General features: G+C 45.8%; 108 protein-coding genes, 1 CRISPR repeat array and 1 riboswitch (1 of these 110 only partly in view). Of the genes, 29 read left to right on the forward strand and 79 right to left on the reverse strand.

What is annotated here, in order from left to right; translation table 11 throughout:
- Nucleotides 1-173: 173 nt before the first annotated feature.
- A complete protein-coding gene (gene aspA, locus LC508_RS06830; protein ID WP_081960241.1) occupies nt 174-1,610 on the reverse strand; it encodes an aspartate ammonia-lyase in 1,437 nt (478 codons plus the stop codon).
- A gap of 302 nt (nt 1,611-1,912) precedes the next feature.
- Between aspA and LC508_RS06835 the strand changes: the two genes are divergently transcribed.
- The gene (locus tag LC508_RS06835; RefSeq protein WP_033140527.1) at nt 1,913-2,866 is read left to right on the forward strand and encodes a LysR family transcriptional regulator; all 954 of its coding nucleotides are present in this window, start codon (nt 1,913-1,915) and stop codon (nt 2,864-2,866) included.
- Nucleotides 2,867-2,877: 11 nt separating this feature from the next.
- On the opposite strand, the gene LC508_RS06840 is transcribed toward LC508_RS06835, so the two are convergent.
- The 7 genes from LC508_RS06840 to LC508_RS06870 all read right to left on the reverse strand — a co-directional run bounded on the left by LC508_RS06840 (nt 2,878) and on the right by LC508_RS06870 (nt 9,694).
- Nucleotides 2,878-3,921: a uroporphyrinogen decarboxylase family protein gene (locus tag LC508_RS06840; protein WP_103731710.1), complete on the reverse strand. Its 1,044-nt coding sequence runs from the start codon at nt 3,919-3,921 to the stop codon at nt 2,878-2,880.
- A 155-nt stretch (nt 3,922-4,076) separates the two neighbouring features.
- Nucleotides 4,077-5,405, reverse strand: a complete 1,329-nt coding sequence (locus LC508_RS06845) for a GntP family permease (RefSeq protein WP_158587338.1) — start codon at nt 5,403-5,405, stop codon at nt 4,077-4,079.
- Between the two features lie 165 nt (nt 5,406-5,570).
- Nucleotides 5,571-7,079 carry a helix-turn-helix domain-containing protein gene (locus LC508_RS06850; protein ID WP_054351074.1) on the reverse strand — a complete coding sequence of 503 codons (1,509 nt, stop codon included), beginning with the start codon at nt 7,077-7,079 and terminating at the stop codon, nt 5,571-5,573.
- Between the two features lie 129 nt (nt 7,080-7,208).
- On the reverse strand, nt 7,209-7,907 hold the full coding sequence (locus LC508_RS06855) for an ABC transporter permease (protein WP_033140530.1): 699 nt from the start codon (nt 7,905-7,907) through the stop codon (nt 7,209-7,211).
- 1 nt (nt 7,908) lies between these two features.
- Nucleotides 7,909-8,763 (reverse strand): ABC transporter ATP-binding protein, encoded by an 855-nt coding sequence (locus tag LC508_RS06860; protein WP_103731708.1) that lies wholly within the window; start codon nt 8,761-8,763, stop codon nt 7,909-7,911.
- A 1-nt stretch (nt 8,764) separates the two neighbouring features.
- Nucleotides 8,765-9,250, reverse strand: coding sequence for a hypothetical protein (locus tag LC508_RS06865; protein ID WP_054351073.1), 486 nt, complete (start codon nt 9,248-9,250; stop codon nt 8,765-8,767).
- A gap of 3 nt (nt 9,251-9,253) precedes the next feature.
- A complete protein-coding gene (locus LC508_RS06870; protein ID WP_103731706.1) occupies nt 9,254-9,694 on the reverse strand; it encodes a LytTR family DNA-binding domain-containing protein in 441 nt (146 codons plus the stop codon).
- Between the two features lie 202 nt (nt 9,695-9,896).
- On the opposite strand from LC508_RS06870, the gene LC508_RS06875 reads away from it, so the two are divergent.
- Nucleotides 9,897-11,003 (forward strand): C45 family autoproteolytic acyltransferase/hydolase, encoded by a 1,107-nt coding sequence (locus tag LC508_RS06875; RefSeq protein WP_103731705.1) that lies wholly within the window; start codon nt 9,897-9,899, stop codon nt 11,001-11,003.
- 27 nt (nt 11,004-11,030) lie between these two features.
- The gene (locus LC508_RS06880) at nt 11,031-11,909 is read left to right on the forward strand and encodes an AraC family transcriptional regulator (RefSeq protein ID WP_054351072.1); all 879 of its coding nucleotides are present in this window, start codon (nt 11,031-11,033) and stop codon (nt 11,907-11,909) included.
- 81 nt (nt 11,910-11,990) lie between these two features.
- Here LC508_RS06880 and LC508_RS06885 read toward each other — a convergent pair whose 3' ends face one another.
- The 5 genes from LC508_RS06885 to LC508_RS06905 all read right to left on the reverse strand — a co-directional run bounded on the left by LC508_RS06885 (nt 11,991) and on the right by LC508_RS06905 (nt 16,893).
- Nucleotides 11,991-13,433 (reverse strand): M20 family peptidase, encoded by a 1,443-nt coding sequence (locus LC508_RS06885; RefSeq protein ID WP_103731704.1) that lies wholly within the window; start codon nt 13,431-13,433, stop codon nt 11,991-11,993.
- A gap of 12 nt (nt 13,434-13,445) precedes the next feature.
- The gene (locus LC508_RS06890; protein WP_103731703.1) at nt 13,446-14,111 is read right to left on the reverse strand and encodes a hypothetical protein; all 666 of its coding nucleotides are present in this window, start codon (nt 14,109-14,111) and stop codon (nt 13,446-13,448) included.
- Between the two features lie 42 nt (nt 14,112-14,153).
- Complete coding sequence (locus tag LC508_RS06895; protein WP_225305333.1) at nt 14,154-14,840, reverse strand: DUF5058 family protein; 687 nt, start codon at nt 14,838-14,840, stop codon at nt 14,154-14,156.
- Entirely contained in the window at nt 14,837-16,231 is a 1,395-nt protein-coding gene (locus tag LC508_RS06900) for an MATE family efflux transporter (RefSeq protein ID WP_103731702.1), read from the reverse strand. The genes LC508_RS06895 and LC508_RS06900 overlap by 4 nt, the downstream gene beginning before the upstream one ends.
- 107 nt (nt 16,232-16,338) lie before the next feature.
- Nucleotides 16,339-16,893 carry a histidine phosphatase family protein gene (locus LC508_RS06905; protein ID WP_052099300.1) on the reverse strand — a complete coding sequence of 185 codons (555 nt, stop codon included), beginning with the start codon at nt 16,891-16,893 and terminating at the stop codon, nt 16,339-16,341.
- A 141-nt stretch (nt 16,894-17,034) separates the two neighbouring features.
- Here LC508_RS06905 and LC508_RS06910 point away from each other — a divergent pair, with 141 nt between their 5' ends.
- The 4 genes from LC508_RS06910 to LC508_RS06925 all read left to right on the forward strand — a co-directional run bounded on the left by LC508_RS06910 (nt 17,035) and on the right by LC508_RS06925 (nt 21,841).
- The gene (locus tag LC508_RS06910) at nt 17,035-17,709 is read left to right on the forward strand and encodes a response regulator transcription factor (RefSeq protein WP_103731701.1); all 675 of its coding nucleotides are present in this window, start codon (nt 17,035-17,037) and stop codon (nt 17,707-17,709) included.
- A complete protein-coding gene (locus LC508_RS06915; protein WP_033140539.1) occupies nt 17,706-18,740 on the forward strand; it encodes a sensor histidine kinase in 1,035 nt (344 codons plus the stop codon). The genes LC508_RS06910 and LC508_RS06915 overlap by 4 nt, the downstream gene beginning before the upstream one ends.
- A 307-nt stretch (nt 18,741-19,047) precedes the next feature.
- Nucleotides 19,048-19,812 carry an ABC transporter ATP-binding protein gene (locus tag LC508_RS06920; protein WP_033140540.1) on the forward strand — a complete coding sequence of 255 codons (765 nt, stop codon included), beginning with the start codon at nt 19,048-19,050 and terminating at the stop codon, nt 19,810-19,812.
- A complete protein-coding gene (locus LC508_RS06925) occupies nt 19,802-21,841 on the forward strand; it encodes an ABC transporter permease (protein ID WP_103732886.1) in 2,040 nt (679 codons plus the stop codon). The genes LC508_RS06920 and LC508_RS06925 overlap by 11 nt, the downstream gene beginning before the upstream one ends.
- Before the next feature lie 48 nt (nt 21,842-21,889).
- Here LC508_RS06925 and LC508_RS06930 read toward each other — a convergent pair whose 3' ends face one another.
- The 6 genes from LC508_RS06930 to LC508_RS06955 form a co-directional block, all read right to left on the reverse strand.
- Nucleotides 21,890-22,786 carry a MerR family transcriptional regulator gene (locus LC508_RS06930; RefSeq protein WP_207727903.1) on the reverse strand — a complete coding sequence of 299 codons (897 nt, stop codon included), beginning with the start codon at nt 22,784-22,786 and terminating at the stop codon, nt 21,890-21,892.
- 117 nt (nt 22,787-22,903) lie between these two features.
- A complete protein-coding gene (locus LC508_RS06935; RefSeq protein WP_118594107.1) occupies nt 22,904-24,190 on the reverse strand; it encodes an alkyl/aryl-sulfatase in 1,287 nt (428 codons plus the stop codon).
- Between the two features lie 177 nt (nt 24,191-24,367).
- A complete protein-coding gene (locus LC508_RS06940) occupies nt 24,368-25,075 on the reverse strand; it encodes an anti-sigma-I factor RsgI family protein (RefSeq protein ID WP_033140543.1) in 708 nt (235 codons plus the stop codon).
- On the reverse strand, nt 25,072-25,548 hold the full coding sequence (locus LC508_RS06945; RefSeq protein WP_054351069.1) for an RNA polymerase sigma factor: 477 nt from the start codon (nt 25,546-25,548) through the stop codon (nt 25,072-25,074). The genes LC508_RS06940 and LC508_RS06945 overlap by 4 nt, the downstream gene beginning before the upstream one ends.
- A gap of 60 nt (nt 25,549-25,608) precedes the next feature.
- Complete coding sequence (locus LC508_RS06950) at nt 25,609-26,535, reverse strand: hypothetical protein (protein ID WP_118594108.1); 927 nt, start codon at nt 26,533-26,535, stop codon at nt 25,609-25,611.
- 138 nt (nt 26,536-26,673) lie between these two features.
- Nucleotides 26,674-29,253 carry a glycoside hydrolase family 3 protein gene (locus LC508_RS06955; protein ID WP_103732938.1) on the reverse strand — a complete coding sequence of 860 codons (2,580 nt, stop codon included), beginning with the start codon at nt 29,251-29,253 and terminating at the stop codon, nt 26,674-26,676.
- Between the two features lie 244 nt (nt 29,254-29,497).
- Between LC508_RS06955 and LC508_RS06960 the strand changes: the two genes are divergently transcribed.
- The 5 genes from LC508_RS06960 to LC508_RS06980 all read left to right on the forward strand — a co-directional run bounded on the left by LC508_RS06960 (nt 29,498) and on the right by LC508_RS06980 (nt 33,609).
- Nucleotides 29,498-30,355: an AraC family transcriptional regulator gene (locus LC508_RS06960; RefSeq protein WP_103732937.1), complete on the forward strand. Its 858-nt coding sequence runs from the start codon at nt 29,498-29,500 to the stop codon at nt 30,353-30,355.
- Nucleotides 30,356-30,382: 27 nt separating this feature from the next.
- A complete protein-coding gene (locus LC508_RS06965) occupies nt 30,383-31,378 on the forward strand; it encodes an SPL family radical SAM protein (protein WP_033140548.1) in 996 nt (331 codons plus the stop codon).
- Between the two features lie 230 nt (nt 31,379-31,608).
- A complete protein-coding gene (locus tag LC508_RS06970) occupies nt 31,609-31,842 on the forward strand; it encodes a hypothetical protein (RefSeq protein ID WP_054351066.1) in 234 nt (77 codons plus the stop codon).
- 130 nt (nt 31,843-31,972) lie between these two features.
- Entirely contained in the window at nt 31,973-32,266 is a 294-nt protein-coding gene (locus LC508_RS06975) for a DUF6442 family protein (RefSeq protein WP_054351065.1), read from the forward strand.
- Between the two features lie 101 nt (nt 32,267-32,367).
- Nucleotides 32,368-33,609, forward strand: a complete 1,242-nt coding sequence (locus tag LC508_RS06980) for an IS256 family transposase (protein ID WP_225305334.1) — start codon at nt 32,368-32,370, stop codon at nt 33,607-33,609.
- 275 nt (nt 33,610-33,884) lie between these two features.
- On the opposite strand, the gene LC508_RS06985 is transcribed toward LC508_RS06980, so the two are convergent.
- The 8 genes from LC508_RS06985 to bcp all read right to left on the reverse strand — a co-directional run bounded on the left by LC508_RS06985 (nt 33,885) and on the right by bcp (nt 39,787).
- On the reverse strand, nt 33,885-34,790 hold the full coding sequence (locus tag LC508_RS06985) for a hypothetical protein (protein ID WP_118594212.1): 906 nt from the start codon (nt 34,788-34,790) through the stop codon (nt 33,885-33,887).
- Nucleotides 34,791-34,998: 208 nt separating this feature from the next.
- The gene (locus tag LC508_RS06990) at nt 34,999-35,661 is read right to left on the reverse strand and encodes a GPP34 family phosphoprotein (RefSeq protein ID WP_103731979.1); all 663 of its coding nucleotides are present in this window, start codon (nt 35,659-35,661) and stop codon (nt 34,999-35,001) included.
- Between the two features lie 237 nt (nt 35,662-35,898).
- Nucleotides 35,899-36,150, reverse strand: a complete 252-nt coding sequence (locus LC508_RS06995; RefSeq protein WP_103731978.1) for a hypothetical protein — start codon at nt 36,148-36,150, stop codon at nt 35,899-35,901.
- 142 nt (nt 36,151-36,292) lie between these two features.
- Nucleotides 36,293-37,153, reverse strand: a complete 861-nt coding sequence (locus LC508_RS07000) for a hypothetical protein (RefSeq protein WP_103731977.1) — start codon at nt 37,151-37,153, stop codon at nt 36,293-36,295.
- On the reverse strand, nt 37,150-37,923 hold the full coding sequence (locus LC508_RS07005) for a hypothetical protein (protein ID WP_054353767.1): 774 nt from the start codon (nt 37,921-37,923) through the stop codon (nt 37,150-37,152). The genes LC508_RS07000 and LC508_RS07005 overlap by 4 nt, the downstream gene beginning before the upstream one ends.
- Before the next feature lie 13 nt (nt 37,924-37,936).
- A complete protein-coding gene (locus tag LC508_RS07010; protein ID WP_033140556.1) occupies nt 37,937-38,278 on the reverse strand; it encodes a hypothetical protein in 342 nt (113 codons plus the stop codon).
- Nucleotides 38,259-39,326, reverse strand: coding sequence for a hypothetical protein (locus LC508_RS07015; RefSeq protein ID WP_146051695.1), 1,068 nt, complete (start codon nt 39,324-39,326; stop codon nt 38,259-38,261). The genes LC508_RS07010 and LC508_RS07015 overlap by 20 nt, the downstream gene beginning before the upstream one ends.
- An 8-nt stretch (nt 39,327-39,334) precedes the next feature.
- Complete coding sequence (gene bcp, locus LC508_RS07020; RefSeq protein ID WP_033140558.1) at nt 39,335-39,787, reverse strand: thioredoxin-dependent thiol peroxidase; 453 nt, start codon at nt 39,785-39,787, stop codon at nt 39,335-39,337.
- 361 nt (nt 39,788-40,148) lie between these two features.
- On the opposite strand from bcp, the gene LC508_RS07025 reads away from it, so the two are divergent.
- A complete protein-coding gene (locus tag LC508_RS07025) occupies nt 40,149-40,361 on the forward strand; it encodes a cold-shock protein (protein ID WP_018594431.1) in 213 nt (70 codons plus the stop codon).
- Between the two features lie 61 nt (nt 40,362-40,422).
- Here LC508_RS07025 and LC508_RS07030 read toward each other — a convergent pair whose 3' ends face one another.
- From LC508_RS07030 to LC508_RS07085, 12 genes are all read right to left on the reverse strand, one after another.
- Nucleotides 40,423-40,881 (reverse strand): DUF6773 family protein, encoded by a 459-nt coding sequence (locus LC508_RS07030; protein WP_054353771.1) that lies wholly within the window; start codon nt 40,879-40,881, stop codon nt 40,423-40,425.
- Entirely contained in the window at nt 40,878-41,081 is a 204-nt protein-coding gene (locus LC508_RS07035) for a helix-turn-helix transcriptional regulator (protein ID WP_033140560.1), read from the reverse strand. The genes LC508_RS07030 and LC508_RS07035 overlap by 4 nt, the downstream gene beginning before the upstream one ends.
- 109 nt (nt 41,082-41,190) lie before the next feature.
- Nucleotides 41,191-43,608: a transglutaminase-like domain-containing protein gene (locus tag LC508_RS07040; protein WP_158587379.1), complete on the reverse strand. Its 2,418-nt coding sequence runs from the start codon at nt 43,606-43,608 to the stop codon at nt 41,191-41,193.
- Nucleotides 43,568-44,665, reverse strand: coding sequence for a DUF58 domain-containing protein (locus LC508_RS07045; RefSeq protein WP_103731973.1), 1,098 nt, complete (start codon nt 44,663-44,665; stop codon nt 43,568-43,570). The genes LC508_RS07040 and LC508_RS07045 overlap by 41 nt, the downstream gene beginning before the upstream one ends.
- Nucleotides 44,666-44,668: 3 nt before the next feature.
- Complete coding sequence (locus tag LC508_RS07050; RefSeq protein WP_103731972.1) at nt 44,669-45,616, reverse strand: AAA family ATPase; 948 nt, start codon at nt 45,614-45,616, stop codon at nt 44,669-44,671.
- A gap of 14 nt (nt 45,617-45,630) precedes the next feature.
- Complete coding sequence (locus LC508_RS07055) at nt 45,631-46,257, reverse strand: flavodoxin (RefSeq protein WP_103731971.1); 627 nt, start codon at nt 46,255-46,257, stop codon at nt 45,631-45,633.
- A gap of 84 nt (nt 46,258-46,341) precedes the next feature.
- A complete protein-coding gene (locus LC508_RS07060; RefSeq protein ID WP_033140566.1) occupies nt 46,342-47,361 on the reverse strand; it encodes an aromatic acid exporter family protein in 1,020 nt (339 codons plus the stop codon).
- A gap of 173 nt (nt 47,362-47,534) precedes the next feature.
- Nucleotides 47,535-47,966, reverse strand: a complete 432-nt coding sequence (locus tag LC508_RS07065; protein WP_054353778.1) for a DUF2383 domain-containing protein — start codon at nt 47,964-47,966, stop codon at nt 47,535-47,537.
- 100 nt (nt 47,967-48,066) lie between these two features.
- On the reverse strand, nt 48,067-48,756 hold the full coding sequence (locus tag LC508_RS07070) for a Dph6-related ATP pyrophosphatase (RefSeq protein ID WP_054353779.1): 690 nt from the start codon (nt 48,754-48,756) through the stop codon (nt 48,067-48,069).
- A 111-nt stretch (nt 48,757-48,867) separates the two neighbouring features.
- A complete protein-coding gene (locus LC508_RS07075) occupies nt 48,868-49,377 on the reverse strand; it encodes a GNAT family N-acetyltransferase (protein WP_103733132.1) in 510 nt (169 codons plus the stop codon).
- Between the two features lie 66 nt (nt 49,378-49,443).
- A complete protein-coding gene (locus LC508_RS07080) occupies nt 49,444-49,980 on the reverse strand; it encodes a GNAT family N-acetyltransferase (RefSeq protein ID WP_033140570.1) in 537 nt (178 codons plus the stop codon).
- A gap of 367 nt (nt 49,981-50,347) precedes the next feature.
- Nucleotides 50,348-51,325 carry a hypothetical protein gene (locus tag LC508_RS07085; protein ID WP_225305335.1) on the reverse strand — a complete coding sequence of 326 codons (978 nt, stop codon included), beginning with the start codon at nt 51,323-51,325 and terminating at the stop codon, nt 50,348-50,350.
- Nucleotides 51,326-51,864: 539 nt separating this feature from the next.
- Between LC508_RS07085 and LC508_RS07090 the strand changes: the two genes are divergently transcribed.
- Nucleotides 51,865-52,824, forward strand: coding sequence for an NYN domain-containing protein (locus LC508_RS07090; RefSeq protein ID WP_033143769.1), 960 nt, complete (start codon nt 51,865-51,867; stop codon nt 52,822-52,824).
- Between the two features lie 134 nt (nt 52,825-52,958).
- Here LC508_RS07090 and LC508_RS07095 read toward each other — a convergent pair whose 3' ends face one another.
- Both LC508_RS07095 and LC508_RS07100 read right to left on the reverse strand, forming a co-directional pair.
- Nucleotides 52,959-53,636, reverse strand: coding sequence for an L-2-amino-thiazoline-4-carboxylic acid hydrolase (locus tag LC508_RS07095; RefSeq protein ID WP_103733137.1), 678 nt, complete (start codon nt 53,634-53,636; stop codon nt 52,959-52,961).
- 21 nt (nt 53,637-53,657) lie between these two features.
- Nucleotides 53,658-54,176: a nitroreductase family protein gene (locus tag LC508_RS07100; RefSeq protein ID WP_054353801.1), complete on the reverse strand. Its 519-nt coding sequence runs from the start codon at nt 54,174-54,176 to the stop codon at nt 53,658-53,660.
- A 168-nt stretch (nt 54,177-54,344) separates the two neighbouring features.
- Between LC508_RS07100 and LC508_RS07105 the strand changes: the two genes are divergently transcribed.
- Nucleotides 54,345-54,665, forward strand: coding sequence for a winged helix-turn-helix transcriptional regulator (locus LC508_RS07105; protein WP_103731961.1), 321 nt, complete (start codon nt 54,345-54,347; stop codon nt 54,663-54,665).
- Here LC508_RS07105 and LC508_RS07110 read toward each other — a convergent pair.
- From LC508_RS07110 to LC508_RS07120, 3 genes are all read right to left on the reverse strand, one after another.
- On the reverse strand, nt 54,662-54,922 hold the full coding sequence (locus LC508_RS07110) for a hypothetical protein (RefSeq protein ID WP_033143765.1): 261 nt from the start codon (nt 54,920-54,922) through the stop codon (nt 54,662-54,664). The two genes, LC508_RS07105 and LC508_RS07110, sit on opposite strands and share 4 nt — an antisense overlap.
- Before the next feature lie 344 nt (nt 54,923-55,266).
- Complete coding sequence (locus LC508_RS07115; protein ID WP_103731962.1) at nt 55,267-56,124, reverse strand: tyrosine-type recombinase/integrase; 858 nt, start codon at nt 56,122-56,124, stop codon at nt 55,267-55,269.
- A 77-nt stretch (nt 56,125-56,201) separates the two neighbouring features.
- A complete protein-coding gene (locus tag LC508_RS07120) occupies nt 56,202-57,119 on the reverse strand; it encodes a helix-turn-helix domain-containing protein (RefSeq protein ID WP_103731963.1) in 918 nt (305 codons plus the stop codon).
- A 242-nt stretch (nt 57,120-57,361) separates the two neighbouring features.
- Between LC508_RS07120 and LC508_RS07125 the strand changes: the two genes are divergently transcribed.
- The gene (locus tag LC508_RS07125) at nt 57,362-58,576 is read left to right on the forward strand and encodes an enolase C-terminal domain-like protein (RefSeq protein ID WP_103731964.1); all 1,215 of its coding nucleotides are present in this window, start codon (nt 57,362-57,364) and stop codon (nt 58,574-58,576) included.
- A 132-nt stretch (nt 58,577-58,708) separates the two neighbouring features.
- On the opposite strand, the gene LC508_RS07130 is transcribed toward LC508_RS07125, so the two are convergent.
- The 5 genes from LC508_RS07130 to LC508_RS07150 all read right to left on the reverse strand — a co-directional run bounded on the left by LC508_RS07130 (nt 58,709) and on the right by LC508_RS07150 (nt 63,541).
- Nucleotides 58,709-59,194 (reverse strand): pyridoxamine 5'-phosphate oxidase family protein, encoded by a 486-nt coding sequence (locus tag LC508_RS07130; protein WP_054353798.1) that lies wholly within the window; start codon nt 59,192-59,194, stop codon nt 58,709-58,711.
- Between the two features lie 14 nt (nt 59,195-59,208).
- The gene (locus tag LC508_RS07135; protein ID WP_103731965.1) at nt 59,209-59,871 is read right to left on the reverse strand and encodes an ECF transporter S component; all 663 of its coding nucleotides are present in this window, start codon (nt 59,869-59,871) and stop codon (nt 59,209-59,211) included.
- 67 nt (nt 59,872-59,938) lie between these two features.
- Nucleotides 59,939-60,076, reverse strand: a riboswitch (FMN riboswitch).
- A 101-nt stretch (nt 60,077-60,177) separates the two neighbouring features.
- A complete protein-coding gene (locus LC508_RS07140; RefSeq protein WP_103731970.1) occupies nt 60,178-61,692 on the reverse strand; it encodes an ATP-binding protein in 1,515 nt (504 codons plus the stop codon).
- A 25-nt stretch (nt 61,693-61,717) separates the two neighbouring features.
- Nucleotides 61,718-63,016: a vWA domain-containing protein gene (locus LC508_RS07145; protein WP_118594204.1), complete on the reverse strand. Its 1,299-nt coding sequence runs from the start codon at nt 63,014-63,016 to the stop codon at nt 61,718-61,720.
- Between the two features lie 96 nt (nt 63,017-63,112).
- Entirely contained in the window at nt 63,113-63,541 is a 429-nt protein-coding gene (locus LC508_RS07150; protein WP_054353797.1) for a hypothetical protein, read from the reverse strand.
- A 158-nt stretch (nt 63,542-63,699) separates the two neighbouring features.
- Between LC508_RS07150 and LC508_RS07155 the strand changes: the two genes are divergently transcribed.
- The 3 genes from LC508_RS07155 (at nt 63,700) to LC508_RS07165 (ending at nt 66,852) form a co-directional block, all read left to right on the forward strand.
- Nucleotides 63,700-63,894, forward strand: a complete 195-nt coding sequence (locus LC508_RS07155; RefSeq protein ID WP_103731967.1) for a hypothetical protein — start codon at nt 63,700-63,702, stop codon at nt 63,892-63,894.
- Between the two features lie 352 nt (nt 63,895-64,246).
- The gene (locus LC508_RS07160; RefSeq protein WP_103731968.1) at nt 64,247-65,203 is read left to right on the forward strand and encodes a hypothetical protein; all 957 of its coding nucleotides are present in this window, start codon (nt 64,247-64,249) and stop codon (nt 65,201-65,203) included.
- A 101-nt stretch (nt 65,204-65,304) separates the two neighbouring features.
- Nucleotides 65,305-66,852, forward strand: coding sequence for a helix-turn-helix domain-containing protein (locus LC508_RS07165; RefSeq protein ID WP_103731969.1), 1,548 nt, complete (start codon nt 65,305-65,307; stop codon nt 66,850-66,852).
- Between the two features lie 513 nt (nt 66,853-67,365).
- Nucleotides 67,366-69,776: direct repeats of the CRISPR family, unit length 32 nt; unit sequence ATTTCAATCCACACTTCCGCGAAGGAAGTGAC.
- A gap of 311 nt (nt 69,777-70,087) precedes the next feature.
- Here the strand turns inward: LC508_RS07165 and cas6 are convergent.
- Entirely contained in the window at nt 70,088-70,657 is a 570-nt protein-coding gene (cas6, locus tag LC508_RS07170) for a CRISPR system precrRNA processing endoribonuclease RAMP protein Cas6 (RefSeq protein WP_225305336.1), read from the reverse strand.
- Between the two features lie 658 nt (nt 70,658-71,315).
- Between cas6 and LC508_RS07175 the strand changes: the two genes are divergently transcribed.
- Nucleotides 71,316-72,008 carry a flavodoxin family protein gene (locus tag LC508_RS07175; RefSeq protein ID WP_033139690.1) on the forward strand — a complete coding sequence of 231 codons (693 nt, stop codon included), beginning with the start codon at nt 71,316-71,318 and terminating at the stop codon, nt 72,006-72,008.
- Between the two features lie 37 nt (nt 72,009-72,045).
- Here the strand turns inward: LC508_RS07175 and LC508_RS07180 are convergent, their stop codons facing one another.
- Complete coding sequence (locus LC508_RS07180; RefSeq protein WP_054353751.1) at nt 72,046-72,729, reverse strand: DinB family protein; 684 nt, start codon at nt 72,727-72,729, stop codon at nt 72,046-72,048.
- A gap of 472 nt (nt 72,730-73,201) precedes the next feature.
- Here LC508_RS07180 and LC508_RS07185 point away from each other — a divergent pair, with 472 nt between their 5' ends.
- A complete protein-coding gene (locus tag LC508_RS07185; RefSeq protein WP_033139692.1) occupies nt 73,202-74,131 on the forward strand; it encodes an alpha/beta fold hydrolase in 930 nt (309 codons plus the stop codon).
- A gap of 342 nt (nt 74,132-74,473) precedes the next feature.
- Nucleotides 74,474-75,487: a reverse transcriptase family protein gene (locus LC508_RS07190; protein ID WP_033139693.1), complete on the forward strand. Its 1,014-nt coding sequence runs from the start codon at nt 74,474-74,476 to the stop codon at nt 75,485-75,487.
- Nucleotides 75,488-75,970: 483 nt separating this feature from the next.
- Here the strand turns inward: LC508_RS07190 and LC508_RS07195 are convergent, their stop codons facing one another.
- Genes LC508_RS07195 through LC508_RS07210 form a run of 4 tightly spaced genes read right to left on the reverse strand, consistent with a single transcriptional unit; the run spans nt 75,971 to nt 78,184 of the window.
- Entirely contained in the window at nt 75,971-76,135 is a 165-nt protein-coding gene (locus tag LC508_RS07195) for a cysteine-rich KTR domain-containing protein (protein ID WP_103731914.1), read from the reverse strand.
- A 16-nt stretch (nt 76,136-76,151) separates the two neighbouring features.
- Entirely contained in the window at nt 76,152-77,372 is a 1,221-nt protein-coding gene (locus tag LC508_RS07200) for a hypothetical protein (RefSeq protein ID WP_103731913.1), read from the reverse strand.
- A complete protein-coding gene (locus LC508_RS07205; protein WP_054353748.1) occupies nt 77,359-77,643 on the reverse strand; it encodes a hypothetical protein in 285 nt (94 codons plus the stop codon). Before LC508_RS07205 ends, LC508_RS07200 begins: the two co-directional genes overlap by 14 nt.
- A complete protein-coding gene (locus tag LC508_RS07210; protein WP_103731912.1) occupies nt 77,633-78,184 on the reverse strand; it encodes a TetR/AcrR family transcriptional regulator in 552 nt (183 codons plus the stop codon). The genes LC508_RS07205 and LC508_RS07210 overlap by 11 nt, the downstream gene beginning before the upstream one ends.
- Nucleotides 78,185-78,374: 190 nt before the next feature.
- On the opposite strand from LC508_RS07210, the gene LC508_RS07215 reads away from it, so the two are divergent.
- The gene (locus LC508_RS07215) at nt 78,375-78,590 is read left to right on the forward strand and encodes a helix-turn-helix domain-containing protein (protein ID WP_103731911.1); all 216 of its coding nucleotides are present in this window, start codon (nt 78,375-78,377) and stop codon (nt 78,588-78,590) included.
- 270 nt (nt 78,591-78,860) lie between these two features.
- Here the strand turns inward: LC508_RS07215 and tsf are convergent, their stop codons facing one another.
- The 8 genes from tsf to LC508_RS07255 form a co-directional block, all read right to left on the reverse strand.
- Nucleotides 78,861-79,793: a translation elongation factor Ts gene (gene tsf / locus LC508_RS07220; protein ID WP_033139698.1), complete on the reverse strand. Its 933-nt coding sequence runs from the start codon at nt 79,791-79,793 to the stop codon at nt 78,861-78,863.
- A 73-nt stretch (nt 79,794-79,866) separates the two neighbouring features.
- Nucleotides 79,867-80,607: a 30S ribosomal protein S2 gene (gene rpsB / locus LC508_RS07225; RefSeq protein WP_033139699.1), complete on the reverse strand. Its 741-nt coding sequence runs from the start codon at nt 80,605-80,607 to the stop codon at nt 79,867-79,869.
- 196 nt (nt 80,608-80,803) lie between these two features.
- Complete coding sequence (locus LC508_RS07230) at nt 80,804-81,631, reverse strand: alpha/beta hydrolase (RefSeq protein WP_103731910.1); 828 nt, start codon at nt 81,629-81,631, stop codon at nt 80,804-80,806.
- Between the two features lie 15 nt (nt 81,632-81,646).
- A complete protein-coding gene (locus LC508_RS07235) occupies nt 81,647-83,599 on the reverse strand; it encodes a fructose-bisphosphatase class III (RefSeq protein WP_033139701.1) in 1,953 nt (650 codons plus the stop codon).
- 24 nt (nt 83,600-83,623) lie between these two features.
- Nucleotides 83,624-84,952, reverse strand: a complete 1,329-nt coding sequence (locus tag LC508_RS07240) for an ICP22 family protein (RefSeq protein WP_033139702.1) — start codon at nt 84,950-84,952, stop codon at nt 83,624-83,626.
- Nucleotides 84,949-86,526 (reverse strand): serine/threonine protein kinase, encoded by a 1,578-nt coding sequence (locus tag LC508_RS07245; protein WP_158587309.1) that lies wholly within the window; start codon nt 86,524-86,526, stop codon nt 84,949-84,951. Before LC508_RS07245 ends, LC508_RS07240 begins: the two co-directional genes overlap by 4 nt.
- 130 nt (nt 86,527-86,656) lie before the next feature.
- Nucleotides 86,657-88,423 carry an arginine--tRNA ligase gene (argS, locus tag LC508_RS07250; protein WP_054353742.1) on the reverse strand — a complete coding sequence of 589 codons (1,767 nt, stop codon included), beginning with the start codon at nt 88,421-88,423 and terminating at the stop codon, nt 86,657-86,659.
- 9 nt (nt 88,424-88,432) lie between these two features.
- A complete protein-coding gene (locus tag LC508_RS07255; protein WP_033139704.1) occupies nt 88,433-89,308 on the reverse strand; it encodes a DegV family protein in 876 nt (291 codons plus the stop codon).
- Between the two features lie 155 nt (nt 89,309-89,463).
- Here LC508_RS07255 and LC508_RS07260 point away from each other — a divergent pair, with 155 nt between their 5' ends.
- From LC508_RS07260 to LC508_RS07270, 3 genes are all read left to right on the forward strand, one after another.
- The gene (locus LC508_RS07260) at nt 89,464-90,099 is read left to right on the forward strand and encodes a lactate utilization protein (protein ID WP_054353741.1); all 636 of its coding nucleotides are present in this window, start codon (nt 89,464-89,466) and stop codon (nt 90,097-90,099) included.
- Nucleotides 90,100-90,179: 80 nt separating this feature from the next.
- Nucleotides 90,180-90,854 (forward strand): helix-turn-helix domain-containing protein, encoded by a 675-nt coding sequence (locus LC508_RS07265; RefSeq protein WP_103732163.1) that lies wholly within the window; start codon nt 90,180-90,182, stop codon nt 90,852-90,854.
- 178 nt (nt 90,855-91,032) lie between these two features.
- Nucleotides 91,033-91,815 (forward strand): IS3 family transposase, encoded by a 783-nt coding sequence (locus LC508_RS07270; RefSeq protein WP_118594054.1) that lies wholly within the window; start codon nt 91,033-91,035, stop codon nt 91,813-91,815.
- Between the two features lie 118 nt (nt 91,816-91,933).
- On the opposite strand, the gene LC508_RS07275 is transcribed toward LC508_RS07270, so the two are convergent.
- From LC508_RS07275 to LC508_RS07285, 3 genes are read right to left on the reverse strand one after another with little or no spacing between them, the layout of a single operon-like run.
- Entirely contained in the window at nt 91,934-93,187 is a 1,254-nt protein-coding gene (locus tag LC508_RS07275) for an ABC transporter permease (protein WP_033139706.1), read from the reverse strand.
- 17 nt (nt 93,188-93,204) lie between these two features.
- The gene (locus LC508_RS07280; RefSeq protein ID WP_225305337.1) at nt 93,205-95,292 is read right to left on the reverse strand and encodes an efflux RND transporter periplasmic adaptor subunit; all 2,088 of its coding nucleotides are present in this window, start codon (nt 95,290-95,292) and stop codon (nt 93,205-93,207) included.
- A gap of 14 nt (nt 95,293-95,306) precedes the next feature.
- Nucleotides 95,307-96,719: an efflux RND transporter periplasmic adaptor subunit gene (locus tag LC508_RS07285; protein ID WP_118594055.1), complete on the reverse strand. Its 1,413-nt coding sequence runs from the start codon at nt 96,717-96,719 to the stop codon at nt 95,307-95,309.
- Between the two features lie 316 nt (nt 96,720-97,035).
- Here LC508_RS07285 and LC508_RS07290 point away from each other — a divergent pair, with 316 nt between their 5' ends.
- Nucleotides 97,036-97,368 carry a sporulation initiation factor Spo0A C-terminal domain-containing protein gene (locus LC508_RS07290; RefSeq protein ID WP_033139708.1) on the forward strand — a complete coding sequence of 111 codons (333 nt, stop codon included), beginning with the start codon at nt 97,036-97,038 and terminating at the stop codon, nt 97,366-97,368.
- Between the two features lie 63 nt (nt 97,369-97,431).
- On the opposite strand, the gene LC508_RS07295 is transcribed toward LC508_RS07290, so the two are convergent.
- The 7 genes from LC508_RS07295 to rbsK all read right to left on the reverse strand — a co-directional run bounded on the left by LC508_RS07295 (nt 97,432) and on the right by rbsK (nt 105,892).
- Nucleotides 97,432-98,439, reverse strand: coding sequence for an ADP-ribosylglycohydrolase family protein (locus LC508_RS07295; RefSeq protein ID WP_103732868.1), 1,008 nt, complete (start codon nt 98,437-98,439; stop codon nt 97,432-97,434).
- 10 nt (nt 98,440-98,449) lie between these two features.
- The gene (locus LC508_RS07300) at nt 98,450-99,373 is read right to left on the reverse strand and encodes a carbohydrate kinase family protein (RefSeq protein ID WP_054353381.1); all 924 of its coding nucleotides are present in this window, start codon (nt 99,371-99,373) and stop codon (nt 98,450-98,452) included.
- 93 nt (nt 99,374-99,466) lie between these two features.
- A complete protein-coding gene (locus LC508_RS07305; protein ID WP_052098975.1) occupies nt 99,467-101,605 on the reverse strand; it encodes an ADP-ribosylglycohydrolase family protein in 2,139 nt (712 codons plus the stop codon).
- Nucleotides 101,606-101,636: 31 nt separating this feature from the next.
- Nucleotides 101,637-102,485, reverse strand: coding sequence for a carbohydrate ABC transporter permease (locus tag LC508_RS07310; RefSeq protein ID WP_052098977.1), 849 nt, complete (start codon nt 102,483-102,485; stop codon nt 101,637-101,639).
- Entirely contained in the window at nt 102,478-103,362 is an 885-nt protein-coding gene (locus LC508_RS07315) for a carbohydrate ABC transporter permease (RefSeq protein ID WP_158587310.1), read from the reverse strand. The genes LC508_RS07310 and LC508_RS07315 overlap by 8 nt, the downstream gene beginning before the upstream one ends.
- A 144-nt stretch (nt 103,363-103,506) precedes the next feature.
- The gene (locus tag LC508_RS07320) at nt 103,507-104,895 is read right to left on the reverse strand and encodes an ABC transporter substrate-binding protein (RefSeq protein WP_103731310.1); all 1,389 of its coding nucleotides are present in this window, start codon (nt 104,893-104,895) and stop codon (nt 103,507-103,509) included.
- Nucleotides 104,896-104,953: 58 nt separating this feature from the next.
- Nucleotides 104,954-105,892 carry a ribokinase gene (gene rbsK / locus LC508_RS07325; protein ID WP_033139712.1) on the reverse strand — a complete coding sequence of 313 codons (939 nt, stop codon included), beginning with the start codon at nt 105,890-105,892 and terminating at the stop codon, nt 104,954-104,956.
- Between the two features lie 235 nt (nt 105,893-106,127).
- Here rbsK and LC508_RS07330 point away from each other — a divergent pair, with 235 nt between their 5' ends.
- Nucleotides 106,128-108,029 carry a PfkB family carbohydrate kinase gene (locus LC508_RS07330; RefSeq protein WP_033139713.1) on the forward strand — a complete coding sequence of 634 codons (1,902 nt, stop codon included), beginning with the start codon at nt 106,128-106,130 and terminating at the stop codon, nt 108,027-108,029.
- Nucleotides 108,030-108,121: 92 nt separating this feature from the next.
- The gene (locus tag LC508_RS07335) at nt 108,122-109,228 is read left to right on the forward strand and encodes a hypothetical protein (RefSeq protein ID WP_052098980.1); all 1,107 of its coding nucleotides are present in this window, start codon (nt 108,122-108,124) and stop codon (nt 109,226-109,228) included.
- Nucleotides 109,229-109,301: 73 nt separating this feature from the next.
- On the opposite strand, the gene LC508_RS07340 is transcribed toward LC508_RS07335, so the two are convergent.
- The 6 genes from LC508_RS07340 to LC508_RS07365 all read right to left on the reverse strand — a co-directional run.
- The gene (locus LC508_RS07340) at nt 109,302-110,066 is read right to left on the reverse strand and encodes a sulfite exporter TauE/SafE family protein (protein ID WP_103731309.1); all 765 of its coding nucleotides are present in this window, start codon (nt 110,064-110,066) and stop codon (nt 109,302-109,304) included.
- Nucleotides 110,066-111,862, reverse strand: coding sequence for an aspartate--tRNA ligase (aspS, locus tag LC508_RS07345; RefSeq protein WP_103731308.1), 1,797 nt, complete (start codon nt 111,860-111,862; stop codon nt 110,066-110,068). The genes LC508_RS07340 and aspS overlap by 1 nt, the downstream gene beginning before the upstream one ends.
- A 64-nt stretch (nt 111,863-111,926) precedes the next feature.
- Nucleotides 111,927-113,177 (reverse strand): histidine--tRNA ligase, encoded by a 1,251-nt coding sequence (hisS, locus tag LC508_RS07350; protein ID WP_033139716.1) that lies wholly within the window; start codon nt 113,175-113,177, stop codon nt 111,927-111,929.
- A 17-nt stretch (nt 113,178-113,194) separates the two neighbouring features.
- Nucleotides 113,195-113,737 (reverse strand): HD-GYP domain-containing protein, encoded by a 543-nt coding sequence (locus LC508_RS07355; RefSeq protein ID WP_033139717.1) that lies wholly within the window; start codon nt 113,735-113,737, stop codon nt 113,195-113,197.
- Nucleotides 113,709-115,223 carry a coproporphyrinogen dehydrogenase HemZ gene (gene hemZ, locus LC508_RS07360; RefSeq protein ID WP_103731311.1) on the reverse strand — a complete coding sequence of 505 codons (1,515 nt, stop codon included), beginning with the start codon at nt 115,221-115,223 and terminating at the stop codon, nt 113,709-113,711. The genes LC508_RS07355 and hemZ overlap by 29 nt, the downstream gene beginning before the upstream one ends.
- A gap of 43 nt (nt 115,224-115,266) precedes the next feature.
- Nucleotides 115,267-115,343, reverse strand: the end of a protein-coding gene (locus LC508_RS07365; protein ID WP_033139718.1) for an MBL fold metallo-hydrolase. It continues 556 nt past the right edge of the window; only the last 77 of its 633 coding nucleotides appear in the window; its start codon lies beyond the right edge, outside the window; the stop codon is at nt 115,267-115,269.

The following is a 115,343-nucleotide window of genomic DNA, read 5'->3' on the forward strand; positions in this document are numbered from 1 at the left end:
CATACGGTGAAATCTGCCTCTCCTCATACGCAGGCAAACCGGCTGGCTGCGCGGTCTTTTGATTCTGACAGCAGCGCTGCTGCCGCCATTCTTGTCATGTTGTCTGCAATACCCGGATTATAGTGATTTTCACTAAATCCATAAGAAAAACATACCACTTTTTGTCCATTTTGTCAAATGTTATCCAGTAACTGTTCACCGGAAATTCCCGGTTCCGTCATGGAGTAGGGATTTAAAATAACATTTAACTCCTCCTCCCCAAGCAGTTTATCCCTCAGGATCAGACTCCGCACGGAAGCCCCCGTTGAAATAGCCTCCTTTGCAAGAACGGCTGCCTTTTCATATCCCACATGAGGACAGATGGCAGTGATGATGCCCACACTGTTCTCCACCATATTCCTGCAGTGCTCCCGGTTGGCTGTGATCCCTTTGATACAGTTGTCCACCAGCGTATGCACGGCAAAGGTCAGGGTCTCAATGGACTGGAAAAGATTGTAGAAGATGATCGGCTCAAAAGCATTCAGTTCAAGCTGTCCCGCCTCTGTTGCCATGGCAATGGTCATATCATTGCCGATGATGTTAAAGGCAACCTGATTCACTACCTCCGGGATGACCGGATTGACTTTTCCCGGCATGATGGAGGAGCCATTCTGTCTGGCCGGAAGATTGATCTCCCCAAGGCCGGCTCTCGGTCCGGATGATATGAGGCGCAGGTCATTGGACATTTTGGAGAGATTGACTGCGCAGGTCTTCACAGCGCCGGATACCGAAGTATATCCATCCAGATTCTGTGTAGCATCGATCAGGTCATAGGACTGCACCAGATCCAGGCCGGATACCAGAGCGATATTCTTCACTACTTTCTGGAGATACTGCACATCTGCGTTCAGGCCGGTGCCGATGGCTGTCCCGCCCAGATTTAAGGAACTCATCTCCTCCTTTGCGTGTTCAAATCTGGTAATATCCCGGCGGATCGCCGTTGCATAGGCCCTGAATTCCTGACCGAGACGGATGGGCACCGCGTCCTGAAGCTGTGTCCTGCCCATTTTGATCACATCGTCAAACTCCTCCGCTTTTTCCATAAGCGCCTGATACAGCCGCTCTAACTGTTCCTTTGCCCGGTTCAGAAGCTTCAGGGCTGTGAGCCTTCCACAGGAGGGAAAGACATCATTGGTGGACTGCCCGTAGTTTACATGGTCATTGGGATTGACAATAGAATAATCTCCCTTTCTGCCTCCTAAAATCTCGACGGCCCTGTTGGCGATCACCTCGTTGGCGTTCATGTTCAGGGATGTCCCTGCACCGCCCTGGATCGGGTCCACAATAAACTGGTCGTGAAGCCTGCCGGATATGATCTCGTCACAGGCCCGCACGATGGCGTCCGTTCTTTTTTTATCCAGCCGTCCCACCTCAAAATTCGTGATGGCTGCCGCCTTTTTTATCTGCGCCACGCTGTTGATCAGTTCCGGGTGCATATTCATGCCTGTTATGTAAAAATTCTCTGCAGCGCGAAGGGTCTGTACTCCGTAGTAGGCTTCCGCCGGTACTTCTTTTGTGCCGATAGAATCATGTTCCAGTCTTGTCTTTACCATTTTTTCTTTTGTATCCATATCTTTTCCTTACCTCTTTTTCCTGCAGGCCGTTCTTGCCGCCTTACATGTATTTTACAGCGTTTTTCGCCACTGCCTGCCTCTTCTTTTTACTGCTAATATACTGCCGCATAAAGCAGTTCTGTATACCACAGTCTTTTGCTATCTATATTATAAGTTCGCCTGCTATTAGAAGCTAATACATATATGTATATATTTATTATAAATAATTGTTTATATACAGGGGAATTCATGATAAGATAAAAAAAGAAGCGGTAAGTATTCACCCGGCTGAACACTTACCAGAAATGCAGGTGGATTTCATGTTTGAAGGAAAAAAATACGTTTATGAAGTTTATAAAACAAGGAGCTTTTCAAAAGCTGCCGCTAACCTCTATATCTCCCAGCCGTCCTTAAGCGCTACCATAAAAAAGATTGAGGCCCGTCTCGGAACCCCCATTTTTGACAGAAGCACCAGCCCTATCATGCTTACAGAGTGCGGGGAAAAATACATACATTACGTGGAACATCTCATGGATATGGAAAATGAATTTGAAAATTATCTGAATGACTTTGAGGCCCTCAGGACCGGACATCTTTCTGTAGGGGGAAGCAATCTCTTTGCCTCCTACGTCCTGCCGCCCCTGCTCTCCGGCTTTATGGGAAAATATCCCTCCATAGAGGTGAAAATGACGGAGTCCACCACAGGCGATCTGGAAAAACAACTCTTTTCCGGCAGTCTGGACCTGGTGATTGACAACTATCCTTTCTCAGATACCATTTATGACCGCCATTTTTTCTGCAAGGAACAGCTTCTTCTTGCAGTCCCCGCAGGACTGGCCCGCGAAAAAGGACCGGATACCTGCTGTCTGGACGCTGCCTCCATAAAAAACGGTTCTTATGAAGAGTGCTGTGTCTGCCCTGATATCCTGCAGCATTTTGCCCATGACCCTTTCCTGCTTCTCAGAGCAGGAAATGACACACGTGAGCGCTCTGACCTGCTTTTAAAAAGCGCAGGTCTTGCGCCCCATGTGCCTCTGAAGCTGGACCAGCAGGTCACGGCCTATCATCTTGCCTGTTACGGCATGGGGATCGCCTTTGTAACAGACACCCTGATCCGGCATGTGCCTGATGACTCCAGGATTGTTTTTTATAAGCTGCCGCCGGACATCTCCCAGCGGAATATTTATTTCTACCACAAACGCTCCCGGTATGTGACAAGAGCCATGGAGGAGTTTTTAAAAATCGCAGGTTCCGGTATCCCCACGGGGCAATGACAAAGACAGGCTCACTCCTGATCTTTCCTGCGGTAATACTGCCTGCCGTACTTTCTGGCCTCATCCTCCACCCAGGCTATTTTTCTCAGCATATCATCCGAATTGCCTACAGGGCTCAGATCCCAGAATACATAGCCGCCGCCCGCTGCGAAGTTATCTATGGCAGTTCTCGCAGACTGCCGCACTACCTCCTCGGACGCTCCGGGCATTCCGGCCTTTCCCTGGGAATCCCAGCCGCCGTTTAATACAAGACGGTTTCCATATCTGGCCTTGATTCCCTTAAGATCATTCATGACCTGGGCCGGCTGCCAGATATTGACACCCATTTCCACAAAATCAGGTATGATCTTTTCACAGCACCCGCACATATGGAGTTCAACCGGCAGCCCAAATTCCTTTGCCACATCAATAAGCCTCTGATAAAAAGGACGGAACCTGTTCCGGAAGGTTTCTGTGGAAATAAAAAGATTCGTGGCAGCAGCCATATCATCATCAATGATCACCACATCCGGTTTATAGATGGGGATCAGATGCCGCATAGCCTCCTCGGTCAGCACAGTGACTGCATCAAACAGCTCATCCACCGCCTCCGGTTCCTCCAGAAGCGCGCATAAACCCTCCTCAAATCCCATCATGTTCATCAGAGGAATGAAAAAGTTACCCCCGCAGCCGTCTGTCCGGTATCCCATGGCCTTATTGGGGTTATGCATGCGCAGAGCCTCTGCTGCCATCTGCTCCCAGTCAATTTTGGAGGTATCCGGGAAATTCACAAACTCCCTCCATTTTGTCACGTCTTCCAACAGCTTTCTGTCCGGTTTTGGCATCTTGCCCGCATCGTTAATTTCCCACTCCACGTTGAAAATATCAAACTTTCTCTCTTTATTTACATAGTCCAGCATAAAACCCGTAAATACCCAGTCGCAGGCGTCAAAATACAGGGGCACCCAGTCCGGTTCCTCTCCCCGGATAACCTTCAGATAATTTTCCTTCTCGTCTGCCTCGCCGCCTACTGAGCTGCTGAATTTCATCCAGTCCAGTACCATATTATCTGCCATAATCCATTCCTCCTTCTACAAAAACGTAATCCTTCAGATAACTGAACAGTTACATGCATCCGGCCATTTAAAATCGCTTTGCCATGGGCCGGATACTCACTGCCGCCACGCATTCATGCGGTCAGCGCAGTGAATGCGCACACCTGTCTGAACCGTTACATCAATACTGCAATAGCAGAAAAAATAATATTGATCACAATAGATGGAAGGATCACGCTGGTGATACACACCGGATATGATTCCTTCAAATCCGTTCCCGCAAATCCCATTACCCCGTGAAGTCCGCCCGAATGTGGAGATAAGGTGATGCCGCCTGCTGTATTCGCAACGGTTATCTGCCGCAGCAGCCCCGTATTTACTGACGGATTCGCCAGCCATCCTGCCCCAAAAGTTCCAAGGACCGTCTGCGCGGTCACAGCTCCGCCCCCGGTTATAAATCCCGTTACACTTCCCGCTATAAGGCACTGCATATACGGGTTTCCTCCTACATTCTGAACCGCTTCGGTGAATAGCTGATAACCGTGGGAACCTGTAATAACACCCAGGAAACCCGCAATAACAGCAGCGGCAAAGGTGGGATTTAATCCTCCGGCCATTCCTTTGAACAGAATATCCTTTTCACTGCCCCGAAGCGTCTTCAGGTTCAGAAGATAACATACAATACACGCGATTCCCATGGAGGCCAGTATACTGTTGGACGCTTCCAGTCTCCCGATTCCCATAAAAGAAAACCAGCCCGATGTCAGTCCTGTATACAAAAGAATCACCAGTACCATGGGAGCAAGCGCTGCTGCCAGACCCGGCAGATTTTCCCTGTCAGGCTTCACCATCTGCCTGTCAGACTCCGTCTCCACGTATCTGCGTCCTTTTTCTTCCCATCTTTTTTCCGTCCTTCTGATGATGAAATATCCCGCTGCTGCATAGAGGACAAACATTGCCAGACAGATCACCGGCACCGTCCCGGCAGACACCTGCAGCATCTGGGATACCACGGTATTCACCATACTGGGATTTCCCGGAAAGAGCTGTGCTGTGAACAATCCCAGATAAAATACAGAGAGCCAGATTCCTCTGTTTATATTAAATTCCTTTGACAGAACCACTGCCATTGGCCATACAATAAATATCTGTACATAAGGATTTACCCCGCCCAGATTCAGCAGACAGCACACAATGAACATGACCAGCAGTATCTTTTCTTTTCCAAATACATCCACCAGCTTATACGCAATGGCTGAGACCGAACCGGAACGTGACATGAACTCTGAATACACGGCACCGATGGTAAAGATCAAAAACCACGAACCGAAAAATCCCACCAGACCGGGCATGTAGTAATCACTGAAAACCGCCCACAGTCCGATACCGCTTGTCAGCCCCACAATAACAGCACAGATCAGGCTGACAAGAAGCATATTCCACTGTTTAAAAGCCAGGAATACCAGCAGAGCAATGGCTGCCACGATTCCTATTACACTTACCATGTGAATCCTCCCTTTCTCCATTTTTAAACACGCTCTAATCTCTTGGCCTGAAAGAAGATCTTCTTTTATGCTTTCATCATAGCACCGGCAAGTGTAAAAAAATATGCTCATAACACCGAAAGCTTTTCCGGTTCTTTACTCTATTTTGTAGGAACCGGCAGGCCCTCATGTATCTATCATCTCAAAGACAAGCATGAGATACAGTCTTGTCCGATAATCGCTTAACTGCCAGCCGGTGATCTCCTCAATCCTTTTTATCCTGTACAGATAGGTGGTCCGGTGCACGTGAAGGATTTCCTGGGCAATGACTGCCCTGCCGCTGTTCTCCAGACATATTTTCAGGGTATACAGCAGCTCTGTCCCATGCTTTTTGTCGTAATCCATCAGTGCAGCCAGGGGCGGGGCAATATAAAACTCTTTGTTGTGTTTCAGGCAGGCTGTCCTTACCATATATTCCAGAATATATTTTTCAAACAGATACACTCTTTCAGTGCTGTCCGTCTGATTGCCTGTTTCAAAAGCGATAACTGCCTGATGGTAATACATGCCTACTTTTTCAAAATCAGAAAACCAGCCGCTGCATCCTATATAAAAGTCATGACGGCCGGCAAAGCTCTCCAGTATTTCATATATTTTCTTATTTTTCCCGGATGGATAGCGCAGAATGAGATGAATATGATTTCCATGGACAAACGTATAATTACTGTCCAGGATCCGGTGCAGATACAACATGTGTTCCGCCAGCCTGGAATGCCGGTTATTCTCTGAAAAACTGGACAGATAGACATAGAGATATGTATCTGACTTTTCCCATCCGTAAGACCGGAGTATGGAATCATAGACGTCCAGATAAGGCCGTTCCGAAACGGTAAGCGCCTTCACCATGTGGTCAAACTCCTTTGTCTCTCCCAGATTGACGGGACAGATGTCCAGATACGCCATCTTCACATAATCGGATATGAGCATCAGAAATGACAGATCACTTTCCCTGCAGGGGCGGTAAACTTCATCTGCCACAAGCCTTCCCAGATATTCCTGACGGTGAAAAATGTTATAGTAGATTTTCCGAAACCCGTACATTTTCTCTGAAAAGATACCGGGAATTTTTGTCTTTAACGTCTCCTTGTACTCCGGGTCAGAGACAACAACCATGTATTCATCTTCCGGAAGATAAGCATTCTCAGCCAGGGAAAAGTTCTTATCATGGTTTTTCTTTCCCGGCACGTACATCATGATCCGGAATACAGGGGTCGCGAAAGAGACGGGATTTTCCAATACCTCAAAGAGAATCCTCCCTATCTCATTCATGGGTGCATGGTCCACAAGACATCTTAGAATCCTCACCTCAATGTCCTGAAACCACCGGAAGATTTCTGCTGCTTTCTGGAACAGTCCGGTGATATCTGTCCCCTCTTCCACACAGAGGTATTCGCAGGGTATCTGCCTGTAAATTTCCGGCAGTTTTCCTATACAGATCAGTGATATACTGTTTTCCGCCTCCGGAACATCCGGAAGATCTTCTGCATCTGCAATGTAAAGACAGGATTCCCGGAACCTTTCTCCTGTGCAGACCTCCACGCTTTCCAGGTAAAAAGAAAAGGGGCGGTTCGTCTGCTTTCTTTTTATGTCCTGACTGTCCAGATAATCGGAAATTATAGTCATATTCAGCTTCATACCTTCTCCTCCTCAAACAAAACCCATCCCGGCCTTCCTCATTTTACTGACGCGGAACTGCATGCAGCCCTCTTCCGGCTGTGTGAAGTGCACATCCTGCCCGGAGAGTCTCTTCTGTGATCACAACACTTATTCCAAACCATATCTCCTGTAACAAAACGTAAAAAACAAAACAACAGCAAAGAAATTGATTCCTATGATCACCATACTCTCAGTACCTGCTCCATGGGTTCCGATCCCCTCCATGATTTTGCTGACCTGCTGGGAAAAGATGTACTTTGACACCTTTGCAATTTTCTCATTGAAGGCCGCCAGCATGGGTAGAAACGAGAGCACCATCATGACAGGAACTGCTATGGAAGTGGCAGCCATCTGCCCTCTGCTCCTCACCCCGATCGCTGCTCCCAGAAGCAGGGAGAGCACGATTCCCACACACATGGCAAGCACAAAACCGGCCAGTTCCTCTCCCCTGAAATTTCCCATGATCCCGAAAAACAGTGCGCCAATGGTGCATATCATGAACACATAACCGCCTGTTCCGAGCAGATATTCCCCTGCCTTTACATTAGACATAAGCAGTACGCGCAAAGTGTTGCATTCTTTTTCCTCTGATATAATTGCCGCCATGGAGGTGAGAGGAGCCATACCGATATACATGGTGGCAAATAAAATCACAAAGAAATTATCCTGCATTCCCTGCATATCTATGGTATTCTGCATCACAGCCGTCAGCAGCGGGAACATAACAAACTGAATCAGTATCACTTTATTTTTCAGGGTATCTTTTACCTGTTTTTTCCATACTGCATATATCTTTCTTCCATCCATGCTACTCAAACCTCCTTCCGGTCAATTCCAGAAATACCGTTTCCAGATTTGGCTCTGTAGAGTGGATACTCTCCACCTGTTCCGATGCAAAAAGCTCCTGAATCTTTCCGGCAGATTCCCTGCTGTTTCGAAGATCGATCTCCCGGCCATCCTTCAGCAGAATCCTGACCCGGTTCTGCTCATTATATTTCCTGCAGATTTCCTCCGGTTTTCCGTATTCCACGATTTTCCCCTGGTTTAAGAGCGCAACATGGTCACATAATTTTTCTGCCTCCTCCATATTGTGGGTGGTGAGAAAGACTGTGGCTCCTTTTGCCTGCTCCTGACGGATCAGGTTATGGATCTCGCTTACTGTGGAGGGGTCCAGCGCACTGCCGGGTTCATCCAGAAAAAGGATTTCCGGGCTGTGCATCAGGGCTCTTGCCATGACCAGGCGCTGCCGCATTCCCTTGGAAAGCTTGCTGACCGGACGCTTCTCTGCCTCCAAAAGTCCCACAGCGCTTAGGATTTCCCGTATTTTTGCCTTTGGTATCCTGTAGATTTCCGCGAATAATGCCAGATTATCACGGCAGCTCAGACGTTCATACAGTCCGGTGTTATCCAGCACCATGCCCATCTTTGTGTAAATACTGCTGGTAAGTTTTCTGGTATCCGTCCCCAATACTTCCGCCCTTCCTCCTGTCTGTACAAGCTGTCCCGTAAGTATCTTGATCAGTGTTGTTTTCCCGGCTCCGGACGGGCCAAGCAGGCCGAAGATTTCACCTTTTTTCAGTGTCAGGCTGATGTCCTCCAGAACTGTTTTGTCTCCGAACCTTTGGGTGATTTCCATTATTTTTATACTGTTTTCACAATCCATTTTATTTCTCTTCCCCTTCCCATTTTTTCTTCATGCGGTTCAGACCCTCTTCCAGTTTCCGGTCCTCAGCCTTCATTTTCAGGCGCATAACACCTATGCTCACAGCAACACTGATGGCAAAGCAGACAATGAAACATACCCACGGTTCCCACATATTTACGGGAAACCAGCCGAATCCCCAGATTGCCATACAGGTGATCGTCAGAATGGACTGCAGCATACATACGGTCCGCCCGGTCCCTGACAAGCGTTTGAACAACTTTTCCGAGAAGAACAGGTACTGCATACAGGTCACCAGAAAAGAAGTCAGCAAAAACTCCGCCATGACCTCCAGAGGAATCCCCTGCCTTCCAAGCCTGAATATGCCGGAAATTTCCTTTGCCGTTTCGCCGAAAAAAAAGGCGATCAGAATCAGTATAGTGGCAGTGATCCCGTAAATACAAAACACATTTCCCAAAAAATCAAATATCGTTTTCTCTCTTTCCATACTCTACCGAACCCCCAGTTTTTCTTTCATATACTCTGCATATTGTCTGGATACAATCAGTTTTTCCCCGTTTGTCATAGTCACAAGAAGACGCCGGTTCAGCTCTGACTTCAGAGAAGCAATGTGCCGGAAATTAATGATGCAGGACTTGTTTGCCCTGAAAAAATCAGCGTCCTCCAGTTGTTCCTCCAGCTCATAAAGCTTCAGATCCGTCTCATACACCTCACTTTTTGTATAGAGAAATGTTTTTTTATCCGCGGTATCAATATACAGCACATCCACTGCCTCGATGAGATACATCTCCCCTGCTTTATACCCGGCAAGCTGTTTGTTCAGCATATGCAGCATGGAGAGTATTCTTTCGATCTCCGGTGTCATTTCCGGGCATGTTACGTGGATGTGAGTCTCTTTTTCATCTGTGTCCGTGTGCACGGTTATCTTCACGCAGCCATCTCCTTTCCCTTCTGCCTAAACCTTAACAGACTCTGTTTAAATGCGCAATAGCATGGGGCCCCAGTTGCCCTATTCGGGTACCAAGTTACCACGCACGCCAAACAGACTGATCTGCCGGACAGCAAAAAATATCAAGTTTCTCTCTTTCTTTCAAATTATAATCTTTTTATAACAGAAAGGAATGATGTGAAATATGGAAAGAACAAACGTATATCTGAAAAATTTTACAGGCACAAGCTATGAAGTGGGAATACAGATTGGGAACTGGATATTATCTGCGCCGGTTCTGCTGCAGAGGGCCTTGCTGCCGCCCGATACCTATCCCCATGATAAATTTGCGCAGATCACCGCTCTGCTGGATGAATACTGTCCCGGTATCAACGAGGAGATTCTGGGCTTTTCAGACACCGTCGGCGTTCATGCGGAACAGATCCTCTTCTACGCAATGACCTATCTGGAACGCGGATGCAGCCTGATGGCAGCCCTTCCATCCAAAACAGAAAACCGCCACACCATGATGGCCAGAAATTATGACTTCCACGATGAAATGGAGGAGATGTGCTTTGCCTATACTGATATCAAGGGAAAATACTGCTATATCGGCTCCACCCTGCATCTGTTCGGCAGAGGTGACGGAATAAATGAGCATGGCCTCGCAGTGTGCCAGGCGGGGAACGGACTTCCCGTCGGCAATTTTGAGGGTGCACAAAAGCCGGGGGTAACGGGATTCCAGCTCTGGATCGTTGTGCGCAGTATTCTGGAAAACTGCAGAACCGTGGAGGAAGCAATCCGGTGGACCATGGATGCCCCTATTGGTTTTAATATCAATTTGATGTTGGCTGACAGCTATGATAGAATAGCATTATTACAATGCATAGATGGCCACAAGGCATATGAAATCCTGGACAGCAGCAGTGAAAAAACATATCTCACGTCCACAAACCACACCCTGTTTGAGGAAATCAAGCCCTACGAAAAAATGGTTATCGAAAATTCCCTGATCCGTAACCGCAATATAGAAAAACTCTTTGAACAGGACAGGCGTATTTCCAAGGAAGACATGAAACATCTGTTGTCCGCTCCCTATCCTGAAGGCCTCTGCTGCCACTACTATAAAGAATTTTTCGGAACACTGCGCTCCATGGTATTTGATGTGACAGATAAGACCATAGAGATGACATTCGGCTCACCGCAGGTAAATACATGGCAGACATTTTCCGTCGGCATGCTGGATGCCGGGGAAATACCGGCACTGCTGCCTCAGGAAAAAGCAGGGCCGGTATTCTATAATATACTTTGACCGAACCATACAAGGAGGGAGGAGACTGTGAACGACCATCAAATCATCGGACAGGCTATTGTATTCATTGAGAATCATTTGTATGAAACGATTACGGCACGTGACGCCGCAGAAGCGGTCTCCTACTCTTATTATCACTTCCACCGCTATTTCAGCGCTGTCATGGGGGAAACCATCGGAAGTTACATACGAAGCAGACGCCTGACGCAGGCTGCGTGGGACTTGACCCACAGCGATAAAAAGATTATTGACATCGGACTTTCTCTTTATTTTGAATCAGCAGAGAGCTTTACCCGGGCGTTTAAAGACAGGTATTCCATGACACCCTCCGAATACAGAAAACATGGAATTGATGTTCTGATCGGAAACCGCCAGTCAGCGCGGCTCCCTGATGAGACCATTGTCACCCATGCCGGATTAACCCCGGAATTTGTCTCCATGCCTGCCATAAATATTATGGGATTTCGGTTCAATACAACGGTCAGCGGCAATGAATCAATTGCCATGTGGGAGCAGTTTAACCGACAGATTCCCGCCTCGCTTCTCTCAAACAGACAGTTTGGCGTATACGAGGCAGGGGAAACCTGCTCTTCTGACGGATTTCACATAGACAGCAAAACTTCCGCCTTTGTGGGGGTTGAAATTCCGGATGCGTATCCTGTGCCGGACCATATGAAAAAGAAAAAGCTCTGCGGGGGCACATACGCAAAGTTCACGCATAAAGGAACTGTGGATACTCTGCTTAGAACCTATCATTATATCTGGGGTGTCTGGTTTCCCAAAAGCGGGTTTGAGCTTGCCGCCCGGGATGATTTTGAATGTTATACAGAACGGTTTACAGGACCGGAAGATGAAAATGCTGAGATTGATATTTATTTCCCGGTTCATGATCGAAAACGGGGATAAAAAAGCTGCTGCAAATGGAAGATTCCATCCATTCACGGCAGCTTTTTCTTTCACCAATAGTGCCCATACTCCGCCGTTCTTCTAACAGCGCTTCATAAGGCGAATATAAAACTCAACGGTCTTTGCCAGGGTTTTCACGGGAACTCTTTCATTGTTTCCATGAATCATACCTCGCTCCTCTTTAGACAGCTTCATCGCAGAGAATTTGTACACCCTGTCCGTGATCCTGCAGTAATGCCAGGAATCGCTGCATGCCATCATGAGATACGGGGAAACCAGTGCCTCTGTCCAGGTGTCGCATACTGCCTGGGATAAAAGTTCCCATTCCCTGCAGGAAGTATCCGACTCTGCGGAAGGATTTCTTCCCTCCACCACACGCACTTCTATATCCGGATTCTGTATGGTGCGGGACAGATAATCCCTGGCAGACTCCACGGTATCTCTGCCAATCAGCCTCAGGTTCATACCCACAGAGGCCATGGGCGGAATCACATTGTAGGCTTTTCCGCCCTCCATTTTTGTCATGGCACAGGTGGTCCGCATCATGGCATTCAGCTCACCGCCGGACTTTTTGCACACCTTGTCAAACAGCCCCTCAAAGCACCAGAGATTTGCAAAGATCACTCTATACAGAAAACCGGAGTGGCGCCCCAGTATGTCCAGCATTTCCCTCACGGGTTTGGTGAGCTGGCGGGGGAAGGGATGGTTTTCCACCTCTGTCACAGCCTTGGCAAGCTCTCCCACAATGGTATGGACCGGAGGCATGGAGGCATGGCCGCCGTTACTTTTTGCGTGGAATTCAATGTTTGTAAGACCCTTCTCAGCGATACCGATGAGGGCACATTCCCGTGAAACGCCGGGAAATACATTTTCCACCACGGCGCCGCCCTCGTCTACTACCATAGCCGGGGAAATGCCGTTTTGTTCAAACCAGTCCACAATGGACGGACAGCTCGGCCCATTGATCTCTTCCTGTCCGGAAAAGGCAAAGTAAATGTCATGTTCCGGCACAAATCCCTCTTTCAGAAGCTGCTCCGCAGCCTCCATGATTCCGCAGAGAGTTCCTTTGGTATCCAGTGTTCCCCTGCCCCAGAGCACACCATCCTCCACAATGCCTGCAAACGCCGGCTTCTCCCACTGTGATTCCTCCACAGGCACCACATCATAATGGGACATAAGGACAACCGGGCGCCCCTCCTCTTTTCCTTTCCAGTGATACAGCATGCCGTTAACCCCGATAAACTGGCGGGTCAGACGGCTGTGGATCTCAGGATAGATCTTCGGAAGCAGTTCCTGGAATTTTTTAAATTCAGCCTTGTCTATGAGACTTTCGTCATTATACGATACGGTTTTGCAGCGTATCATTTCTGCCATGTCCTGTACCGTCTTTTCTTCATCTACTGTGACCTGCTCCCCGGAGGGCTTTGGCCCCGGCTTCGGCTTGAACATCGCCGCCCGCACTAAGATAACAGCCAAAAATACAATGACTGCCGCCAATAGAATCCACAATATCATCTGCAGCATTTCAAATCCCTCCTATAACTTTCCATTCTTATATAAAAATCTTGCCGAGCCAATGGCGATCAGCGCCCCAACAGGTACCAGCACGCCCACAGACCCGGAAAGGGACGGTACCAGAAGAAACAGTATGACCATAAAAAGCAGCGGCGCCACGGAAATCTTCCAGTTTTTACTCACATACACCACCGCCAGACCGCCGAATAAGGACGGAAGTATATTGTCAAAGGCAGGCTTTACTGCCGGATTATTCAGTATTGGGGTCAGCGGTACAAGAAGCGCCACGCCCAGGGCAATGACTATGGTGGTGACAATGGAGGAGGTGGCAACCGCTATGGTGGAAATCACCTCTCCCTTCTCTGTTCCCGGTTTTACCTTTGCATTCTCCATGGCGGTGAGGGCTGCCGGAACTTTCAGGTTGGTCAGATTACCGGTGACAAAGGCCAGATAAGACCCGGCTGTCCCCAGCATTGGAACAAAGGTCACCACCTCGATCAGGCCAACCGTCCAAAAAATAGGCGCCACACCCAGAAGTCCTTTGAGTACCGGTTTCCAGCCCGGCCACGCCTGATAATAGATACAGGTGACAATGGGATAGGCGAAAATCATGCCCAGCGCGCAGAGAATCCAGATGCGCCCGTAAATGTGTGTCATGTCTTCATATGTTCTGCCGTTTTTCTTCATCCTGTCAACCTCCTATCATGGGTGTGATAACCGCCGCAAAGATCATAGCTCCCAGCATACTGACAGGAAGCGCATAATTCTCCAGCCATTTCCAGCCGCACTTTTTATGAGAATCCCGCAGATACCCATAAGAAGAGCGGAAAACAGCAGGACAAAGATTGGGATCCAGCCCTTCAGTCCATTGCGGATATCAGAGAACACCATTCCCAGAAATGCGGATATCATGCCCAAAAACATGGCTGTCATAAAAATATCGCCCCATTTGCTGTCCTTATTCTTGATCTTCAGCAGGCCTCCCTGAATCTTTTTGATAAAGAGGGGCACCCAGATAAGCCCCGGAAAGATGCCGAGTGTCATGACCCAGCAGATGGCTGTATAGACTTTCGGGTCTGTCACGGTCTCCGACAGGGAGATATGCAGGGCATTGGCTGTGGACGTGGCTGCCGGAAGTTCATATGTAATGGCTCCGATGACACTGAGCCTCAGCCACGGCAGAGGCAGCCCCAAAAACTTAGACAGTGTGATGACGCCCAGCAGTATGGACACAGCCGGAGCCAAGGTAAATACTGCGGTGGACAGAATGGTCTTTTTCATCTGCGCTGTCTCGATTCCCAAGCTTTTTCCCCGCCTGTAAGCCCGCACCAGGAAAAATATGGACTGGGCAATAACGAACAGGATCACCAGTCCTGCCAGGGTAAACAAAAAGGTACTGTTTGGTTGAAATTTCATGTGTTCTCCTCCCTTGTCAGCTTCCGTATCCAGTTCCCATAATGGGATTCCAGAAACGCCGGTACACATTTGAATATCTGGTCCGCGTTCAGGCAGCAAACCACAACTGCCGGTGATGCTTTCATCACAAACGCCATAAAAAATGACAGAGGTATGACAATGCCCCAGATACTGATCAGGTCCATTTTCACTACAAACATAGCATTGCCGCCGCCCCGGATGATCCCGTTGTTGGTGGGCATCTGGTAGGACATGCCCACACAGACTACACTCAATATGATCAGGAATGTGTTGGCCATATCTTTAGTTGCAGACGACAGATCATAAAGATTCAGAATTGGAATGCGGATAAAGAATAAAAGGATTCCCGATAAGATTCCAATCACCAGGAACATTCTCTGCATCACCTTTGCGTACACCTTCGTCAGCGCTATGTCTCCTGTTCCGATGGTCTTTCCTATGATGATCGATGCCGTGGAGGCTGCTCCCACTGCTGTGGATTTCACCATCAAAAACAGTGTGGACGCCGCGCTGTTGGCGGCAATCGCCGCGGATGTCATATGCCCCAGGATCACTGTCTGCAGAGCAGTATTGACACCCCAGAGGCTCTGTACCACCACCATGGGTGCTGTGATCTTAAAGTAGTCCCTGCACAGAACTTTGTCGAATGACAGATAATCTTTTAATCTGAGATTCAGGTTCTTTTCCTTTTTTGCTATGTATAGGATCAGCACAGCGCACTCTGCGATTCTGGCTGTCAGCGTTCCCACCGCTGCGCCTGCGGTTCCCATTTCCGGTGCGCCGAAGTGTCCGTATATGAGGACATAATTGATTCCGCAGTTGATAAAAAATGTCATAATGGAGAGGCCAAACGCAATCTTTACCACCTCCACACTTCTCAGCGCTGCCAGCAAAAGCTGGGTAACCGCAAAAAACAGATACGTGAACCGTATGATATTCAGATACTGCACACCCTCCTCGATGATGTGTCTGTCAGTGGTAAAAACACCCACTGCCTGGAAGGGAAACAGACTGACCAGCACAAACAAAAGGAGCGCCACCACAAGCCCTGCATGCATAGCTGTGGCTGCAATCTTTTTCATGGGTTCCGTCTGCTTTTTTCCCCAATACTGGCTGCAGAAGATCACAAGCCCGTCTCCCAGTGCCATAAGGATCTGCTGAAATACAAACTGGATCTGATTGACCGCTGCCACGCCTGCCAGTGATGTTTCACTGTAAGCTCCCAGCATCATATTATCCGCCAGATTTACGCTGAGCGTGATAACGTTCTGCAGCACCAGTGCCGCGTATATAGAAAAAAAGCTGTAATAAAATGTTTTATTTACCTTGATATGTAAGTTCGTGTTTTCTGTCCTGCGTATTCCTGTCATTTCACTGTCTCCATCCCTCTTCTGTCCATGCATCCGTGTGTGTCATTACACTTCATAGTGAACCATATTCTCCTCAATTTTTGGGCTGTTGTTTTCTTTTACACGCTTTAACGGTAAAATCCCAGCCACCTGCTTTCCTGCTGAAAGTCCATCTGTATCACAGAGCCGCTGGCTACAGATTTCCTCTCTATAAACCGCTGTATGACCGTCTCATGGGAAACCACAATTATCTTTTTACAGTGCATGTATTTTTTCACTGCCAAAAAGGCCCTTTCTCCAACCTTTGAAAGACTTTCCCAGTGGTATTTACATTCGCTGCACCACTCTCCTTCATACCGTTCCATCTCCTTAAGAATAGCCGGGATTTCCTCCGGCCCCGTGTATGTAAAGGTCAAATCAGGCATCCATTCGTGCAGGTCTGTTTCCACGGTCAGGGGAATACCGGTAACCCGGGATATGACAGACGCGGTTTGAAGCGCTCTGGTATAGGGGGAAGAGAGAATCAGATCCGCACCCGGAAGTCTTTTGTCCCCAGCCGCCTGTTCTGCCTGCTGCACACCCTTCTCTGTCAGTTTTGCCAGATCACGGCCGTGCCCTGCATAACCTCTCTTATCAACGTCAGAATAATCCGGTTCCCCGTGTCTGACCAGCAGTAAGTCCATGATAATGCTCTCCTTTTTCCATTTTTTCTCTTAATTTAAAATTATACTCGTTTTTGTCAATTAACGCAATGAATTTTCCTTTTCATTGCAAACCGCCGCCGGGAATACTATAATATAAGAAAAACAGCAGGAGGCCTGAATTTGTACCATATATTAATTATTGAAGATGATACGGATATCCGCAGTGAACTGAAGCTGATGCTGGAAAACGCATTGTATCAGACAGATGTCATAGAGGATTTTACCCATATTCCCGCTCAGGTGGACGCGCTCTCCCCTGATCTGATCCTGCTGGACATCCAGCTTCCGGGAGTTGACGGCCTGTCTCTGTGCAGGGAGATCCGCAAAACAAAAGACACGCCTGTCATCTTTGTGACCAGCCGGGGCTCCTCCATGGATGAATTGAACGGCATCATGATGGGTGGCGATGACTACATCACAAAGCCCTACGTGGCCCCCATTCTGCTTGCCAGAATAGCCGCGGTGCTGAAACGCTCGGGAAGGGAAAACACAGCCACGGATGCCTGTATCCTGACCTGCCGCGGATGCCGGCTCAATCTTCTGAACAGCACTCTGGCCTGCGGGGATAAGACAGTGGAGCTTACCAGAAACGAGCTGCGCATCTGCTGGAATCTCTTTTCCAGGTGCGGTGAAATCGTACCCAGGGAAGACATTATAGACGATCTGTGGGATAATCAGATATTCATTGATGACAATACACTGAGTGTGAACATCACCCGTATCCGCGGCAAGCTGCGCAGGATCGGCGTGGAAAATCTGATTGAGACAAGGAGAGGACAGGGGTACCGCATATGAATTTTCCGGAATATATCAAAGACAAAATACTGACCATACTGATGCAGATACTGTGCATGACAGGCAGTTTTATCTACCTGTACACCTGCGGTATGAAAAAGAACCAGCTTCTGCTTTTTTATCTGGCCTGGCTCTTTCTTCTGGCTGTCTGGTTCACCGTTGACTGGTACAGAAGAAGCCGGTACTTTAAAGAGCTGTTCCACATATCAGACTCGCTGGACAAGCCCTATCTCATATCAGAGGTCATGCCGGATTCCTTCCGCCTGGAGGACCGGCTCTATAAAAGGATCCTCAGAAGCTCCAACAAATCCGTCATCGACACAGTCCATCATCTGGAATCCGAGCGCACAGAGTATAAAGACTTTATAGAGAACTGGATACACGAAGTAAAACTTCCCATCACCTCCATGAACCTCATCTGTGACAACAACAAAACAGCAGAGACGAGAAAGATCAAAGCCCAGCTCTCAGAGCTGGAAAATGATGTGGAAAAGGCACTTTTCTATGCCAGATCTGACACGGTGTATCAGGACTACTTCATACACCGGATCGTGCTGAAAGACGCGGTTCTGACTGCCATCCAGCGCATCCGCCCTTATTTGATACAGAATCAGGCGCAGGTAGAGCTTCACGGCTGTGAGGAAATGGTATACTGCGATGATAAATGGCTGGAATTTATTTTAAACCAGATATTTCTCAATGCCGTCAAGTATAAAAAAGAGGAAAGCCTGCGCATAACCATTGATACTCTCCGGGAAAATAACAGCACTGCACTTATCGTTTCAGATAACGGTATCGGCATTCAGGACAGTGAGATCGGGCGCATTTTTGACAAGGGATTTACCGGAACCAACGGCAGACATAACCGGCAGTCCACAGGGATCGGACTGTATCTGTGCCGAAAGCTCTGCAGAAAACTGGGAATCTCCATAGAAGCCCGTTCTGAGGAAGGAAAATACACAAAAATACTGCTGCATTTTCCTGACGGCAGCAGTCATTTCTCCAGAGACGGACAAAATGCAGAAGCCTGAGCCAATCTGTTACTGTTCACAGCGTGCCCAGTAACACGCTTCGCGATGCACAGTTCTGCCCTTTAGGGTACAAAATGCAATAAATTGCATTTTGGCGCTGGCCAACTCGGGATTTTGCTTCGCATCGCGCAGCATCCCCTTGGGGAAAACCCCTCGCGGAACATTGGCCGTGAACAGTAACGCCAATCTTTCAAAATTGTAAGGTTACTGCAGACTACATTGATATGAAACACAGACGCTTTCCGGTATCATAGAACCAAGAACAGGGAACTCCCCTGTACAACAGCCGGAAAGGAAGGATAACAAGATGGAAGAATTAATCCGTGTGGAGGATATAGAAAAATATTACGGAAGTAAAAACAATCTCACAAAAGCTGTGGACCGCATCTCTTTTACTGTCAGCAAGGGCGAGTTCACCGGTATCATGGGAGCCAGTGGAAGCGGCAAAACAACACTTTTAAATCTGCTGGCAACTGTGGATATGGTTACCTCAGGCCATATCTATTACGGTCCCGAGGACATCACAAGGCTCAGCGAGGATAAAATGGCTGATTTCAGGAAAAACAATCTGGGATTTGTCTTCCAGGACTTCAACCTGCTCGACACGCTGACCATTCAGGAGAATATTTCCCTTGCCATGTCACTGACAAAGAAAAGCAAAAAGGAGATCCAGGAACGGACGAAAAAAATCATGGAGCGCCTGGATATCCTGCCCCTTTGCGACAAATTCCCCTACCAGGTATCCGGCGGACAAAAGCAGCGCTGTGCCTGTGCCAGGGCACTGATCAACCATCCGAAAATTGTTTTCGCGGATGAGCCTACAGGCGCTCTGGATTCCAAATCTGCCCGGATGCTGCTGGAGACTTTTACCCATATGAATGAGCAGATGAATGCCACCATTTTAATGGTCACCCACGACGCTTTTTCTGCCAGTTACTGCAAGCGCATCTTATTTTTAAAGGATGGAAAAATCTTTCATGAACTGCAGAAGGGCTCCAGAAGCAGGAAGGAATTCCTGGATGAGATCCTGGATGTGCTCTCCCTGACAGGAGGTGATGGGGATGCTGAATAAGCTGGCTCTTCGCAATGCCAAACGCTCCTTCCGAGACTATCTCATCTATCTTCTGACCATGGTATTCACTGCTGCCCTGATGTTCTCCTTTGACTCCATGATCTTCTCAGAGGATGTAAAAAAGCTATGCGCCGAGGCGGGAATGATGGGCGCCATGCTGGGTCTGGCCACCTTCTTTATCGTGCTCATCATGATATGGCTGGTGCACTATATGATGAAATTCATGGCGGAAAAACGAAGCAGGGAATTTGCCACCTATCTGCTTCTCGGATTTCACAAAAAGCAGATCGCAAGGCTGTTTTTAAAAGAAATGCTGCTTCTGGGCCTGGCTGCTTTCTTCATCGGCCTGCTTCCCGGCCTCTTTCTGCAGCAGGTTATCACAACCCTGATCTATGCCATTGTGCAGGCTGACTACACGATCCATATCCAATGGAACATAGCGACTTTTTTTATGACTGCAGGGATTTTCTTCGGCTCCTATGTGCTGGCAATGTTCCGGAGCAACCGGCGTTTTAAGAAAATGAATATCCGTGAGATGATGTACCTGGACCGCCAGAATGAGGAATTGAAAAACGGAAATAAATCGGGAAAACAGTGGATGTTTTTTGTCTCCCTATTCACGATTCTATTGTTTGGCTGGATGCTGTACTTTGGGCATTTTAATCAATGGAATGTATATCCCATGATCGCGGCACTCATTGTCTCCGTCTATTTTCTGTACATGGGGCTCTCCGCTTTTCTTATCAGCTACATCCGGAAAGGAAGAGCCGGCGTATATAACGGAGCCAATATATTCCTTCTCAGGCAGCTTGCCTCCAAAGTAAAAACCATGCAGTTTACGCTGGGCACACTCACGATTCTTTTTATGGTGGCCCTGGTGGGGGTATCGGATGCCCTGATGCTGAACCAGTTTCAAAACACACAGGTGCAGGAAAAATATCCCTTTGATGTTTGCATATACAACGAACATACCGATTATGATTTTGCCGAAGAGAAAGCGCTGACGGAAAAGTACGCGAAAATCACAGATTTTCTGGCCTATGAGATTTATCAGGATCATACCAATTCCTGCAATCGTTATCTTACGGAAGCGCTTTCTGAGAACGACACTTACTATTACTCCTGTTTTAAATACGACACCTATATGCGTTTAAGCGATTACAACCGCCTGCGGCAGATGCTGCATCTGGATCCGGTCAGCCTTCAGCAGGACCAGTATCTGATACAGACAAAAAAGAGGCTGAAAAAAACACTGCTGCCGTTCTCCGAAACCCCTTTGCACATTCAGGGGCAGGACTATGTCTGTGCCGGAATCTATACCGATACCTTTGAGCAAAGCGGACACAACGGTGCTGATTATATACTGGTCGTCCCGGATGAAACGGCGGCCTCCATGACGCCTTACTACTCCCTCATGGCAGCCAGTATAAAAGGCAGCCTTCCGGATGATTTCTACGACCAGGTGCTGTCCATGTGGGGCATCAATATGAAAAATGATTCCTATGAAGAGCTGGATAACTATATGGACAGCCTGGACCGGGGAACCGGATCAGATGCCATCTATGTGTCTGATAAGCTGGTATTTCTGAAAGAAAACGATGCAAGGGAAATGAAATTTCTGCTCTCCACCCTGATCTTTCCGCTGATCTATGTAGGGCTTGTGTTCCTCTGTGTGGCGCTCACAGTGCTGGCAGTCCAGCAGCTCTCAGATTCCGGAAAATACAAATACCGCTATCAGCTTCTCGGCAAACTGGGCATGCGGACAAAGGAACTGAACCAGATAATTTTCCGGCAGCTTGTCATTTACTATATCTGCCCCTTTGCAGGAGCGGTACTGCTCAGCGGAGGCATTGTGGGCTTTATCAGCCATAATTTCGTCAAATACTCCGGTGTGCAGGCACCGTCCTGGCCTTACTTCGGGCTTGCACTGCTGCTGTTCGGCGGTGTGTATATAATTTACTTTATCGCAACTTACATTGAATTCAAACGGAATATCATGTCCGCGCAGAAAGTGCCTGATGTGGAATAACATTTAAGGGGAAGCCCGGTTTACCGGACTTCCCCCTGATACTGTCCCCTATGCTTTTCTGTTCTGAATAAAATACTGGTAGGCTCTTCCTATAAATTCAGAGGCCCCTTTGCCATAGTTTTTATCCATAGTATCAATCAAAAGTTTTTCATGCAGATAGCCGTCAATCATGTTTTCCCAGAAGTTTTTGCCCATTTCCATTCCTTCGTACAGTTTTTCCGTGATCTCCACACATTCCTTTATGGTCGCCTGCACTTCCTCCGAGCCCGGGTCTCTTGTCAGATCGGATACCAGAGCCTCTGTAAGCTCCTTGTTCCGCTGCAGTCCGCCGTCCTCTTTGAGTTTCTGTCCTTTTTCCATCAATTCGGGCATATGTTCCAGGTTCTTTCTCATGGCAGATATAAAATCTTCCATGCTGTCATAATTTTTCTTGGCAGCGTCAACCAGGAAGGACTCTTTTCCTTTCCACTTACTCACCCAGTCATCAAATGCTTCCATGCTTCCAAAGCTTTTTATGACAGCATCCTCATGCTCCTTCCGGAATTCGGACAGCATGTCAAAATATTCTTTTGTATCAAATTCTTCAAAACTCATACACGTTTCCCCCTTTTCTAATTTTCCCAACAGACGAATCATTTTGTCCAGCCGTTTTCTCTTTGTCTCCAATAGTTGTTTCTGCTGCTTATACGCCTCTGTTTTGTCAAAGGCCGGATTTTCGATAATTGCTTTGATCTCTTTTAAAGAGAAATCCAGCTCCTTGAAAAACAGTATCTGCTGCAAGGTTCCAAGTGCAGCGTCATCGTATAAGCGGTAGCCGGAATCCGTCAGCTTCGTTGGTGCCAGAAGCCCTATCTCGTCGTAATACTGTAATGTCCTTACGCTGATCCCTGTTAGCTCAGAAACCTGTTTTACTGTCTTAATATGATTCCACTCCCTTCTGTCCATGTGTTTTTTGCAGCTCTGTATCATATTTCTTTTCTATGATAATTTCATCTTACACTATCACGGAACGTGAGAGTCAATAATGTTTTTCAATAAATTTAAAAGGGGGAAATATAATTTTTATCCTTGGATATCTCCGTTTGCACGGAGCAGTTCTTTTGCGCATTCCATATAATAATGGCGCCCATTTGCGCTTGTTTCGTATTCTGCCGTTTTTTCCAGAGCTGCGGCTTTTAACTGCAGCACTTTGCTGTCAGGTTCCGCAGCCAGCAGCAGATCACAGAGCTCCAGGCACCACTGGTACTCTTTTTCCTTTAGTGCCTTTTTGGCCGCCTCAAAAGTTTTCGTTTTGCCGCCTATCAGATCCAGCATTTTTTCGGAATGCGCTTTCGGAGCAAGGGGATGGAGATTCGTCGGATTTCCGTCAAACCATCCTAAATATGCCGAATAAATCTCTCGTACCGTCCACTCCACACATCCATAATGCTCCGCCAAATACGGAAGATTTGCATATTCCCCGGGCAGTCGGATTTCAGAAGCCAATTCTTCCGGGCTTTTGCCTGCATTCATTCCCTCTAATGTTTTGGTGAGAATATAGTCAATAGAATTTTTAAAATTCCCCAGCACTTCCCGGATTTTTTCATTGCCGGATATCAGCGCTGTATGGCCCGGCAGAAGATATTCTGCAGGGTAAGACATGAGCACATCAAGACTGTGGATCCACGTTGCGAGATTGCGGTACTGTCCGCCGCGAATCGCGTATAAATTGGGAAAACAGCCAAAATAATTGTCGCCGCAGCACAGCACTTCCTTTTCAGGGAACCATATCATGAGCTGTTCTTCCGCCTCACCCGGAAGACGAACCATCTCGACCTGTACCCCGTCAATTTCTCTGACAATGCGCTCCTGCTGACAAACCCTGGTCGGTGGGACAAAAGCCCTGTGTTCCCCGTAGACCACGCCCTCCCGCGGTCCGATTCCCTGAGAGATGGCTTCCTCGTCTGTGAGAGAATATCCAAACTGCCGTTTTCCCCGCAGATTCTGAATATCCTGCAGAAGTTCCGTTTTTTCCAATACAGCAGTTACAGGTTCAAAGGCTATGATTTCCTCCGCGCTTTCCTGAAATGCCCCTGCGCCGCCCCGGTGATCGGGATGTCCGTGTGTATAAAGAATGGTTTTTACTTTTTTGCCAGTATTCTTTTCAATGATTTCTGACAATCTTTGCCCGCGCTCCAGGGTGTCCAGAGTGTCAATTAAAATAACGCCGGCAGCCCCCTCAACAAAGACAGCGTTGCTGTGCCCGAAGCCTGATACGAACCACACCCCTTTTGTCACTTCAGAAACGGTTTCTTTGTAATTTTTTTCTGTAAAGTCCCGTAATGTCTGACCGCCATTTTCTATAAGCATATAATTATGCCTCCATTCCTTTGGTTTTTCTCTATTTTACCACAATTACAGGGGTGTGAACATGAGAAACTTGCTGCCGATGCCAGAAGGCAGAAGGAAATGGACGAAAAAACGGCATAGCCGTAATGGCTGATGCCGTTTTTTGTGGTGATGTTTTTATGTCCTGTCATGCTGTGTTTATTCTCCGTGATGCCCGTTTCTATGCCCGTGTTCTGTATTTTCATAGTCTGAGTCGCCGGAAGAATGACTGCTCTGCTGATTTTCCTGACTCTCTTCCGACTGGTCACCCCTGGATTTCTCATCGTGTTTTCCATTGCCCTGGCCGCTGTGTTTTTCTCTGTGGCCTTCTGTCTCCGTGTCATGTTCCCGGCTGTGATGTTCACGGTACTGCTGACCGTATGAGTGGCAGGCCTCATTGGCGCTCTGCTGCATATCTGCCTCCTGCTCGTCATCATGGCAGGAAACCTTCACCTTTGCCTTATCCCCCTGGCACTCCTGATAGGAATCTGTCTCCATAATGGCCTGCAGCGCTTCCTGGTAATGCATTCCCGTCACATCCACCTGGGAGATTATGCTCTCTCCGTCTTCGTTCAGACCCTCCGCTGAAATCACCGTTTCTTTGCCGTTTACGGACAGACCGATCTCAACCGGGCCTTCCATAGTGATATATGCTGCCTCGGCTTTTATCTCATAAGCCCTCATACTCCCCGCAAACACCAGTACCAGCAGCAAAGCCCCTGCCAGTGTCCGGTAAAATACCGGTCTTTGGTAAAAGCGGCGTTTTGAACAGGAATCCAGTTGGGCGATCAGGGTTTCCTTTGTTTTTTCCTTCATCTGCTCATCTGCTTTTACAGAATCAAATGCGTCTCTGATTTTTCTGCTCACTCCACGTCACCTCCTACCATATCCTTCAGCATCTGTCTGGCACGGTTCATCCAGGTATAAACGGTATTCTCTTTTTTATGCAGGATTCCCGCTATTTCCACTGCTGTGTATCCCTCGTAATAGAAGAGATAAATAACGGATTTGTATTTGTCCGGCAGTTTCAGGACTGCCTCCCGTATGTAAGATAAATCCTCCTTCTCCTCTATGGGAATTTCCTGTGCTTCCTCCAGGGAAGTATGCCTGCGGAAAATATTCTTCAGGAAATCCTTGCACTCATTGATCGTCACCCGGATGATCCAGGCTTTTTCATGTTCCTTAGAGTCAAATTCCGGATTGGCGCGCATCAGCTTCAAAAAGACGTTCTGCATAATGTCCTGGGTGTCATCATAATTCTTTCCATAAGAATAGCAGATACGGGTTATGGTATCTGCGTATTCTTCCACTATTACATTGATGTCCCATTTTGTCATCATGTGAATGAAATCCTTTCGGCTTTATATGATACTATCTGTCTTCTTTTCCTTGATGCTGTCTTATTTTCCGTGATGATTTCCATGACTGCTGCCGTGATGTTTCCCATGGCCCCCGAAAGTGTCTGTGCCGTTCACAGAATCTTCCGGATTCTGACAGGCCGCGCTGTTCCTGCAGGCTTCATGGATCTGGCAGTTGGCGCCGTACTCACACTCTTCCGAATTCTGACAGGCTGCGCTGTTCCTGCAGGCTTCATGAATCTGGCAGTTGGCGCCGTACTCACACTTCTCCTGGATTTGACAGTCTTCATTGTTCATGCAGACTCCCTGGTTCCGGCAGTCGGTTCCATTCATGCAGATTTCCGGATTCTGACAGTCGGTTCTATTTATGCTGTCGGTGATGACAGTATTAGCCTGGTTTTGACCGTCTGCATGATACGCAGAATCTGTCTGGTTTTGACTGTCTGCGGCATCTGCCTGACTGTCTGGATTATTCCCGACAGATGTCTGTTTCACACTGTCCTCATAGTTCACAGTGACGAACTGGTTTTGGCTGTCAGTTTCATTCGCAGTACCTGTACGTTTCTGGCTGTCCGCTTCATTTGCAGTGCCTTTACCACTCTGATTGCCTGCTTTATTCCCAGTGTCTGCACGATTCTGGCTGTCCGCTTCATTTACAACACCTGTACAGTCACGGCTGCCTGTTCCGTTTATGACAGTATCCCGGCTCTGTCCGGAAGTACCATAGACGCAGTTGCCCGGGTTCTGACAACCTGCTCCATGTTCACAGTCTTCCCTCTTCTGACAATCTGTTCCTGCACAGGTTTCCGTATATGAGCAGTCTGCTCCATGTTCCCTGCACACACTATCCCGGCACCACAGACGGCTGTGATCCCCTTTTCCTCCTGCCATCACAACGGTACTCATTGTCCCAACCAGGAGCACACCTGCTGCCGCGGCAGCTAAAACTTTTCTTTTATCAAACTTCATCTTTTTATTCCTCCGATTCTTCATCCTTTTATTTTCAGCGGTTTCTTCCCGGCAGAACGCCCGGAAACTCCTCTTTATACTAATAAAACGATTGGACCGGAGGAATCCTTTCAAAAATATGAAATTTATTTTATTTTTTTACTTTTCCACCTTCAGATATGAATCCAGCCCTGTAAACTGCTCCAGATAGCTGACTGCATCCTCATAACGGTTGGACTGCAGAATCAGATTTACGGTATTACAGATGCAGCGTCTCAGCTCCTGTATGTTAAGCGTTCCCTCTGACAGCTCCTGACGGATGTTCTCATGATCCTGGGGAATGCCGGGCATTACCATATCATTGCCCGCACGCATACAGCCTGCCGCTGTACACTCGCCTCTGGGGGACGCAAAGGTCGTCGTCCAGTCTGTCATGATGGCGCCTGCAAATCCCCATTCATCTCTGGCTGCCCTGGTGCAAATGTCGTAGCAGTTGGCAGCATGCACGCCATTGATCATATTATAAGAGGTCATAATGGACATGGGCTGGGAATTTTTCACTGCGATCTCAAATCCTTTCAGATAGATTTCGCGCAGCGCGCGCTCGGAGAGTACGGAGTCGGAACCCATACGGTTATCCTCCTGATTATTGCAAGCAAAATGTTTGATGGTGGTTCCGCATCCCGGTACCTTCTGTACACCCAGAGTCATGGCAGAAGCCATGATACCTGACAGCAGAGGGTCCTCGGAATAATACTCAAAGTTTCTTCCGCAGAGAGGGTTCCTGTGAATATTCATGCCCGGTGCAAGCCATAAAGTCACCTGGAAAAGTTCCATCTCCTTTCCTATCATCTCTCCCACTTCTTTTACAAGTTCGGCATTCCAAGTCTGGGCTAAGAGTGTTCCCACCGGAATCGCAGTACAGAACTGATAATAGGAGGTTCCTTCCTCTTTTACCGACTCTGCGAAAAATCCTTTTTCTATAGAGTTCATGAAATTCTCAGGTACGATTTCTCCGTCAACCACCTGATATTTCTGGTTCAGGCGCAGCCCTGCAGGGCCGTCTGCCAGAGCCATGGACGGCAGATTCCAGGGTTCCCCGGACGCAGCGGAGGAGGTCTCAGCCGCAGCTCCCGGCACAGTGATCCCTGCTGAACCGAGTACAGCATCCTGGCCTTTTCCCGGGTCTCCGGTCGCCATCAGCACAAGCTGCTCCCGGGACAGGGACTCCACAATCTCACCCGCCCTGCCGGTAAAATGTTCCGGCAGTTCTGAGTAAACCACGATTTCTTTTCCTATATTCTCTGCGCTCATATGTACACAGGGAAGCCCTGCTGTTTTTTCCAGCCAGGCAGCTTCTTTCTCCATCATCCTGCCATGGTCCGGTGTCAGCTCCTTCAGCTCCTCTTTCAGCGGGCAGATATGTTCACACTGTACCAGAACGGCATCTTTGTTCAGACACAGACTTCCTGCAGGCTCTGCATCCTGAATGGAGCTGCCCACCCAGATACCATAAGTGCCTCCCTCCAGAATCCAGGCTGCCTTCTCCTCATCGAAAGAGGCAAGCTGGTATACCGGGAATGTAATGGTCATACTGCAGGACTCCTGCGGCTTTAATTCCTCTGTTTTGGCAAATCCGGCAAGACGGCGGTATTCTTTAGCCAGTTTTCCCTGAGGGCAGGAGACATAGATCTGCACTACTTCTTTGCCGCAGTATGTATCACCTGTGTTGGTCACCTCCACCGTTACCGCGATTTCCGGTTTTCCGCTCTCTGTATTCACAGCCTCAACCCCTTTTGTGTTGACTGAGAAATCCGTATAAGACAGACCATAACCGAACGGATAACGCACAGGCACGTCAAAGGTATCAAAATACCGATATCCCACATAAATGCCTTCCTGGTATTTTTCTGTATTCACATCCCCGTTTTTAAAGCTAAACGTATCACTGCTCGGATAGTCTTTATAATCAAGGGCCCAGGTATCCGCCAGTTTGCCGCTTGGTGTCACTTTGCCGGATATCACGTCCGCAAAGGCATTGCCGCCCTCCTGCCCTGCCTGCACAAACTGCAGCACAGCTTTAATATTGTCAAACTCCTCTGCAAACGCCAGGTCTACAAGACCTCCTGTATTGATCATCAGAACAAGGGAATCATAAGCCTTTGATAACTGACCGATCAGCGCTTTTTCCTCCGCGGAAATATAATAATCACCTTCCGTGTCATGACGGTCCGCATTTTCTCCCGCTATACGGCTCAGTACATAAATGGCTGTATCTGCACCATCCAGAGCAGCCTTTTCCACATCAACGGGATTTCCGCAGGGCATGAAAAACGGGGTTGTAGAATATGCCTCAAAAAAATTGTTGTTATATACCGGCAGTTTTCCCAATATCTCATCCCGCCATTTAAGCCGTGTCTCCTCATAGAGAGATGCATAAGCCTCCAGCCAGGCGTCACTTGTGATCTCGTATCCCGCGTTTTTCAATCCCTGGCAGATATTGATGCATTCTCTTTCATTGACATCGCCGGAGCCTGTGCCGCCTTTGATGGTCTTTACTGCACCGGCACCGTAAAGTCCAAGCTTTGCACCATTTTTGATGGGCAGAATATGGTCCTCATTTTTTAAAAGTACAAACCCCTCTGCTGCTGCCTGACGGGCAATTTTTCTGTTTTCTGTCTCTCTGGCTGTCACTTCATTTGAAGTTGTTCCTGTAAATGTTTTCTTTTTTAACTGCATGGTATTCCTCCCAGACTGCTTGTCTTTATTAACCGCAGCTGTTCCGTAACTCCCAGCTGCTATCCTGTCTTATATTATGACGAATAAAACAGGAAATTTCTACGGTTCTTTTTAACTATTTATAGGCTGATATTGATATTTTTCACCTGGTTTGCTAGAATGTTCCCAGAAGGTTCTCTGTCAGTATTGATAAATTCAAATTACACACCATGACAAGACCACATGACCGGAAGGAGAAAAGCCCATGTCATACTATTATGAGAAAATCAGTGAAAACAACGGTCTGCCTGCAAAATTCATGCTCTCCCAGTGTACAGACCTGACCATTCCGGCCCACTGGCATGATTATCTGGAAGTTCTGTATATGATGGAGGGAGAACTGACCGCAGTAGTACAGGCGGGTTCCTATCTGCTCACCCCGGGCAATCTGATGATCATCAACAGCAAAGAACTCCATATGACCCGTGCCAATGGCTCTGTCTGTTATATTCTGCTGCAGATTTCCGCTGAGCATCTGCATAATTTTCTGCCTTCCGGCACCGAACTGCATTTTCAGACTATGATTGCTCCTGCGGATAACGGGGAGGTCTTTTCCGGCCTCAGACAGAGCCTGGAGCATATGCTGGATGCCTATACCCGTCAGGATAATGGTTATCAGTTCTTTTTTGCTGCCAAACTCTATGAATTTCTGTACCATCTGTATAGGAACTTCTGCACGCTCTCCCCTTCCGCACCGGAAACGGGGGCCAACCGGGACCTGGAACGTGTCACACAGGTCATGGACTGGGTACGGAACCATTTTCAAAAACCGCTGACTCTGGACGATGCAGCCGCAAGTCTGGCAGTGAGCCGGGAATACTTTTGCCGTCTCTTTAAACGGTATACGGGACAGACCTTTCTGGAATACCTGAACTCTGTCCGCACCATGCATTTATATGAAGATTTAAAAAATACGGACGACAGCATCACTGTACTCATGGAAAAAAACGGCATCAGTAACTACAAAGTTTTTATGCGCACCTTTAAAAAATTGTACGGCGATACACCGCAGAAGATACGAAGCGAGATCAGGGAATATTTTTCACCGGAACTGCCATCCTAAGTTTATACTAACTTGGAGGTCCGTATTATGTTTCCAGACAAAATCTACTATGAAGAAGCAGCCATGGGCTATGAACTGGGAAAATACCTGAAGCAGAAATATCAGGACAAAACTTGGATTCCCATTGACAGCCACAATAAAATAGATGAACTGCGCACGCGCCCAAACTCTGATTTCCGGGAAATGAAGCAGTATCTCATTATCGGCATCCGCAAAACACACCGGCATGTACCCAATGCCAAAGTCTCTGATTTTCTGGTACCTTACACCTCATCCGGCTGCATTGCCGCCTGTCTGTACTGTTATCTGGTCTGCAACTATAACAAATGCTCTTATCTGCGTCTCTTCGTAAACCGGGAAGAAATGCTTGATAAAATCATGAAAACAGCAAACCGCGCTTCAGAAGATCTGACCTTTGAAATCGGCAGCAACAGCGATCTGGTCCTGGAAAATACCATCACACACAATCTGGAATGGACCATAGAACGCTTTGCCGAAAATGAAAAAGGCCGCCTGACCTTTCCGACCAAATTTGCAAATGTAGCGCCTCTTCTCTCCCTGCATCACAGTGGCAGGGTCATATTCCGCATGAGCGTAAATCCGGAAAAAATCATCCGGCAGATTGAACTCGGCACCTCCCCTTTAAACAAACGCATCGAAGCCCTGAACCAGATGTGTGAAGCAGGATACCCCTGCGGAATCCTCATTGCCCCTGTTATTTTCCTGTCCGGATGGCAGGATATGTACAGCGGATTGATCACGGTCCTATCGGAAAAGCTTTCGGAAAAGATCAAGAAAACAGCATTTATAGAAATCATTTTCATGAGCTACAGCTTTGTCCACCGCAAGATCAATGAGGAGGCATTCCCGGATGCCCCTGACCTTTACGACAAAGATAAAATGCAGGTCAGAGGCCGCGGCAAATACGGCTATAATCAACCGTCCAGACAGGAGGGCGAATTGTTTTTCCGCAAAGAGCTTGCCAGAAAACTGCCGAATATGGAAATATTATATTTCAGCTAAGTGTTTCCGACTTATCCCCACATATCCATATGTCGGAAAAAGAAGCCGCGAATCTTCCGGGATACGTGGCTTCTGTCAGGATACATACTTTCCTATCGGTTGGATGTTTATTACTGCATATCATCCGGCATACAAAATTTCCGCCAGTATTTTTACCATGAGGGCTGGCTATTTTTCTTTCTCTTTGTTACAATATTATCTGAAGATAACCGGAAAGGAAGGAAATACATATGCGTCTGGAAAAAATACAAACTCTTCTGAAAGAGAAATCCCTGGAATTCCAATATAATGAAGTGGACGGCTGCGGCAGCCTGGACTTTGACTACAGAGGTGTCCCTTATCATATCTGGGAGTACCAGGAAGACGGCTGGGGCGTGGAGACGAATGTAAAACACGGCGGATACAATGAAGATATCACCGGTGACTATGAAGAGGAAATCTTTCAGGTCATGAAAGACTGGTAAGCAGAAAATGGGCTCTTGGGAGTCCGTTTTTTGTATTTCAGACAAACCTGTCTCCTCTCCCATGTTTGCCTGTCAAACAGATAACGCTTAGTACCATTACAAAAAATTCAGGAAAAGGAGAACGACAGAAATGAAAACAAAGATACAGCGCCCTGTAAAGAATGAATGCGATAAACAGATTGAAACCCGTTCAAGAAGCCATGCGCTTGATTTTGTAGCAGCCGCTGCACAGATTTTGACGATTATGTGTATTGTAAAGGGTAATCCTGCGTGGAAGGGAAGTCTTTCTCTCCTATTCTTCGGAGGCGCTGCCGCACTTGTATATAAGTATGATGAACACAAAGAAAAAACATATTTCATCATTGGAATCGTACTGGGTATCATTGGAACAGCCCTGCTTATTTGGTTTGGAATTACCGGATAAAAAGGCTGTCTTCTGCATAGAGAGTGTGAAACTTTTTCTGTAAAATAGGATTTATAAGGTTCTTCTATGATAAAATAAAAATCATAGGAGGGCCTTTTATTATGGCAAGACAAAAGAAACCAGTACACAGAGTACAAATGACGGAAGGAAAGCGCAGCATTATCCATCAGCTTTTGGAAGAATACGATATTCAGACAGCTGAAGACATTCAGGATGCCCTGAAAGATCTTCTTGGCGGAACCATCAAGGAAATGATGGAGGCTGAGCTGGATGATCACCTGGGATATCAAAAATCGGAACGCTCAGACAATGATGATTACCGGAACGGTTACAAACGAAAACGGGTCAACAGTAGTTTCGGTTCCATGGAAATCGATGTGCCGCAAGACCGAAAATCTACCTTTGAACCACAGGTGGTCAAAAAACGCCAGAAAGACATTTCTGATATTGACCAGAAGATCATCTCCATGTATGCGAAGGGAATGACTACCCGGCAGATATCTGAAGCTATTGAAGATATCTACGGATTTGAGACCTCGGAAGGATTTATTTCTGATGTTACAGACAAGATCCTTCCTCAGATCGAAGACTGGCAGAACCGTCCTCTGGATAATGTCTATCCCATCCTTTACATTGACGCCATCCACTATTCTGTCCGTGACAATGGTGTGATCCGCAAGCTTGCCGCCTATGTCATCCTTGGGATCAATACAGAAGGAAAGAAAGAGGTACTGACAATCCATGTGGGAGAGAATGAAAGTTCAAAATACTGGCTGTCTGTTTTAAATGAACTGAAGAACCGGGGGGTAAAAGACATCCTCATCATCTGTGCGGACGGCCTTACGGGAATAAAGGAAGCCATTGCTGCCGCATTCCCCAAAACAGAATATCAGAGATGCATTGTCCATCAGGTAAGAAACACATTAAAATATGTTCCAGATAAAGACAGGAAGGCATTTGCTGCAAATCTAAAGACCATCTACCAGGCAGCTGATGAAAAAAAGGCGCTGGCAGCACTTGACCGGGTAACAGAAAAATGGACGCCCAAATATCCGAATTCCATGAAGCGCTGGAAGGATAACTGGGATGCCATATCCCCAATTTTCAAGTTTTCAGCAATGGTCAGGAAGGTCATATATACGACAAATGCCATTGAATCGCTGAATTCCACTTATCGAAAGCTGAACCGCCAGAGAAGCGTATTTCCAAGCGACACAGCGTTGCTCAAAGCGTTATATTTAGCAACCTTTGAGGCTACAAAGAAATGGACCACAACCATCCGGAACTGGGCTCAGGTGTATGGAGAATTAAGTATCATGTACGAAGGACGGCTTCCGGAGTGATCGAACATGAGCAAATAACAGGCGGATTTACCGCCTGCTGTTGACATGCCTTTTTGTAACTGTTATATATAAAGTAAGGGTGAAAAGCCTATTCTTAAGACTTTTCACCACTCATTATCATAGAAGAATCTTATTTACAGACTTTTCTTCATAGTCTCTCTGCATACCCTCAGCCGGGACTGCAACATTTGTCCCCAATTCCGGAAGGACGGGCTTTCGGTCTCCCTTCCGGAATTAGGGGGATACAAAATTGACCACTTCTGTTGATATATAAATCATAGGCTGTTGGCTTGACCATCCATACAATTTACGTAATATGTTCTCCCATCCTCCATTTCATAGTACCAGACAGGTGTATAAGATTCCTCACCGATTTCTGCAAATATTAATTCTACATTACTAACCACTTTTGCATCCTCGCTATTTTCATCTAATCCTAATTCCTTATTTTCTTTCGTTATTACGTCTGCTATTAATTCTTCCGATCGTTTAAAATCAACTTTTTGAGCTGCTCCGTAATCGTGTGGTGAATCTATTTTTTCGTATTCATTCCATGTTATATTACCATAGATAACACCATAATCATCCAACATTACACTAATACCCTCATACTGTATTTTTATACCATCATATTCGTTTGGGTATTCTATCCTATATCCGATAACAGATTCCTCAACCTCATCTCCCAATTCTGTTTTAAGCATCTCTGCTACAACAGGCTCTTTCTTTTCCAGAAGTTCTGCATCAAACTCATTAAATGCTGTATGGATCCACGCATTTGCCTTCGCAATAGCCTGCTCCTTATCCATACTGACCGTTTCATCTCTAATCTCTCCATATGATATACTGGTCATCCCTCCGCTTTCAGTAAAAATTCCACCTCCGACTTCTTCATTAACTTCATATTGTTTGACGGTTTTCTTCAAAGCATATTCCGGAATATTTAATTCTGTCAGTGCTTCCACATCTGTTTTAAAAATTAATTGCCGGTCTGACAATTCCAAGTCTTCCAGCTTCGTGGTTTCTTTTTTGACTTCTTTTTCTTTTTTAACTTCTTTTTCTTTTGTCAGCTTCTCAGGGGATTCTGAATTCGCAGAGCATCCCATTAATACCCCGCCAATAATAACGGCCAAAGCTGAATTTAACACAACCTTCTTTTTTCTCACTTTTTTACTTTTCAAGATATTCCTCCCATACATTTGTAATATAATAATAGCACAAACGTCATAAACCTTCCACTTTACTTTTCTATATGTTCCAATTCCAATTTTCTGTCAGTCTTACGTCGAAAGCCTATTATCACTGGAGTTTATCTATCTAAGTGTTAATTTACGTCCCTCCTTAACAATAAATCAAATGTCAGCAAACCAGAATACAAGATTGCATAACCTAAAAGACAACAAAAAATATAACAACCACTATAAAAACAAGAAACATCAAATCCCCCGCATAATTTAACATATCATCTAATTGTTTATATTGAGGATTTTTCTTCATTTCTTTCCGTTTAGATTTTAATTCATAGAATTCCTCATTTGTAAAATATCGATACAGATTCTTTGTTTCCATCAATAAATAAATGAGCGCCATATCATGAGGAGAATTTTCCTCCTTAGCTGCCGCTGATTTTAAGATACTGATCATTTCCTCCTTATGGTTTTTTTCCGGAATATATATGGTTTTATGGCCGAATAAACCACCTTTCCCTTTCGTCGCCATTTCATCATGGAGCAAAGACTCCCCCAGCTCTGCTGTTAGTTTCTTCATACTGCTGCCAATTGACAGCATATAATAATTCATTAACTGATTCATCGTGCGTGATTTCTGCTTCAAATATGTATAGAGAGATTCTATATGACTGAGTTCATTCGGAATGTCTTTGATTACTGTGATTTTTTTATTTTCCATTGTAATTACGCCGTTAAGCTTTAAGTCCATAATACCCGCCGCCACGATTCCGGCGATAGATTCGTCTTGATGCATTACCGGCATATATCCATTTTCATTTGTGGCTAAAATATAATATTCCTGTGCGATTGATTTTCTGTTCATGTGTGTTACCTCCAAATTTTTTAGTGTTTGCTAAACAAGGCTGCGGTATTTTTTCATTTATTCCATGCACTAACCTTAGCATATTGCATACCTCTGCTGAGTGCATAATTCCTAAACGGTATACATCTCTTCCTGAACGGTATGCTTTTGTATGTGTATAACAAAAAGAGACTGCCGTTTTTTATGACAGTCTCCTTAATTGGATTTTATATAAAGCTTATGGTTATGAGAAGCTTTTCAATTTCGATTTTTCTTTCTGTAAAAAAACACACATAAGTACACACCAATTATCATTATTACTGCACAATATATGTAAATTCCCATGTAATTTGTCAAATACATAGTATCGCTATAGCTTTGAGTTTCTGATAATTGACTTGCCATTTTCCCAATGACCGGAATCGTTTTATCAAAAAGCGCAGTAATAAAAAGACATATACATCCTATTTCAAACAGAATAAAAGACAATGCAAATCCGATTTTATCCATATATTTTCTCCTCGCAAAGTATCTATGATTATTTCGCTGGAAATGTCCTTGTATTTACAAAATAATACATTTATCACATTGTAACTAACAGTGACAATTATATCGAATGATTCCTTCGACCTTGAGTTTTCATAATCCGCCGTCACTTCTTTTTCCCGAAAAACTTCTTGATGATAATCCCTGTAACCGCCGCTGTCAGGACAACCAGCAAAGCCGCTGTCCATATATTTTCTGTACCGGTCCCGGCCGCATTTTCATTTTCTGCAGTTTGTTTATCTGCCTTTTCATTTCTTATATTCTTATCCGTACCGTTATCTACCTCTGCGGAAGTCCCCGGAACACCGTCAATTTTCTCAGGCGCTTCCTTCACCTCCTCATTAATTTCCCTGACCGGCAGATTGGGATTTTGGGGCTCATCAACGCACACCCAGAAATCCCTGTTTCCCATATAATACCCTACATTTCCCCACTGATGCCCTTCCTCATCCGTAAATGTAGAACCGTAATCAAACGTATCCTCCATAACTTCTATCTTATATTTTGTCTCAGACCCGGGATATGTCCATCCATATATGACATCTCCTTTTGTCACATTTGGTATAATGCCTTCATCCGGTGTGATCTTATCCTTATACTCTTCATAAAATGACTGGCTGTTATACACAGGATACATATAGTCCATGGGCACCCAGCCGCTGTTCTCCTGACCATCTTCTATAAATCCCCATTTCACATGATTCCTGTCTGTATAGACAAACGAAATATAGTATTTCTCCCTGTTTTTAACAGTCATCACTTTTTCTGCGGATTCCGGACTTTCATAGACATCCGTTTCCCCATCATAACCGTTGACAATGTATGAACGGTTCACATATTCACATGCATCTGCGTGTTTTTCATAAAAACTGTCTTCGGGCTCAAAAATCAGATCTGCATGTACTGCTGCAGTCTGAAAAACAATGCACAGTAATACCAACAAAAATATATGTAATCTTTTTTTCATACCTTTCCTCTTTTCCCATATATTCCCCAAATAAGACACCCGATCACAATCACAAGCACTGCAGCAAGTCCGGCCGCAAACCAGACAAAAACCGTAACATCTCCATAGACACGGTCAATGGATTCCGGTGGTTCCGGCATCTCGTCGTCAACCTCCCGGACAGGAAGATTCAGATTAGACGGGTCATCCACGCAAATCCAAAATGAATGCCATCCCATATAATAGTAATTTACATACGCCCATTTAAGCCCCTCCTCATCTATAAAAACGCGGTCGTAATTAAGAGGATGTCCTTCTGTTTTCACATTATAAGGATCACCTGAACCGGGATACGTCCAATAATACATCTTCTCATTGCTGTCAACCGCAACAATGCCTTCCTCTTTTTTGATCTGTGATTTATATTCCTCCAGAAAAGAATCTCTTACATAATGAGAAAACATATAAACCATGGGAACCCATCCCTCTGTGTCCTCTACATCCTCAACCAATCCCCACTCGTTCCCCTTAATGTCTGTATAAACGTATGAAATATAGTGTTCTTCGTTATTTTTCATAACTGCTTTCACTTTATCAGACAGAGGACTTTTATAAAGTTCTGTTTTTCCTTCATAGCCATTGACTATAAAAAAATGGTTCACGTATTCACATTCATTTGCATGATGCTTGTAAAAAATATCCTGCGGTTCAAATATAACATCTGCAGAAACCTCCATAACCTGAATACCAAAACAGATCAACAGCAAAAACAGCCCCACTCCCTTTTTCATACATACCCCTCCGTTAGCCGATCATAAGCCCCAGAAGAAAGGAACATCCGTTAGCCGCCAGTGAAAACCATACAGGATGTCTCCCCTCCAGCAGATAAGCCTTATAAATCTTTCCTTCCGTTACGACTACTGCTGTCTCTGCCACAAGATAAAACAGAAACTTCCCCCCATCTGGCATATACATTCTCCAAACCCAGGCAAGAAACACAGCCGCGGGATTGGTCAGTATGTTCACCAGGCAGACCAGCAGAAAATCTTTTCCACGCCTTATCCCATAAATCCACGCAGCAGCTTCCTCTATCATAAGGGTAAGTCCCAGCGAAACACCAAACATTTTAATCAGATACAGAACCATCCGCCGCTCCTTTCCGCCTTATCACCCCCATAAGCATCACAAGGGAAAACAAACTTCCCAGGCTTCCGGTCAGCCGGTAATCCATGGGCAGTACATTCTGGAAATAGACAGGCAAAAAGCCCAAAAACAAAGCAAACGTCAGCACACCAAATGCCAGTCCCGGCTGTTCCCGCATCTCCTTCCACATAAGAAATAACGTCAGCGGCATGGTCATATTAAAAAATAAAAGCGCCAGTATACCGGCTCCCCAAAAACTTCCCAATCCATACATCAAAGCTGCAAAAACAAGAGAAACCGTCACTGCCCTGTATATTCCAATCCGGTCAGACAGAAATCCTCCCGCCGCTTTTCCTCCCGCCACAGCCGCGGTACACACAACGCCTAGGAAAACAGTATTCTTCCAAGGAAAAGCAACTGCCATCCCCACATAGGACCTCAGTACCACCACCAGGAAACAACAGACAACCACCATTCCGCCTTTTGATGCAGACCTGTTCTCTCCAAATCTGCCAAAACAGCTTCCAAAACCTTCTCCTCGTCCCAGCCACAGGAGCATCCCCCCAAAACACAGCAGTGCCAACGCTCCCGCTAAAGCGATCCATCCCCTGACAGCAGACTGACTCCACACATTTCCTAAAAATAACCCCAGTGCTCCGGGTGCCACAAAAACACCCAGTCGTGTACACACACTGCGCTCCTCTTCACTGGACCAGATCGTGCCTGCGCCGCCTCCCACGTGGAACAGCGCATTTCCGATTCCCAGAACTATCACATGGGTAAATCCGCCGGCCAGCGTAAGCACAGCTCCCAAAACTGCAATCCCCGCAGAGCATCTGTACTTTTCAACCGCACTCTTCCCTCTGCATATCCCGTCCAGCACAACCCCCAGCGGCATCTGCAGCGCAAACGCACAGAAATTATACAAAAATATATGCCAGTACCAGGCATCCCTCCCCCGAAACACCCCGTACATGGCAAAGGCGCAGGCTGCGTCCACGAGAAAATGCATACACGAAAACACCCCTAAAACAGCCCTTTCCCTTCTCATGATCCCTCTCAGAGTTCTCCCAGCATCTGCGCCGGGTTATCCGCTGCCTTAACCTTACCGAATGCCTTTTCTATCACTCCGTTTTCATCGATCAGGTACGTGGTCCGCACCACCCCCATGACCTTTTTCCCATACATATTTTTTTCTTTCCAGACATCATATGCCCGGATCACCTTCAGCTCCGTATCCGAGAGCAAAGTAAAAGGCAGGTGATATTTCTCCGCAAATTTCTTATGGGAAGCCACCGTATCCTTACTAACTCCCAGCACCACTGCACCTTTTTCCATAAACTGCGGATATAGCTCTCCAAAGTTACAGGCCTGCTTCGTACACCCGGCCGTATTATCCTTACTGTAAAAATACAGCACCACTTTCTTTCCCCTGAAATCACTCAGAGCTGTTTCTTCCCCATCCTGATTTAACAAACAAAATTCCGGTGCCTTACTGCCGATTTCCAGCATATTTCTTCCTCCGTTTCTCATTTTATATTTTCATTTCTTATTTTTCCGCCGTTTACCCGAAAAATCCATCTGCTATCATTATAACTTCATTCCCTGTCTAACGCAACACACTGCGCCTTCCTGCATATCCTTTTAAATATGTGTCCGTTTAAGTCTCTTCTGTTGCATACTGCATCCGGTGTTTTTCTTATTTTTCACATCTCAAAAGTTTTTCTTGACATTCCCTATTCTCCATGATATGATACAGAAAGTGATTAATTTGAATTTAGAGCCGACCAGACAATGATTCCATTTAATTCATTGTTGTGTTGGCTTTTTTCTATTTTATTACGACCAAATATTATATATGGAGGTACTGATTATGAATAACGGTACAGTGAAATGGTTTAACGCTCAGAAGGGATACGGATTTATTACTGATTCCAATACAGGAGAGGATGTATTCGTACATTTTTCCGCTATTGTTTCCAATGGTTTCAAAAGCCTTGACGAAGGACAGAGAGTAACATTTGATACAGAGCAGGATCCGAAAGACAGCAGAAAACTGAAAGCAGTTAATGTTTGTGCAGCATAATTCCTGATTGCAAAAAAGAGGCCGCGCATTCCCATGCGCAGCCTCTTTTTTATCCTTTTTACTATTCGTCATACTTCTCTTCCATTTTCTTCTGCCGTCTTTCGGCACTCTTTGCCAGAATTGTCAGCACTGCCATCCCCAGAACAAAGAACAGAACCATACAGCCTGCACCCCATATACCAAGCACCTGCAAAGACGTTCTGCCCGCTGTCTTCAGATACATTGTCACTATAAACAACAGTGCAAAAAACACACCGCAGCTAAGACTGATGATAAGATTTTCCATCACTCTCGGCGTATGCCTGTTCAGATTCCCGTCTTTTACTGTCAGCCCCAAATAGATGCCTCCGCCGGCCAGAATCGCTATGGTCTCTCCCAGTACCTGCCGCACATCGCCCTGCGCCAGGATCATCTGCGCAATGATTACCGCAGCAAGCACAAAAAAGGTACCTTCAAACGCTTTCCTTCCATTCCGGTCTGCATCCTGCTGTTGTCTTTCATCATAAAATTTTTTGTTCATAGGTCATCCTCCTCCCAGAACAACTGATCCAATGTCTTGTCCAGTGCTCTGCATATAGCAATACACAGTTTCAACGACGGATTGAAATCGCCGGCCTCGATCATACCAATGGTCTGCCTGGTAACGCCCGTCATCTTTGCCAGCTGAATCTGTGAGAGATTCTTTTCCATTCTGGCAATTTTTAACTTCATGTTCTTCACGGCACACCTCCTTTGATACTTTCATTATATTCCTTTCCCAAAGATACGTCAACTATATTTAACATATGACGCATTTACACGACATCGTCAATTTGTTCTGCGGATTCCTTTATCTATAAACCTTTCCATACCGGAAATAAATTTTTTTATACCACGGCAGTCCTCCATAGACGTAGGAACACGCTTTCTTATAAACACGGCGTGCCTCTCTTCCCTGCATTCCGGAAAGCGCCTCATTTCCAAAGCTTTCCTGCAGGGCAGCCCGCTGTATCTGCCCGGCTTCCATTTTTGTAATGGCGGGAACCATACCAGACAGTCTTTCCGGAAAATCCGCTCCCATGGGATCAATGGGATCACAGTCCTTTATCTCTCCTGTCATTCCAAGAACCTCCAGCATTCTTACCATGATCTGACCGGCTCCGTATTTTTCCTGTCTGCGCAGAATGATATACCGCCGCAGAGAAATCATAAGCCATACAAAAATAATCCCTGCCGCAACGGCAAATACAGGTGCCATCCTGATAAAAAAGATGCGAATACGCTCCGGCACATTATGTTTACGGTTCTCATTTGTACTGCCTCCCGGCTGCTCCTTCTGTCCGTCATCCCCATCTTTCTTACGGTTTTCTGTCTCGTCGGCAGATTCTTCCTTCCCCGGTTCCTCCCCATATTCTGCCTGATCCGGAACATCCTGGTTTCCCTGATTTGACTCGTCCTCCCTGCCAGTCCCATTTTCCGCCCCGGAAGCTCCGGCTGCTGCCTCTGTATCCGGCATATAGTCTCCGTTTTCCCCATCCATCCCAGCAGACTGTGTCCCGGCTGCAGGAGTTGTCTCCACAGGAAGCCACCCTTCACCGTCAAAATAGATCTCCGCCCAGGCATGCGCCTGCTCATCTGTGAGAACCGCCTTATATCTGCCGTCCTCCTGCTCCTCAAACAAATCCGGTGTCACCCGGAATCCAACGGCATAACGGGATGGAATCCCATAAATTCTGTACATAAGCGCCGCCGCGGTTGCAAAATGCTGACAGTATCCTTTTCCCTGTTCACATATAAAATATTCCGCCGGGTCTCTTCCGATAGGTGCCACACCCGGATTCAGAGAATACGCTGCCTTTGACTGCAGCCAGGCCCGGATAAATCCGGTGACCTCCTCTGTCCCGGATTTATCATTGGACCTGCAGATATTCACAAACTGCGGTACCTCCTCCCAGGGAACCACGAGACAGGATTGTTCCACGAAAGTTTTGTAGGCGCGCTCCTCCTCCTCAAACCGAAGTCTGGTGTCTGCGTCTGCCATGGCAAGCACGGTTTTAAAATCCTGTTCTGTATACATAGTTCCCCTGTGTACCTTATCGTCTCCATACTCTTCTCCGTAAATATAAGGTACCGATACTATCCTGTTCTCCGGCGCCAGAGACCGCAGCTCCACGTTCTTTTCTCCGGGCACATTCATATCACCGTCTGTCCCTCCAAGACCGGAAAGAATGTAGCGGATCATATAAAACTGCCTGTTTTCAAAATATGTTCTGGCATCTGCTCCCTCCCTGGCCGCGTACTGCCCGTCCAGCCCCTCATAAAACGCGTTCTGGTCCGCTGCCTTCCAGGCACCGTTTTCATAAATATCCCCCACAAAGCTTTTAAGATACAGATCCTCTTCCGGCTTTTCCCGGAGGATCACTTCCATCTGTTCCCTGCCGCTTGGATAGAGACCGCCCCTGTTCACCTGGCCTTTGACGGATTCCGGGAGCCACAGGCCTGCTGCCATCCGCCAGGCTCTGTCACCTGCCTTCAGGGGGACCTGGTACAGGTTTTCCATATGTTTTGACAGCCCTTTGCCTGCAATGCCCATAGCCAGAAGAAGAAGGACAACGAGTACCGGAACTGCCCTTCCCGCATTTTTATAGATGCTTCGTCTGGGCTGCCCTGACTTCCGACCCGTTTTCCCCGCAACGGCTGCCATCCGGTTTCCCAGATGAAAAACAGCCAGAAGGCAGAGTGTCCATATATCTAAATCCGCCTGCTCCATCATTGCGGCAAACACAAGCGGGAAGGTGATAAAATAAAAAATCCATCCCTGCCTGGCCAGATTCGCTGTCAGGTAAACAAAAAGAGTCCCCAGAATCATACAGATACACAGAAGTCCGGTCACTTTGATAACAGGAATCGCCTTCATATTCCACATTCCGGCCGCATACAGCATTTTCATATTCGTAAGATACATGCCCTGCTTTGCCAGAAACATGCCTCCGGCCGCTGCGATGCCCACCCCCATTACAAAGACAGGCTTCCATTTCACGATATCCTGCAGAAACCAGCATCCCACACAGGCTGCAGCCAGGACAAGAGCCACCGGCTCCCAACTGTAATTCAGCCTGAAGATCAATGAACACAGCCTTAGATATCCGCAAACACCGCAAAAATAGCAGACGAAAAAAAGCAGGCCACTGACCGGTCCGCCGGTTCTTCCCGCTGCTTTTCCTTTATCAGCTAAGTAAAAATCTTTCTTTTTTGATTTCTTCCGCATAATCATCCTCTGAAAACTGAATCAGCAGTTTATGATACAAATGCAGTCTGAGGGATGTGTCCATACAAAGAACAATCTCTCCCTCCTCCTGCCTCCGATACATTTCCCTTAAATATACTTCCTCTGTATATCCATTCTCCACAGTCAGCGCATCCCTGCGGATCATTTCACATACATTGTCCATAATATCTTCACAACACGCTGTGGGATACACCTGTATTTGCCCGGTCATTCTGTCCCAGCATCCCACCTGATGGCTGATCTTTTCCTTCAAAAGGCCTGCGCTCACCGCATAGCAGAGTTCCCAGAACGCATCCATCTGCCCGGGACTTAAGGGCTTCTCCACCCTGGTATCCCAGAATACAAAGACCGGCGCCTGAACCTCTGTGCAATACTGCTTGCTGAGCAGCTCCCCGCTTCTGGCCGTCAGCTTCCAGTGAATATCCCGAAGTCCGTCTCCGGGGCGGTAAGCCTGTATCTGATAGATTTCAGGCGGCTGCACTCCGGGCCTGTTTTTCCCTGCTTCCGCCTCCATGCCGAAAGGCAGGCTATCCATGAAAAACTGCATCTCATACCCCTTCGGAAATACCACCGCTTTACAGGAAGCCTGTGTCTTTCTCTGTCCGAAGAAAAGGCACAGCGGCTCCCATACTTTCGCTTTTTCTGTGCAGATTTCCAATACTCCACAGTGCTTTGGGGAAATTTCCGCCTCTATCCTTGCAGTCCCCCTTCCCGGAACATATCCCTGTATCTTTTTCACTTCAGCTTTGGATGTTCCCCGGTTCCATATTTTAAGACGGACCTCAAACCGCATGACAGGCACCCGGGAGCGGTTAGCTGCAGTCAGAGCCACTGTCAGAGTGCTGCCCTTAGACACCTTATTTCTCTCCGGCTCCACACTGATCTCAAGCCTGCGGGCCAAATATTTGGATAAAATCCCCAGAATTGTCAGAAACACAAGAAAAGCTGAGATAAAAATCATCACCGAAGAAGAACGGTAAAGACCTGCCAGATAAAAAAACAAAACAAGTACCAATGTTATCAGGAATTTCCTCATCTGTCATCTCCCCTTAAAAAACGGCCTCTCCTCACGTTCCAATATCTCAGCCAGCACGCTTTCTTTTTCCACACCATCCATACGCGCCCTGGTGCTCAGCCTGACTCTGTGGCCGGTCACAGGAATAAACTGGGCGGACACATCCGCAGGGGAAACAAAATCATTTCCCGCGATCCAGGCAGTGACTTTTGCCATGCGAACAAGAGAAATCGTCCCCCTCGGGCTGGCACCGGCTTCAAAATGGGGATTCCGCCTGGTCGCGGTAATGAGTTTCACGATATAGTGGTAGACAGAATCATGGACAAATACCTGCTCCACTTCCTGTCTGATATTCTGGAGCACCTGGGCATTCAGCATGGATTTCAGATGGTCTGTCCTTCTCTCAATCCCCGTTCCCTTTGCCATCTCCACCTCACTGGCAAAATCAGGATACCCCATGCTGGTGCATATCATAAACCGGTCCATCTGCGCCGGCGGCAGCATCTGTGTGCCGGCAGTTCCGGCAGGATTCTGAGTGGCTATAACAAAAAATGGAGCGGGCACCTTTCTGGTCACTCCCTCCACGGTCACCTGCTCCTCCTCCATGACTTCCAAAAGGGCAGACTGCGTCTTCGGCGATGTGCGGTTGATCTCATCTGCAAGGAGCAGATTACAGAACACAGCGCCCGGCTGATAGACGAATCTCTGCAGGTCCTTTCTGTATATGGAAAACCCCGTCAGATCCGACGGCAGCACATCCGGCGTAAACTGTACACGTTTCCAGTCCAATCCCAGAAGCCTGGACAGCGCCAGCGCTAAAGTCGTCTTCCCCGATCCCGGCAGGTCCTCCAAAAGGACGTGGCCTCCCGCCAGCATCGCCGCCAGAACCTCTGCCGTCAACGTCTCTTTTCCCAATATTACCTGATTGATCTGTGCGAGCACCTCCCACACAGCTTCTCTGTTTGATTTCATAAGATGATATCCCCCTATTCCTGTATTTCTTCTTCCCTGTCCTGATTCTCCCCGTACAGGCCCAGCTTTTCCAGCCATTCTGCCACCTGCTCCCCTGCCTGGTCAGCTCTTGAGCCATAGACTGCCAGTCCATCTGCGGTCTCCGCATCCGGACATAATTTTTCTATATCCGTTACACTGCTGCCAAGCCCGCTGCCTCCGTGGGTACAGAAGGGCGCAATGATTTTTCCTTCAAAATCATATTCCTCCAGAAATGTATTTACGGCCATGGGCATACTTCCCCACCAGATTGGGAAACCGAGCAGCACCACGTCGTACTCTTCCATATTTTCCACATGGGTGGTGAGTGCCGGACGGGCATTCTGTTCCATCTCCCGGGCTGTCTCTTCCAGACATGTATCATAGTCTTCCGCATAGGATTTTTCCGTTTCTATCCGGAACAGATCACCACCCGTGTACCGGGCAGCATTTTCTGCCAATTTTCTTGTGTTTCCGCCGTATGAGAAAAAGGCAACCAGAACCTTTCCGGTATCCCCTTCTGCCTGCTGCCTTGCTGTATCTTCTGCTTTTTCCTTACCGCAGGAGGACAGGGACAGGGAAACGATCAGGAAACATATGGTCACAGGTATGATTTTTTTCATATTTGTCCATCCTTTCTGCGTATATTTATGCATATCCCTATTCTATCATAAATGGTGGACCTAACTCCAGCGCAAGACCCCAATTCATTCCTTTTTTTCCGTTTCCCAGTAAATCCGCTTCTGCTTTTCACTGAGGGATTCGATAAATCGTTTTTTGTAGAGGAGAAATTCCTCTAAATCCATCATGATATGATATAAGACTGCCCTTCCCTCAAACTCCTCTCTCGTCACGGGAAGAGGTGCCCTGTGAAAAGCATCCTCCACCTGGCGGAGCCGCTCTATCTGCTTTTTCGGTATATTTTTCTCCTCCACATAATTCTTCATGTAGGTAATATACTCTGCGATGGTCTCCGCCTGGCTTGGCATGGTACGAATCTTCTGTATTTCCAAGTGAAGACTCTGCAGCATACTGCACTGCCGGGTCCGCATTTCAATGTAGTGGTTGTAATATTCCGTGTGCGGAAGAAACGTATTTCTGTCGTACTCATAGGCCCGTTCCATGGAATGGGACAGATGTTCTTCCAGATGGGCGATCTCCTCCCATACATCCGCCTCATTTTCTCTCTGCATAAGGTAGTCTGCCAGCATCTTAAGGATATCCTGCAGTCTGGCCTCCACATACCGCATATCCAGCATAATCTGCTTTCTTCTGCTCTGGTTGCGCTGGAACAGGTTCAGCAGGACAGCAACCGTAATGCCGATAAAGACAAGACAGAATTCATTCCAGATAGTAGCTGCCCCGAAATCATGGGTGGTCCAGAAATGTGTCCCTATGACTGCATTGACAGACATGGTATTCTGCCACCCCACAAAAAGACTGATCCCCACCAGTAAAAATACAAACACACCATATGTGGTCCATTCCCGGCTCATATGGCTGAAGATCATCCAGGCCAGAAGCACGGTGGCAAAGAAAGAGACAAGCCGCACCCCAGACAGCCTGAGTGTGTCCCATCTCGTATTGATCAAAGTCAGCAGGGCAATGATCCCTGCGGAACTGGCAAATTCCAGGTGAAACTGCTCTGCCGCAAGTATGGCAATACAGCTTCCTATGGCTGTTTTCAGAGCCACTGCCAAATATTTTCCGGCTTTCATTTTCAGCATACAAAAACCTCCAAACTCCTGTTTTCATAAATATCACAGCTTTCAGCCAACTGAATCCCTACGGGTATTGGCCCGTTAAAAATCGCTTTGCGATGAAGCGAATACCTGCTGCATGGAAATACGATACAAAAAAGGGCCCCTCACGGATTTCTCCGTCCGGCAGCCCCAATCCTTTAAAGAAAAGGTTTTAAATCTCTCATAAAATTCTCTTCTGATTTGACAAGTCGCTTTGCCAGTGCCACGCTGTCTGTGGACGCATGGCTGTATTGGTTGACAGCCTTGCTGATGCTCTGGATTCCCATGTTGCTGCCATCCATTAAAATCTTTGCTATTTGTCCGCTGTCATCCTTTATCATAAGCTTCATCTCCGTCGTAACCCAGGAAAATGCGGCAGCCACAGGACCCGGCTCTTTTTCCTCCTCGCCTGATTGTTCCAGCAGCCTGGAGGTTTCTTTCTCCAAATCCTGATGTTTGCGGATATATTCATTTACCAGATTCTTCAGCTTCTCATCTTTGATATAATCGCTGATCTGCTTCATACTGTTGATTCCCATCTTGCATCCTGAGTTACATTCCTCTAAAAGCTTCTTGGTATGTGTCTCCACGTTTCATGCCCTTCTTTCTTTTTTCCTTTTAGTATGGGCATTTGCGGATTTTTTATGCGGGTCTGCCGGCGGTTATACCCACAGGGCACTGGATGACCGTTCACTTTAATTCAAGATACCAGTACCTATTTTGTTTAGAGATATCATCATCCTTCGGATAATCCCTGTAATACTTTCGGCCTATTTCAAAGTCAACAGGTTTACTGAATATTGGTCCGTCAAATACAAAAGAATGATACTCCCCGTTTTCACCACAGATATCTGCATTGGGCGGCAGATCATGTATAAAACTTTCATCAATGATCCTCCCGACAAAAGTTTCATCTAACACCGAGCCGTCAACACATGTGACAATGCTTTTAAATCCCTGCTTTATAAATTCATAAAGCAGTTCTCTCGTGTCCATTCCCCATAGCGGAAACTCTGCCCGAATACCTTGTAATCTGCAGTTATCCTCTCTGCGCTTTCTCAATTCCTCCAAATACAGGTCGCCAAACAGAGCTGCTGCAATATTTTGATCTTTGAATCGCTCCATCTGCCTGTTCATAGCAAATCGAAATTCTTCCTCCGGAGCTGCCAAATCATACTCCAATACCGACAACGGGATCCCAATGGCATCCGCCTGCCTTCTCAGTAAATCAATGCTTATCTCATGCATTGCTATTTTGGATTCTTCCTTTTTGATGATGGTAAACAATGACCGAATATCATATTTTCCATATTTCTCTGCATAATACAGAGCCATTGCTGAATCTTTTCCACTGCTCCAATTAAAATATGCGTTTATCATATGCACCTCTGCAGGCTGAAATTCAGATGAATATACAGCCTTTATCCTGTAAAATCTTTATAATCTAATCCAAGTATTTCACTCGACAGATTGAAATCTGCTGTCTACAAATTATGTCCGGCGAATAAACTCTAACTCCAGACAATTCCAATCCTCGTCAAGAATATGATAAATCTCAGGTTTTAAAAGAAATACATCCTGAAATCCAGCCGCTTTGTAACAATAATAAGCCGGTTCATTATTCTCAAATACTCCAAGTGTTACCTTTTCTGCTTTTAAAATATCAAAGGCGTACTGCAAGGCTGCTTTCAGCATTTCTTTTCCGTATCCTTTTCCCCTTTTACTGTCATCTACAATTACAAATCCGAAGCGAAGTTCTTTTTTATCGCCATCCGTATACCGCATAATCAAATGTCCTGTTATACCTGTCTCATCAAAAGCAGTCATCTCAAAAAAGGAATCGGAAAATGCATATTGCTCATAATAATCATTCAAATCTTCTGCGGTAATAGGGTATGTTTTTAATCTGTCTGCACACCACTTCCTAAAAGCCACTTCATCTTTTATCCATTTAACAATATACTCTGCATCACATTTTTTATATGGTCTTAATCCCAACATATTCCTTCACCTCACTTAATGGATCATTCAAATCATATTACTATCATTCAAACAGGCTCCAGTTTCCTATAGCTTTCTAAAATCATATTCCAATTGCATATCCCGCGTATCGCTTTGGAATAATTCCTCATTTATTTCCATAGCTTCTTTACACCCAATAGCATAATAAAAAGCTATTGTTTCTTCTGATGAACCGGCACATATATAAAACTTTTCTGCCCCATTTTCTTTAGACTTATCAGCCGCCATAAAAAATAACCTTTTCCCGATACCCTTATTTCGAAAATTCTTTGATATATAAAGTTGATCAAGCAGGACATATTTATATTTTTCACCGAAAACAAGACTGTTTGCACTACAATATCCCACAAGACGCATATCATGGAATGCCCCCAGCACCACCCCTCCGGAATTGACCGTTTCTATTAATTTACTTAAGTGAGCATCAAACCCATTGGGAAGGTCCGGTTCGTAATAGTCTATTTTTACAAGCTGTCTTTTACCATCAACTTCGCGCCATGCCTGGCCAATATATTGAGAAGCATCTATTTCTCTTATTTTTAAACATTCCGATATATCTAATCTGCGATATTTTATATTCATAGCTGCCTCTCACCCCCATTATTAAATACAGAAACCCTGATTCCTTTCGACAGACTGGAAATTAAGGGCCTGTTTACAGCATCCCGCCAAGATGGCCTTTGCTGAAGCCAAGTACATCTCTGTAAAACCCAAAAGACTCCTAAAGGTCCTCACGATCATTGTTGAATACTATACTGATATCCTCATACTATAAATCCTGTTTTTTTGCCAAATTCTCATTTGTATCATCATACCATAATCCGGAAGAAAAAGCATTATAGTTTGTCAGTCACTAAATATCCCGGCTATATGCCCAATTATATGTCTGCAACAGTTCAGACAGGTCTGCACATTTACCGTGATGACCATTCGGCCCATGACGAAGCCTTTATATTCCGAATTCATCAAAAAGCTTCTTCTGATATTCCCGGTCTGTTACAGCTCTCCTGATTTCTTCATAAATCTCCTTTTGACCCGGCTGCCGCAATAATACTTCAATTAACTGATTCACCCGCATTTCTCCCTGTTCAATACCCTGTTCTTCTCTTTCCACCAGCATTTCCTCAATTGCAGTACACATATTCACCTCTCCCTTCTCATTTTCTTTTAAATCTTTCAAAGCAGGAACATTCAGAAACTTTGATACCAGCCAGCCCCTTTTGGCATCCAGATGCATGAACTCCTCCCTTCTGGTCTTCAGAAATTCTTTCATCCCTTCTTTATCCTTCAGAAGCGGAAGCAGTTCAAAGACCTCCCGAAGTCCGGTCCTGAAATGACTGCTCTCCACCGTACCGCTGCATACCAGGTTGACCCGGTAATCCTGGATACACGCTGCCCACGGTTCCAGCTCCGGCGGAATATCCAGCATATCATGAAGATACAGCGGCCCATCCCAGCTCTGTTCCTCCCCATAATAAAATACAATCGTGATCACCGGCAGCAGCCTGTCTTCCCTCTTCATTCCGGATAGATACTCTGCTCCCTTTTCCAGCTTTCCCTCCTCTCTTCTCTTTTTTACCATACGCTCTACCTGCCTTGTATAATCCATTGCATCATAGAGCATACACCGGACCGGCATGGCATAATGTACATTCCTCTGCCCTTCTGCGGCCAATACAACTGCCAGGCAGCTCTCCCGAAGCCCAGACAGTTTCTGCACATCCCGGATTCTTCTGAGTATTACCCGCCTTCCGCCTTCCTTTCCTACACGCATAACTTTCTTTTCGTTTTCCTGCTCCAGCATATCCGGCCTGATAATCTGATTTCCCCCAAACAAGGCACCATTAAATAAATCTGCAAAGATTTCGTTATCTGACAGTACCTCATAGATCTCGTCATCCATGGCTGTCAGTACAATTCCTTTCATAGACCTCCTCCCCGGACAAAAAGTAAAAGGCAGACCACCAGACCACAGGATATCTGTATCCCATACCAACAATATAAACCAAAACACAGTTTATATCAACTTTTACTTTGCATCATACTGCAGTTTCTGCCGTTTTTCTCTTTCGTCCGACAATATACAATTTTATACTTTCTGGATTTTTCGGCAGACCTGCCGCAGATTAAATGAAATGCTCTCCAGATAAACCGATTATACCTTCCTCCCTCCGCACTGTCAATCCCGTAAAATTTCACAAATAAAAACACCCGGGCTTCTCCCTGCCCAGCAACACGCTTTCTCGATGCGCAGACAGGGAGCATTTTTCCGTATCATGCTGGCTGCCCGGAGATTTTCTTGCTTTCGGTCTGAAAATATTACATGGGACAGCAGCGCATGAACCATAATGTATCGTTGCATTCTGTCATTTTACGCGCTTTTTTCCTGTACCAAAATCCGATTTTGTATGGTATACTTTTTGATATGATGTGTGAAAAAACATCGGAATAAGAGGTTAGGGAAATATGGAAGATAAATACGCACTGCTGATTGACGCAGATAACGTCTCAGCCAAATACATCAAGCCAATTCTGGATGAACTCTCCAAATACGGAAATGTAACATACAAGAGAATCTACGGTGACTGGACAAGCACTTATAATTCAAGCTGGAAAGAAGTCCTGCTGGAAAATTCCATCACACCGATTCAGCAGTTCAGCTATACCCACGGAAAAAATGCCACAGACTCCGCCATGATCATTGATGCCATGGACATGCTGTACACCAGCGAATTGGAGGGCTTCTGCCTGGTTTCCAGCGACAGCGATTTTACAAAACTGGCAAGCCGCCTGAGGGAAAGCGGTAAAAATGTCATCGGTATGGGTGAGGACAAGACACCATCCTCTTTTAGAAAAGCCTGTGATATTTTTACGGTACTGGAACTTCTCCTTGAGGATAACGCCATAGAAAAAGAGGAAAAACCCACAATCCACGCAATGGAAAAAGGTGCAAAACAGATCAGTGCGGATGTAGTCTCCAAAACACAGATTGAGGAAGCTGTTGTCAAGATCATAACAGAGAATCAGAACAACGACAAGATAACAGGTCTTGGTGAGGTAGGCAGCCGCCTGGTGAAATTATATCCCGATTTTGATGTGAGACGCTACGGATACAGCCTTCTTTCCAAATTCCTGGAGTCCTTTCCCAAATTAAAGCTGCAGCAGGAAGGAACTCAAGTATCAGTCACCCTCTATGAAGACAAGAGCAAAAAAGAGATGCTGGAGGAATACGCGGTCCAGCTTGTTAAAAATGCGGGCCGCCAGGGTGTCCCTCTTGGTACCCTCAGCAATAAGATCCGCAACCGATTCGGAGATTTCAAAGTGCGGGATTACGGTTTCTCCCAGTTCAAACAGTATATACAGAGTTTTCCGGAAATCCATATCCGGGAGGATGGAGAACAGAACTGGGCGGTCTATGATGCTTGAGTGCCATTCTTTTTATAAATATTTATACGGGTATATGGAGTGTAGTGCTCCACATACCCGTATCTTATGTAGCCCTATGTTATGCAAAAATCACTGCTGTTCTTGTTCTGTAGTTCGGACAGATGTTTTAAGCGTTACCGCTCGATGAGGTTAAAATCTGTTTCCAGATATCCATGCAGAACATCCAGATAGTTCTCTCCATATCTCTCCGCAAATTTTTCATCCACATTTTTTATAATCTCTTCCCCATCTGTAAAAACTGTACGCACATATTCCCCAAATGTTTTGTAATAATGACCACAGTGGTAGTCCCAGTCCTTCTTCGCATCTCCGGAGACCGGCACGCTGTTGTCAAGAGCGGCATTTTTAAACACAAGGCGGCAGCACGGTGCATTGTGGAGCACACTTTTCTGTTCAAACAACAGCTCAGGATTAAAGCCTCTGACAATCCCCCTGTCTATCTCTTTACAGTATACAAGGCCGCATTCCGCAAGATCCATCTCCCAAAAGGTATCATGCCATGCACAGCTGTAAACCCGTGTCTCCGCGTCAGGATACTCCCCGACCATCTCCGTTTTGCCCGGAATGGTGGCATATATCTCCCCATATGCCATGTATGTATTATAATCCAGAGGCATTTTATCCCGCATAGCCCTGAGAGCCATACGGTGTCCCCGCTGTTCCGCTGTTTTCTGGACAGCTTTTATAAAACATTCCACCCCTGCCGGGCCTTTGGCCGCTTTCATCTCCCTATAAAACGAACCGATCAAAAACGCATGTACTTTCTCATTAAAAACACAGCCTTCCGTCATATGATAAATCCTCCCCTGTTCTTAAAAATGTTCCAATGAGGCCAGATTTTTAATCGGTATACGTGTTTTTCCATGCCTGTCAGAGGGCTGGGGCGTCTCGTCACTATAACCCACTGCAAGTATATTAACAGGTTCCAGATTCTCAGGGATACCAAATTCTTTTCGCAGGACATCCGGCTTAAAATAACAGATCCAGACACTTCCAAGCCCTAAATCCGCTGCCTGCAGCATCATGTGGTCTGTCAGGATGGAAGCGTCAATATCACAGGTCTGTTTCTGATCAAAAGGACGAACCCATGCTTTGTCGTGGTCTGCACAGACCACAATGACAAGCGGTGCATGGTAAACATTTGCAGCCTTTGACAATTTTTCAAGACCTTCTTCCTCCTGTATCACCAGCAGCCGGACAGGCTGCAGATTGGCTGCTGTGGGTGCCGCATGGGCAGCCTCCAATATCTTTTCTAATTTTTCCTGCTCCACCTTCTTTCCATTATAGGAGCGTACAGAGTATCTCTTTTTTGCCAGTTCTGAAAATTCCATATAATTTCTTCCTTTCTCTTTCGATTTTTTATTGTCTATGCTATAATCTTACCACTGATTTTATTTTTAGCAAGAACGCACTTTTCTGGTATATAGTACCCAAAAAGTAACCATCCCCCCACGCATGATCTCTGCTGTGGAAAATACGAAAAAGAAAGGAACATCAAAATGAAAGTATGCAGCGACACTTACACCTGCCCTGTGGAGGCAACCATTCATCTGATCGGCGGAAAATATAAGGCAGTCATCCTCTGGCATCTGAGGGATCAGGTGCTCAGGTTCAGCGAACTGCACCGGCTTATCCCAAAAGCTACAACCAAGATGCTGACACAGCAGCTCAGGGAACTGGAAAGCGACGGCCTGATCAGCCGTACGGTTTACCCGGTTGTGCCTCCAAAAACAGAGTACGCACTGACGGAATTCGGCAAAACGCTTCTTCCTGTGTTGGAGTCTATGTGCGACTGGGGGCGCAGAATCTGCCCCTCCTAAAACAACTCATCCCAAAAATCAAGCTGGAATTCTCTCATCTTTTCCCGCAGCAGAGACATTTCTCTGTCATTCAGCACTGCAGTTTCCCGCAGTTCATTTTCGGTACATGACAGGATGTCCGTAACATACTCAATCCTGTGGTTTTTCAGTTTATCTGTCAGCTTTCTGCCAAGCCCCATCTCTTCTACATGGTTCGGCATTCTGCTTTTGGTTTCTTTACTCTTTTTGAGGAATTTACTCCGACCTGTTTCAATCATACCCTGCTCCCTCCGGTTTTCTGTCCTTCCTGCGGCTGCTTACTTACTACATAATAAGAATTATGTGGTAAAAAAAGATTATCTTCTAAAGGAATCTTATGAGAGGTGCAGCAGAATATGCCGTCTTTTCTTTTAAGCCTGCTTTTATCTGCCTGCAGGCTTCTTTTTGATATGTTTAAGACTTGGTAATTACAGATAATTTCTATACTCCGCTGTCCAAAAAAGACAAACCGAGTATATTTTGTTGACATTTTTTACCATATGTATTAAAATTTCTATAAACCAGATGCATTAACATTTATCTCAACTACATAATTCTTATTATGTTGTGTTAATGCTTTCCCTTATGGAACGATCAAATCCAACTGTTCTATCATTCCCTGAAATTTCTTCAGTGTATCCGCGGTATAAATCCTCGTCACTTCAAGACTGCTGTGTCCCAGAACATCCGCTAATGCGGCAAGGTTATTTGTGACCTTATAAAAAGAGCGCGCAAAGAGATGGCGCAGATTGTGTGGGAATACTTTCTTTGGCTTGATCCCTGCCTGTTCCGCTAATACTTTCATCTCTGTCCATATGTTGCTCCTGTCCTTTGGCTTTCCGCTTCTGGTAATGAAGACAGGACCTGACTTGATTCCCTGTTTTCCGGCGTAGCACAAAAGCTTCTTCCGCAGGCTCTCCGGAATTAGGACAATCCTTGTCTTTCCCTTGTTACAGACTTCCAGACGGCCGTCCTGAAGATTTTTCACTGTCAGATATTTCAGCTCGCTGACCCTGACCCCTGTGGCACAGATGGCCTCCAGTATCAGGGCAAGCTGGCTCTTCTCCTTCTTTCTTGCTGTCTCTACCAGTTTCCGGTATTCCGTCTTTGTCATTTCTTTTTCTGAATCCAGAAACATGCGCTTCTGCACTTTATAACTTTTTACTTTCAGCTCAGGAAAACACAGGTAATCCAAAAAGGAGTTGACTGCTGCCAGCATAGAATTGGCGCTGCTTACTGCGTACTGCTGTCTCAGCCACTCTTTATATTCCAGAAGACGGATTCTGTGGACCTGTCTGTCCGTTCCCAGGTATTCCAAAAACGTCTTTAAATCCGTGGAATATTTTCTGATGGTTGCCGCTGTCTTTTCCTGGCTGTATAAGTGATAAGAAAATTCTTCGATCAATTCTGTCTTCATGGTAAAGGTGATTTCTTTCTGCATTGGCAGGCCTCCTGTGGGTATGGTTTTCTTCCACTATTATAGCTTTTGAGGAGAATAACGCAATCGCTGCGGAGGAATTACCATAATTTACCAGACTTCTCTCTTTCCTCTCTCATTTTCCCCATCCACACACTCACTGATTTCCTGTACTGAAGAGGCGACATCTCCATAATAGACCGGAACTGTCTCAGGAACGTATTTTCGCTTTCATACCCGCATTTTACAGCAATCTCCGCCACGCTGTCTGTACCTGTTTCCAGCAGGGAGGCTGCCCGGCAGATGCGGACCGTGTTGATGTATTTATTCAGGTTATGCCCGCAGCAGCGTCTGAATTCTTTGCTGATCGTAGTCGGATGAAGATAAAAGCGGCTGCTCAGTGTCTTAAGCGTGAGCCGCTCCTGAAAATGAGTATCAATATACTCTTTTATTTCCCGCATAGCCTTATCCGCGGCTGTCGATGCTTCCGGGTTCCTCTCCATCCGGAAGGTTCTGAATAGAAGAACGGCTGTCTGGGTCAGGATTCCCCTCTGCATCTGTGTGCGGAACTCCTTTGTCCCCCGTTCTTCCTCCGCCAAATCCTGGAGCAGGCACACAAGTTTTTCAAATGTCTTTGGATCGACACGTTTATAATTCCGAACGAATGATTCCGGTGACGGTGTGGAAAATATTTTCTGCATATCTTTATCCGGAATCATACCTTTTAGATAAGCTGGTTTTACTGTCAGCCCATATCTCTGATAAGGAGGATTCGTAATCACGCTCCTGTGGTATTCCATGGCGCCTATGACCAGAATATCATAAGGCGCCACATGATATTTTTTCCCTGAAATATAATAATCCGCTTCTCCTGTCTCCACCAAAAGGATTTCACATGTATTATGTATATGGGACATTCTGAGCCTGTCATAGCCGCAGGTTCTTGAGACATTATAACAGTCCTCACAGATAGCCCGGAAATGTTCAAGCTCCTCATAATCATTTACCCGAATCTGCATCTTTTCACCTCTATTTTGCTTTCGTTTTTCACTTTACCGATAATACATTATACCCTTTATTCTAAATCTTGAAAACACCTGGCTAAAAAATGGTGATTTTATACCAAATAATATCAACAATCTCCTGCAGAAAAATGTTATGCTTTCAGCAATAAATAACAAAGCGCATCTGCCGGATTTTAGAAACTGCCATAGAGTCCTTTTTTTCATCCGGCAGAGTAAGCAAAAATATGGAGGTAATTATGAAAGACATCACAATCCGAAATATCAGAACCTTTATCACCGCACCGCAAAAGGTCAATCTCGTAGTCGTGAAGGTGGAAACTTCAGAGCCTGAATTATACGGTATCGGCTGCGCCACTTTTACCTGGCGATGCAAAGCAGTTGTCACTGCCGTGGAGGAATATTTAAAACCCATGCTGGTGGGAAAGTCTGTCCACAATATTGAAGATATCTGGCAGTCCATGATGGGCAGCTCCTACTGGCGCGGCGGCCCGGTGCTCAACAATGCGCTGTCCGGCGTGGATGAAGCACTCTGGGACATAAAGGGCAAGCTGGCGGGCATGCCCCTCTACAGCCTGTTCGGAGGCAAATGCCGGGAGGGAATCGCGGTATACCGCCACGCGGACGGAACCACCATGGATCAGGTTGAGGATAAAATAAACGAATACATGGAACAGGGCTACCGCTACATCCGCTGCCACCTGGGCCTGTACGGCGGAAACGCAGGGGGCAGTATGCAGACCATGATCCGTCCAGAAAACGCACCTGCAGGCGCTTACTATCATCCGAAAACCTATATGCAGAGTGTGGTAAAGATGTTTGAGCAGATCCGAAGGGATTTCGGATGGGACCTGGAAATCATGCATGATGTGCACGAACGGCTTTCCCCGGCAGATACCCTGAACTTTGCCAAAGAATTGGAGCCTTATAAACTGTTCTTCCTTGAAGATGCCCTTCCGCCGGAACAGGCCGGTTACTTTAAAATAATCAGGGAACAGACCTCTGTACCACTGGCAATGGGAGAACTTTTCACCAGCCCTGTCGAGTGGAAAACTATTGTACAGAACCAGTGGATTGATTTTATACGCGTTCATGTAAGCGATATCGGAGGGCTTACCCCTGCCAGAAAGCTGGCGCATTTCTGCGAGGCCTTTGGTGTGCGCACGGCCTTTCACGGCCCCAACGACCTGTCGCCTGTGGGAATGGCGGCACAGATGCACCTGGATCTGTCCTGCGCAAACTTTGGCATTCAGGAGTTCTGCGGATTCTGCGAAGCGGAAAAGGCAATTTTTCCGGGATGTCCGGAGATTAGAAACGGATATGCCTATATCAGTGACCGCCCGGGAATCGGAATTGATTTTGATGAAAAGGAAGCCGCAAAATACCCATATACGGATATGGATTTCGGCTGGCTTTTCTCACGCCTGCCGGACGGCACTGCTGTCCGCCCATAGTCTGCTGTAAGTTTTTCCGGTTACGCCTCCAGGTCTATTTTAGATAAAACTACTTATGGGTATCACAAAGCGCAGCACTTTGTGATACCCATAGAACTATTTCTGTAACGATTCCTTTAGCTGAATCGTTGCCTACTTCTTATCGTACGGTTTTACCTCCACAGACTTTTTATCAAAATCAATAAAAAGCTGGTACGCGTATCCATCCTCACTGGTATCCCAGATCTCCACATATCCCGGCGATACTTCTATTAGGATTTCTGTATCCTCATGGCTGTATTTATTATAGCTCTCCCACAGATATTTTTTGTATCCCTCCTCAAATCTCCTTCCCGGTTCCTCCACCACCAGGCCTTTATTTCTCGCAGTTCCCTCTACCTGAACGCCGCTCCAGCACATGGCCACCCTGGGGTTTTCCAGAAGCTGTTTTGTCTTTCTGAAATTTTTGTCCGTTTTAAAATAAATCTTGTCATCGTAAAAAAGGCAGCTTACATTCCTTACCATGACATAGTCGTTAAGGCTTGAGGCCAGTGCCATAATCTTGCTGTTCCCCAGCATCTCAAACATGCGCCCTACAGCCTCCTCATAACTGATGGATTTGTCCAGTGTGAATTTCATTTTTTTATCCCCCTTTATTTTTCTACAACACTTTTGATCACTCTGCTTAACCTTTTATATAACAGAAATGTCAGGACTGATGTCACTCCGTACTTTATCAGATTGAACGGCAGGATTCCTAAGACTGCCATGGAAAAAGCATTTTTCATGGCCGGATTTACTGCACTGCACATGGAAATGATCTCCTCCATGGTCATGCCGAACAACCGCACATAAAACGGAATGATCAGATACAGGTTCGTAAAGATCGCCACAACTCCAACCAGCACTGTGCTGACGCCCATACCTACCAATGCGGTCTTCTTCGTCTTATGTCTGTGATAGATCAGCAGCGCAGGCATGACATAGCAGCAGCTTAAAATAAAATTCTGTAACTCACCGGTTCCCAGAGAAAAGCTGCCCTGCATGACAAGCTGCAGCAGTATTTTGACCACAATGATCATAAGTGCTGCCCCGGGGCCGAACATAAATCCCCCCAGCATCTCCATCAGCCCCGACAGATCAAAGGACATAAATGGCGGCATAAAAGGAAGCGGAAACCTGAGAAGCATAAGAACAGCGCTCACTGCCCCCATAAGGCCGATGAAAGCAATCTTTTTCACCCGCATTTTAGCGCCGGTCCCGGCCCTCATACCCTTGTCAAAAGCTGCATTGGTTGTTTCGTTTGTCTGGTTCATAGTTTGTATCCTCCTTCAAAAAAATGAGCCCGGAACAAAAAATATGCTCCGGGCGTAGTTTCACAGAAAATGTCTTTTCTCATCCGGACTATACCGTCGGTGCTGGAATTCCCCTCTTCTATTAAGGAGTCACCAGCTCAGCCGCCAAAAGCGGGTCATGGACTATACCATCGGTAGGGACTTACACCCTGCCACAAAGACTTCAATATTCATTTTTTGAAATCAGAAATGCAGTAAACATCATCTGTTGTATCTGATTATATACCATAGTCTTCCATATGTAAACAAAAACAGGAAATAAAATGTTCATATCTCTTCCATACAGATTTTTCTTAACTCCTCCTCCTTTTTCCGATAAAGCAGAGCTTCACTATATTGAAAATACGCATCACTTCCATTGCTGTTTATAAATTCCATGGCTCTTTCGCTTTTGGATAGTCCGGTTACAAAGAGCACCATCTCCTGCTCCTCACCAAAAGCATCCGCCAGAAACTGAAATGCATGTTCCAGATTTTCTCCCGCCTGTTTTACGATTTTTTGCCTCTTTTTCACTTCCTGCCCGAAAAGCTCCCGTACACAGGCCATACCCTCTTCTTTATCCGCAATATGTCTCTCCTTCAGATATACAGCAAAGGACTCCAGCCGTCCCACTGCCCACGCCTGTACTGCTGCCTCTTTTCCGGTAATCTTCTCCTCCAGTATCCGCTGTTCCAGTTCTCTTCTTCTGTTCTCCGCAAAAGTCTGAAGCACCTGCATATCTGCACTGTCATGCAAAATCTTCTTAAAATCATCCAGCGCCTCGTAGAGAGCACAGACATTCCCGTCTGCCCTGATATATGTAGCAAAGGACTGATCCAAATAGGCAAGCAGAAGGCCGGCCACTGTAAATCTCTCCTCAAAAGCAGCCTGGCGGGCCATATCCCTCCGCTTATCATAGTCCTCCTTTGACAAAGTACCTGCCGCTATTTCCGGAATGGCATAATCAGTCCCGTATTTTTGGTACAACCGGTAATACACGGCAAAGTCCCTGGCGATTTCCTCTTTCTGCAGATACTGGATCACCAGTTTCTCCGTGACAGGTATCTGAAATCTCTCATAGCTTTTCAATATTTCAGATAGATCCTCCCATCCTCTTGCAGTCACAAAAAATTTACCGTCCACCGTATTTTCCACAAGATAAAAATTTTCTTTCCTGATATTCAGATAGGAAAGCACAGCCCCGTGTATCTGCTGTGACCAGGCGTATTCCATCCAGACATCACAGTCCACTTCAATATCAATTTTCCTGACCCGGTCAAGCGTGACAATGTCAAATTCTCGGACCGATTTATTGTATTCCGGAGGATTTCCCGCTGCCGCGATCAGCCAGCCTTCCGGCACTTTATGACTTCCAAATGTCTTGTTCTGCAGGAACTGCAGCATGGTGGGTGCCAGGGTTTCGGATACGCAGTTGATTTCATCAATAAACAGAATCCCCTCTTTTTTTCCCGTGCGCTCCATGCACTCATAGACAGAAGCTATGATCTCACTGAGGGTATACTCTGTTACACTCACAGACCGGCCCTGGTATATTCTGTTTTTGATACTCGGCAGCCCCACAGCACTCTGCCTCGTATGATGTGTAATGGTATAAGAGACCAGACCCACACCGCACTCCTCTGCCACCTGCTCCATGACAGCGGTCTTGCCGATGCCCGGCGGTCCCATGAGCAGTATGGGCCTCTGCCTGACCATAGGAAATACATAATTGCCCTGTTCGTCCTTCTCATGATAGGCCTTCAGTGTACTGCTGATCTCCATCTTTGCCTCTTTGATGTTCATTTCTTCCTCCTTGTAGGGTATAAATTCATATCCGGGAATCCCCGGCTCTCTTCTTTTCATGAGATACCACCAGCTTCATGGCCCATGGCGGCACTCTGTCCATACCGGCACCTTCCTCCAAAAAGACGAATGCTGTCTCATACGCAGGCCTGCACTTCGGATAAATCCCATCGCCGTCTGTAAAATAAACCAGTGCTTTTAACTGCCTGATCACTCTCTTCTCCTTCTGCTCTGCCACATACTGAAATACAGGCCGAAAATCCGTCCCGCCCCGTCCCTGAATTTTTATCTCCCTGCTGTATGCTTTCCACTCCTCCTCCGAATGGATGACCACCGCTTCCTGTATCCTGCAGTCACACTGAACAAGGTGCACTTTCATCTTTTTGAAAAAATTCTCCCGCTCACTGAGTATACTGTAGGTCTCTGCCAGAAACTGCTGCACCGTCTCCCTGGAACATGACCCCGATGTATCCACAGCGATCACCAGCTCCTCCAGACGATTTACCTCTTTGTATTCCAAGGGTTCTATAAGCGGCATATCTCCGTAATGCTCCATCCCGAAATGATACATAATATAATCAAAACTCTCGGTATCAAGCTCCACTTCTTCCCTGGGGACAGCAAATTTTTTCAGGAATTTCCTGTAATCATAACGGCTTTTCCCGACGGTCACTGTCTCCTCCTCACCGTCACCTTCCCGGGTTCCTGTTTTCTGTTTCTTCTGATGCCTGTTTTGTCCTGTGTAGGCCAGAATCTTCTCCCACTTGCTTTTTGTCCTGGCTGTCCTCTCTGCATCCTGCTGCGCCGTCCAGAGACTGTGGTCATCAAAACAAAAGGCAGTCTGCATCTCCTCCAGACTGTCCGAAAATACGCCCTGCACCAGCATCCGGCAGATTCTCTCCGCGGAAAGGCTGCGCCCTCCCAGTTTTTCCAAACATCTCTTTCTGACCGGATGGTCCGGCAGGCGAAGCCCCGGCAGCGCCTCCCTCTCAATCACTTGTTCCACGGAAATATCACAGGCCAGATTCCAGATATCCTGCCTCTGCTCCTTGTTGGAAAACAGATGCAGGTACAAACAGTGCAGCATCATGTGCAGATATCCCCTGCGGATTACCTCCGGATTATTCCCGTAGCCTACCAGCAGAAATACAGGGTCAAAATAAAATACATTTCCCTCCGTACCGATTCCCTTTACCCCTTTGCCTGCCTCATATGAGACGCTGGCAAAGGCGCCGTCCAGATATGGGAAATAACTGTAAAGCTCATTTCTGCAGTTTTTCAGGATCTCCACTCCCAGAGCTGCTTTTTCTTCGTTTGATCTCATTTTCTTTACCCTATGACATATTTGTATTTTTCCGGTAATGATATCTCCGGGGTTCCCGGAATATCTACGGCCGGATGTTTTCTATTGTCATTATAATTATATAAGAAAGCTCTTTTCCGTATATCCGTACTTCTTATCTTTCAAATGCATCAGCCACACAAGAGAGGTGGTCTTCTGACGCTCTCGTGCTGTCCGGATGAAGATTTCCAACTGCTCCTCCCGAAACCAGCCCAGGCTTTCCAGATACGCCATTTTTTCCACCGCATCCTCCTCGATCAGCTCCTGCACTGCGGGCACGATCCAATCTTGTATACAGCGTCCAAAATCATCTCTCTGCTCCTTTGAAACGCCGCCTTTCAGAAAGAAGCCGCGAAGAGCCACGGCCAGACGTACGGCATTCTTTTTCGTCTCCCTGTATTTCCGGTACAGCTTTTCTCCTTCCTCCCAAGGGTCATCTCTCTTCTGTCTCTCCAGAGCCTGTACTACCACTTCCACATCTTTCCGGAAGTCACTTATCTCTCCCATGGTATTCCTCCGCGTTACGATTGCCAAATATTGTTAAACATCTATTTTAAATATACCACACCCCCTCTGTGTCAGGCAATCCAAACGCCCAAAGAATTCCCGGCGGAATCTATTTTTTCCTGAAATCCTTTTGGAAACATGACCGGACGGACTGGCGTATGTTTCTGCTCAGTGGATTTATCGGCCTGTGTATCAGCGGGATAAATAACCTTTTTACCTACGAAACCGACTTTCTTCTGCAGTGTATTGTGGGAATGCTGATTGTCCTGCTCTGTGAACGCATTTTCATCTGCCGATGGAATATTGTGGAGGGACCGGGCCTGTCTGCCATGTGTATTCTGCCGGATGACTGAATTTGATATTTCATCCTCAAACACAGGGAGGAAAAGCCTTACTATCAGATATTCGGGAAAACGCTGACCACCTATGAAAAAGGGACTGAAGACCGCTTCGTCGAAAAAACCACACTTTATACCAAAAACATCTTCTCATCTTCCATTCTGATATACTAAAAACACATGGTTTATAAGCTTTATGTCCCTTTTTACCACATGGAGTCATCTTACGATAAAAAGCACACATTTTACCAAAATAAAGACACCGGAAAGAAAAGAATCTCTGTTATAATATAACCACAATTTATCAGCGGACAGTATCATCCGCATGACCGTAACCGACAAAAAGAAAAAATTAGGAGGACACATTATGACAAAGTATACCCTGCACGACATCCACATTGATCCGGAAAAGACCTGGCTTATGGACTTTGATGAATACTACGGAGGGAAGAAAACCTACTCCAAATACCTGATTGAACCTTATGGGCCATACCAGCACAATGAACTGCTGGACACTGTTTACGTGGACCCCAACCATGAAATGTGCTACCACGAACATACCCGCGGTGTGGAAACCTTTCTGGTGGACGGCGGCTCTGTGCTGACGGAAATCTGCGGCAAAAAAGCAGTGTGCACCAAAGGTGATATCGTACATATCTCAGCCTATACCCCACATAAATTTACCTGGATCGATGCGGGAACCATATGGAGGGAGCTGTTCCAGGAAACCCAGATGGGGGAAGACTGTATTGCCAATCTGCGTTTTAAAGAATATAATAAAACTGAATTCGACATGGCAAAGGACGGACAGAGCACAGACAGCCTCTACTATACCTATACCCCTGTCACAGAGGAGGTTCCAAAGGAACAGATTTACCAGATCCGCCCGTACAACAGCGGCCTGTGTATCTACAGATTCGAGGGCTGCGAGCTGAGGCAGAAGGTAGCCCGCTGGGAGACAAAGGGACACAAGGAGATCTGGCAGCTCTGCATGGAGCCCGGTTTCCAGTTGAGCTGGAGTGCCCAGAATCCTTTCTACAGTCTGTTTATTGTGCAGGAGGGATCTGTGGAGGTCCGCATTGACGGCATGGAGAAGTTTACAGCAAAAGAACGTGACGTGCTGCACATTCCTACCCACCTCTCAGGCGAGATCACAGCACCCGACGGCGCCGTACTTTTTGACTATAACTGTGAAGGCTTCGGTCTTCGTGCCATCGAGGAACTGTATTCCCTGTATGCAGCCGACCCGGAAAAGGCAGAATCTGAAGCTGAGAATATTCTTTCCAAACATAAATGTTATGTACGCGGACGTCTCATAAAATAACAGGCAGCATAAACAGGCCGGAACCGGGAAGATTTCCCGGAGTTCCGGCCGTTTAGTTATGCTGAAAACCAAATGAAAAAAGGAGATGGAAAAACAGGCATATGAAAATATTAGTTTACGGCAGTAGAGAATTTAAAGCAGGCTTTATGAAGGCACAAAGCCAGTGCGGTCACCAGGTTCTGTTCACCGACCGTCTTCCGTCTGCGGAAGATGCCATATCTTTCTCCCCGGATGCAGTGATCCTGATGGTCCAGAGGCCGGCATCCCGCATACAGGACTGCCTGGCTGTGCTCTATGAATCCTGCTCTGCGCGCCGTTTTCTGCTGTTTGAACCGCATCCGAACGGAAATTGCTTTTTTGCAGAAACCACGCAGCAGGATGATTCCCTGCACGATTTCTTCCGCGAAGCAGCCGGATGGAAACACACCATACCGCTGCAGTATCCGGCACAGAGCTGGCAGCTCCGCTTTCCGGATGCCTTTGAAAACCTGCAGCGCAGAGAAGCCATGAAGACGATGCTGTACGGTGTCACCCAGGAAGAATTTGAAAAATACAGGAGGCAGTACCGTCTCCACATAAACACTTCGGATTTTTATCTTTTTATGTGGGAGCTTGACAAAACCGTGTTGGTTGACTATCCGGTAAACAAATCCATCCATTATTTTCTGCACGCTCTGCGCCTGGAGGATTTCAGTATGATACTGGAAGAAAACCAGGGAGGGGAAATCGTATTTTCTGATATTTCCTTTGCCTATATCCTTGTAAATGCTTCCCATCCTTCCTGCATCCGTACAAGAAGGCAGCAGGCAGACCATTTTGCCCTGGAATTTTCCAAAGCTGCCGGACAGATTTCCTCCCACTGTTTTATCAGTGACCTTTTACTGGGACCGGAAGATATCAGCCGCGGACATCAGGATTTTAAACGGACCTGCGCATACCGCTTTTTCTGCCGGGAAGCAGTGGCAATTTCCAATGATTATATCAAATCCCATCAGCGTTGGTTTAGCAGAGATGAGATTCAGAACACCATTGATGCCATTGAACATTATCTCAGCTTTGATATCAGCAGCAAGGAGCTTCCGGAGTTGATCCGGCGTCTGTATCTCAAGATTGTAAAGCCCAGTATGAGCTATAAGCTGTATTACCTGGTAAGTGAATCCATTCTGAAATCTCTGAAAAGTGAACTGTCCGTCAAACTGCTGATGGAGACTATAGACAGCCCCTGGCTTGTTCTGACCACGCAGTTAGGCACCATAGAGGAAAGCTGTACCCGTGTCCTGGACTGCATCCATACTCTGGCAAAACAGCAGGTAAAGACACACAATATCAGCAACCGTGTCGTCCGCCAGGTGCTCCGTTATATGGAAGAGCACTATGCAGATCCCCTGTCTGTAAGCGATATTGCCAGAGACTTTAATGTAAGCCCTTCTTATCTGAGCCAGTGTTTTAAAAAAGAAACAGGCGCAAGTATGAAACATTATCTGACCATGCTGCGCATGCAGCAGGCAAAAAAGCTTCTTCTCACAACAGACGATTCCGTAAGTTCCATCGCCATAGCGGTTGGCTATGACGATTACCGCCAGTTTTCCAAAATGTTCAAAGTCTATACAGGCGTAACGCCGGTGCAGTGCAGGAAAGGGGTCATGTGATGGCATCCCCCTTACCTGCCATCTCTCATAAGAAGCCATACAGGTTCTCTGTAAACACCTCTTTATCAGCCAGGCTGACCGGCTTTATCTTCCCCTCCCCGGGCGGACCGAACTGGAGACAAATGTCCAGGTTTTCTGTCCCGCGGTCGTCCCCAAAACGGCCGTCCGATATCAAAGAGGCATGCATCTATTGTCAATTCTTTTACAACATTTTCTCCCCCTGCATAGTCCGAAACATAAATTTTCTTCCCTCCGTTGAACAAAATGGTTACGGTTTCCATTAGAAACTCCAATTTTTCTCTTCTATCCTCCTCCTCGCTTTTTTCAGTACCAAGATTTGTGTCAGACCTGAAAAAACCGTCTTTATATCCCCAAGTATCCCGGAGCCAGATTGTATTCTGGCACCTGTTCAAGAAATCCGAATTTTCTCACTTCCACAGGGATATCTACATCCAGATATACTTTGAAAATATGGGATATGCTCTCACTGTTATATGGAAAGACGTTTGTCTGATATCAATTGACACTTCCGCGAAGGAAGTGACAAAACGGTTATGTAACTGGGAAGATGTAAGAAAAATTTCAATCCACACTTCTGCGAAGGAAGTGACGGGAATGCTCCATCAAATAGTAATGGGTGAGCATGATTTCAATCCACACTTTCGCGAAGGAAATGACCGGGCGGATAATCACGGACCGGCATGTCATTGGGATTTCAATCCACACTTCCGCGAAGGAAGTGACGCAAGGAAAGGAGGAGCGGCAGCAGGAAGCAAAAATTCCAATCCACACTTCCGCGAAGGAAGTGACTTGAACAAGCATCAGCTTGAATTGAATGTAGGAATTTCAATCCACACTTCCGCGAAGGAAGTGACCCTTTGTTGTAGCTTTTCCCTGCTTCCATTGATAATTTCAATCCACACTTCCGCGAAGGAAGTGACTTGAACAAGCATCAGCTTGAATTGAATGTAGGAATTTCAATCCACACTTCCGCGAAGGAAGTGACCCTTTGTTGTAGCTTTTCCCTGCTTCCATTGATAATTTCAATCCACACTTCCGCGAAGGAAGTGACCACCGACATCGGCAAGAAGGCACTGTAATATGATATTTCAATCCACACTTCCGCGAAGGAAGTGACCTCCAGCTCATTTGCACAATAAACCGGGTTGGAAAATTTCAATCCACACTTCCGCGAAGGAAGTGACGACTGTTCGCCAGAGCGAGAGCGCCTCCGGAATATTTCAATCCACACTTCCGCGAAGGAAGTGACGCCGGTGCCCAGAATGGACTTGATTTTTCAGGAATTTCAATCCACACTTCCGCGAAGGAAGTGACACCAACCGCCTTACATATCTCTCTTACTGACGGTATTTCAATCCACACTTCCGCGAAGGAAGTGACTATTTGATTTTGCCGATAGAGAATACGGCATGAAATTTCAATCCACACTTCCGCGAAGGAAGTGACGCAGGAGCACAAAACGGATTAGATTATTCGGGAATTTCAATCCACACTTCCGCGAAGGAAGTGACTGTATGGCAAGCGCATTCTCACTTCCTGACCTGATTTCAATCCACACTTCCGCGAAGGAAGTGACACAGTAGCTGTTCCGGCGGTTTTTCCTGCGCATATTTCAATCCACACTTCCGCGAAGGAAGTGACTCTTTCCTTTGCTCAAATCTTCGAGATATACAAATTTCAATCCACACTTCCGCGAAGGAAGTGACTTAAAACCATCCAACCCATACGCAAATGTACCAAATTTCAATCCACACTTCCGCGAAGGAAGTGACCGAAGTATATGCCTATAGATCAGAAGATGTATACGGAATTTCAATCCACACTTCCGCGAAGGAAGTGACTTTGGAATAGTTGCATAAAGGAGGGAATAATTGAAGATTTCAATCCACACTTCCGCGAAGGAAGTGACTGTTCTGCCGATGGCGCTTATGCTCCTGTTACAGAATTTCAATCCACACTTCCGCGAAGGAAGTGACGAACAAATGTTTGCATTTATGTATTAATTATACATTTCAATCCACACTTCCGCGAAGGAAGTGACATACGGGGTACACCTTAATAGAGGTCGAAAGGATATTTCAATCCACACTTCCGCGAAGGAAGTGACACAGCCTTGGTAAGGCCTTGTTACTCCTTGTAATATTTCAATCCACACTTCCGCGAAGGAAGTGACGCCGATCCGAGATCCAGGATATAAACAATGCAGTGTATTTCAATCCACACTTCCGCGAAGGAAGTGACGATTTCCAGGTTGCTGGCAGAAACCACATCATAGAATTTCAATCCACACTTCCGCGAAGGAAGTGACCCGGTTGACCCGGTAGAGTAATCGTATATGAGCAATTTCAATCCACACTTCCGCGAAGGAAGTGACACAGGTAACGGAAAGGGCGGAGACAGCACTTGAATTTCAATCCACACTTCCGCGAAGGAAGTGACCCTAGGTGGTAACGGGACAATCACCCACATGAGGATTTCAATCCACACTTCCGCGAAGGAAGTGACTCTTACGGTAACATCCCGTTTGTTGATTTGGGAGCATTTCAATCCACACTTCCGCGAAGGAAGTGACGCCCTGGTGGGAAGCACCACAGAGTACAATACCGATTTCAATCCACACTTCCGCGAAGGAAGTGACACAACACAAAAGCCTCTGCCTCCTCCAGCAAAAGATTTCAATCCACACTTCCGCGAAGGAAGTGACATGTCAGTAAGCAATACTGTTAAGACAGATAACGATTTCAATCCACACTTCCGCGAAGGAAGTGACCCTCTTCCTCTGTTTGGCAGCAGAAATCATCATATTTCAATCCACACTTCCGCGAAGGAAGTGACTTGTTGCTGTTTTGCTCACTGAGCTCATTAACCTTGATTTCAATCCACACTTCCGCGAAGGAAGTGACAGCAAACATGCACAATATTCCCAATAAATATTGTTTCTTTCTACCAAATTTTAACCCTTTTTGATTAATAATGCAACCTTTCCTACAAATATATCTTAAAAAAATCACTCCATCATCAATTTTTAACCATTTTTTCAAGTGCGAATCTCCCCGGCAAACTATGTTCACTCCACATTCGCACTTTATAAAATAAGCTTAGTAATCATCTTCTGAACAAATATTATATCATCTGCATTTTCTACAAAAAATTCAAGGCCGATTTTTATCACAATCCCTCTCAATCCCACTGTTTCCAGCCTTTTATTTCCCCATTATTTATCATAAGAAATATCATAATGTCCAAATCCAATGGTAGCACCTTTTCCTACCCGCAGATACTTACCCGCTTCCAAAATTGGCACAAAACCAGATAGATCCCCTTCATATAAAATCCAGCCAGTCCTGGATGAAAGTTTTAACTTTCCATCTTTCTGATTCATAGAATACCTGATGAACGGAACTTCTCTCCAATACTCATCTAAAGTCTTGATTTTCCTGGCCTGGTTCAGAAGTTCCTCCTCTTTCCATTCTAATTGAAAATCGGTGTAAGCCTTTGTCAACAGCGATATTCTGCGGATAAGAAACTGTATAAACGTATCAAAGGGAAGTTTATCAAATAGTTTATCCCCTGATACGATTCTAAGCGGTGTATCAAAAAAAAGGCTTGCATAAGAGGCATTTCGTCCTGTCGTCTGAAGCGGCTTTGGAGAAAGATTGCGAAACCAGCATTTTCCCCCTGCATAGATCACATTGCCCGAATCTGAGTCGATAACCTGCATCAAACGAAAGGACAGCCTTGCCGCCCCCCATCCCCTTTTCTCTGCTGCCTGCAGTGCATCCAAATATATGCCTGCTCTTTCTGTTCCACTGCCAAGCAGAGTAAGGTCAAATACACATAAATCTCCTTTCTTCCATCTTTCTCTGCCTTCTCCATGTACATATAACACATATGGATTCACTGCACCTGCTTCTCCACCCGTATTGCTAAAACATTGCACATAGAGACAATTATCCTTTTTCTCACACTGAAAACATCTTTTATCAGGAAAATCACAGCAAAAATCCCGGATGCAATGGCCTAAAATTCCTCTTATTGTAGATCCCAAATATGAAGGCAGCCTTCCTTCTTCCTGACATTCATATGTTGCACGCAATGTTAATATTTTTATGAACTCGAACATATATCCTCCCTGACCTGACTATGATTTATTTTATTACATTATATCCTATATTTTTCCAAATAAAAACCTCTTTTCATTTCATCAAGTCATAATATATTAGCCACTTCAATCATAAAAATAAAATAAATCACCATAATCTGTAGCGCTGCCCTCCATTGGCTTAGATATACCAAAAGCCCTCCCTTAATCGTCCCTATACCCGGCTGCAAAAACAATCTCTTTATAATACTAAGTATCTTTCCCAAAACATAAAATAAAAAGTACCTCTCAAACCATTATTATGCTATAATTTACCTGAAAACAGGAAAGGAAACAGAAAATGAAAATAGCTGTTATACATGGTCAAAGCCATAAAGGTTCAACCTATCATATCGCTAAAATGCTAACAGAAAAATTAAATGGCGAAGTCACAGAATTTTTTCTGCCAAAGGATTTTCATTCTTTTTGTATCGGATGTACAAATTGTTTTGAAAAATCAGAAACACTATGTCCTCACTTTAAGGACTTAAAGCCTATCACAGAAGCTATCGACCGTGCCGACGTAATCATTCTGGCAAGTCCTGTATACGTTTATCATACAACAGGAGCAATGAAAGCTTTTTTAGACCATTATGGATACCGGTGGATGGTGCATCGACCGGAAGAAAAAATGTTCCGCAAACAGGCTGTCTGCATATCCACAGCCGCTGGCGGAGGCATGAAAAGTACAAATAAAGATATGGCTGACAGCACATTCTTCTGGGGTGTTGCCAGAACTTATAAATATGGCGTAGGCGTTGCCGCAGTTTCATGGGATGCCGTGAATCCTGATCTAAAAAAACGTATAGATAAAAAAATCACTGTAATAGCTGATAAAATTAATGAGAATATAGGGCACGTATCTCCTTCCATAAAAACCAGAGCATTTTTTAATATTATGCGATTGTTACAGCGGAGAGGATGGAATGAAGCGGATGTAAAATACTGGAAGGAAAAAGGATGGGCAGAAAAAGCCCGCCCATGGAAGCCTTGACTATCTCCCATAGGCAGCTCCGTTCATCTAACCTATTTTACCGATTATTTAACAAAAACTCTTTAATGACCACACTATCGGACAGATGCATCATATGATGACGAGTTATCGGCAGCAAAATAAGCCCTGCAAAAGTGTGCCGGCCCCAAAAATTTTTAAGCCAAATGGACCCTTTTACTTCCAGCAAACCACCTTCGCTGACCAGCCGCGCTAAATATTCTTCTCCGGGTTTCCGTTTCAAATCAAGTGGTGACAAGGATTTTAATATTTTGCGGGTCTGACAGCCTACCGCGTTTCTGTAATTTATCAGCTCCTGTTTATTTACCTGCTCACTAAAATCAATAATCTGCATGTCCGTCATTACGTTACCGGTATCTCTTACGGACACACTCATTTTTTCCATCCATTCTTCATTGAAAATTTGGGGCTGTTCTGCTATAAGAAGATTTCCCACCAAATCTTCTATTCTCGCTATATGCCATAAATGCCAGGCTATTGTTTCGTCTTTCTCAGTCGGCATTATGCTGTAATCCTCATTCTCCAATCCCTCCAATAAATCATCACAAAATGTAGGACTGTCACTTAATGAAACCTTACCTGTGTGCGTCACTGCATGAATTTCCAATGCTAATTCAATTGCCTGGTCAAAACGCCTGGACGATTTCAGCAGCTTTCGTAATTCATCAATCTTTAAATTGTAATCCTTTTCGATATCAAACATAAATAGCCTCTCCTTACGTTAATTTTCTTACCGCTCCAAAGTCTATATTGGAATAGAACCACCTCGAACTTTTCATGATTTTGAAACAAGAAATAATTACTAAAATACTTTAGTATATCAGATATAATTCCACCCAAACTTATGACTATAGATGCGAACGGTTATTCTTTTGAAACTTTGAATCTATATTAAGATTTAGATTATAAATATTATAACATTTTAAATGTGACATATGTCTGTCATAATAAAAATTCCGTTATTACTATTTCAATCATTTCATACTGGAGTAATTATAATAACCAGTATTCCAGGTTTCACGAGGCTCTAAAAAATGGAGCTCTGTTCAAAATCATACTCTCCCTGGCTGTTCAGGCTGCAATATTCTCATATAATTTCATTTCCGTTTGACACGCTCCTCTCTGCCCCTTACAATAAAAGTAGTTACAAATTTTATCACAATGGAGGTGTTTTTATGCTGCATGAAGTAAATTTTCTGTCTTACAACAAACGTGACCAGGTGCAGGGATGGATATACGTTCCGGCTGCCAGGCCGAAAGGAATCGTACAGATTATCCACGGATTCGGTGAGCATTCCAGAAGGTATCTGCATATGATCGTAAAATTCATGGACGCCGGTTATATTGTAGCGGCTGATGACCATGTGGGGCACGGAAAAACAGCCATGGTCAGCGGTGTATGGGGTGATTGGGGCGATGCGGGATTCCACACCATGATGGAGGATGAACACAGCCTGAAAAAACTGGTCTGTGAAAAATATCCGAATCTGCCGTATTTTATTTTCGGTCACAGCATGGGATCCTTTATAGCCAGAGATTATGCGGCAAAATATGGAGAAGACCTGGCAGGTGTCACGATCTGCGGTACAACGGGAGTCTTCCGGGGAGCGGATAAAGCCGCAGAGCTTCTCAAAAAAGCCATTGACGACGGACTGGGAATGGATTCCAATCCGGAATTTACAGGTGCCTTGATGGGATGGATGTGCGAACGGTGTGATGATGTTACCATCGGAAATGAATGGATCTGTTCAGACCCTTATGTACAGCGTGACCACGCGGAAGATCCTTTTGATGCCTTTACCAAACCAACCAGCAACCGGTCACTCTATGACTTTACCCAGATGATGCTGGCAATTGAAGGAACACAGTGGGCCGAGAGAGTTCCAAAGGACCTGCCGTTTTATAATATCGGCGGTGACCAGGACCCTGTTGGCGAATACGGAAAAGGTATCTATGAGGTCTCGAACTGGCTTTGTGATACCGGACATGACGTGAAAACCCGCGTATATTCCGGATATCGTCATGAAATACATAACTACAGTGAGATCAAGAATGATGTCGAGGAGGGAATTATCGCATTTATGGACGGAATTCTTGGAATTTAACTGCAATAGAGAACCCGCTTAAACATTGCGGGTTCTCCGTAACAGAATCACACTTCCATGAAAGTTCCCTTTCAGTAAAAATAAATTGTAAGTTTACTACACAGATGATATGATAGTGGTACAGGGACAATAGCATATCTGGATCTGTCTGAAATAGGACAGCATATCCAGCCGGATGGCGAGTCGCCGTCCGGTATAGAAAAAGAGACCAAAAGACTTCCAGATGCTCCGAGGTACTTCAGCACACTGCCGTGTGCAGGCGGCTTACGCCTGTGTACGTCTGCGCATCTTACAGAATCACCTTCTTGTATTGTCCCTGTATACGAGGTGAAAAAGAATCATATGACAACTACTTTATCAAACTATGACAATGATTTATGGAAATATTGTACAAAAGAACAGATCAAAGACATGCTGCTGTCCTTCCGGCTTCTACAGGGAGCACCTGTACGAGAGGAAAAAGAACTTGCATGTCTCTATGCTGTCAGTAATCATATAAAGAAACACTACCATACTGCCCAGATTCCAAAGCGAAACGGCAGTGTGCGCCGTCTGCTGGTACCGGACGCGTTACTGAATACCATACAGAAAAATCTGCTTCATCATGTTCTGGACGGACTTTCCGTTTCCGTCTATGCCACTGCCTACAAAAAGAAAACCACAGTGCTGGACAATGCACTTTCCCATGTAGGACAGGAACAGGTCATGAAATTGGATATAGAAAACTTCTTTGAAAACATAACATTTCCTCTGGTTTACCAATCAGCCTTTCCGGCCATCTACTTTCCGCCTGCAGTAAGACGGATACTGGCAGAACTTTGCTGTTATGAAGATTATCTTCCGCAGGGCGCACCTACTTCTCCGACAGTTTCCAATCTGGTCATGAAGTCGTTTGACAACTATATGGGAGCATGGTGCGAGGAAAGGGGGATTCATTATACACGTTACAGTGACGATATGACATTTTCCGGTGTATTCGATGAAGTCGAACTGAAAAATAAGGTCAAAAACTACCTTTTAACCATGGGATTTGTGCTGAATGAAAAGAAAACTAAGCTGCTTGGAAAACATACCAGACAAACCGTGACGGGAATCGTTGTGAACGAGAAGGCAGATGTTGGGCGTGCGTATAAAAGAGAGGTACGGGCAGAGGTATATTACTGTAAAAAATACGGGGTAATGGAGCATTTACGGCGTTGTAACAAGAAAGAATGGATGACCGAGGGGGAGTCGGATACGGTCCGTTATCTGCGGCATCTGCTGGGGAAAATTCAGTTTATTCTGCAGATTTCGCCGGAAGATGTACAGTTTCGAGAAGCAAGGGAAGATATCCGCAGACTGCTAAGGGACATATAATACAAGCCCTTTTGCGCCTGGACCCGGTTCTGGATTGTTGTAATCCTTTTTCCCGGTCCCTAAGATTGCTAAATATAACACTTTCAGCCGTGTTTATCGCTTAGGAGGAATATGGTTCTCCGGGGTTTAGCTTTTGATAAGGCGTAATTTTCAGCACTGCATAGAATTCGGATCTTTTGCTGTCCTTTTTCTATTACCTATTCAAGTGCATCTTGAATGCCTTTATCCGTCTGAATATCATATTTTTCCCAAAATTAAAGAATTATGTTCCGGTTTCTTTCCATCATTTGCAATTCATGTACCGGTTTCTTTTGTCCGACTATAATTAAGGAGCTTTTCTATAATTTTATTGTATTATAGAAGATCTTATAAACTCTATTTTACCGAAAATGTATTATACGCTCACTAAAACCGCAAAAAACCCTTGAAACGCTGTAAATTCAACATTTTCAAGGGATTTAACCATTCTAATTTGTCGCTTTGCTAATCAACTTCACGCTTAATCACTGTTACCTGTAAATCCTTTACGTCAATCAAACTTTCTTGTCTGCACTTCGGGCAATAAAGAGGAAAGTTTTTTAGTTCTGTATCTTCCCGTATCTGTAACCTTGTTTTATTGCCACAAACAGGACAACGTACCCATTTTATTTCCTGCTTTAGAATATTACCTTTCTGCAATTAAATTTGACACGCATATTTTCATATGGCTATTCACCGTTAGAACACCCCAAGTTTTTTTGTTGGCAGGTGAAGCGGGTGGTATAAAAACAGCTTCTGCAATTATATTACTTTCGATTTTCCCTAAGTTGGTAATGCTATAACCATTTTGAGAACCATATCCAAACATATTTCTTCCTATAAATGTTCCTGCTTTACTTCCGAAATCTCCCAATGTAGATATTGTAACAGCGTCAATCAGCTCCGGCTGCATATGTATATAACAGGCAAGCACAAGCATTTCTTTCCGTGGGTGTTGACATATGTTTATGACTTGTGACGCTACGCGCTTTGCAAGGATAATAACATTTTCCCCGTTCTTTTTCACGGAAACACCAAAAGCAGTCGAATAATTCCCCATTGCTCCCTGTCTGTAACATTTTGCCTGATTACGAATATCGGCTGCGATAACCACCTTATTTGTATTCTCTTCCAACATCATCTTTGCAATCAGCCAGTCGTTTACAGTAACACTATGTTGTTTGCATAAAGTCAATATTTCTTCTAACTCCTGATTACAAATGGTGAAAATTTCCCGTTTCATTTTGTGTTTTTGAATATAGGCTCTTTCAAATGTGCTATATTCCTCATACATAACTTGCTGCCCCTCTTTTTTCCATCTTCTGTTTGCGTCGCCTATTATCAATTTACTGATAAGAGGTAAATCGCTGTTTGAGGGAAGATCGTTTAGGCATTGAATTAAACGTTCCGGGGCAAATTGCGGTATTACTCCGTTAGCATAATGCTCTGCAAATTCTTCTGCCAGTTGTAGAAGCCCTCTACCATCACACAAAAGATGGTGGGCGATAAAAAGTATTTGAAATTCATTTTCCTTTGGATAAACTACTACTTTTAGCAGACATTCATTCATGACATTCCACCCACGGACAGATATTTCCTCATAATCTTGTTGCCACAAAGCGGCTTCTTCTTTTACCATTACAGGAATATTCAAATAATCTTGTATTTGATAATAAAATCTGCCAGTGTCCGTTTCCTCTGCAATTAAACTTTGCAGAAACGGGTGCGCTTTTTGAAGAGTGTCTATGCTTTGTTTTAGCTGCCCTTCATCATAATTGCTTTCTATTTTTGCCATAATCCCAAAGTGCATATTAGGACACATAAAATGCGCACGTTCTGTATACACATAATTTTTAATCGATTTCATATTTTTTCTCCAATTTATTATTTTCCCGCATAGCAATATCATTCAACACCTTGTCCTGATGTGCTTCAATGGCTAACAAGATTAACAAAACAGCAATTACGGCTCCTGCCAAAAACAAAGTTATTGAAGAAAGCCAATGCCACCCTGCCGCCCAAAATAAAATACTGGTTACAAATAATACGCCGATGAGTTTCATCATAGTAAGCCCCAGTTCAAGCATATTCAGTTTATATTTATAGCGGTTATTATAGTTCATATTCTTATGTTTCATTTGCCGAACCTCCCTTGTTTTCATTGTGATATAATTTGAAACTGGTACATGCTTCAATAAGTAACTGCCTTATTTCTTCGGGCGCAATGTTCGTTGTGTTCGTAGAAACAATCGTTGCTATACCATGCGTAAATATCCATGTTTTCACAAACACTTCCGGTTCAATCGGAATAGGAACGTGCTTAGCCAAATCATAAAGGCTTTCAAGTCTTGTTCCGCTATCTGACATACATAGAAGATGGAACAGATTTTTTTCATTTTGAGCCAGCTCCACATACTTTAATCCCATGCTTAAAAAATAGGGAGTTTCTGTATCAAAAGGCTGTTGTAGCATAGTTTCTTCAAATAGTTTTTGCGTTTTTTTGTAAACTTCTTCCTTTAGTTCTTCCATATTATGAAAAGCATAAAACACTGGTTGAGTAGAGCATTTTAATTCACTGGCAAGCAAACGTGCGGTTACTTTTTCAAAACCATATACTTTTGTCAACTCAAATGCTTTTTCAATAATAGCTTCTCTGGGTATCTTAACTTTTGGTGGCATAACGTCCTCCTTTTGATAACTAAGTTATATATCATTGTTATTATACGTTGTAAAAAGATTTTTGTCAATTCCTCCGGTTGGTAGTTCATAAAAACCATACATATCATGCTCTATTACTATTAAAGCTATGCTATGTGTAATCATATCCAAAGCAGAAAGGTGAACGGCAAAATGTAGTAGGGTGAAAAATATGAAGCAGGACAAAGTGAAGTATAATTTTAAGGCTTTCGGGCAAGCCATAAAAGAAGCAAGAAAGGCAAAGGGTATCTCGCGCAACCAGTTAGCAGACAGGCTGAATATTACGCCGCGCTATATCGCGTCCATTGAGAACAGCCGGGACTTAACAATTATGACGACAACTGCAAAGGGAATACAGGAAGCCAACAGCAAGGAAACGGTGGAATAAAATCCTCCGTTTTTTGTCTGTGCAACTATTGGAAACGTCGCAAACTGCGGCATTTTTCTTTTGCAAAAGTCCGTCAAATCAGAGGTTCCCGGTGTTGTAGGTAGTGAGAAGAAAGTTTCGTAGCAAGCTTTCCTGATTATGAGGTTGTTGCCATAGCAGACTTTCACAAGAAAAAGACCCCGAAAACCTTATAACCACTGGAAAATGCTTGTGTTTATAAGGCTTTCGAAGCCTCTATAATTTTAACCTTAATTTAATTGAAAAATTCGCTTAGTTGCCCATCTGCTTAGCAACTTCCTCAGCAAAATTCTCTTCTTTCTTCTCAATACCTTCTCCGGTCTCGAAACGAACGAAGCCTTTTACTGTAATCTTAGCATTGTTAGCTTTCGCAACTTCCTCAACGTATTTGGCAACGGTCTGTTTTCCGTCTTCTGCTTTTACATAAACCTGGTCTAACAGACAGATTTCTTTCAGCTCTTTGTTGATACGGCCCATAACCATACCGCTGATGATCTTGTCGTTAGCGTCCGGTTTCTCGTTCTTAGCTGCTGCTGTCAGGATTTCTTTCTCATGCTCAATGTATTCCTGAGACACTTCACTTCTGTTTGTGTATACAGGTTTCAGAGCTGCTGCCTGCATGGCAATGTTTTTAGCCATTTCTTTTACAGCATCGTTGATGACATCTGTCTCAACATCAACCAGAACACCGATTTTGCCACCCATGTGTGTGTAGGATGCAACAAATCCGTTTTCTTCGGATACCTTTGTAAATCTTCTGATGTTCATGTTCTCACCGATAACAGCAATCTGGCCTGCCAGAGCTTCCTGAACGGTTTTTGTTGTATCGAATTTCCATGCTTCAGCTAAGAAAGCTTCCACATCGGCTGCTTCTGTATCCATAGCCTGCTCTGCAACCTGTGCAACATAGCCCTGGAATTTTTCGTTTTTAGCAACGAAGTCTGTCTCTGCGTTAACCTCTACAACAACTGCTTTCTTCTCGTCAGCAGATACCAGAGTTTTGCACAGACCTTCTGCTGCAACACGGCTTGCTTTTTTCTGTGCAGTAGCAAGTCCTTTTTCTCTCAGGAATTCAACTGCTTTATCCATATCGCCTTCTGTTGCTGCAAGAGCTTTCTTACAGTCCATCATGCCGGCGCCGGTCATCTCTCTTAATTCTTTTACCATTCCTGCTGTAATAGCCATCGTGATATTCCTCCTGAATTCTATTGGTTTTTTCTAAAGAACCGCCTTGGCAGTACAGCCAAGGCGCTTTGAATTATTCCTCTGTTGCTTCCTCTTCTGCTGCTTCCTCGAAGATTTCGCTGTCTTCAGCAACACCCTGGTTAGCTTCAATGACAGCATCTGCCATTTTGGAAACGATTAATTTTACGGCTCTGATGGCATCATCATTGCCCGGGATAACATAATCCAGTTCTTCCGGATCACAGTTTGTATCACAGATACCGATTAACGGAATACCTAATGTATGTGCTTCCTGAACGCAGATTCTTTCTTTTTTCGGGTCTACAATGAAGATGGCATCCGGGAGTTTCTTCATTTCTTTGATACCGCCCAGGTTCTTCTCTAATTTGGCCTGCTCTTTTTTCAGCTCGATAACTTCTTTTTTCGGCAGTACGTCGAAAGTTCCGTCAGCTTCCATAGCTTCGATTTCTTTCAGTCTTGCGATTCTGCTCTGGATGGTCTTGAAGTTTGTCAGCATTCCGCCTAACCATCTTTCGTTTACATAGAACATTCCGCAGCGCTCTGCTTCCACTTTGATAGCATCCTGAGCCTGTTTTTTAGTTCCTACGAACAGGATTGTGCCGCCGTCAGCTGCGATGTCTGCAACTGCTTTGTAAGCATCGTCAACCATTCCTACAGATTTCTGCAGGTCGATGATGTAGATGCCGTTTCTCTCTGTGTAGATGTAGGGAGCCATTTTAGGGTTCCATCTTCTGGTCTGATGTCCGAAATGAACACCTGCTTCCAGTAACTGTTTCATTGAAATAACGCTCATGTTTTTTCTCCTTTTTGGTTGTTTTCTTCCGTCTATTTCCTCTCCGCAGGGACACTGTCGGACGCTTGTCCGCAGGCACCGTCCTTTGGTATTCATAGACGTGGTTATTTTGCAACGTTGGTATTATAGCATAGCTGAGGTGTATGTTGCAAGCTGTTTTTAAGATTTTTTCCTGTTTTTACAAGGTTTATACTACTTATTTTCTTTTGCAGGCATTCTTAAGCCAAATGTTAAGCAGCGGCATCCAGCTCTGGCACTCTTTCTGTACACCGGTGCCGTCTGCACGCATCAGTGTCTCATTTGCCAGGGAGAGGCCATGACTGCCCTTGGGATAGAGATGGTATTCAGCCGGAACGCCCGCTTTTCCCATTGCCTCCACAAATAACAGGGAGTTCTGAAACGGCACGCTCTGGTCCTCAAAGGTATGCCAGAGAAAAGCCTGGGGCACATGGACATCTACCTGGGTTTCCAGTGCCATCTCCGCTTTTTTCTCTTCATAATCACTGCCCAGCAGATTATGGATGCTTTCCAGATGCCCGTAATCCTCCCTGGATGTGATCACCGGATAGCAGAGAATCAGACCTTTTACTTTTAAAATCTCCCTGCTGCATCCCACAGCCTCAGAAAGAAAATCCCTGTTCCAGAAAACACCGTAGCTGGCTGCCAGATGGCCTCCCGCTGAAAATCCCATAACAAAGATATTTTCCGTATCCACATGCCACGCCTCCGCCTTCTCATGTATCATCTGCACAGAGCGGGCCACCTCGGTCAGGGCTGCGGGAAATACACTGGGAGCACAGGAATAGCGCAGAACTGCCGCGTGATATCCCATGCTGTTAAACTGCAGAGCCACCATCTCCGCCTCTCTGTCAGCCGTAAATCGGTATGCGCCTCCGGGACAGATCAGTATCAGAGGCCGCATTAAATCTTCCGGCAGCTCCTCATACGCAGCCAAAATATAAGTTGTCAAATGTGTCTCTTTGGAAGACCCTGACATTTGAATCGGAATATTTTCATGTATCATGTTTCTGCTCTCCTTTTATTCCTTCTCAATAATCTGGCCGTTTCTGTAGGCCTTCAGAAGTTGTCTCAGCTCATCAATGCTCTCCTGCAGGTGATGTCCGTTATCCGTATCCCCCACTGTTTTCCTAAGAGAGGTGCGTTTTACTAAAATACTGTCAGAGAGAATATCGCTCTCCCTTGTGATGGCATCCTCTGCAGAGGTAAATGGTTCATGGGCTGCCAGGATCATTCCCCAGGAATTATAAATCAACGTATATCCCGCAATCCCGGTCTCCTTCTGATATGCTTTTGAAAATCCACCGTCAATGACCAGCACTTTGCCGCCGCATTTGATGGGACTTTCCCCTGAGGTATGGTGTACCGGGACATGACCGTTTATAATATGGCAGCAGTCCCCTTCGATTCCGAACTCCCGGAAAATATTATCCACTACGCTTTCATCCTCTAAAAGTCTGTAGTAAGGATTCTTATTCTCCACATGGGTTTCCTTCTCGGCAAGGAAATACCGCTCAAAGGTAGCCATCTTATCCTTGCCGAACAGCGGAGACGAGGGACTGCTCCAGATAAACCACAGAATATCCCTGCCGCGCTGTTTTTCTTCCTTGTCCAGAGCAAAGAAAGCTTTCCGCACATAGGCTTCCAGCACGTCATAGAGCTCTCTTCCTTTATAAGTCCTGCCGTACACTTCAACCTCTTTAAAGCTGCCGTCCTCATTCAGAGGGACACAGCCGTGATAAAGCAGGTTGTTGTTATATACCTTGTACAAACTTCCCTTCTTCAAAAGAAGCTGCATATGGCGCTGGAGCTTCTCACAGTTGGCAAAGGCGGAGACGAGGCGTTCCATAACCTCCTCCTCCTCTTTTGAAAGCTCATAGGGATTTTCCGGGTCCACGGTCGGGAAGACATGATCCAGAAGGTTGTATTCTTTTCCGTATAAACGGATGGTCCCCTCCTCATAGTTAATATCATCCAGAAGCGCCCGGTCTGCCATATGAAATTCTTTTCTCCTGATCAAAAGCTGCCCTTCCAGTTTGAACTGGATAACGGAAATGGCCTTGTGCATCTTCATGTTCAGCACAGTCTCTGCCGGATTGAGGGTATTTCCCCCTTTTATTTTAAAGCACTCACAGGGGTCATCCTGATAATACGTCAGGGCAAAGGTAGCCAATGGCAGCAGATTAATGCCATATCCGTCTTCCAGAAGGTCCAGATTCGCATAGCGGGCACAGATGCGGATCACATTGGCAATACAGGAACGCTGGCCTGCTGCCGCACCCATCCAGACAATGTCATGGTTGCCCCACTGGATATCCAGAGAGTGATATTCCTCCAGCTTCTCCATGATATGGTGCGGCCCCGGCCCCCTGTCATAAATATCTCCCAGAATATGCAGATGGTCCACAACCAGACGCTGGATCAGCTCCGAAAGAGCGATGATAAACACTTCCGCCCTGCCTATGGCTATAATGGTCTCAATAATCTGCTCATAGTAAGCCTCTTTGTCATTGAGCTCCGGTTTCTCGGTGATAAGCTCCTCGATAACATATGCAAAATCAGGCGGCAGGGCTTTACGGACTTTGGATCGGGTGTATTTGGATGCAACACGTTTACACACCTCGATCAGACGGTATAAGGTGATCTTGTACCAGTCCTCCATGTTTTCCTCCGTCTTTTTGATCAGCTCCATCTTTTCCTTCGGATAATAGATCAGTGTTGCCAGAAAACGCTTGTCCTGTTCATTGAGTGTATGGCCGAATACTTCGTTGATCTTTCGTCTCACAGAACCGGAACCATTTTTCAGCACATGGGAAAATGCCTCATATTCCCCGTGGATATCTGTCAGGAAATGTTCTGTTCCCTTGGGAAGGTTGAGAATTGACTGCAGGTTGATGATCTCCGTGGATGCCTTGGCGATCGTCGGATATAGTTCGGAAAGGCGTTCCAGATACTTTTGTTCCAGTTTTTCCATTTGGTCTCCCCCAATATTTATAGATTAATTTATGTTGCCATTGTAACACATTTTCCTCTCCCAGAAAACAAGAACACTGCCAATCAGTAAAAAAATAATTCCGGCCGGATTTTCTTTCTGCATTTTTACAGCCTCCGGTACGGGCTCTGTGTCCGTTTCGGCATTTTCATTGGCAGGCATGGTAAAATCCCAGGGTTCCATATCACTTATGTTTCCTGCTGTATCCTTAACAGACAGGGTTATTCTGTTTTTACCGTTTTTCAGGTATTTACTTGGGATTCTTAGTTTTCCTTCCTTCCACTCATAGAGAACCGGTTCCCCGTTCACCGAACAGGAAACAATCCGGACGGCGTCCACATTGTCCAGGGTTATTTCCGGTGTAAAGCCGCCGCTGTGGGCAATTTCCTCCCTGTCGTATACAAAGCTTGTGCCAGATTGATTGACGGAAAAGAGAAAGTGCTGTTTTGTCCGGTTGCCGTACAGGTCACATGCCTCGCAGATAAGCACATACTCATCATCCTCTGTCACCGGGTCCAGAGTCAGGGTCAGACAATTCCGGTTCTCCTCTTTCCGGAAGGAAATCGTTCTCTCACCTGTACGTTTCCCAGTAAGACGGATTTTTACACTGTCCTTGTCCAGATTCTCATCCTGTACTGTGATACATGGCGATACCTGCGTGTTGCTGGATGAAAGATTTTTCAGATTCACAAGGGCGATAACAGGATACACGCGGTCGGGGATTTCGATTTCTGTCATAGCCGTAGGAGTATCGTCCTCTTTCTCTTTTGAAGGCTGTCGGGCAGATTCGTTTTTTTCTGCCTCCTCTGAAGGCTGCCGGGCGGTTTCGGTTCTCCCTGCCTCCTCATGTCCGTTACCATTTTCGGTTTCCTCCATATCTTTTATACCGTCTTCTGTGTTCTGATTCTCATCTGCTGTACCTCCTTGAATTTCTTCTGCATCTTTATCTGTGTATGTATCACCTGTCTGTGTTTTCTCTAAATCTGCAGTATCCTTTCCGTTTTTATCAGATTTCATTTCGTCCGTATTTTCTTTTGAATCAGTCTTTTTCACCCTGATCTTATACCGAACCACCACTTCTGTTTCCCCTTCTTCAAGGGCCTCTATATTTCCGTTTCTTCCCGCGCAGGCAATGCGCTCATCTGCTATCTGTACCATGCCATTGCCGGGCAAAAAAAGCGCTTCTCCCTTCTGCAGTTCTACAATCTGTGTCATTTCCGGCAGAGTATTGTCCGTATTTCCAAAATCTTCCTCGGCTGAAGCAAATACCGGAACCGCACTGCCTAAACATAAAAATATCACTGTCACTATAAAGAACATCCTTTTACGATTCATTCTGTTTCCTCCGTTTCCAAAGCCTTGATTTTATTTTTGATTTTTTTGCTGTTAAACCCATCCTTTTTTGCTCCTCTTTTTTCCATGAGAGAAAGCAGACTCTCTGCCTTTTTCTGGTTTTCCCGTTCTGCTGCTTCCATAAGTGCATAGGCGCAGTAGGCTTCTGCATCCTGGGGAAAATCGCTCAGATAACGTTCATAGCATTTTTCCGCTTCCATATACTCCTGCATCTGTCGGTACATGGCTGCAATTGACAGACGTGCTTCCTGTTCCAGGTTTACAGGGATTTTTTCTTCCAGAAGCAATTCATAATACCGGATGCTTTTTACCGGATTATCCAGTTTTCCGTAAATCACGGCGAGCTGATAGTAAATTTCTACACGGTATACCGGTGCATATGTCTCCCGGCTGTTTTCCTTTACATTCTTTTCCGCCTGCAAAAGAAGACCCTGTGCTTTTTCCGCGCTTTCCTGATTGGAGAATCCCAGCTCGCTTTCATATGCCTGTACAATATTTGCCAGAAATATTTGTTCGCCCGCCTTCTCCCAGGAGGTGCCTGCGCTTTTTTCCAATGTTTCTATGGCAGCTCCGGCTTCTACCCAGTTTCTTTTTGACGGCGCCTCTTCTATGGCATCCAGGATTTTTCGGTACAGCTCTCCTTTTTCTGTCCCTTCTTGTTCTTTCAGGAAATACCGGCGTGCCTCCCTGTAATCCGCTGTATCCGCAAGACCGATGTCTTTGCGAAAGCCCAGCAGCCTTCCCGCATCAAGCAGCAGCTCCTGCCGCCTGACCTGCGCGCCTAAAAGGAGCAGAAAACCCACTGCCAGAAAAACGGAACCTGCGTAAACACGCTGCCTGGTGTGCATCCACTCTTCCAGATTCTGCAGTTCTCTCTTGACCGCACGGATGTTCCTGTAGCGTTTTCCCGGAGAGGTTTCCATACATTTGTCTGCAATGTGTCTCCACTTTTTATATATCTTGGATCTGTGTTCATCCGTCTGTTCCATGTAACGCAGGACAGCTCCCAATCCATAGATGTCCGTTCGTTCCTCTGCACTACCGGAAAACTGTTCCGGTGCGGCAAAACCGGGTGTTCCGTACCCGCTGCCGCTCTTATTGGCCAGGGACGCAATGCCGAAATCAAGAATCCGTATATCCCCTGAAATGTGTACCAGCAGATTGGAAGGTTTCATATCCTGGTAGATAATCCCTTTTGCCGGACCATGGAGGTATTCCAGCAGACTGCAGAGCTGTATGGCCCATCGGATCCGTTTGCTCCAGGGTATCTTTTTTCCGCTTTTCTTTATCTCCTCCAAAGTGAATCCTTCCAGATAGTCCATGACAAGATAACAGTATCCATCTGTCCTTAGTGTATCAACGATTCTGGGCAGCGCCGGATGTTCCAGGTACCGCATGATCTCAGCTTCTCTGCTGCTGCCAGCGGGAATCCTTTTGACAGCCCAGTATTTTTCCAGCTTTATGTCAAAGGCCAGATACACCTTCCCCTGTCCGCCTTTTCCCAGGATTTTATCCAGACGGTAGCGTTCTCCAAGAAGACGCTTTTCTCCATACACGAACAGCATCACCTCTTTATGTAGTTCTTATATATTGTAGAATGAAAATGGAATGTCAGGCAGAAATGCCGAAATTTCAGATATTTTCAGACGGACTGCCGCATACGGCAGCCCGTCTTTTTATATTAGATCACATTCTCTCAGGTGCTTCAAATCCCAGCAGATCGATGCATGTCTCCAGTACATCTCTTGCCAGAACCAGCAGACGAATCCAGGAAGTCTTCTGTGCTTCGTTCTCCTCACTGAGAATCTTAGTTTCATGATAAAAACTGTTGAACGCATTTGCCAGATCATAGATATAAGAACAGATCTTATGCGGAGCTTTTTCCTCAAAGGCAGGGGCGATCACGGAATTGAATCTGGAGAGTTCCAGCATCAATGCCTTCTCGCTGGCATTTGCCGCCTGCAGTATTGTGCCCTTTTCCGGATTACCGCCCTCTTCGCGATAGCGCTCCAGAATGGATTTGATACGCACAATTGTATACAGGATATAAGGCCCTGTATTGCCCTCAAAGGATGTGAAACGCTCTACGTCAAACACGTAATCTTTGGAAGCCTGATTGGACAGATCCCCGTATTTGATTGCGGAAAGTCCCACCATCTCAGCGGTCTTTTTCGCATCATCGCCTTTTACACTGCGGTTCTCAACGATTTTCTTGTACATTTCCTCATTGATCTCATTGATGAGGCGTTCCAGACGCATAACGCCGCCTTCTCTTGTCTTAAAGGGCTTACCGTCCTTACCGTTCATGGTTCCGAAGCCGACAAATGCAAGTCCGGTGTTCTCCTCCGTGAGTTTTGCCTTCTTGGCACAGCGGAACACCTGGATAAAATGCAGTTCCTGGCGCTTGTCCACCACATAGATCATCTCATCCGGATGGTAATCCTCCATACGCTGTACAATGGTAGCCAGGTCTGTGGTATTGTAAAGGGAAGCTCCGTCGGATTTGAGGATCATACAGGGAGGAATCTCCTTGGCATCACTTTCCTCTTTTACATCCACAACAAGAGCGCCCTGGTCCAGATATGCATACCCATTGTCCTTTAAATATGCCACCATATCCGGAATATAGGGATCTGCATCCGCTTCACCCTTCCAGAGGTCAAAATCCACATGCAGCTTCTCATAGTTCTTTTTCAGGTCCGCTACAGACACTTCCATGATGTGTCTCCAGAGTGCGCGGTATCCTCTTCTGCCCTGCTGAAGTTCCAGAGTAGCCTCCAGAGCTTCATTTCTGTAGTCCTCATCTTCCTTTGATTTTCCGCTGGCTGTGGGGTATATCTCCTCCAGCTCGCTGACGGTAAACGGCGCTTCCGCCGGATACTCCCCTTCATAGGATGCATCAAAATATACCAGTTCCGGAGAACGTTTTTTAAGCTCTGTGATGATCAGACCCATCTGCAGGCCCCAGTCGCCCAGATGCACATCGCCTATTACTTTGTGCCCAAGGAAACGTCCCATTCGTTTTAAGCTCTCACCGATAATGGCGGAACGGAGATGTCCCACATGAAGCGGTTTTGCCACATTTGGTCCGCCGTAGTCGATGATGATTGTCTTTGGTGACTCTGCTTTCTCAACGGAGAGATCAGCATCTGCCTGCATATCGTTCAGATAGGATGCCAGAAATTCAGGATTCAGCTTCAGATTGATAAACCCCGGATTCACAGCGTCTGCCTGGCTGAACATATCACTCTCTTTTATTTTTTCAACCACATCGTTTGCAATCATGATAGGTGCTTTTTTGTATGTCTTGGCTGCCGCCATCGCTCCGTTGCACTGATACTCGCACAGATCCGGGCGGTTGGATACATTTACCCGGGCAAATTTTTCGTCATATCCAGAAGCTGTGAATGCGTCTTTGATGACTGCTTCCATGCATTCGATGATTTTCTTCATAACTGTTCACTACTCCACTTCTACTTTTTTAGAAACTGCCACCGCAAGGGCACCCTGTCCAATGTGACAGGCAACACTCAGGGACAGAGGGTCCATATGCACTTCCATATCGAAATGCTTCTCAAGCTCTGCCTTCCACTCCAGTGCCTCCTCCTCATTGCCGGTGTAAGCCGCCTCCAGGCACATGAGGCCCTTTTTCCTGTTATCTTTAAAACGGTTCTTCAGGTCCTCCTCCATGGCTTTGACCATCACACGCTTTGCCTGTTTCTTTCCTCTGGCTTTTGAAAAGGCATCCAGCTTCTCTCCCTGAATCTGCAGGACCGGTTTCAGATTCAGCACAGTGCCGAGTGCAGCCGCCGCAGGTGTGATCCTGCCGCCTTTTTTCAGGTATTTCAGTGTCTCCAGAGTGATATAGATACTGGATTCCCCTTTTTCGGCTTCCAGGATTTCTTTGATCTCCACCGCGTTTTTACCGGCTTTTGCCAGCTCAACTGCATCCAGTACCGATTGTCTCTGCGTGACGGAAATCCTCTGGTTGTCCACCACCTGTACACGCCCCTTATATTCTCTGGCCAGTACAAATGCTGTCTGACAGGAGTTGCTGAGACCGCTTGACATGGGAATATGCACAATCTCATCGTGGTCTGCAAGCAGCCGCTCCCAGGTCTCCAGCACATCGGCAGGGGATGGCTGAGATGTGGAAATATCCGCATCCTGGGCCAGGCGTTCATAAAAATCCTCCTGGGTGAGTGTGATTCCCTCCAGGAAAAGCTGTTCATTAATATAAAAAGGCATTGGAAGAACCGTAATCCCCAGCTCCCCGGCACACTGCTGGGTAATGCCGCTGTTACTGTCCGTCACAACTGCAATCTTCTTTTTTTCCATTGCTTCTTTGACTCCTTTTCCCCATTTTGGGTTACTATTTTTAATAATATCATAGACCGGAGTTAAATACAATGTCTCCCCCGGGAAAATTTTGACGAAAAAATCACTGCATGCTATAATAGATTTCAGAAAAAATACTGATAAGGAGGAAAATCATGTCATTTCAAACAGAATCTTATGCAAACACAGCCAAAACTATCCTGTCAAATCTGGAAAAAAGGAACATGAAGGGATATTACTGTGAAAATGCCGAAGAAGCAAGAAAGCTCATTCAAAGCCTGATCCCTGCCCATGCCACAGTGACCTGGGGTGGCTCGGAAACACTGGTGGAGACAGGAATTATGGACACCTTAAAGCAGGGTGACTACATACTGCTTGACCGAAAGGAAGCCAAAACACCTGAGGAATCCAGGACTCTCTATGGCAGGATCGTCACTGCAGATTATTTTCTCACCGGCACCAATGCCATTACCCTGGACGGGGAACTGATCAATGTGGACGGCATGGGAAACCGTGTTGCCTGTCTGATCACAGGTCCGCAGCATGTACTGGTGGTGGCCGGCATGAACAAAGTGTCTGTCACAGAGGAGGACGGTATCCGCAGGGTCCGCAACATAGCAGCTCCCCCCAACAGTATCCGCGTCGGGGCCAATACCCCCTGCTCCAAAACAGGCGTCTGCAAAGACTGCCAGAGTCCTGACTGCATCTGCTGTCAGACGGTGATCACAAGACGCTCACGTGTAAAAGACAGGATCACAGTGATCCTAATCGGTGAATCTTACGGTTTCTGAGAAAAAAACGGCAGCTCCCTGATATGATACCTCTTAAGTAGACAATGGAAATAACCAAAAGCTACTTAGGAGGTATTTTTATGTCCAAATCACCACATACAGTAGAATTCCGTGCAAAGGTTTCACAGGAGTACCTTGATGGGAGTTCCTATCCTTTTCTGTCAGAAAAATATAACATTGGGAAAACAACGCTGCAGCAATGGGTAGCCAAATACAGGCTTTATGGAATCTCCGCATTTTTCAAGGTTTCCGGAAACTCCTCTTATTCGTCAGATTTTAAAAAGATGTGCGCAGAGGCTGTCCTGTCAGGACAAGGGAGCGTAGACGATATTGTTGCCAGATATAATATCTCTTCAAGGGCGGTACTCAGAGGCTGGATTATGCGTTATAATGCCAATAGAGAACTTAAGGATCATAATCCTAAAAGGGAGGTCTATATGGCAGAAGCAAGAAGAAAAACAACTATTGAGGAACGCAGAGAAATTGTTGAATACTGTATAAATCACGAACGTAATTACAAAGATACTGCATCCTTGTATGATGTATCTTACAACCAGGTTTATTCTTGGGTAAAGAAATATGATGCTAATGGAAATGATGCATTAATAGATAAACGAGGTCATCATAAAACGGATGATGAGGTTGATGAATTAGAACGCTTGCGGCGTGAAAATCTTAGATTAAAGAGTCAACTGAAAGAAAAGGATATGCTGACAGAACTGTTAAAAAAAGTGAAAGAATTCGAAAGGATGTGAGGCTGGGAAAACTAAGATATGATTCCAGATTTATGGCAATAAAGTTCTTTTATGAAAACAAGCATTGGAGCCTTAACTGGATGTGTAAACAACTGGAAATATCACGAGCTGCGTATTACAAATGGCTTCATCGTGAAATTCCTGAGCACGAACTCAAAAACATAGAACTTGCGGAGCTATTAAAGAGTATGATGAACGATTTAATCACATCTTGGGATATCGTAGAATGACTTCGTGGATTAATCACTTTAATCATACGAACTACAGCAAAAAACGTGTGCATAGAATCATGCAAAAACTTGATATCCATGCAGTAATCCGAAAGAAAAAGAAAACATATAGATCTTCTACACCTGATGAAACGGCTGAAAATAAACTTGGAAGAGATTTTTATGCAAATGCACCTAATAAGAAATGGACAACAGATGTAACAGAATTCAAAGTACCAGGTACACAGAAGAAACTCTATTTAAGTGCCATTCTGGATTTGTACGACAGATATCCAGTTTCACATGTCATAAGTTGCAGAAATGATAATCATCTGGTATTTAAAACATTTGAAAAAGCAATCGAAGCCAATCCAGATGCTAAGCCACTTTTTCACTCAGACAGAGGGTTTCAATATACCAGTAAAGTGTTTAAAAGAAAACTTATAGAACAGGAAATGGAACAATCTATGTCAAGAGTTGGACATTGTATTGATAACGGACCTACAGAGGGGTTTTGGGGCATTATAAAAGCTGAAATGTATCAAATGTATGAGATCACAGAGGAAGCTTCTTTAAGGCATGCAATAAATGATTACATACGATTTTATTCAACAAAACGACCACAAGATAGATATCATTGTAAAACACCTTTGGAAGTAAGAAATGAAGCGCTACAGTCTGAGATAATTCAGGAATATCCAATTCCTACGAATAAGAGAATTGAGAAATATAAAGAGAAATGGTGTGCATAGAAAAACGACCACACAAATCTGTGTGATCGTTCATCTGCATTTCATTTTAGATATTTAACCTGTCTACTTGACAGGGGGCATATCAAAAGCTGCCGTTTTTTTATTTTATACATTCTTTTTACATTCTCCGCAGAGCTTCGATCGGACTCAGATTCGCTGCCTTTATAGATGGCAGCAGTCCGAATACCAGACCGATGATCATAGAAAATACTACTGCCGCCGCTGCAGCGGGAATGCTGATGACCATAGGCGTCTGGGAAATCTTCGAGATAACCTTTGACAGTATAAAGCCTGCCGCCACACCCAGGACACCGCCTACACTGGTAAGCACTGCCGCTTCGGTCAAAAACTGGCCCAGGATTCTGCGCTTGTTGGCGCCTATGGCTTTTTTCAGGCCGATCTCACCGGTTCGTTCCGTGACAGACACCAGCATAATATTCATAACGCCGATACCGCCTACCAGAAGTGAGATGCTGGCGATCCAGATAAGCTGCCGGTTCGTGTTCTCACTGATCTGCTGAAGGCCCTTTGCCTTCTCCATAATATCCTCTGCCTTGTATTTGATGGAATCGGAGGTGGATGTTATGGACGCGTTGAGTATTTCCGCTGTCTTCTTGCCTGCTTTGCTCATGGCCTCCGGACTGGCAGCCCGAATGACCGCCTGCTGCGGCTCGTCATACTGATAGACAATGGGCCAGGTGGAATCCGGCATAAGGATCATGCCGCTGTCATCGCTGTAATATGTATAGTAATCCTCCATACTGTTAATGACCGGTTCGTACTCATCTGATTTTTTAATGATTCCCACAACCGTAAAAGGCTCTCCTTTTATCTCGACGGTTTTGCCAATCTCCTTTCCCTTTTCAAAGAAGTTGTTGGAGGCAGTTTCATCCAGCAGGATCACTTTACGGAAATTGTCAAAATCCTTTTTGGAAAATCCGCGCCCCCGGACGATCTGATATCCGCAGGTGTCCAGATAATCTTTATCCACTCCCAGCACTTTGCCGCCTTCCATGCTTTGATTCTGATAGTAAACGCTGTCTGCATACTGGCGCAGCCTGTAGAGTGACGCATTCTCCACATTGTCCAGATCCAGGATCTGCTGTTTCTGCTCCTCTGTGGCAACCGGCACTCCCTGGGGAATCCCCTGATACTCCATTTGATATATGTTGCTGCCCTCGTTTAAGGTGATGTCAACAACATTGTCGCCCTCACCGATCAGGTTCTTTTTTATCTGCTCACTGGTTCCCTTGATCGTAGAGACAATGGAAATCAGGGATGCGATTCCGATGATTATGCCCAGCATTGTGAGAAAAGAACGCATCTTGTGTGCCCAGAGTCCCTGGAAGGACAATCTAATATTTTCTACCATGTTTTATCCTCCCTCCTCTAGTACATGCCATATAGTTCTTCTATGGTTGCATGTCTTACTTTGACGCCTTCTTTTACCTTCTTGCCATATGGGAAAGCAATGTTGTCCTCCTCTGTGAGACCGCTTTTAATTTCCAGCATACTGCCGTAGAAATTTTTTCCCACCTGCACCGTCCGCTTTTCAAGCTGATGATCCTTGTTCTCCACGTAGACAAAATCCTTGCCGTCTTTATTCCGCACAAATTGCTTGCTGATGTAAAGACCTGCGGGATTCTCCGACTCTGCGGGAAGTTCCAGGCTGACACCCTCCATATTTTTAAGGCCGTCGCTGTTTTTGATATAGGCAGTAAAGGGGTAATAAGATACCTCTCTGCCGTAACCGTACATATTGTTGGAGGACGGAAAATTGGATATCTCTTTTACTTCCGCCTCCACGGGAAGTCCTGATTCGTATGTGAATCCTGTCAGGACAGAACCCGGCTGAAGCTGCTGAAGCTGATACTCATCTGCCAGACCTTTCACATAGCTGCCCTCTGCGCTTTCCACAACAAGAAATGCCTCGCCGTCCACTTCCCCTTTGCTTGGATCTCCAACCTTCTTCACAACGCCGTTCAGAATGGATTCTACGGTCTGGTTCTCCAGCTTTTTCTCAACATTCTGAATTTTCAGGTTGCTGCCGCGAATGTCCAGTTCTGCGGTTTTTATCTCTTTTTTCTTCTCTGTGATCGCTTTGTCCAGTTCATCTTTTGTATAGCCGTTTATGATATCATCCTGGGGAACCTCTTCCATAAAATCCCAGTCATCCGGGAACTCTTCCCCATCCGGATCACCGTCCGGCATCTCTTCATCCGGTGTTTTCGGTTCCTCCTCCGTATACGTTCCAAGGTGGGTGAGGTACCATTTCTGCGGTTCCACTTTCTCTGTTATTTTACTTCCGTCAAGGTACAGGGCCGCGATGAGAAATCCGTCTTGTTCGCCCTTGTCTCTGACTTCCAGGACACAGTATACCGGTTCTTTTTCTTTGGTGTCTGCATTTCCGTATCCTGCGATTTGGTTTAGAAAGGCACCCTGGATCTTCACATCTTTTTTGCAGAGATAGTAGTATGGGTCTTCCTTTGTGCCCGTTCCCTTGTAAGGAATGGCGTTTTCTATTTTCTGGCCCGGTATAGTCTCAAGGGTAATGTCTCCGTAAAGTTTATCATAAACCATGGACGGTACCGGTTTCTCCGGTTTATCCGGGTTGTCCGGGTTGTCCGGGTTGTCCGGATTATCTGGATCATCCGGTTTATCCGGGTTATCTGGATTCTCCGGGTTATCTGGATTCTCCGGGTTGTCCGGGTTATCTGGGTTGTCCGGGTTGTCTGGATTATCCGGGTTGTCCGGGTTATCTGGGTTATCCGGGTTATCTGGGTTGTCCGGGTTGTCTGGATTATCTGGGTTGTCCGGGTTGTCTGGGTTGTCCGGGTTATCTGGGTTATCCGGGTTGTCCGGATTACCTGCGTTATCCGGGTCACCGGATTCGGCGGCAGCTCTTGTATTTTGGGAAACTGCCATTTTACTGAATGCTGCATCCCATCGTCCGCCCATACCTGAGCCTGCATCTCTCATTCCCAGAGGCAGGATGCCTGCTTTGCTGCCTGCTCCCATGATGTTTCCGGTGGAACCTTCTTCATCGTCATCCTCTGATTTCTGGCTGTCAGGAATGATATCGGCATTTTTCAGTTTTTCCAGTTCTTTTTCCAGGCCCTTTTTCTTGACCAGAAGCTGCTCTTTATTGATTTTTTCCATCTCCAGGTCAATGTTGACCAGTGTCATGTCATACGAGAGAAGCGGCGTTCCTTCAACCACTTCCTGTCCTTCCTGTACATAAATCTGGTCCACCATCTGCTTTTCCATCAGATGAACCTCCTGTGTCACACTGGAGGTTATGGTTCCGTCTATACTGGTGCTCATACCCCAGATCTGCTGCTTCAGATCAGCTACGGGATAGACATCTACTTTCGTCTGGTCCATCTTCTTCACACCATACCAGATTCCTGTGCCGGCCAACGCTGCAGCTCCGACACAGATGACGGCAATGATGATTTTTTTATTTCTCGCCTTCATTTGCATCCTCCCCTCTACTGCGCCTCACCTTCCGGACTTGGGACTGCTGCCCCGTCTGCGCCTTCCGCACCGGCTTCACCTTCCGGGGCATTTCCTTCCATTTCCGCACTGCCGGCTTCACCTTCCGAAGCATTGCCTTCCATTTCGGCAGCACCTTCTTCCCCTTCAACAGGAAGTGTATCTGCTCCGTCTGCAGGCAGGCCATCCATACCTTCCGGCATTTCACCGTCCGCAGGCATTGATTCCGGATCACTCATGGGAATCTCTTCATGTGTTGTCTTCATTCCCTCTTTTAAGAACTCCTGCGGAAAAGCAATGTAATCACTTACCTTCAGGCCGCTTTTTATCTGATACTGGAAGAGATTTTCATCGTGTTCACCGAGGGTCACATCACGTTTTTCAAGCTTTCCATCCTTGTTTTCCACCCATACACAGGGCTGCTTGTCCGCGTCCATGATAAAGCCTTCGTCCAGCCATATACCCTCTTTTTCTTCCATTCCCGTGTCATTTTCAATATACACATGCTGACCCAGCATCAGGCCGTCAGAGGTGTCCAGGTTAATATAAAAAGGATAGGAGGAGGACATCATTTCACCGCTGTCGCTGCCGCCTCCGTACATCATATTATTGTTGTTTCCCTCTCTGTTTTCCGTATCCACCGCTGTGAACGTACCTGTCCATGTCTTGCTTTCATCAACTCTGGAGCGGATGATTGCCTTTTGACCTTCCTGAACAGCGCCGATATTCTGTTCATTTACTTTTCCTTTTACCCTGTAAACACCGGTTGCAAGAATAGTCATAAATGCCTGTGAACTGCCGCTGTAAGGATCTGTCTCATTGCCCTCATTAATGCTTTTTACAACTCCCTGCATCTCACTGGTGACAGAAGAATTGGCAATCTTTTCATGTATCTGTGATATTTCCACTTCTTTGCTTTTCCGTTCATATTCGCTTTTCTTCAGGTCCATCTGTGCTGTCTGGATCTGGGTCGTGTAGGAAAACTGGTCATCCTCTGAGGCGGATTTCTTTTCTTTTTCCAACTGTGCGATCTGACTGCGCAGGTTCTCCATATCGGTGTCTGCCCGCTCCAGATCCAGCTGGGCCTGCTGCAGATCTGCTTCCAGTGTCTCCGTGTCATAGACAAAAAGGGCGGTTCCCACCTCCACTTCGCTTCCCACTTCCACCAGGATCTCTTTTACTTCCCGCTCTGCATTTTTCTGAATCTCCCATGTCTTCTGTGGTTCCACAACACCGGCCAGTCTCTGAACCTGGGAAGATGGATCCATGGAGGAGACACTGGTCACATAAGCCAGCTCTGTGCTCTTGTCCTCACCTTTTCCCCGCTGCTGCATATAAATTCCCGTACCGATCACGCCTGCCAGCAGCACAATGCCTGCTCCGATTAAAATCTTATTTCTTTTATTCATATATTTCCCCCTGTTTTTAAATTTAAAATTCACATACTATTTGTTTAAGAAGGCACTTTGAAGAAAACAACTTTACACAAAGTATAACAGATTTTAAAGATTCTGTCTTTTAACTTTTTATAACCTTTTGAAATCTTTATGTAATCTTTTGTGTTCTGATTTCGTATATAATATAACAGTCGTCTTTTTGTCGTAATTCGTCGAATTATTGCTTTATTTAACGGATTATGTCTATTTTTATCTAATCAGATATTTTTATGACTTTTTAAGTTATTCTTATTATTAATAAAATAATATATAACGAAGGGGGTATTTTATGAACGTGGAAAGTCTTGTTCACCGTCTTGGTATCTGCTCCATATATCGGGGCTATTCTTTCCTTATCTACGCAGTTGAACTGTCAGTCAGAAATGAAGAATATCTGCTCTACATAACAAAAGAATTGTATCCGGATGTGGCGAAACATTTCCATTCCACCAGCACAAGAATCGAACGGTCACTTCGTACGGTCATCACCACATGCTGGAACGAAGGAAACCGAGCGCTGCTGAATCATATCGCAGGGTATGAGCTGCAGCGAAAGCCTACCACGGGAGAATTTATTTCTATGCTTGCTTATTATGTGAGAAACCATAAAGACGAGGAGTAATCATTTCTCTTTACGCTGAAAGGGCATCTACAACGTATATGTAGGTGCCCTTTCCGTATCCTGTCAGCAGGGGGTATTTCCCAGCAGTTTTTCAGTCAGTTCTGTAAACGAAATTGCATTCGTTCTTTCTAAAAGTTCAATATCCTCCGTTTTAAAGCTTTCTGCTCCCTTATAGGCACCGCAGATACCACACGCCATAGCAGCAATGGTATCTGTATCACCGCCTATATTGGCCGCGTATTCGGCACACACTGCAGGGTCACCTTCAGACAAGTAAAATAAAGCTGCTGCTGCCGGTATACTCTCGGCAGATGAAATTCCCGTCCCCACATAGTCATAAATATCTTTAAGTGCCTTTTGGGGTTCCTGCTCTGTAAAATGTCTTGCCATTTTCATGCGGCAGGCTACAGACGGTGAACCAATGGAATTTCCATATGCACTGCCCTTTTCTGCCATTTCCGTCATATATTCATAAATTTTTGATAAATCTTTTTCTCCGTGGACAGCCGCCGCTGCTCCTGCTGCGATGGCACATGCTGCGCTTATGGCGCAGGAAGTAAAATGTGTGGGTCTGCACAATTCAATGACCTGGTGGAGCAAGTGGCAGGAATCCACCTCTTCTTTGCAGTTATACCCGGCAAGAAGACCTATTGGTACGATTTTCATGGCTGCGCCGTTGGTGGTCCCTGTACTTCCCGCTTCCTCCATCGGCGTTCCGGCCTCAATCAGTTCCAGAGCCTTAGCGGTACTGGGGCCTACAACTGCCGAACTTTTATCCGAGTGTTTCATCCAATACCTCAATTTTTTAATAAAAACCTGCGCGTCGACCCTGCCCCCGTTCTCACTGAGCATCTCTGTGACCAAAATACTGTTGATCGTGTCATCCGTCACCTCACCTTTTGCAAATCCGGCGGATATCCTGTTATCCGGATGTCCGGGAAGAAAGGTTTTGATATACCCGAGCTTTTTCTGTATCAATTCCCGGCTCCACATTTCTGCCGGCATTCCGAAAGCATCTCCGTAAGCAATCCCGATGAAGCCTCCCTTTACCTGGTCAAATTTTTCCCTCATCCACAGCACCTCATTTCCAGACAAACGTTTCAGCGGTTTTAAGATCCGGTGAAAAACGGGCCCCTATTCCGGTACACGTATGCCCTGCGCACATGGTCGCAAATTTCATGGATTCCTCTATGGACATGCCATTCAGACAATACTGATAGATAAACGAACCCATATACGAATCCCCGGCCCCGGTGGAATCCACAACTTCCAGATCACAGCTCTTGACCGTATACTTCCTGTCCTGCTCATCATATGCAACAGATCCTTCTTTTCCGAGGGTGAACAGTAAAGTACCCTTACAGTAATCACGGAGGTATCTCACGCACGCATCTAAATCCGTCGTTCCTGTCAGCTCGTACAGGCCGCCGCGGCACGGTGCAAAAATATTAGTGAACTTAAGTGCTGATAATATCTCCTCTTTCGATACATGCAGTCCCTGCATGGTGCCAAGGCCTACCTGCATGTTAAAGACGGTCTTCACCCCGGCTTTCCTTGCTTTTTTAAGTCCTGTAATGGCAGGCTCTTTGGGCAGTAAATCTGTGTAGAAAACCTTAGCTGATGAGACGGCCGAATAATCCAGTTCATCACTTGTCAGGCTTTCAAAGGCATCCCCCATATTGAGCATAATAAATTTTCTGCCCTCATCATCAATGACAATATCTGTATGCAGGGTTATCTTTCCCGGTTTTACGATCATACTCTTGGTATCTACGTTCTCATCCCGGAGACTTTTCAGAACATCTTTTCCCAGAGCATCATCTCCCACAGCCCCCATATAGCCACATTTTGCTGAGAGCCTCGCAAGCTGTACGATCACGTTTGTGCCGCTTCCTCCGGGCTGTCTGTCATTACTTTTCACAATACAGAATCCATCCTCTGAAGGAAGATTATCAACCTTCATCAAAACATCCATAGCCAATGTACCTAAACCATATACATCCATACGCCTTCTCCTTTTGTAACTATTTCGCCAACAGAACCGTTATCTTCTTTAAAAATCAGGCAGAACAAAATGTTCTGCCTGATCTGCCCCCTGTTAACAATCTGATATTACAATTTTTCTATATTTATCATGTGTTCCGTTCTGCATGGATACACCTACTGCTCCAAAAAGATAAGGTTTCTCTTCGTCTACAGCCTCCAGACAGCAGCCCTCTATTTCTGCGCTTATCTTGTTGCCGATGACCTGAACATCGATGCAGTATTCTTTCCCGCAGCCCCAGTCAAATGGAGTTTCTGCCAGAATACGGTATCCGTTATCATTTTTCAGGATTGCCGCTTTGCCGTCAGGAAGAAGTCCCACCGCATAAGAACGAATGGCTCCCTGCACTCTCACATTTACCATATGATGCTTTCCTGTCAGCGGTGTAAAGAAGAATTTTGCCCTGTAATCTCCCCAGTCATGTCTGCCGGTATATGCTTCTGCAAAATCTGAACAGGACAAATGCATTTCCCCGTCATTCAGATACATCAGGCCTTTTAATTTTGTAAACTGGCTGATCTCTTTATGCAGAACGGTCCACTGCTCTTCCGTTTCATTGGCAAAATCAATGGAATAGTCAGCTTTTCCATCCGCGTACAGGTCATCTATAAGCCCCACAAAATCAAACACCTGTGTATGGGTACCCTGCACATGGAAACATAAGCCAATCTCATCGATCAGGGCGCCTTCCAGGCTTGGAATGGTAAACTCCAGTTCTTTCCACTGGCCTCTGCAGAGATTTTCTCTGTTTCCCTCATAGATTTTATCTGCCCTGCTGTCTCTTGCGTAGAGACTCACCAGTGCATCCTCACCATATTCGGGGATCATTGCACTTCCATGGATGATCTGTCCCGGATATACAAGCGGAGAGAAACACGGATCGTATCTGCTGTCATGAAAATCTGCAGGTCTGTAGTGTGTCTTTTTATAAACAAATACGTTTTCTCCCGGCTCAACGTGTTTTGCCACAAATTTCAGGGAACGTGATCCTGTATATGCAGATTCATCCGTATTGATCACCGTACATTCCCTGTCTTTTCTTGCCCGTTTATCCAGTCCATCCACCCGGACACGCATTGCGTGGGTAGATCCCGGATATTCAAAGTGGCAGCTGTCAATTCTCTTCTGCGTAATCGTATTCCAGGGTTCCGGCATCTTTTCTCCCGCCACAGCATATGCCAGTTTCGCTATATAAGAGGCACCATATGGGATATCCATAATATTCATGGAACCCATAACACTTGAGCAGGCCAGGAAATCATTGATCGGTTTTCTCCATTTTTCGTAGTTAATACCGTCCAGTCCGTTTCTCACGCCCATGATCGTCGCTACGTTGCCAACGTTGCAGTCTGTATCCCAGCCGCACATATTGCAGATATTCAGTGTATCTGTAAAATCACCTTCCCCGTATAACAGTGCCAGAATCATCACTGCGATATTGGGGATGATATGGCAGTTTCCGGGATATTTATCATAGCCGTAATTGTCAAATATGTACCGGAAGCAGGCCCTCCAGTCGCCGGGGTTTTCATCATAGTATACCATGACTGCCCGCACTACTTTTGCATACTCGCATTCTCTCGGAATATAAGAGAGACCTTTTTCAATGATTTTCCTGATGTCCTTCTCCACAAAAGCATAGCTTATACATACAGCAACAAAAATACCGCCGTAAATACCATTTCCGTCATGTGTCACACTGGCGGCCTCTTTCGCATATTTTGCTGCCAGATCCGGATTTCCCGGTGTCACAAGTCCCCAGGTATCAATGAAAATCTGTCCGCCTATCTGTTCTGCCGTTGTACTTCCGTTTTGTTCGATACTTCCGCTTCGCGGAGCCGGAATCCCGTTTCTCAGATTCAGATACGCTGTATGCTCAGTAGATATCCCATAACCGCCCCACCAGAAAAATCCGTGTTCAAACGGCGCATAATTCAGAAGGGCCTCTGCCACATCCTGTGCCTGCAGTTCGTAATCATGATGTCCGTCTTCCAGTGCCCTCAGGAAAAACAGCGGGCCGTTGCTGTCATCATCCGCAGCAAATTCGTGGTAGTCTACAGGATAATGGTCTAATTCACCGTAGATGTTTTTAATCTTTTCATAGGTCCATCCCTCTACCGGGGCACCCAGGCGGATACCGATGATCTTGGCAAGCCATCCTGCATAAATACCTTCAATAAACTCTGTTTTCATACTCAACCTCCCATCGAGCAGTCTGTTAATATTAACCTTTTACACTTCCGCTGGTCATACCTTCTATAAATTTACGGCTGAAGAACAGATACAGAATAATAACCGGTGCAATGGTTATAACGCTGGCTGTATAAATTCGTGCCATATTGGAACCATATTCTCCCGTAAATTTAACAAAACGTGTTGCTACAAGTTTCAGCTCTTCTGATGTGATAAATGTGTTAGACCACAAAAATTCATTCCACACATTAACAAAAACTAAAATCGCAATTGTGAGAAACATGGGCTTAGCAATGGGCAGTGTCACTCTCAAAAAGCTGTTCAACTCATTACATCCGTCAATCTTGGCTGCCTCCTCCAGTTCACGGGGAATACCGGCAAGAAAGGTCCTCAGCAGCAGCATATTAAACGGAATCTGCATTGCAGTATACACGATCATCAAACTCCATCTGGTATCTACCAGGCCCAGTTTATTCATAACAAAGTAATCCGGGACAATATACAAAAATCCAGGAAGAGAGATTGCCACGAAAAAGTATGCTGTAAAAAAGCCTCTCATCTTAAACTCCAGTTTACTGATCGAATACGCTCCCAGACCAACCACAACAAGCACCACAACAATTACTACAAAGGCTGTGAGCAGACTGTTGAAATAAGCAGTGGCATATCCGCCTATCTGCCACGTCTCCTGAAAGTTGTTAAAAACCCATTCTTTCGGCAGACCCAGCGGCATTGATTTACATTCCCGGTCTGTACGGAATGCATTTATGAAAACCTGAAATAGCGGAACTGCTGCAAACAATGCCATGATAATTAAAAATACATATTTGATAAAAGATGAAATCTTATATTTTGCCCCGATTTTCACTCCACTATTCATCTTCCATCCCTCCTTTTTTACTGATGTATTTCTGAAGGAAGTACAAAATCACACATATACCACTCTGTATTACACAAAGAGCATTGGCATAACCTGCCCTGTATTTCACAAAGGCGTTTTTGTAAATATAGGTGGACATGATTTCTGTGGCATTAGCAGGTCCGCCGTTTGTCATAATATATACGTAATCAAAGGTCAAGAATGACCACATTATTGTCATAATCAATACAAATGCTATTGTCTGTTTGATTCCCGGAATCGAAACATGAATCAATTCCTGGAAACGGTTTGCTCCGTCAACTCTGGCTGCCTCATATAAAGTAGGGTCTACCTGCTGTAATGCGCCTAAGAAGAGAACCATTATGAATCCCCACCAATGCCAGTTGTCCACAAATGCCACAGCAAACAATGCAATTTTAGGATTTCCAAGCCAAAGTACCTTTGACAGCTCTGTCCAGCCGGCTTTGGCAAACACCTGATTAAATCCATAATATGGATTCATATAAGCAGTCCAGATTTTACCTGCCACTGCAGCGGATATAACATAAGGAATAAAGTAAATCGTTCTGAAAAACATCTGGGATCTGCGGAGCTGACTCACTATGATTGCAACGATAAATCCCAGGATCAAGGGAACTGTAATGAAAATAAGCAGCCACTGAATGTTATGTACTACGGATAGTTTTACTAACGGATCTTTAAAAATTTCCGAAAAGTTTTTAAATCCTATGAATTTTGCGTTTCCCATTCCATTCCAGTCAAACAAAGACATCACCAGTGTACTTAAAGCTGGTCCTGTAACAATGCATGCATGGATAATAAATGCGGGAAGTATAAATAGGTATGGTACCATATGTCTTTTTTTAACTGTATTCATCTCTCCACCACCTGTAAAGTCTTCTTTCATAAAAAATACCGTACAGCCAACACCTCCATGCAGTGCGTACCTCCTTACATGAAGATTGGCTGCACGGTATTTCCAAGTTACTTAATCACTTTTATGGTTACTGTTCCACTGCTATTACGGTAATACCGGAATCGTATTGTCAGCAATTGCGGTATCTATATACGTCTGCGCCTGGGCCAGATAATCATCCACGGTAAGTGAACCAAGGAATAATGCATCCGTATTCTCATTCATATAAACCCTCATCTCAGATGGGTAGAACGTCCAGGAACAATAACCGATCTGGTTGTTTTTCTGTGCATCCATAAGTAGTTTATACTGATCTAACAGTTTCTCATCCATTCCTTCCAGTTTGGCAATATCAAACTCTTTCAGCGGGTATGGCTGATATCCTGCCTCATTGATGGACTGATAATGTCTGTCAAGGGAGGTAAACAGATAATTCAACACTTCTGCAGCCAGATCCGGGTTTTTGGAGTTTGCATTGATGGAATAACCACCGCCTGTAGCAAATGGAAGAATCTCGCCAATGTCTTCTTTCTGAGGCATCATTTCGGAATCCCAGTTACAATCCGGATATGTAGCTATAAGCTGGTTAGAAGCCCATGTTCCGTCAATCATCATAGCTGCGCGTCCTTCTGCAAAGAAAGCGACCATATCTTCATTTGTGATAGACTGAGATGCTTTATCACCGAGCCATCCTTCCTGCCACCAGTCAACCATAGTCTGGATAGATTCTTTGATCGGTTCGTCTGTATATTTTCCGGTTCCTTCCATAGCAGCTTTCACAGCTTTCGGACCACCGTAACAGCTTGTGAATGTTGAATACAGCCAGTCTACAGCACCCTGATAGTTGGAGTTGCCAAAGGCGATGGGAATAATACCTTTTTCCTGTATTTTCTTCATCAGCTCTACCAGTTCGTCCTGTGTCTTCGGTACTTCCCAGCCATTCTCTTTCATAACATCCATGTTATAGTACATTACCATACCTTCAAAAAAAGTAGGAAGTGAATACAGCTTTTCATTATAGAAACAGCTGTTGTAAGCCCAGTCATAAAACATATCCTTCCAGCCGTATTGATCTGCATATTTGCCTAAATCAAGCACTCTGTCAGCCTTTGCAAATTCCGCAACATCGGTAGGACCGTCCAAATCCAGGATATCCGGTCCGCCGCCGCCGGCAACCTCTACCTGAAGGCTCTGCCTGTCGCTGTACATTTTTATCTCGATATCCACGTCAGGAAATGCTTCTTTTAAAGGTTCATCAATGTATTTCTCACGTACTGCAACCTGGTTGTCATCTGCCAGATAACAGGATATCACCAGCTTTTCTTTGTCTTTGCTGTCCTTGGCGTCCTTGTCATCATCGGTCTTTGCTGTGCTCTCTGTCTGTTTATCATCCTCTCCGGCTGCTTTGTCATCCCCCGACGAACCGCACGCTGCCATGGATACTGCCATTGCCCCCGTCAAACATAACGCTAAAAATTTCTTCATGTTTTTCATAACTTTCCTCCTTAGAATACATTATATTTTCTCTATTTTAATTTTGCTTCCCGCAAAATCAGAGACCCGCGTTACTCTTCCTTTTACTGAGTTCCTCCAGTTCTTCCCTGCCCGGAATGGAACTCTGTGCCCCCTTTCTGGTAACTGCCAGAGAGGACGCCATATTTGCGAATACGATCGCCTCATCAAAGCTCATTTCCTCTGCCAGACCGGTGACAAATGCGCCATTAAAGCAGTCCCCCGCCGCTGTTGTATCCACAGCGGTCACTTTTCTGGCCGGAAATAATTTTTCTTTCCTGTCATTGACAAATAATACGCCTTTGTCTCCCAGGGTAACCAGGATATTTTTCACACCTTTTTCAAGCAGAGCATGTGCACCGTTTCTGATGTTGTCCATGGTCATTTCCTGCTGTCCTGTCAGTTTTAACAATTCTGTCTCATTGGGGGTCAGGTAATCAATTTTCCCCCAAATATCTTCGGGCAGGCCATCCGGTGCCGGTGCCGGATTTAAGACCACGGTCTTTCCCAGCTCTTTTGCCCTTCTGATACCATAAAAAATGGTTTCATAGGGAATTTCCATCTGAAACATGACATAGTCACATTCTGCAAATAAAGCTTCATTTTGTTTTAAATACTCAACATCACAGGCTTCATTTGCACCGGAGATAACCACTATGCTGTTATCACCATCGTCATTTACATAGATAATTGCCGTACCCGTTGGCTTGCCTTCTATATTTCTGATATATGATGCATCCGTTCCGCTATTCGCAAGATTGTCTTTTAGTTTCTGTCCCAGGCTGTCATCTCCGACGCATCCGAGCATGGTTACTTTTCCGCCAAGTTTACCTGCTGCATATGCTTGATTCGCTCCTTTTCCTCCGGGTACATATGTAAGGTTTTTTCCAAGAACGGTCTCCCCTATCAACGGCATACGTTTCATTTCTATAACGATGTCCATATTCAAACTTCCGATAATCAGAATCCGTTTATCCAAGCTATTACCTCCATCAAATTTATTAAGAAAACCATTTCTTAAATTGTTTTCCTATGCATGTATTGTACAGCCCTCTCTGTGCACTGTCAATAGTTTTTCTATTTTTTGTGAAATAAAACTATTTAAGAAAAAGTTTTCTTATGCATATTGCACATATATGTGATGCATTTTCCATTGACAAATCCCTCTCTATCCTTCATAATTAGAGAAAATAATGGTAAAAGAGGGATCTCATATGACAATCAAAGAAATCGCCAGCCTGGCCGGTGTCTCTATTTCAACGGTTTCCAAAATCGTTAACAACAAAGACCAGAATATCAATCCTGAGACCCGCAGCCGGGTACTGAAAATCGTAAAAGAATACAACTACACACCTTACGGCATGGTAAAAAATATATCCAATGCGAAGCGCTTTCTGCTGGGCGTCCTGCTGCGCACTGCCTCACAGACCAACCTGATGCTGAACGGCATCCTGCAGGCCGCCCAGGAACAGGGATATAATGTACTGCTTCTGGACAGTCTGAACAGCGCAGATACGGAGTTAAAGCACATCACATCTCTGTGCAAAAACAATGTGGACGGTGTGATCTGGGAGCCGGTGGATGAGAACAGTCCCCAGCATGAGCATTACTTTGCGGAACAGAATATCTCTGTCAGCTATATCAATGCTCCTTATACCCTGCCTGCCTACAATATAGATTTTGAAAAAATGGGATACGTCCTGACGCAGAAACTGCTGGAGTATAAACACAGCAAGATTGCATGTCTTGTGAAGGAAAAAAGCAGGCGTTCCGGCATGGTGTTTGAGGGATTCAAGAAATGTCTCTTTGACAATCAGATCCCCTATCATAAAAAGATGAAGCTTTACATCTCTGACCCTGCCTGCTGCTCCAGGATACTGAGCCATGGTTTTTCAGGCATAGTCAGCTCGCATTTTGCCTCCTCCCTGATCCTGTACGAGCAGATGGATAAACTGCACTATTACGTGCCCTCGGACCTGTCCCTGGTGAGCTTAAAGGATGATGTGCGGGAAGCAATCTCTTTCCCTCATATATCCAGTATCAAAATCCCTTACCGGGAGTTCGGTTACTATGTGTGCAGGAATCTGATCCAGAAATGTGAGAAAAAAGAGGCGGCAGAACCGGAATATACTTTTGTCTCACAGTGCGATTTCGACAACGAGGACAGCCTTGACATTCCTTCCTTCTTCCGCGGGAAGAAGATCGTAGTGGTTGGCAGTATCAACACGGATATCACCTTCAATGTTGACTGGCTTCCCCAGGCGGGAAAGACCACCACGATCTTGAGTTCCACCACCACACTGGGAGGCAAAGGAGCCAACCAGTCTGTTGGCGCTGCCAAGCTTGGACGGGAAGTTTCTCTCATAGGGGAAATCGGCAATGACACGGATTCCACCTTTATTTTCGATATCCTGGAGAAAGAACAGGTGGCAACTCAGGGCGTACACAGGGATATGAAGGCGCAGACCGGGAAGGCATATATCTATATTGAACGGGACGGCGAGGGAACCATCACGATCATGTCCGGAGCAAACGGCAATCTGAGCCCGGCAGACATACAGAAACGGCAGCATCTCTTTGAAAATGCCGGCTTCTGCCTGCTCTCCACTGAGATTCCCATTCAGACCGTTCTGGAGGCAGCGAAAACTGCCAGGAAATACGGGGCAAAAAATATTGTAAAGCCCGCTGCCCTGAAATCCATACCGGAACAGCTTCTGCAGAATACAGATATCTTTATCCCCAACCGTAAGGAAGCGGCCGCCCTGTGTCCCAAGTACAATACAGTGGAGGAACAGGCCGAATACTTTTACCAGAAAGGGATCAAGACAGTGATCATTACGCTTGGACATGAAGGCTGTTATCTGAAAACCGAGGATAACGCAAAGTATTTTCCGGCTGCGGATTTCATTTCCATTGATACCACCGGCGGTGCGGATGCTTTTATCTCAGCTCTGGCCTCTTTCCTGATCGAGGGGTATTCTCTGGAAAAGTCCATCCGGATCGCCACGTATGCTGCAGGGTGTTGTGTATCCAGGCAGGGCGTTGTTCCCGCCCTTGTGGACCACAACACCCTGGAAACCCATATCAAAAAACTGGAACCGGAACTTCTCAAATAGAAAATACAGGCACTTTTCTTAAAAAGTTGACTTTTTCGTCATTTCTGGTAAACTAAACGAATACGGTAACTTCCGCAAACAGGAGATGACACATGAAGATTCGACATAAGAAATGGCTGTATGCCGCGGTTTTCCTGACTTCTGCCCTGCTGCTTGCAGGATGCGAGGGCAAGGAGGAGCGCGCGGTCAAGGAGGCAGTTTCCGCGGAACTTGACCAGCTGAAAAGCCCGGATAAAAAGACCATTGAAAAATATCTCTCCGTCCATGAGCTTTTCCCTGACACAGACAACGGGGAGGAAAATATGGACCCTGACATTGTCAAAATCTTTTCACGGTATTTTAAAGATTTCTCTTACACCATAGACAATGTCAAGCTCAAAAATAAAAAGGCGGGCGCCACTGTCACCATCACCAACCTGGATGCCCATGCACTGGCAGAGGATTACACTGCCGCTGCGTTGAAAAAACGGATTACCTGCGACGCCAATCCCAGTCAGGTGGAATTTTCACTGAAGGATTCTTACCTGCTGCTCGGAGAGACGCTGAAAAAGAACGATTATAAACTGGTGGATACCACCTTTGACCTGACCCTCAGGCAAAAAGAAGAGACGTGGCATGTTGTTTATGACGAGAACCTGGACAATCAGATCACCGGCGGTTTTCTCTCCTACATGGCTGATTCCAATCTTCTGCCCCCTGAGGAAGTAGTCAAAATACACTTTGGCACCATCAAAGATTTTGACACGGAACAGCTTAACATCTATCTGTCCCTGGACAGCCTTCTGGATACGGATGACACATACAGCAGCTCCATTGCGCATGCCATGGCGGAACAGATCCGTGCCTGTTTTGATTTTAAGATCCTGGACGCAAAAAAGGATGAGCGCAACGCCCAGGTGAAAGTTCAGATCACCAGCAGTGATTTCAAAAGTATTGTGGCTTCTTACCAGGAACAGCTTTCCGGATGGCTGCAGACTTCCCAGGCCATGGCAGGAGGAGCCGAGGGGCGCCGTGAGAAGGAAAGACAGCTTCTTCTGGAAAGTATAGAGAAGAACAATGCCTCCACCACACGGGACGTGGACATTACTCTGGTCAATGACGGAACAAGCTGGAAGATGCAGATGGATGAAAATGTGGCACAGGCCATTCTCGGAGGCGTGGACAGCGCCCTGGCAGATGTGTCGGAGGATGTGGAATAGACGCACTTGTACAGACGAAAAACAGAACACGATAAATGCCCGGGCTTTAGCATATCCAAAGCCGGGCATTTTTTTATACAAAAAATCCAGATATAATTTTTATAAGCAGCAAAATAAGAACCGTGACCACAATGGGGCGAACAATCTTCGTCCCGTTTTTTATCACCATACCGGAACCGATGTAGTGCCCTGCGATGCTGAACACGGCTGCCGCAAGTCCCAGAGAGATCACGATCTTGCCGCTGGAGAAAAAGGCAGCAAGGGCTGCCAGATTGGAAGCCAGATTGACAAGCTTCGTATTGCCTGAGGCTGTGCGGATATCCATGCCCGCAAGACCCGTGTAGACAAGCAGCAGAAAAGTACCTGTCCCCGGCCCGTAGAAGCCGTCATATGTCCCTATGACCAAAGAGGCAGTGATAACAATGGCATATTTCTGTCCTTTTGCAAGCTGCCTCTTCTGTTTTGGCTCCATGCTTTTATTTTTCAGCACATAAAATGCCACTACAGGGAGCACCACGATCAGCATGAGCTTCAGCACCCTGTCACTGGCAGTCAGCGCCAGATTTGCTCCCGTAAAGGAGCCCAAAAGCGCTGCCAGAACAGACGGTACCGCCAGCGGTATGTCCGCATATCCGTTTTTACAGTAGCGGGCCGTGGAGATGACCGTACCGGAGGCTGAGGACAGCTTATTGGTGGCAATGGCATTATGAATGGGAACTCCTGCCAAAAGATAAGCAGGCAGGGAGATCAATCCTCCCCCGCCTGCTATGGCATCTACAAAACTGGCTAAAAACACCAGCGGACATACAATCAGAAAGGAGACAGCACCTGGCTCCATTACTGCTCATCCTCCTGAACTTTCAGCGCGATCCCCAGTTCATCAAGCTGTTTTTCATCTACCGTGTTCGGTGCCTCGGACATCAGGCAGGAGGCATCCTTCACCTTCGGGAATGCGATAACTTCACGGATGGATTCCTCCTTAGCCATGAGCATGACCATACGGTCAAGGCCGTAAGCCAGTCCTGCGTGCGGCGGAACTCCGTATTTGAAGGCATCTAAAAGGAAACCGAACTGTTTATAAGCCTGCTCTTTTTCAAATCCCAGCGCTTCAAACATTTTTTCCTGCACATCGTTCTGATGGATACGCACGCTGCCTCCGCCAATCTCATTGCCGTTGAGTACAATATCATAGGCTTTTGCACGCACTGCACCCGGATCCGTATCCAGAAGCGGAATATCCTCCTCAAAAGGCATGGTGAACGGATGATGCATGGCTGTAAAACGGTTCTCTTCCTCTGACCACTCCAGAAGAGGGAACTCTGTGATCCACACAAAACGGTATTCCTCTTTATCAAACAACTCCATCTGACGCGCCAGTTCAAGACGCAGGGCACCCAATACATCCCATACAAGCTTCGTCTTGTCAGCGGCAAAGAGAAGCAGGTCGCCTGCCTCACCCAGCATGGCTTCTATGAGGGCCTTCATCTCCTCCTCTTTCATGAATTTGGCGAAGGAGGATTTTACACTGCCGTCCTCCTGGATGGCAATATAAGCCAAACCTTTGGCGCCGTATCCTTTGGCAAATTCCACCAGCTTGTCGATCTTCTTTCTCGGCATGCTGCCCTGTCCCTTGGCATTGATGCCGCGGACACTGCCGCCTGCCTCAAGGGCATTCTTGAACACAGCAAATTCACAGCCTTTTACCACCTCAGACACATCCGTAAGCTCCATGCCGAAACGCAGGTCCGGTTTGTCGGAGCCAAAGCGGTTCATAGCCTCTGTCCAGGTCATTCTCTGAATGGGAAGCTGCACTTCCACGCCCAGAACCTCTTTAAAGAGGAATGCCAGCATACGCTCATTGACATCAATGACATCATCCACATCCACAAAGGAGAGCTCCATATCAATCTGTGTAAATTCCGGCTGACGGTCAGCGCGAAGGTCCTCATCGCGGAAGCACTTGGCAATCTGGAAATACCTGTCATACCCGGAGCACATCAGAAGCTGTTTGAAAATCTGGGGAGACTGGGGCAGTGCATAAAAACTGCCCGGATGCACACGGCTGGGAACCAGGTAATCCCTTGCCCCCTCCGGAGTGCTCTTATTCAGGATTGGTGTCTCAATCTCCAGAAAACCTTCATTTGCCAGGAACTGGCGTACCAGCACAGCTACCCGGGACCGCATGATCAGGTTTCTCTGCAGGTCCGGTCTTCTAAGATCAAGATAACGGTATTTTAAGCGCACTTCCTCTCTTGTCTTGCTGTTCTCCTCAATGGGGAACGGAGGTGTCTCAGACTCGGACAGGATACGCAGGGCACCTGCCCGCACTTCTATCTCGCCTGTCTTCAGATTTTCATTCACAGCGCCGGATCGCGCCTCCACGCGTCCTGTCACAGCGATCACAAATTCGCTTCTCAGTCTTCCTGCTTTTTCAAAGCCTTCCTCATCAATATCGCCGTTTTCAAAGATGATCTGCATGATACCGGAACGGTCACGCAAATCCACGAAGACGATTCCGCCTTTGTTGCGGCTCTTCTGCACCCAGCCCATAAGGGTTACTGTGCTTCCGATCTCTGCTTTTGTCACTTCCGTACATCTATGGGTTCTTTTTAACCCGTTCATTGATTCTGCCATTGTGTCAGTTCTCCTTAATTCCTCATTTATGTTATTACAATGTAAGCCCGGTACCCAAAACCTGTCAGTCGTTGTATACCTCTTCGATGGTTTCGTATCCCTCTGCCATAAGTTGTTCTTTCTGGAATTTTTTGTTCTTCTTCATGTATACAATATTCACATTTTTGCCGGATTTTCTCTCTTCCCCGGCCTTTTTCACTATCTCCACCAGTTTTTCGGAACTCAGCTTCTTATCCAGCAGGTATGCTTTCTTATCCATGCTGCCCGGTACCTGGAATCCTCTCTCCATGAGCAGCATTACAATACGCTCAAATCCAATAGAAAATCCGGTTGCCGGTGTGGGGGTTCCCGTAAATTTGCCGATCATCTCATCGTAGCGTCCGCCGCCGCCCACGCTGCCTGCGAAACCGTCGATGCAGATCTCAAAGATGGGTCCTGTATAGTAAGACATACCGCGCACCAGTGTGGGGTCAAAGACAATCCTGAAGTTGGCAGTCTTTGCCTCTGTCACACTCTCAATGATCGTGGACATATTGTCAGCCACATCCGGGTCCAGGAAGCCTTCCAGTTTTTCTTTGCAGTAGTTTACACCGTCAATGCCCTCTCCGATAGCATCGAACAGAGCGATGTATTTTTCAATGCCCTCTTTTGGGAATCCGGCCTCTTCCAGCTCTGCTGCAACGCCTTCCTTGCCGATCTTATCCATTTTATCCAGAATGATGAACACCTGGTCATAAGACTCCTCCGGGAATCCGCTGTAGGCAGCCATGGCTTTTAAGAAACGGCGGTCATTGATACGGATGGCAAAGCTCTCGAATTCCAGCCTGCCCACCAGTGTGGAAGTTGCCAGGATAACATCGATCTCAGCCAGATTGGTGGGATCACCCAAAATGTCAATATCACACTGCATAAACTGACGGAAACGTCCTCTCTGGGGCCTGTCCGCACGGAATACATTTCCCATCTGCAGAGCTTTGAAGGGGGACGGAAGCTCATTGGCGTTGTTGGAATAAAAACGGCTGAGCGGAACTGTCAGGTCATAGCGCAGACCGCTGTCAACCAAGTCATTCTCCTCTTTTGCCTCGTCGATTCTCAGTTTCTCTCCTCTTTTCAGAATACGGAAGATCAGTTTCTCATTGTCGCCGCCCTGTTTGCTGGTCAGGTTTTCAATGTGCTCCACACATGGTGTTTCCATGGATGTGAATCCAAACTCTTTGTAGGTTTCCTTGATCAGTCCGATCACATAATCACGGATTTCCATTTCTCTCGGCAGAATATCTTTCATTCCTGTAACTGGTTTTTTCTTTAACTGCATAATGTTCTCTCCTCTTCTCATTCATTTTCATGTATTGCTCTCTGAAATGCAAGAAAGACCTGCATGTCAAAATTCTTAACTTCATCAATCACCATCTTCATGGCCGTCTCGCTGGAAAAGGCATCACGGTACGTCCGTTTTGAGGTGAGCGCTGCGTATACGTCACAGATTCTCAGGATTCTGGCTCCCATGGGTATCTTTTCCCCCGCCAGATTTTCCGGGTATCCGCTTCCGTCATAATTCTCATGATGATAGTAAATGCTGTCCAGAACAAACCGGGAATAGCCCCTGTCCTTCAGACTCTCATATCCCAGCTCCGGATGGCGCCTGACATATTTCATCTCCTCCACTACCATGGGATTCTCCTCCCCGGCAATGTAGTTGTAAAGCCGCAGCTTCCCGATATCGTGAAGCACTCCGGCCACTGCCAGTTCATGACAGGTTTCCTCGGAAAGGCCCATCTGCTTTCCCACACGGAAAGCCAGGTTACTCACCTGAATGCCATGCTCGATTTCTTTTTCCAGATTGAAACTAATCAGATGCTTCTGTGTATTTGCCATTTCCGCCATCCCCGCTCTTTATATTCAGATACGTTTCCAGCCCAATCCGTTTTCTGTCCATCATTTCATCAATTCTGGTGATATAATTTGTCACGTCTTTTACATTCTCAGCCCGTTCTATGCGCTCCCCGTTTTGGAACACAAACTTGGTGGAGGCTCCCGCCCCTGCCGCCAGAATGGACTGCTTCTCTTCCATGATCAGGATATTGTAGATGCCGGCTTTTCCCGGTTTTGCATATCCCACATTCTCCAGGTTGCCTGACATATTCTTCTGTCTGTACAGATAGTAAGGACCCATGCCGCTCTCCCGGGCATAATCCATACACATATCCATGATCTCCTGGTTGTTTTCAAAGGTCATCTCTTCGTACTGCTCCCTGAACAGATGAAGCCTGGTGGCCCTCTTGACTGCCAGTGAATGTACGGTCAGGCTGTCCGGGTCCAGGGCCCTTACCTCCTCCAGTGTGTGCCTTACATCCTCTGCACATTCTCCGGGCAGGCCTACGATCAAATCCATATTGATATTATCAAATCCGCATTCCCTCGCCAGAGCGAAGGCGTGTCGCGTGTCCTCCACCGTGTGCTTCCGTCCTATGAGATCCAGTGTCTTCTGGTTCATGGTCTGGGGATTCACGGAAATCCTTGTGACCGGATGCCTTTTGATCGCCATAAGCTTCTCTCTGGTGATACTGTCCGGCCTTCCTGCCTCCACGGTATATTCCTTCACCTGTTCCACCGGAAAACATGCCTCAATATGGCCAAGCAGCCGCTCCAGTTGTTCCGGTTCCAAGGTGGTGGGAGTCCCGCCGCCGATATATATGGTGTCAAGGGTGCGCACCTTCATCGTCTCTCCAATGTAAGTCAGTTCCCTGCAGAGCGCATCCAGATATTCATCCACTTTATCTCTCCATCTCGCTAAAGGAGATGAGCTGAAAGAACAGTACAGGCAGATACTCGGACAGAAGGGAATTCCCACATAGAGGCTGTACCCGTTCCGGTAGTCAATATCTTTTAACAGGTCCCGTTCCCGGTTGGCTATGGTAACTGCCAGCGCGGTCTTGGCATTACTGGTGAAATACGTGCGGCGCATATAGTCCGCAGTCTCCGCATTGCTCATCCCCGACTCGATCAGCCCCATGGCGATCTTGGTGGGACGGATACCCGTCAGGTTGCCCCAGGGAAGGGTGATTCCCGTCTCCTGTACAAGACCTCTGTATAAAATCTGTTTCAGTATGTTCTTTCTCTCTTTTCTGTCCTGCCCTTTTTCAAAGCGGGCCGCTTCTCCGAATATAATTTCTCCATCCCTCTCCAGGGAGAGGTGCGTCTCCTCCTCCCCGTAGGTGATTCTCACCAGCAGGTCCCAGGCTTTGTCCTCCTGCCCCTCTTCTGTATAGAAGTTCTCCACTTCCTCCTGGGGATAGAAGGCCTTGACCAGGGTATAGGCATCATATTCAAAATCTCTTTTATTAAATGAAATGCCAATCATATAGGTTCCTCTTTCCTGAACAGTTGCCTCTTTCTTTCGTATTTTATAGATAGGGATTATATGATCGCTCATGATGGATGCTGGTCTCCTCCCCGTGTCCGGGGTAAATCTTCACATCCT

Source organism: Blautia parvula, from assembly GCF_020215665.1.
Classification (GTDB): Bacteria; Bacillota; Clostridia; order Lachnospirales; family Lachnospiraceae; genus Blautia; species Blautia celeris.

Excerpts from the sequence above, each read along its gene's own strand:
- aspA (WP_081960241.1), bottom strand. The coding sequence starts at position 1,610 with ATGGATACAAAAGAAAAAATGGTAAAGACAAGACTGGAACATGATTCT.
- LC508_RS06835 (WP_033140527.1), top strand. The coding sequence starts at position 1,913 with ATGTTTGAAGGAAAAAAATACGTTTATGAAGTTTATAAAACAAGGAGC.
- LC508_RS06840 (WP_103731710.1), bottom strand. The coding sequence starts at position 3,921 with ATGGCAGATAATATGGTACTGGACTGGATGAAATTCAGCAGCTCAGTA.
- LC508_RS06845 (WP_158587338.1), bottom strand. The coding sequence starts at position 5,405 with ATGGTAAGTGTAATAGGAATCGTGGCAGCCATTGCTCTGCTGGTATTC.
- LC508_RS06850 (WP_054351074.1), bottom strand. The coding sequence starts at position 7,079 with ATGAAGCTGAATATGACTATAATTTCCGATTATCTGGACAGTCAGGAC.
- LC508_RS06855 (WP_033140530.1), bottom strand. The coding sequence starts at position 7,907 with ATGGATGGAAGAAAGATATATGCAGTATGGAAAAAACAGGTAAAAGAT.
- LC508_RS06860 (WP_103731708.1), bottom strand. The coding sequence starts at position 8,763 with ATGGATTGTGAAAACAGTATAAAAATAATGGAAATCACCCAAAGGTTC.
- LC508_RS06865 (WP_054351073.1), bottom strand. The coding sequence starts at position 9,250 with ATGGAAAGAGAGAAAACGATATTTGATTTTTTGGGAAATGTGTTTTGT.
- LC508_RS06875 (WP_103731705.1), top strand. The coding sequence starts at position 9,897 with ATGGAAAGAACAAACGTATATCTGAAAAATTTTACAGGCACAAGCTAT.
- LC508_RS06885 (WP_103731704.1), bottom strand. The coding sequence starts at position 13,433 with ATGCTGCAGATGATATTGTGGATTCTATTGGCGGCAGTCATTGTATTT.
- LC508_RS06890 (WP_103731703.1), bottom strand. The coding sequence starts at position 14,111 with ATGAAGAAAAACGGCAGAACATATGAAGACATGACACACATTTACGGG.
- LC508_RS06895 (WP_225305333.1), bottom strand. The coding sequence starts at position 14,840 with ATGAAATTTCAACCAAACAGTACCTTTTTGTTTACCCTGGCAGGACTG.
- LC508_RS06900 (WP_103731702.1), bottom strand. The coding sequence starts at position 16,231 with ATGACAGGAATACGCAGGACAGAAAACACGAACTTACATATCAAGGTA.
- LC508_RS06905 (WP_052099300.1), bottom strand. The coding sequence starts at position 16,893 with ATGGACTTACTGCTGGTCAGACACGGGGAACCGGATTATTCTGACGTT.
- LC508_RS06915 (WP_033140539.1), top strand. The coding sequence starts at position 17,706 with ATGAATTTTCCGGAATATATCAAAGACAAAATACTGACCATACTGATG.
- LC508_RS06920 (WP_033140540.1), top strand. The coding sequence starts at position 19,048 with ATGGAAGAATTAATCCGTGTGGAGGATATAGAAAAATATTACGGAAGT.
- LC508_RS06925 (WP_103732886.1), top strand. The coding sequence starts at position 19,802 with ATGCTGAATAAGCTGGCTCTTCGCAATGCCAAACGCTCCTTCCGAGAC.
- LC508_RS06930 (WP_207727903.1), bottom strand. The coding sequence starts at position 22,786 with ATGGACAGAAGGGAGTGGAATCATATTAAGACAGTAAAACAGGTTTCT.
- LC508_RS06935 (WP_118594107.1), bottom strand. The coding sequence starts at position 24,190 with ATGCTTATAGAAAATGGCGGTCAGACATTACGGGACTTTACAGAAAAA.
- LC508_RS06945 (WP_054351069.1), bottom strand. The coding sequence starts at position 25,548 with ATGATGACAAAATGGGACATCAATGTAATAGTGGAAGAATACGCAGAT.
- LC508_RS06950 (WP_118594108.1), bottom strand. The coding sequence starts at position 26,535 with ATGAAGTTTGATAAAAGAAAAGTTTTAGCTGCCGCGGCAGCAGGTGTG.
- LC508_RS06955 (WP_103732938.1), bottom strand. The coding sequence starts at position 29,253 with ATGCAGTTAAAAAAGAAAACATTTACAGGAACAACTTCAAATGAAGTG.
- LC508_RS06960 (WP_103732937.1), top strand. The coding sequence starts at position 29,498 with ATGTCATACTATTATGAGAAAATCAGTGAAAACAACGGTCTGCCTGCA.
- LC508_RS06965 (WP_033140548.1), top strand. The coding sequence starts at position 30,383 with ATGTTTCCAGACAAAATCTACTATGAAGAAGCAGCCATGGGCTATGAA.
- LC508_RS06970 (WP_054351066.1), top strand. The coding sequence starts at position 31,609 with ATGCGTCTGGAAAAAATACAAACTCTTCTGAAAGAGAAATCCCTGGAA.
- LC508_RS06975 (WP_054351065.1), top strand. The coding sequence starts at position 31,973 with ATGAAAACAAAGATACAGCGCCCTGTAAAGAATGAATGCGATAAACAG.
- LC508_RS06980 (WP_225305334.1), top strand. The coding sequence starts at position 32,368 with ATGGCAAGACAAAAGAAACCAGTACACAGAGTACAAATGACGGAAGGA.
- LC508_RS06990 (WP_103731979.1), bottom strand. The coding sequence starts at position 35,661 with ATGAACAGAAAATCAATCGCACAGGAATATTATATTTTAGCCACAAAT.
- LC508_RS06995 (WP_103731978.1), bottom strand. The coding sequence starts at position 36,150 with ATGGATAAAATCGGATTTGCATTGTCTTTTATTCTGTTTGAAATAGGA.
- LC508_RS07000 (WP_103731977.1), bottom strand. The coding sequence starts at position 37,153 with ATGAAAAAAAGATTACATATATTTTTGTTGGTATTACTGTGCATTGTT.
- LC508_RS07005 (WP_054353767.1), bottom strand. The coding sequence starts at position 37,923 with ATGAAAAAGGGAGTGGGGCTGTTTTTGCTGTTGATCTGTTTTGGTATT.
- LC508_RS07010 (WP_033140556.1), bottom strand. The coding sequence starts at position 38,278 with ATGGTTCTGTATCTGATTAAAATGTTTGGTGTTTCGCTGGGACTTACC.
- LC508_RS07015 (WP_146051695.1), bottom strand. The coding sequence starts at position 39,326 with ATGAGAAGGGAAAGGGCTGTTTTAGGGGTGTTTTCGTGTATGCATTTT.
- bcp (WP_033140558.1), bottom strand. The coding sequence starts at position 39,787 with ATGCTGGAAATCGGCAGTAAGGCACCGGAATTTTGTTTGTTAAATCAG.
- LC508_RS07025 (WP_018594431.1), top strand. The coding sequence starts at position 40,149 with ATGAATAACGGTACAGTGAAATGGTTTAACGCTCAGAAGGGATACGGA.
- LC508_RS07030 (WP_054353771.1), bottom strand. The coding sequence starts at position 40,881 with ATGAACAAAAAATTTTATGATGAAAGACAACAGCAGGATGCAGACCGG.
- LC508_RS07040 (WP_158587379.1), bottom strand. The coding sequence starts at position 43,608 with ATGCGGAAGAAATCAAAAAAGAAAGATTTTTACTTAGCTGATAAAGGA.
- LC508_RS07045 (WP_103731973.1), bottom strand. The coding sequence starts at position 44,665 with ATGAGGAAATTCCTGATAACATTGGTACTTGTTTTGTTTTTTTATCTG.
- LC508_RS07050 (WP_103731972.1), bottom strand. The coding sequence starts at position 45,616 with ATGAAATCAAACAGAGAAGCTGTGTGGGAGGTGCTCGCACAGATCAAT.
- LC508_RS07055 (WP_103731971.1), bottom strand. The coding sequence starts at position 46,257 with ATGAAAAAAATCATACCTGTGACCATATGTTTCCTGATCGTTTCCCTG.
- LC508_RS07060 (WP_033140566.1), bottom strand. The coding sequence starts at position 47,361 with ATGCTGAAAATGAAAGCCGGAAAATATTTGGCAGTGGCTCTGAAAACA.
- LC508_RS07070 (WP_054353779.1), bottom strand. The coding sequence starts at position 48,756 with ATGATAAACGCATATTTTAATTGGAGCAGTGGAAAAGATTCAGCAATG.
- LC508_RS07075 (WP_103733132.1), bottom strand. The coding sequence starts at position 49,377 with ATGTTGGGATTAAGACCATATAAAAAATGTGATGCAGAGTATATTGTT.
- LC508_RS07080 (WP_033140570.1), bottom strand. The coding sequence starts at position 49,980 with ATGAATATAAAATATCGCAGATTAGATATATCGGAATGTTTAAAAATA.
- LC508_RS07085 (WP_225305335.1), bottom strand. The coding sequence starts at position 51,325 with ATGAAAGGAATTGTACTGACAGCCATGGATGACGAGATCTATGAGGTA.
- LC508_RS07090 (WP_033143769.1), top strand. The coding sequence starts at position 51,865 with ATGGAAGATAAATACGCACTGCTGATTGACGCAGATAACGTCTCAGCC.
- LC508_RS07095 (WP_103733137.1), bottom strand. The coding sequence starts at position 53,636 with ATGACGGAAGGCTGTGTTTTTAATGAGAAAGTACATGCGTTTTTGATC.
- LC508_RS07100 (WP_054353801.1), bottom strand. The coding sequence starts at position 54,176 with ATGGAATTTTCAGAACTGGCAAAAAAGAGATACTCTGTACGCTCCTAT.
- LC508_RS07105 (WP_103731961.1), top strand. The coding sequence starts at position 54,345 with ATGAAAGTATGCAGCGACACTTACACCTGCCCTGTGGAGGCAACCATT.
- LC508_RS07110 (WP_033143765.1), bottom strand. The coding sequence starts at position 54,922 with ATGATTGAAACAGGTCGGAGTAAATTCCTCAAAAAGAGTAAAGAAACC.
- LC508_RS07115 (WP_103731962.1), bottom strand. The coding sequence starts at position 56,124 with ATGCAGAAAGAAATCACCTTTACCATGAAGACAGAATTGATCGAAGAA.
- LC508_RS07120 (WP_103731963.1), bottom strand. The coding sequence starts at position 57,119 with ATGCAGATTCGGGTAAATGATTATGAGGAGCTTGAACATTTCCGGGCT.
- LC508_RS07125 (WP_103731964.1), top strand. The coding sequence starts at position 57,362 with ATGAAAGACATCACAATCCGAAATATCAGAACCTTTATCACCGCACCG.
- LC508_RS07130 (WP_054353798.1), bottom strand. The coding sequence starts at position 59,194 with ATGAAATTCACACTGGACAAATCCATCAGTTATGAGGAGGCTGTAGGG.
- LC508_RS07135 (WP_103731965.1), bottom strand. The coding sequence starts at position 59,871 with ATGAACCAGACAAACGAAACAACCAATGCAGCTTTTGACAAGGGTATG.
- LC508_RS07140 (WP_103731970.1), bottom strand. The coding sequence starts at position 61,692 with ATGAACATCAAAGAGGCAAAGATGGAGATCAGCAGTACACTGAAGGCC.
- LC508_RS07145 (WP_118594204.1), bottom strand. The coding sequence starts at position 63,016 with ATGAGATCAAACGAAGAAAAAGCAGCTCTGGGAGTGGAGATCCTGAAA.
- LC508_RS07150 (WP_054353797.1), bottom strand. The coding sequence starts at position 63,541 with ATGGGAGAGATAAGTGACTTCCGGAAAGATGTGGAAGTGGTAGTACAG.
- LC508_RS07155 (WP_103731967.1), top strand. The coding sequence starts at position 63,700 with ATGTTTCTGCTCAGTGGATTTATCGGCCTGTGTATCAGCGGGATAAAT.
- LC508_RS07160 (WP_103731968.1), top strand. The coding sequence starts at position 64,247 with ATGACAAAGTATACCCTGCACGACATCCACATTGATCCGGAAAAGACC.
- LC508_RS07165 (WP_103731969.1), top strand. The coding sequence starts at position 65,305 with ATGAAAATATTAGTTTACGGCAGTAGAGAATTTAAAGCAGGCTTTATG.
- LC508_RS07175 (WP_033139690.1), top strand. The coding sequence starts at position 71,316 with ATGAAAATAGCTGTTATACATGGTCAAAGCCATAAAGGTTCAACCTAT.
- LC508_RS07180 (WP_054353751.1), bottom strand. The coding sequence starts at position 72,729 with ATGTTTGATATCGAAAAGGATTACAATTTAAAGATTGATGAATTACGA.
- LC508_RS07185 (WP_033139692.1), top strand. The coding sequence starts at position 73,202 with ATGCTGCATGAAGTAAATTTTCTGTCTTACAACAAACGTGACCAGGTG.
- LC508_RS07190 (WP_033139693.1), top strand. The coding sequence starts at position 74,474 with ATGACAACTACTTTATCAAACTATGACAATGATTTATGGAAATATTGT.
- LC508_RS07200 (WP_103731913.1), bottom strand. The coding sequence starts at position 77,372 with ATGAAATCGATTAAAAATTATGTGTATACAGAACGTGCGCATTTTATG.
- LC508_RS07205 (WP_054353748.1), bottom strand. The coding sequence starts at position 77,643 with ATGAAACATAAGAATATGAACTATAATAACCGCTATAAATATAAACTG.
- LC508_RS07210 (WP_103731912.1), bottom strand. The coding sequence starts at position 78,184 with ATGCCACCAAAAGTTAAGATACCCAGAGAAGCTATTATTGAAAAAGCA.
- LC508_RS07215 (WP_103731911.1), top strand. The coding sequence starts at position 78,375 with ATGAAGCAGGACAAAGTGAAGTATAATTTTAAGGCTTTCGGGCAAGCC.
- tsf (WP_033139698.1), bottom strand. The coding sequence starts at position 79,793 with ATGGCTATTACAGCAGGAATGGTAAAAGAATTAAGAGAGATGACCGGC.
- rpsB (WP_033139699.1), bottom strand. The coding sequence starts at position 80,607 with ATGAGCGTTATTTCAATGAAACAGTTACTGGAAGCAGGTGTTCATTTC.
- LC508_RS07230 (WP_103731910.1), bottom strand. The coding sequence starts at position 81,631 with ATGATACATGAAAATATTCCGATTCAAATGTCAGGGTCTTCCAAAGAG.
- LC508_RS07235 (WP_033139701.1), bottom strand. The coding sequence starts at position 83,599 with ATGGAAAAACTGGAACAAAAGTATCTGGAACGCCTTTCCGAACTATAT.
- LC508_RS07240 (WP_033139702.1), bottom strand. The coding sequence starts at position 84,952 with ATGAATCGTAAAAGGATGTTCTTTATAGTGACAGTGATATTTTTATGT.
- argS (WP_054353742.1), bottom strand. The coding sequence starts at position 88,423 with ATGAAGAAAATCATCGAATGCATGGAAGCAGTCATCAAAGACGCATTC.
- LC508_RS07255 (WP_033139704.1), bottom strand. The coding sequence starts at position 89,308 with ATGGAAAAAAAGAAGATTGCAGTTGTGACGGACAGTAACAGCGGCATT.
- LC508_RS07260 (WP_054353741.1), top strand. The coding sequence starts at position 89,464 with ATGTCATTTCAAACAGAATCTTATGCAAACACAGCCAAAACTATCCTG.
- LC508_RS07265 (WP_103732163.1), top strand. The coding sequence starts at position 90,180 with ATGTCCAAATCACCACATACAGTAGAATTCCGTGCAAAGGTTTCACAG.
- LC508_RS07275 (WP_033139706.1), bottom strand. The coding sequence starts at position 93,187 with ATGGTAGAAAATATTAGATTGTCCTTCCAGGGACTCTGGGCACACAAG.
- LC508_RS07280 (WP_225305337.1), bottom strand. The coding sequence starts at position 95,292 with ATGAAGGCGAGAAATAAAAAAATCATCATTGCCGTCATCTGTGTCGGA.
- LC508_RS07285 (WP_118594055.1), bottom strand. The coding sequence starts at position 96,719 with ATGAATAAAAGAAATAAGATTTTAATCGGAGCAGGCATTGTGCTGCTG.
- LC508_RS07290 (WP_033139708.1), top strand. The coding sequence starts at position 97,036 with ATGAACGTGGAAAGTCTTGTTCACCGTCTTGGTATCTGCTCCATATAT.
- LC508_RS07295 (WP_103732868.1), bottom strand. The coding sequence starts at position 98,439 with ATGAGGGAAAAATTTGACCAGGTAAAGGGAGGCTTCATCGGGATTGCT.
- LC508_RS07300 (WP_054353381.1), bottom strand. The coding sequence starts at position 99,373 with ATGGATGTATATGGTTTAGGTACATTGGCTATGGATGTTTTGATGAAG.
- LC508_RS07305 (WP_052098975.1), bottom strand. The coding sequence starts at position 101,605 with ATGAAAACAGAGTTTATTGAAGGTATTTATGCAGGATGGCTTGCCAAG.
- LC508_RS07310 (WP_052098977.1), bottom strand. The coding sequence starts at position 102,485 with ATGAATAGTGGAGTGAAAATCGGGGCAAAATATAAGATTTCATCTTTT.
- LC508_RS07315 (WP_158587310.1), bottom strand. The coding sequence starts at position 103,362 with ATGAATACAGTTAAAAAAAGACATATGGTACCATACCTATTTATACTT.
- LC508_RS07320 (WP_103731310.1), bottom strand. The coding sequence starts at position 104,895 with ATGAAAAACATGAAGAAATTTTTAGCGTTATGTTTGACGGGGGCAATG.
- LC508_RS07330 (WP_033139713.1), top strand. The coding sequence starts at position 106,128 with ATGACAATCAAAGAAATCGCCAGCCTGGCCGGTGTCTCTATTTCAACG.
- LC508_RS07335 (WP_052098980.1), top strand. The coding sequence starts at position 108,122 with ATGAAGATTCGACATAAGAAATGGCTGTATGCCGCGGTTTTCCTGACT.
- LC508_RS07340 (WP_103731309.1), bottom strand. The coding sequence starts at position 110,066 with ATGGAGCCAGGTGCTGTCTCCTTTCTGATTGTATGTCCGCTGGTGTTT.
- aspS (WP_103731308.1), bottom strand. The coding sequence starts at position 111,862 with ATGGCAGAATCAATGAACGGGTTAAAAAGAACCCATAGATGTACGGAA.
- hisS (WP_033139716.1), bottom strand. The coding sequence starts at position 113,177 with ATGCAGTTAAAGAAAAAACCAGTTACAGGAATGAAAGATATTCTGCCG.
- LC508_RS07355 (WP_033139717.1), bottom strand. The coding sequence starts at position 113,737 with ATGGCAAATACACAGAAGCATCTGATTAGTTTCAATCTGGAAAAAGAA.
- hemZ (WP_103731311.1), bottom strand. The coding sequence starts at position 115,223 with ATGATTGGCATTTCATTTAATAAAAGAGATTTTGAATATGATGCCTAT.